The following is a 114,762-nucleotide window of genomic DNA, read 5'->3' as shown; positions in this document are numbered from 1 at the left end:
CGCGCCATCTTCAATGCGAGTTGTCCCGGCGGCGGCACCAGCGCGGGATCGACGACCCCGAACACGCCCTCGCGCGCAAACACGAAACCGGCGCGGGCAAGCCGCGCGATGTGGGTCAGTGCAGAGATCACAAACGCCAGCCCGAATGCAGCGCCACGATGCCGCCGGAGAGGCTCTGCCACTTCACGCGCGCAAAGCCGGCGGCGCCGATCATCTCGGCGAACGCGTTCGGCCGCGGGAATTTGCGGATCGACTCGACGAGATATTGATAGGACTCGGCATCACCGGTGACGGCGCGGCCGAGCGGCGGGATTACCTTGAAGGAAAACAGATCGTAGATCCGGTCGAGGCCGGGCACGTCGACGGTGGAGAATTCCAGGCACAGGAAGCGGCTGCCGGGCTTGAGCACCCGATAGGCCTCGCGCAGCGCCAGCTCGATCTGCGGCACGTTGCGGATGCCGAAAGCGATGGTGTAGGCGTCGAACGAACGGTCGGCGAAAGCCAACGCCTCGGCATTGCCCTCGACGAACGACACGCGGTCATCGAGATGCTGTTTGGCGGCGCGCTCGCGGCCGACCGCGAGCATGTCGGTGTTGATGTCGCAGACCGTGGCATGGAAGCCGGCGCCCGCGGCCTTGGCGGCGCGGAACGAGATGTCGCCGGTGCCGCCGGCGACGTCGAGCAGCGCGAACGGGCGGTCGCCCTTCGGTGGGTCGAGCGTCGTGATCATGACGTCCTTCCAGGCCCGGTGCAGGCCTGCCGACATCAGATCGTTCATCAGGTCGTAGCGTTGTGCCACGCTGTGAAACACATCGTTCACCAGCGTCTGCTTCTCGCCCAGGGGCACGTCCCTGAAGCCGAAATGGGTGGTTTGATCCGGCCGATCCATCACTCAGAACTCTTACCCTTTTTGGCCCTTTTTGGTCGCGTTTTCGAGCTCGAAGACGCTCCAGCCAAACCATAGCGCGGCGGCCGCAATGGCGCTATCACGTCACTTCCAAAAGGTGAATGCCCGCCATGCCGGAATTACCCGAAGTCGAGACCGTCCGCCGCGGCCTGCAACCGGCCATGGAAGGCTCCAAGATCCTCAAGGCCGAGGCCCGCCGCAAGGATTTGCGATTTCCGTTTCAAAAAGACTTTATCGCCCGCCTCGAAGGCCGGACCATCACCGGGCTCGGCCGCCGTGCCAAATATTTGATGGCGGACCTTAACTCCGGCGACGTGCTGCTGATGCATCTGGGCATGTCGGGCTCGTTCCGCGTGCTGAAGCCGGAAGGCGCGGCGACGCCGGGGCAATTCCACCATCCGCGCAGCGACGATCGCGCGCATGATCACGTCGTGTTCCACATGTCCTCGGGCGCAGCCGTCGTGTTCAACGATCCCAGGCGCTTCGGCTACATGAAGATCATCGCCCGCGACGCGATCGAGGATGAGCCGCTGTTGAAGGGCCTCGGCCCGGAGCCGCTCGGCAATGCGTTCGACGCGGCAATGCTGGCGCGCTCCTGTCACAACAAGAAGACCAGCCTGAAGGCGGCGCTGCTCGATCAGCGCGTGGTGGCGGGACTTGGCAATATCTATGTCTGCGAGGCACTGTTTCGTTCGCATCTGTCGCCGCGGCGATTGGCCGCGACGCTCGCGACCAAGAAGGCCGAGCCGACCGACCACGCCAAACGGCTGGTCGACGCGATCCATTCGGTGCTCAACCAGGCGATCAAGGCCGGCGGCTCCTCGATCAGCGACCATCGCCTGACCAACGGCGATCTCGGCTATTTCCAGCATTCGTTCCAGGTCTACGACCGCGAGGGCGAGTCCTGCCGCACGTCGGGTTGCGAGGGCATCGTCAGGCGCTTTACCCAGAACGGCCGTTCGACGTTCTGGTGCCCGAAGTGCCAGAAGTGACAGCCATGCAAGAATAACAATAAAGGGAGTGCGGATCATGGGCGGCAATTGGCGCGATCGCGCCGCGACAAGTTTTCAATGTGAGAAGCAGCCGGCCACCAGCAGCCGCGGCATGGTGGTGAGCAATCATCCGCTGGCATCGAGTGCCGGCGCCGAGATGCTCGCGGCCGGCGGCAATGCGATCGATGCGGCGATCGCCACGTTGTTCACGCTGACCGTGGTCGAGCCGATGATGGTCGGCATCATCGGCGGCGGCATGGCCCATATCCGCCTCGCCGACGGCAGCCACCGCTTCATCGACGGCCAGAGCACGGTGCCGCAGGCGGTGCGGCCGGACACTTACACCTCGAAGCCCGGTTCGGCGCATGACGTGTTCGACACCGTCGGCAACGAGAATTTGAACGGGCCGAAGGCGGTCGCGGTGCCGGGCTCGCTGAAGGCGTGGTGCGAGACGCTGCGCCGCTTCGGCACCATGAGCCTTGCCGACGTCATGCAGCCCGCGATCAAGCATGCCGCGCGCGGCTATGCGGCGACGCCGTACTTGCATGAATGCATCACCGACGGCGCCGAGGAGATGCTGAAGGACAGGCCGATTGCGGCGATCTATCTGCCCGATGGCGCGCCGCTGAAACCCGGCGAGCGCGTGGTGCAGGCCGAATATGCCGAGACCCTGAGATACATCGCCGACCACGGCGACAATGCGCTCTACCAGGGGCCGCTCGGCGACATCCTGGTCGACTACATGAAGCGGAACGGTGGCTTCATCGCGCAACAGGATCTCGCGACCTACAAGACCGTCGAGCGGCAGCCGATCCGCTGTGACTACCGCGGCTGGGAAATCCTCGGGCCGCCGCCGCCGGCGGCGTCAGGCGTGCACATCACGCAGATGCTGAACATCCTCGAAGGTTATGACGTCGCGCGGCTCGGCTTCGGCACGGCCGAGACGATCCATTATCTCGCCGAGGTGCTGAAGATCGCCTTTGCCGATCGCGCGGCCGCGAGCGGCGATCCCGCCTATATCAATGTCCCGGTGGAGCGGCTGACCTCGAAGGCCTATGCCGACGAGCGTCGCGGCGCGATCGATGCCAATCGCGCGCAGGCGTGGGGTGCCGGCGTCACGCAACTCGAGAGCGCGCACACCACGCACATGACGGCAGCGGATGCGATGGGCAATGTGGTCGCGACCACCCAGACCATCAACAATCTGTTCGGCGCCAAGATCCTGATCCCGGGCCTCGGCACCGTGCCGAACAATTACATGAACCTGTTCGATCCGCGGCCGGGACACGCGCTGTCGCTCGCCGCGGGCAAGCGCGTCACCACCTCGATGTCGCCGATGATGGCGCTGCGCGACGGCAAGCTCGCCTATGCGCTGGGTCTGCCCGGCGGCAAGCGCATCTTCCCGAGCGCGATGCAGGCGCTGATCAATCTGATCGATCACGGCATGGATCTGCAGGAAGCGGTCGAGGCGCCGCGGGTGTGGACCGAGGGCAATGCGCTGGAAGTCGAGCAGGCGGTGCCGGAGAGCATCCGCGCGGCGCTGGCAGCGAAAGGCCACAAGGTGCAGGTGGTGCCGACGGTTGCCGGCGGCATGAACGCGATCCAGTTCCATGAGGACGGCACGATGTCGGGCGCAGCCTGCTGGCGCGCCGACGGCACGCCGGTCGGGATTGCCGGCGGTCTGGCGCGGGCCGGAGTCAGATTTGCGTTGCGGTAACGGGCTGGCTGGGCTCCCTCGCCCCGCTCTTGCGGGGAGAGGTAAAACAATCTTCGTCACGTTTTGTATCCAACGAATCTTGCTGGATCATGGACTTTCCCAAACTGCGTCCCGCAAACCGATGTATTTATTGCGGCTCTAGCGGGGGCGGCCTTCCACTTGAGGACGAGCATATCATCCCGACATCACTCGGCGGTAACATCATTTTCCCAAAGGCGAGCTGCAGAAAGTGTTCGGGCATAACCAGCAATATTGAAGGCTATATCGCCCGCAAGGTGTTCTGGGAATTCCGCCTTTCCACGGGCATAAAATCTCGCCGCGGTACGAAAAACCGACCTACCGAACTTCCCCTCACCGTCGATTTTCAGTCGGGTGATCGCAAGCAATTTTCCCTTCCTATATCTAATCATCCGTCAGGGGTCGCCCTACTGCACTTCCCACTACCTGGGGTGATGACGGGCGCTCCCCCCAGCGATAATTGGGAGTGGGTGAAGATTCGTCATTGGTACATTGATAGCAGGTTGCCCAATGATATCGAGGGTGCCAAATCCTTCAATTTCAAATTCGAAATCAAGAATTGGCACTTCGCCAAATTTTTAGCAAAGGTAGCCCATGGATTTGCCGTAGCTCATTTCGGCATCAACGCTTTCGATCATTGGTTGCCCGATCTTATCTTAGGTCGACACAATAACGGGGCTTACGTCATTGGCAGCGAACCAGATCTTCCACCACCGGTGGATATCGACTTCAGAGTTGGAATTGACACTTGGTCTTCTCCCAAGGGCGCACGCTACGTACTCGTCAAATTTCGCTTATTTGCTGGCATGGGACTTCTAGTCCCCGGAAGTCTCTCTACTCCAGTCTACTGCGTCATAGCGGGTCCGATCGATCCCTCGCGACATTTCGTAGAGGGCTACCAAGACCTCACGAGCGCATAGACGAAAAAATACTTTCGGTCGTCGTTCAGAATCACGGCATGTCAGGTGCATAGTTCCCTACAAGCGGGGCGAGGTGACCTTACCTCCTGACGCAGATCACGCGGACCACGGCGGCCTTGGCGTCCGCCGATTCGCCTGACGCGGTAACGCCCTGCGCCTTCAGGAAACTGCGCACGGTGTCGGCCGGCACCAGCGCGGCCTGCGCCGGTGGTGCGGCGGTCGCAGGGCCCGCGACGATGACCGGCCTCAGCAATGCGATGCCGGCAAACTTGCCGCTGCCGTCGAGCGCCGCTGCGCCGGAAAATCCGACCGCCGGCGGCGGTGACAGCGCCTGGTCGCCGCCGCCGAGTTGCGCGACCGAAGCCTTGAGGCTGCTCGCGGCCGTGCCGCCGCCCTGGTTCTGCGGATCGGCGATCCCCGTGATCTCGAGCGCGGTCTGCGTCGCCTGGCCCGCGATGTTGAGCGGCTTCAGCCCGCGCGCGCCGTAGATGCGCAGCAGCGCGAGATCGTGCTCCTTGTCCTCGGCGACCCGATCGGCATTGCCGTAGCCCGGGATCGTCAGCGCGATGCAGTCGGCGGTCGCCACGCGGTCGGTGACAACAGCGCCGTCGTCGCTGACCACGACGCCGGTGCCATATTCGACAGTCTTGCGCGGCGGCGGGCCGGCCTGCACGCCCGATGGGAATGCATTGAAGGCACTCGACATCGCGATCACCACCGGCTCGACGGTGGTTTGCATCGCCTGGTCGTAGAGGATGGTGAGGATGCGGACCTCATCGCCCTTCAAAGTGCCGCGCAGATAGAACTTCTTCAGCCCCTGGAGGCCCGACAGCACGAAAAAATCAGGCTTCACCACGGTGTAATCGATGGTGCGGCCGGCCGGCTCCTTCTTTTCCTGCTCGGCAAGCTTCGCGGTGGTCGGGCTCGCTTCCTTGCGCCGGGTCAAGAGCACCTGGACCGTGCCGGTCGGCGAGGTCCATCTGGCGCCGGAGGCATCGCTGGTGACCTGCGGCACCAGTTTAGTCGGAATGCCGAGCCGCGCCCCGGTGGCAGGCTCGGTGACGATCCGCCAGGCGACGCTCTCCTGTTTCCGCCGCGCAGTGTCGGCGAGCACGCCGCGCTCCTGCGGGTTCAGCACCCCGGTCGGCTTGCCACCGCGGTTCTTCTGGAATTCCTTGATCGCATTGACCATGCGCTCGCTGACGTCGCCTGATATCGCGCCGTTATATTCGCCGACCCAGGCGAGGTCGGATTGCAGCGCCAGCCGATCGGCCTGCGCCATTGCGTTGGCGGTATCCTCCGGCTTTTGCAACGCGGGGCGAACCGGCACCGTGGTCACCGCCTTCGGCTTGGCCCCGGCGGTGGTCGGCGGCGTCAACTGGGCGTTCGCCGCGCCGATCATCGCGACCATCAATGTTGCCGAAAGCACCAATCTCATGACAAATCCGGTGGAAATGACTGAAACCATTGACGTCGACGTAATTAAGCACATCTGCTTGGTCGGCAACAACCGCGCTCCGGTTCAGGTTTCAACCCTCATCCCCGCGCAACGGCTTTGCCGTTGTCGCTGGAGGAGCGGCGTGAGCCGCGTCTCGAAGGATGAGGCCACAGATGGGGCCTTCATGGTTCGAGACGCGCGTGCCGCGCTCCTCACCATGAGGGGATACGGGTAGGACTGATGAGACAATGCTGAGTGCTGACGAGCTCGAACGTTATGCCCGCCACATCGTGCTGCGCGAGGTGGGTGGTCCCGGCCAGAATGCGCTGAAGCAGGCGTCGGTGCTGGTGATCGGCGCCGGCGGCCTCGGCGCGCCGGTGCTGATGTATCTGGCCGCCGCCGGCGTCGGCCGGCTCGGCGTGATCGATGACGATGTCGTCTCGCTCTCCAATTTGCAGCGCCAGATCATCCATACGACATCCGACATCGGCCAGCGCAAGGTCGATAGCGCGGCGGCGCAAATCCACGCGCTCAATCCGCATGTGACGTTCGAGGCGCATCCGATGCGGCTCACCGCCGACAATGCAATGGCGCTGATTGCGAACTACGATCTGGTGCTCGACGGCTCCGACAATTTCGAGACCCGCTATCTCGTCGCCGATGCCTGCTTCCTCGCGAAGCGGCCGCTGATCACGGCGGCACTCGGACAGTTCGACGGTTCGCTGACCACGATCCGCGCGCATGAAAGGAATGCCGAAGGCGAGTTCAACCCGACCTATCGCTGCCTGTTTCCGGAAGCGCCGCCGCCGGGCACGGTGCCGGCCTGCGCCGAGGCCGGCGTGATGGGCGCGCTCGCGGGCGTCTTGGGATCGATGATGGCGCTGGAGGCGATCCGCGAGATCGTCGGCTTCGGCGAGGGCTTGGTCGGCCGCCTGCTAATGGTGGACGCGCGCGCAATGCGGTTCGAAACCCTGCGCTACGCGCGCGACCCGCAGAACCCGCTCAACGGTGATGCGCCAGTCATCACCGATCTGAGCGGGCATGTAGTCAGTTAGGACGCCTTTGCGGGCTTCTCGCTGTCCATGTGCCGCAGGTGCTCCTCCGGATAGCGTCCGCCGGCGGCGGCGCCGGGCGGAAATGCCTCTGCCAGTGCGGCAAGATGCGCCGCGGTCAGCTTCACATCGAGCGCGCCGCGCGCCTCGGTCAGCCGCTCGCGCCGCCGCGCGCCGACCAGCGGCACGATGTCCTTGCCTTGCGCCGCGACCCAGGCAATCGCGACCTGCGCCGGAGAGGCGCCGATCTCGCCGGCGATGGCGCGCAGCCGATCGGCGAGCGCGAGGTTGGTGTCGATATTGCCGGCTTGGAAGCGCGGGCTCAGCAGGCGGAAATCCTTCTCGCCGCCGCGGTCCTTCGACCAGTGCCCGCTGATCAGCCCGCGCGCCAGGACGCCATAGGCGGTGATGCCGATGCCGAGCTCGCGGCAGGTCTTGAGAATGTCGGTCTCGATGCCGCGCGAGATCAGCGAATATTCGATCTGCAGGTCGGCGATCGGATGCACCCTGTGGGCGCGGCGGATGGTGTCGGAGCCGACCTCTGACAGCCCGATATGTTTGATCCAGCCGGCCTTGATCATGTCGGCCATCGCGCCGACCGTGTCCTCGATCGGCACATTGGGATCGAGCCGCGCCGGGCGGTAGATGTCGATGTGATCGACGCCGAGCCGCTGCAGCGAATAGGCGACGAAATTCTTCACGGCGACCGGACGGCTGTCATAGCCGTGAAAGCCGTAGTTGCGATCACGCAGCGCGCCGAACTTGACGCTGATCACGAGATTGTCGCGGCTGCGGCTCTTCAGCGCCTCGCCGATCAGCATCTCGTTGTGGCCCATGCCGTAGAAGTCGCCGGTGTCGAGCAGCGTGATGCCGGCGTCGAGCGCGGCATGGATGGTGGCGATGCTCTCGCTCCGGTCGGTCGGGCCGTAGAAGTCGGACATGCCCATGCAGCCGAGGCCGATCTGCGAAACTGTGGGGCCGGTGGAACCGAGTTTGGGTGTGTCCATGGTGGTGCTCCCTGGGAGGTCGCGGCAGATGATCCGCCGCCAAAATGACGCGGCTGATATGGGCCGCTACCGCTTTTGGGATAAGCTGGACAATCGAGAATGGGTTGTTCACTATATCGAACAATGCAGGATTTCGACCTTCGCGACCTCGACGCCTTCGTTGCGGTGGCGCGCACCCGCAATTTCCGGCGTGCGGCGCTGGAGAGCCGCGTCTCGGTTTCGAGCCTCAGCCAGCGCCTGCGCGACATGGAGGAGCGGCTCGGCGTCCGCCTGATGAACCGCACCACCCGCAGCGTCGCGCTGACCGAGGCCGGCGAACTGCTGCTCGCCCGCGTCGCACCGGCCATGGTCAATGTCGCCGATGCGATCACCGAGGTGCGTGGTCTGCGCGCCGAGCCGTCGGGGCGGCTGCGCATCAACGCACCGCCGCCTGCCGTCGATCTGGTGCTGGCGCCGATGATCGCGCCGTTCCTCGCCAGATATCCGCAGGTCGACCTCGACCTCGTCGCCGAGAGCGCGTTCGTCGACATCGTCGCGCAGGGCTTCGACGCCGGCGTGCGCTACGGCGAGCACCTGGCGCAGGACATGGTGGCGGTTCCACTCGGCGCGCCGCAGCGCTACGCGGTGGTGGCGTCGCGTGATTACGTCGCAAAGCACGGCCGGCCGATGCAGCCGAAGGATCTGCTGGCGCATGCCTGCATCCGCAGCCGCTTCAGCAACGGCCTGATGTTTGACTGGGAGTTCGAGAAGAACGGCCGCGTGGTGAAGATTTCGCCGCCGGCCAAGCTGACCGCGACCCATCTCGGCCTCGCGCTGCGCGCGGTCCATGACGGCGTCGGCTACTGGGCGACGTTCGAAGGCTATGTCCGCTACGGCGTCAAATCCGGCGCGCTGATCAGCGTGCTGGATGACTGGTGCCCGCCGTTCGACGGGCCGTTCCTGTATTATCCGAGCCGGCGCCAGCCGCCGCCGGCACTCGCCGCCTTCGTGTCGTTCGTCGCCGATTGGCGCAAGCAGGCGCGGAAAAAGAAATAGGGCGCGCTGCTACCGCATCGCCGGGACGATACCTCATGCGTGATTGCCGCCGTGGCTGCATCCCGCTACCTTCGCCGGCCGCACCGGCTCCTTTGCATGGGGTTGTTTTCGCTGTTTTGATAGCCGGGGCCTTTGCGGCAGGATCTCCCTTCCCCTTCCCCCTGAAAGGGGGAAGGTCGGGATGGGGGTCAGCCGGCTCTGTCGAGCAAAGCGGCCTCCCCTTTTCAAGGGGAGGTTAGGCATGAGGCGGTTGCCTTTATCCGTATCAGAAGCGCCCTACAGCATGCTCGGCAGCACGCGATCCGGCGGCTTGTGGGCGTCGAGGAAGGTTCGGATATTGATGATCACCTTCTCGCCCATCTCGACGCGGCCTTCGATGGTGGCCGAGCCCATATGCGGCAGCAGCGTCACCTTGCCGGCCCTGGCGAGCCGCACCAGCTTCGGATTGACCGCGGGCTCGTGCTCATAGACGTCGAGGCCGGCGCCGCCGACATCGCCGGCTTCGATCAGCTTGATCAGCGTGTCCTCGTCGATCACCTCGCCGCGCGCGGTGTTGACGATATAGGCCTCTTTCCGGATGAGCTTGAGCCGCCGCGCCGACAGCAGGTGATAGGTCGCCGGCGTGTGCGGGCAGTTCACCGAGATGATGTCCATCCGCGCCAGCATCTGGTCGAGGCTTTCCCAATAGGTCGCGCCGAGTTCGTCGGCGATCACGGGCGCCACCGGACGGCGATTGTGATAGTGGATCTGCAGGCCGAAGGCGCGGGCGCGACGTGCCACGGCCTGGCCGATGCGGCCCATGCCGATGATGCCGAGCCTTTTCCCGCCGATGCGATGGCCGAGCATCCAGGTCGGCGACCAGCCCGCCCAATGCTGCTTGCCTTCGGTCAGGATCGAGGCACCCTCGATCATGCGGCGCGGCACCGCCAGGATCAGCGCCATGGTCATGTCGGCGGTGTCCTCGGTCAGCACCTTCGGCGTGTTGGTCACCGTGATGCCGCGGGCATGCGCGGCCGCCACATCGATATTGTCGACGCCGTTGCCGAAATTGGCGATCATCTTCAGCTTGCAGTCGGGCTGGTTGATCACGTCCTCGCGGACCATGTCGGTCACGGTCGGCACCAGCACGTCGGCGGTCCTCGCCGCCTCCGCGATCTGTTCCGGCGTCATCGGCGTGTCGTCGAGATTCAGTCTGGCGTCGAACAGCTCGCGCATCCGGGTCTCGATCGAGTCCGGCAGCTTGCGGGTGACGACGACGAGAGGCTTTTTCTTCACCGACATGTCCTGCTTTCATGAGGCGCGCGGCTCGCCAAAAACCGAGCCGTTGAGGCCTCATTAACCCGGTTGTTCGACACTGCTGATAGCCGCGCTGTCCCGGCGTTTCCTTCGCGTTTCCTAGGGTTCCCCGATACTTGCCCCGGCTTTCGTCAGGGGGAAATTCGGGTGTTCTGGCTCTTAAGGCGTTCCGTCCTCTCTAGCAGAAGGCCGGGCCAAGACAAGAACCCCTCGGATCCGTGCGGGCAGGGAACGGCGCAGGCGCTGGAAGCCTTCGGGCATGGATTTGGGTTGCAGCTCGCCGAATGCGGGTTGGGCATCTCGGCAGGAGACGAGTTGATGGTCTGGCGTTTCGGTTCATTGGTGGCGCTGGTCGGAAGCATGCTGAGTGCGTCGGTCAGCCCCGGACATACCGCCAAGGATTTGAGGCCCACCACCAGCGGCCTGCCGATTCCCCGCTATGTCAGCCTGAAATCCGACCATGTGAACGTCAGGGCAGGCCCGACCAAGGACAACGACGTCGCCTGGGTCTACACCCGCTCGGGGCTGCCGGTCGAAATCACCGCCGAGTTCGAGAACTGGCGCCGGGTGCGCGATTCGGAAGGCGCCGAAGGCTGGGTCTATCACTCCCTGCTGTCCGGTCGCCGCACCGCCGTCGTGACGATGAAGAACAAGGACGATCTGGCCTCGCTGTACGACCGGCCCGACGCCACCAGCGCGATCGCGGCGCGCCTGCAGGCCGGCGTGGTCGCGCAGGTCAAGAAATGCGCCAACAACTGGTGCCGGGTCACCGGAAACGGCTTCGACGGCTGGATCGAGCAGCAGCGCCTCTGGGGCGTCTACGCGGACGAGAAGGTGGACTGACGCGTAGCGTCATTCCGGGGCGATGCGTTTAGCATCGAACCCGGAATCTCGAGATTCCCCGATGCGCAAGTGCGCATCTGAGGTCTAGTGCTGGCGCACCATCCCGGAATGACGACGTCTACGAAACAAAAATGGCCGGACACGAGCCCGGCCATCACAACTCAAATCGACGATAAGACGGTTCAGCGCTTCTTGCGCAGCCGCACCACCATGTCGACGCGGGAGATCTCGTAGCCATCCGGCACGTCGGGCATCTTCGACAGCACGAGGTTCGGGTCGGGAATGTCGACCAGCTCGTGGTTGTGCTCGAGGTAGAAGTGGTGATGGGTCGACACGTTGGTGTCGAAATAGGTCTTGGTGCCGTCGACGCTGACCTGGCGCAGCAGGCCGGCATCGGTCAGCTGGTTGAGCGTGTTGTAGACGGTCGCCAGCGACACCGGAACCTTGGCCAGCGTGGCTTCCTCGTACAGCATCTCAGCGGTCAGGTGGCGGGCGCCCTTGCCGAACAGCAGCCAGCCCAGCGCCATGCGCTGCCGGGTCGGCCGGAGACCGGCAGACTGCAGCATCTCGTTGACGTCGTGCCACGGGCAACCGGTCAGGGCAGGGTGGTGCCCAGCGCCCCGGGCAGCCGGGTGCACGGCATCGTCGTTCACAGCCGGTACTTCCTCGTTCATATCCACTCTATGCACCCAACTCAGGCAATATTCCTCATAAATATAAAAAGGATGCCTATCAGATGCAAGTTTTTCGCAACTAGAACGAATCCAAGCTGCGGTAGAAACCTATGGGATGACGGTCATTTATCATCGGAATGCCGCTTTGCCGCCCAGTTGGCCCTATGTTAGAGAGCGCGCGGACCACATATGCGCTTTCGGCAGAGATAACAGGCCGGTGGCGTACCCAGGTAGCGCCAAGATGCGGGACAAGATATTCCAGTTCCCGTGGGTAGATTAAGGTCCGACCAAGCAAAGCGCTTCATCGGGACATCAGAGGTGGATAGAGGATGCTGGATCGGCGCGGCGGTTATGAATACGAGGATTTGCTGGCTTGCGGGCGGGGCGAGCTGTTCGGTCCCGGCAACGCCCAGTTGCCGCTGCCGCCGATGCTCATGTTCGATCGGATCAGCGATATCTCCGAGAATGGCGGCGAGTTCGGCAAGGGGCTGGTGCGCGCCGAGCTCGAGGTGAAACCGGATCTCTGGTTCTTCGGCTGCCATTTCAAGAACGATCCGGTGATGCCGGGCTGCCTCGGCCTCGATGCCATGTGGCAAATGGTCGGCTTTTACCTCGGCTGGATCGGTGGCGAAGGTCGGGGCCGCGCGCTCGGCCTCGGCGAGCTGAAGTTCTCCGGACAGGTGCTGCCGCACGCGCGCAAGGTTGTGTACAACATCGACATCAAGCGCGTGATGCGGTCAAAGCTCGTGCTTGGAATTGCCGATGGGTGGCTTTCCATGGACGACGAGATTATTTATCGCGCCAAGGACTTGAAGGTCGGATTGTTCAAGCAGGGTACGGCGCCGTCTTGAGCGGGATCATGACGCGGCAACATAAAGGCAGGGCGAGGCGAACATGAGGCGGGTTGTCATCACGGGGATGGGCATTGTCTCATCCATCGGTAACAACACCCAGGAAGTGCTTGCGAGCCTCTACGAGGCGAAGTCGGGCATTTCGCGCGCGGAGAAGGCTGCGGAACTCGGCTTCCGTTCGCAAGTTCACGGCGCGCCGACACTCAATCCCGCCGAGGTGATCGATCGCCGCGCGATGCGCTTCCTTGCCGAAGGCGCCGCCTGGAATCACGTTGCGATGGAGCAGGCGATCCGCGATTCCGGTCTCGAGGAGAACGAGGTCTCCAACGTCCGCACCGGCATCATCATGGGATCCGGCGGACCGTCGACGCGCACGCTGGTGGAGGCCGCCGACATCGCGCGCGCCAAGGGCCCGAAGCGCGTCGGTCCGTTTGCGGTGCCGAAGGGCATGTCGTCGACCGCGTCGGCGACGCTCGCGACCTGGTTCAAGATCAAGGGCGTGAATTACTCGATCTCCTCGGCCTGCGCGACGTCGAACCACTGCATCGGCAACGCCTATGAGACGATCCAGATCGGCAAGCAGGACGTCATCTTCGCCGGCGGCTGCGAGGAGCTCGACTGGACGCTGTCGGTGCTGTTCGACGCCATGGGCGCCATGTCCTCGAAATACAACGATACGCCGGCGACGGCCTCGCGCCCCTACGACATCAGCCGCGACGGTTTCGTGATCGCCGGCGGCGCCGGCGTCGTGGTGCTGGAAGAGCTCGAGCACGCCAAGGCGCGCGGCGCGCGGATTTACGGCGAGGTCGTCGGCTATGGCGCGACCTCGGACGGATACGACATGGTGGCGCCGTCAGGCGAGGGCGCCGAGCGCTGCATGCGCATGGCGATGTCGACGGTGAACACGCCGGTCGACTACATCAATCCGCACGCCACCTCGACGCCCGCCGGCGATCCGCCGGAGATCGAGGCGATCCGCAAGGTGTTCGGCACCGGCGACAAATGCCCGCCGATCTCGGCGACCAAGGCGCTGACCGGCCATTCGCTCGGCGCCACCGGTGTGCAGGAGGCGATCTACTCGCTCTTGATGCTCAACAACGGCTTCGTCTGCGAGAGCGCGCACATCACCGAGCTTGATCCGGCATTCGCCGACATGCCGATCGTGCGCAAGCGCATCGACAACGCCAAGCTCGGCACCGTGCTGTCGAACTCGTTCGGCTTCGGCGGTACCAATGCCACGCTGGTGTTCAAGCGGCTTGATGCCTGATCCGGTTTCCATCTCCTCTCGCCCACGGCGCGGCGCCCGCGGGACGCGAGTGGGGACATTGCAACGATCCGAAATGGGGTGCGCATGATTATCGAACCGCGCGTGCGAGGCTTCATCTGCACGACGGCGCATCCGGTCGGTTGCGCCACCAACGTCCGCGAACAGATCGCCTACGTTCTCAAGCAGGGCCCGGTCGCAGACTGCCCGAAGCGCGTCGCCGTGCTGGGCTGCTCGACAGGCTATGGCCTCGCGAGCCGCATCGTCGCGACCTTCGCCGGCGGCGCCGATACGATCGGCGTGTCGCTGGAGCGCGAGCCTTCGGAAAAGAGAAGCGCCAGCGCCGGCTGGTACAACAACCGCGCCTTCGAGATCGAGGCCGAGAAGATCGGACGGTCGCCGCTCACGCTGGAGGGGGATGCCTTCTCCGACGAGCTGAAGAAAGACTTCATCGAGCGCGTGCGCGAGAAGTTCGGCCAGCTCGATCTGCTGGTCTACAGCATGGCCGCGCCGGTCCGGACCGATCCGGACACCGGCAAGACCTATCGCTCGGTGATCAAGCCGCTCGGCGCCCCGGTCGAGATCAAGACGCTCGACACCGAGACCGGCGAGGTGTTCCAGACCACGCTCGAGCCGGCGAACGAAGAGCAGACCGCGGCGACCGTCGCGGTGATGGGCGGCGACGACTGGAAGCGCTGGATCGATCAGCTCGCCGATGCCGGCGTGCTGGCGCCGGGCTTCCGCACGCTCAACTACACCTATATCGGCAGCGAGCTGACCTGGCCGATCTACTGGAACGGCACGCTCGGCCGCGCCAAGGTCGATCTGGACAGCAAGGCGGAAGCGATCCGCGGCCGCCTCGGTGCGGAAGCCGCCCGCGTCGTCGCGCTGAAGGCCGTGGTCACCCAGGCGAGTTCGGCCATTCCGGTGGTGCCGCTCTATGGCACCGTGCTGTTCAAGGTGATGAAGCAGCTCGGCCTGCATGAAGGCTGCATCGAGCAGATCGACCGCCTGTTCCGCACCCGTCTCGGCAAGGACGTCGCGCTCGATGACGCGCAGCGCATCCGGGTCGATGACTGGGAGCTCTCGCCGGAAGTGCAGACCGAAGTATCGCGGCGCTGGCCGCTGCTCACCACCGAGACGCTCGGCGAATTGGCCGATCTCGGCGAATACAAGAGCCAGTTCCTGCGCCTGTTCGGCTTCGGTATCGACGGCGTCGACTATAGCCAGGACGTCGATCCGCGCGTGGTGCCGGGTTAGGCCGTTCGGAAAACCCCTGCTTCGTAGCCCGGATGGAGCGAGGCGCAATCCGGGGACTTCTTTCGCAGAGGGATTATCCCGGATTACGCTGCGCTTCATCCGGGCTACGCGACGACAAGCTCACCCCGCCGCGATCTTCTCTGCGCGCTGGAACGCGGGCCGCGCCACGCAGCGGTCGATATAGGCATCGAACGACGGCCGCGGCGGCACTATCTTGAACACCCGCACCGCAAAGTTCAGCCCCGCGCCGATCGCGATGTCGGCGGCGGAGAACTGATCGCCGAGGATCCACGGCCCCTTCTGCAATTCGGCGTCGAGCACGTCGAATACCTGTGCCGCACTGCCCCATGATGCGGTGCTCGCCGGCACTTCGAGCTTGGTGAAGAGCTGGATCAGCGCCGGCTCGATGCAGCTCGGCGAGAAGAACAGCCATTGCAGATAGCGTGCGCGCTTCGGGTCGGTGGCGGCCGGCGCGAGCTTCGTCTCGGGATAGCGGTCGGCGATGTAGGCGCAGATCGCCGCCGCCTCGGCGAGCTCCGCCGCGCCGTCGGTCAGTGCAGGCACCTTGCCCATCGGATTGATCCTGAGAAAGTCGGGCGACTTCTGCGCGCCGGTGCTGATGTCGGTCAGCACCCGTTCGTAGGGCAGGCCGGATTCTTCCAGCAGCCAGATCGCGGAGAACGAGCGCGAGCGCGGCGACCAGTACAGCTTGATCATGGGTTAGCCTCCGACATCCGGTTTGGTTTCTTATCTTCAAGACAAGGAGCTCCGCGAAGGGTCTCGCGGAGCTTTCAAATCTAACGCAGCTGTTCGCACGCAGCGAGCCTTACCGGCTCATACCCCGAGCGTGCCGGCCTTGGCTGCGGCATAGCGCTCGGCCACCGCTTTCCAATTCACGGTGTTCCACCACGCCTTGAGGTAATCGGACCGGCGGTTCTGGTAGGTCAGATAGTAGGCATGCTCCCAGACGTCGTTGCCGAGCAACGCGCGCTTGCCGTCCATGATCGGGTTGTCCTGGTTCGGCCGTGTCTCGATCGCGAGCTTGCCGTCCTTGCTGACCGTGACGAACACCCAGCCGGAGCCGAACACGCGGCCGCCGGCGGCGTTGAAATCGGTCTGGAATTTCTCCATGCCGCCGAGGTCACGATCGATCGCGGCCAGCACTTCGCCGTCCGCCTTGCCGCCGTTCGGTCCCATGATCTGCCAGAACATCGTGTGGTTGGCGTGGCCGCCCATGTTGTTGCGCACGCCGGTGCGGATCGCCTCCGGCACGCTGCCGAGATTGGCAAGCACATCGATGACGGGCTTCTCGGCGATCTGCGGATTGTCCTTGGCGAAAGTGTTGAGGTTGGTGACATAGGCCTGATGATGCCGGTCGTGATGGATCTCCATCGTCTTGGCATCGATGTGCGGCTCCAGCGCGTTGGTCGGATAGGCCAGCGGATCGATCTTGAACGGTCCGGCCGGAGCCTGCGTCGCGGCCTGCGCGAATGCTGTGCGCGACGACGCGGCGGCCGCGGCGATGCCGGCTGTTGCAATGATCAAGTGGCGTCGGGACATCGAGGGCATCGTCATTCTCCATGCTGGTAAGCGTCCTGATGTTAGGCGCAAGTTGTGAACGGGTTCCAACAGTGTCGGTCACAATGCCGGGTCAAAACCGCGCACGCCGATCAGCGGGGATTGATTTGCGTTCGATCTCAAAAGCAAAAGGGCGGCCACTTGGGCCGCCCTTTCGTCATGATCAGTTTGCAGTCGGTTTGGCTTACTCGCCTGCGGCTTCGCGCGGCGCCGGGGCTTCGCTCTTCTGCTTGGCCTCGAGGTCCTCGCCGGTCTCCTGGTCGACCGCCTTCATCGACAGGCGGGTCTTGCCGCGGTCGTCGAAGCCGAGCAGCTTGACCTTGACCTTGTCGCCTTCCTTGACGACGTCGGAGGTCTTCTGCACGCGGTTGGCCGCGAGCTGGCTGATGTGGACGAGGCCGTCCTTGGCGCCGAAGAAGTTCACGAACGCGCCGAACTCCATCACCTTGACGACGGTGCCCTCGTAGATCTGGCCGACCTCCGGATCGGAGGCGATCGACTTGATCCACTTGATCGCAGCCTTCATCGCCTCGCCGTCATTGGAGGCCACCTTCACGGTGCCGTCGTCCTCGATGTTGACCTTGGCGCCGGTCTTCTCGACGATCTCGCGGATCACCTTGCCGCCGGTGCCGATCACTTCGCGGATCTTGTCGGTGGCGATCTTGAAGGTCTCGATGCGCGGCGCGTATTCGCCGAGCTCGGCACGGGCCGCGGTCAGGGCCTTGGACATCTCGCCGAGGATGTGGATGCGCCCTTCCTTGGCCTGGCCAAGCGCAACCTTCATGATCTCCTCGGTGATGCCCTCGATCTTGATGTCCATCTGGAGCGAGGTGATGCCCTGGTCGGTGCCGGCGACCTTGAAGTCCATGTCGCCGAGATGATCCTCGTCGCCGAGGATGTCCGACAGCACCGCGAAGCGCTGACCTTCGAGGATCAGGCCCATGGCGATGCCGGCGGTCGGCCGCTTCAGCGGCACGCCGGCGTCCATCAGCGACAGCGAGGCGCCGCAGACCGAGGCCATCGAGGACGAGCCGTTCGACTCGGTGATCTCCGAGACCACGCGGATGGTGTACGGGAACTCGTGGTGCGGCGGCAGCACCGGATGGATCGCGCGCCAGGCGAGCTTGCCATGGCCGATCTCGCGGCGCTTGGTGCCGCCGAGGCGACCGGTTTCACCGACCGAGTAGGGCGGGAAGTTGTAGTGCAGCAGGAAGGTTTCCTTGTAGGTCCCCGACAGCGCGTCGATGTACTGCTCGTCCTCGCCGGTGCCGAGCGTGGTCACCACCATCGCCTGGGTCTCACCGCGGGTGAACAGCGCCGAGCCGTGGGCGCGCGGCAGCACGCCGGCTTCGGCGATGATGTTGCGCACGGTCTTGACGTCGCGGCCGTCGATGCGCTTGCCGGTGTCGAGGATGTTCCAGCGAACGATCTTGGCTTCCAGCTCCTTGAACACGGCGGCGACGCGGAGCTTGTCGTATTTCGGCTCCTGGCCTTCCGGGAAGAAGTGCGCGAGCACCTTCTCCTTGACGGCGCCGACCGCGGCATAGCGTTCCTGCTTGACCGGGATCGCATAGGCCTTGCGCAGATCCTGCTCGGCGATGCCGAGCATCTCCTTCTCGATCTCGGAATTGTCGATCGTGGTGACCTCGCGCGGCTCCTTGGCGGCCTTCTCGGCGAGCTCGATGATCGCGTTGATCACGGGCTGGAAGTGGCGGTGGCCGAACATGACCGCGCCGAGCATCACGTCTTCGTTGAGCTCCTTGGCTTCCGATTCGACCATCAGCACGGCGTCGGCGGTGCCGGCGACGACGAGGTCGAGCTGGGTCTCGGTCATCTCGTCGAGCGTCGGGTTGAGCACGTATTCGTCATTGGCGAAGCCGACGCGCGCAGCGCCGATCGGGCCCTTGAACGGTGCGCCCGACAGCGTCAGGGCGGCGGAGGCGGCGACCAGCGAGACGATGTCCGGATCGTTCTCCATGTCGTGCGACAGCACGGTGACGATCACCTGGGTCTCGTTGCGCCAGCCGTCGACGAACAGCGGACGGATCGGGCGGTCGATCAGGCGGGAGACCAGCGTCTCCTTCTCGGTCGGACGGCCTTCGCGCTTGAAATAGCCGCCGGGAATGCGGCCCGCGGCGTAGGTCTTTTCCTGATAGTCGACCGTGAGCGGCAGGAAGTCGACGCCCTCGCGCGGCGCCTTCGCCGCGACGACGGTGGCGAGCACCACGGTCTCGCCATAGGTCGCCATCACGGCGCCGTCGGCCTGGCGGGCGATCTTGCCGGTTTCAAGTTTGAGGGGACGTCCACCCCAGTCGATCTCGACGGAATGCGAATTGAACATTTCGGTTTCTTTCATGGTTTCACGAAAGCACGGCGCCCCGAAGCACAAAGACCATGCCAAGACGGCGAGACACTGATGCGCTTGGTGCGATCAGCATCCGGCGATCCTGCCATGGTCCCTGGATTTCGGATGGCGTCCATCCTTTCGGTCATCTGGGCATCTTGCCCGGTCCAGCGGCCGGATTGCTGCTGGACGCTAGTGTGCATGGCGATCGCCATGCGGTTGCGCATGATCATCTTTCGACAATTCGAAAGCCCGAGTTCACGGACGACCATGCGAAAACGCGCGCGAACCTCGCGCGCGTGCTTCTCAAATCAACGACGGATGTTGTGCTTTTCGAGCAGCGCCTTGTACCGCGCCTCGTCCTTGCGCTTGATGTAGTCAAGCAGGGAGCGACGCGTCGACACGAGCTTCAGGAGGCCGCGGCGTGAATGGTTGTCCTTCACATGGCTCTTGAAGTGCTCGGTGAGGTTATTGATGCGTTCCGACAGGATCGCGACCTGAACCTCGGGCGAGCCGGTGTCGCCGGCTTTGGTGGCATTCGTCTTGATGACTTCCGCTTTGCGTTGCGCGGTAATCGACATCGTCAGTTACTTTCATTGTTGCGAGCCGGACCGGCAGTCAGTCCGTTCAGGTTGAACACGCGCTTGGGGATGAGTTCGCCATTGCCAATTTCGGCAAGCGCGAGAAGTCGGCCTGCCACCGTGACATAGACTGTGCCGCTCGTATTGGGCGCATCCCGTCCGCGCAACAAAACGGCCTGGCCCCTGTGGAGCCTTGCCGCATCAGCCCGTGTGACGGCCAGTGCCGGGATGTCGTCCAGCGCGGTCTCAACGGGCAAAAGCGCGTCGGCGAGGCTGCCCTCGCCAGACGCGGCTCTATTGCACAAAGCCTCCAACTGTTCCAGCGGAATCATGTCCGCTTCGGTAAACGGACCGACCAGGGTCCGCCGCAGGGCGCAGATATGGCCGAAACAGCCCAGAATCCGGCCCATATCGCGGGCCAGGGCCCGGACATAGGTTCCCTTGCCGCACTCGGCCTCGAACACGGACTGGCCGTTATCTCCATGTTCTACGAGGGTTAGTTCGTGAATTTCGACCGGACGGGGCTTCAGTTCCACGGTCTCGCCGTCGCGCGCCAGATCGTAGGCCCGCCTCACCCTGGACCTTGATCGCCGAATATTGCGGCGGGATCTGCTCGATCACCCCGGTGAAGCGCGGCAGCAGCTCGCGGATCGAAGCGGCGGTCGGCCGGTTCTCGCTGGTCCGGACCGGCCGGCCCTCGGTGTCGTCGGTGTCGCGCTCCTCGCCCCAGGCCACTGTGAAGCGATAGCGCTTGCGGCCGTCCATCACGAACGGCACGGTCTTGGTGGCTTCGCCGAGTGCGATCGGCAGACCGCCGGAGGCGAGCGGATCGAGGGTGCCGGCATGGCCGGCGCGCTTGGCCTGGAACAGGCGCTTGAGCACGGCGACCGCCTGGGTCGAGGTCATCCCGATCGGCTTGTCGAGCACCACCCAGCCATGGACGTCGCGCTTGTCGCGGCGCGGCTGCTGGTTCTGCTTGCCCTGCTTCTGGCGCGGGTCGTTGTTGGTGCGGCGCGCATCGTCGCTGCGCTGTCCGGCAAAGGCATCCCGCTCAGCGTCGCGCGCGGCGGCATCCTTCGCGTCGATAACGCTGTTGGTCGTCATCACAGTCATTCCTCGTCGTCCGAATCGGGTGCAAGGTCTCGCTGCACCGCAGGTGTCCGCAATAATTTCTCGATGCGCTCCGCCTCGTCGAACCGCTCGTCGACGCGGAAGCGAATGTCGGGTGCAAATTTCAGGCTGACGCGATGCGCGATCTCGCCGCGAAGGAACTTCTTGTTGCGCTCGAGCGCCGCGATCACCGTGTCGGTGTCGCGGCCGCCGAGCGGCATCACATAGATCGTCGCGAGCTTCAGGTCCGGCGACATACGCACCTCGGGAACGGTGATGATGTGGCCTTCGAGATCGGGATCGTGGACCTCACCCTGCGACAGAATCCCGGCAACCGCATGGCGAACCGTTTCGCCGACACGCAGCTGACGTTGTGAGCCGCCGGGGCCGGAACTCTTCTTTTGACGGGGCATGACCTTTTTCCAAAACCGTCGCGCCCGCAGGCCGTGGCCGCGGGCATCAATGTCCTGACTTTGCTTTCAATCGGGCAATGCGCGGGTGGCCAGACCAAAGTCCGGCCACGCCGTCGCATCTTCAGCTAAATGGACCCAACGCTTAGTAAGATCTGCGCTTCGTAAGATTTGGACTTACAGAGAGCGCTGGATCGTTTCGATGCGGTAACACTCGATCACGTCGCCGACACGCATGTCGCCGTAGTTCTCGAATGCCATGCCACACTCCTGGCCGGCGACCACTTCCTTCACTTCATCCTTGAAGCGCTTCAGCGTCGACAGCTTGCCTTCGTGCACCACGACGTTGTCGCGGATCAGGCGAACGTTGGCGCCGCGTTCCACGGTGCCGTCGGTGACGCGACAACCCGCGACCTTGCCGACCTTGGAAATGTTGAACACTTCCAGGATCTGCGCGTTGCCCAGCATGGTTTCGCGCAGCGTCGGCGCGAGCAGGCCGGACATCGCCTTTTTGATGTCATCCACCAGATCGTAGATGATGTTGTAATAGCGGATCTCGATGCCGTTGCGCTTCGCCGCGGCGGCCGCTTCCTTGTTGGCGCGGACCGAGAAGCCGATGATCGCGGCGTTGAAGCCTTCCGCCAGCGTGACGTCGGACTCCGAGATGCCGCCGACGCCGGCATGCAGGATGCGGGCGGCGACTTCGTCAGTGCCGAGCTTCTCCAGCGAGCCCAGGATCGCTTCCAGCGAGCCCTGCACGTCGGCCTTGACGATCAGCGGGAACTCCTTGCGGCCCGCGGTCTTCAGCTGCGACATCATCTGCTCGAGCGAGCCGCGCATGCCGGAGATCGAGGCGGCGGCGTTCTCGCGCTTCTGGTGCGCGCGGTAGCTTGTGACCTGGCGGGCGCGGGCTTCGTTCTCGACCACGGCGAGGCGGTCACCGGCTTCCGGCGGGCCGTTGAAGCCGAGCACCTCGACCGGCACGGACGGGCCGGCCTCTTCGAGATTCTCGCCCTGGTCGGAGATCAGCGCGCGGACGCGGCCCATCTCGGCGCCGGCCACGATGATGTCGCCGATCCGCAGCGTGCCGCGCTGCACCAGCACGGTTGCGACCGGGCCGCGGCCGCGATCGAGCTTGGCTTCGATCACGGTGCCTTCCGCCGGACGCTGCGAATTGGTCTTCAGGTCGAGGATTTCGGCCTGCAGCGCGATCATCTCGAGCAGGCGATCGAGATTGGTCTTGTTCTTGGCCGAGACCTCGACGTCGACGACGTCGCCGCCGAGCGATTCGACTTGCACCTCGTGCTGCAGCAGTTCGGTGCGCACGCGTTCGGGCCGCGCATCCGGCTTGTCGATCTTGTTGATCGCCACGATCATCGGCACCTTGGCCGCCTTGGCGTGGTTGATCGCCTCGATCGTCTGCGGCATGACGCCGTCATCGGCCGCGACCACCAGCACGACGATGTCGGTGACCTTGGCGCCGCGGGCGCGCATCGCGGTGAACGCGGCGTGGCCGGGCGTGTCGATGAAGGTGATCTTGGTGCCACTTTCGGGCGACAGCACCTGATAGGCGCCGATGTGCTGGGTGATGCCGCCGGCTTCGCCGGACACCACGTTGGCGTGGCGCAGCGCGTCGAGCAGCGAGGTCTTGCCGTGGTCGACGTGACCCATGACGGTGACCACGGGCGAACGCGGCTCGGTGTCGGTGGAATCGTCGACGACGTCGAACAGGCCTTCTTCGACGTCGGACGCGGCGACGCGCTTGACGCTGTGGCCGAGCTCTTCGGCGATCAACTGCGCGGTGTCGGCGTCGATCACGTCGGTGATCTTGTGCATCGCGCCCTGCTTCATCAGCATGCGGATGACGTCGACCGCGCGCTCCGACATGCGGTTCGCGAGTTCCTGGATCGTGATCGCTTCAGGGATGATGACTTCGCGAACCAGCTTTTCCTTCTGCTCGTTCGACGCATGGCCCTTCAGCCGCTGGGTGCGGCGGCGGAACGAGGCGATCGAACGCTCGCGCACGTCGTCGACGTTGAGCGCGGTGGTCACGGTCAGGCGGCCGCGCTGCTTCTGCGGGCCGGGCTTGTGGGTGGTCTTCGGCGCTGCGGCCGGGCGCACGACGCCGCCGGGGCGGCGTACCAGGCGCGGACCTTCATCCTCGTCGGCCTCGGCGGCAACGGCCGGCGGCCGACCCAGGGCGGGCGTGCGCGCAGCAGGCGTTGTGGTCGTCGCCGGCCGCGCTGCGCCGGGCGCACGGGCGGCCGGAGCGGAGCCAGGCGCGGCTGCGGCCGGCCTGGCCGGTGCAGCAGCGGCGGGCGCAGCGCCAGGCTTGGCCTCGCCTTCGCCGAAGCGGCGCTTGGCCTCGACCTCAGCCTTGCGCTTGGCTTCTTCCTCGTGGCGGTGACGTTCCTCTTCCGCCTTGCGGCGGGCCTCGGCGGCCTCGCGCTCTGCCTTTTCGGCAGCCTCGCGGACGGCACGGCGCTTGGCTTCCTCTTCGGCCTGGCGGCGCTCCTCGATGTCACGCTGCCGCGCATCGGCCAGCGCGCTGGCGCGCGCGGAACGCTCGTCTTCGGTCAAGGTCGGCAGCACCACGCCGGAGCGGGTGTTGCGTTGCTGCTGGCCGGGCGGCGGACCTGAGGGACGGCCGAGCGGCGGCTTCGGCGCAGGTGCCGCGGGCTTTGCAACCACGGGTTCCGGCGCATGCGCCTCACCGGGGCCATCGCCCCCGATGCGGCGCTTGCCGCGCTTCTCGACCACGACCTGCTTGGTCCGGCCGTGGCTGAAGCTCTGGCGCACGGTGCCCGTCTCGACGCGCGGCTTCAGCGACAACGTCTTGCTCGGGACACTCAGAGTCTTGTCGCCAGGGGTCTTGGTATCAACCATTCAGCAGTCCTAATCTCGTTTCGCTGTGCGTTTGCCGCACAAATCCTTCAATGCGTCGTTCTTCTGCTGAGCATGATCCGGTCGGAAAGACGGCGTCCGCCTTCCTGGATCAGGCTCTGGAATTTCTGGCCGCTTCGGCGGTCTTGTCGTCGTCGGCCATCCGGTATCGGACCAGCATCTGGCAGCGCGACAGGAACGTCTTGCTCGCCGGGCCCGCGAGCAGCGCAGCATGTATCACATTTGACCGCCCAAGTGCCAAATCCAATTCGTCCGACGTCAAAACATTGACGACGGCGATTACCGCCGATTCACCACGTTTTCCGCCCCTTTGCCTGAGGATCGCGTCCAATTTGCGGATTCCGTCCGCGGCGCCGTCCGAAGCGTGGATCAGGGCTGCAGTTTCGTTCCGGTTGAGTGCGTCCTCGACCTTGCCGAAGCCCGCAACGACCTGACCGGCCTTGGCGGCCATCGCCAGGGCCTCGGTGACGCTGCGCACCAGGAGGGTCTCGGTGTCGGCGGGAAGGGTCGGCGCGACGCGGACATCGCGCTTGAATCCCTTGCTAAATTGGTGACGGCGGACCGCTTCCGCAACGCTGCGCCGCGACGCGGAAAGCCATAATCCGCGGCCGGGCAGCTTGCGCTTGAGGTCGGGGATCACCTCGCCCGTGGGCGAGACGACGAACCGGATCAGCTCGTCGAGCGGGCGCACCTCGCGGCTGACCGCGCACATCCGCGTGGTCGTGGACTTCGGTGTCCGCGGCCCATCGTCGAGATCGGGGTCAGCCTGAGCGAGCATCCGTAGGCCATCTCCTTACGAGGCCGCTGTTTCAGCTTCGGCGGCGTCGACCTCTTCGGCCGGCTTGGCGAGGTCGGCCTCGGTGATCCAGCCGGCCTTCAGGCGGGCCTGCATGATCATCGCTTCGGCCTCGTCGCGCGAGATCTCGATGCCGTCGAGGAACCCGGCATGCTTGGTCGGCTCGCCGCCTTCCTTGCGCTCGGTCCAGCCGACCAGATCGTCGGTGGCGCAGCCGGCGAGGTCTTCGACGGTCTTCACGTCGTTCTCGCCGAGCTTGACCAGCATCTTGCCGGTGATGCCGGGCACGTCCTTCATGGCGTCCTCGACGCCGAGTTCCTTGCGCTTGGCTTCCAGTTCGGCCTCGAGCTGTTCCAGGTACTCGCGGGCGCGGGTTTGCAGCTCGTTGGCGGTCTCCTCGTCGAAACCCTCGATGCCGGCGAGTTCCTTGACGTCGACCAGCGCGAGTTCCTCGACCGAGGTGAAGCCTTCGGAGGCGAGCAGCTGGCCGACCACTTCGTCGACATTAAGCGCTTCCATGAACACGCGGGTCGAGTTCTCGAAGTCGGCCTGGCGGCGCTCCGATTCCTCCTGCTCGGTCAGGATGTCGATGTCCCAGCCGGTCAGCTGCGAAGCAAGGCGGACATTCTGCCCGCGGCGGCCGATCGCCAGCGACAGCTGGTTGTTGGTGTCGGGAACCACGACCTCGATGCGCTCGCGCTCTTCGTCGATCACGACCTTGGCGACTTCGGCCGGCGCCAGCGCGTTGACGACGAAGGTCGCGATGTCGGGCGACCACGGAATGATGTCGATCTTCTCGCCCTGCAGCTCGTTGACCACGGCCTGCACGCGCGAGCCGCGCATGCCGACGCAGGCGCCGACCGGATCGACCGAGGAATCGCGCGAGATCACGCCGATCTTGGCGCGCGAGCCGGGATCGCGGGCGACCGCCTTGATCTCGACGATGCCGTCGTAGATTTCAGGCACTTCCTGCGCGAACAGCTTCGCCATGAACTGCGGATGGGTGCGCGACAGGAAGATCTGCGGACCGCGGGTCTCGCGGCGGACGTCGAAGATATAGGCGCGGACGCGGTCGCCGTTGCGGAACACTTCGCGCGGCAGCATCTCGTCGCGGCGCACGATCGCCTCGCCGCGGCCGAGATCGACGATCACGCTGCCATATTCGACGCGCTTGACGATGCCGTTGACGATGTCGCCGATGCGGTCCTTGAATTCCTGGTACTGCCGGTCGCGCTCGGCCTCGCGCACCTTCTGCACGATCACCTGCTTGGCGGACTGCGCGGCGATGCGGCCGTATTCCAGCGGCGGCAGCGTGTCGGCGATGGTGTCGCCGACCTGGGCGCCGGGATTGGCGCGCTGCGCATCGTGCAGTGAAATCTGGTTCGACGAGTTCTCGACGACATCGACCACCAGCATGTGGCGGGTCAGCCGCAGCTCGCCCTTCTTGGCGTCGATCTCGGCATGGACGTCGGTCTCGCTGCCGTAGCGGGCACGCGCCGCCTTGGCGATGGCGTCTTCCATCGCCGCGATCACGATGGAGCGGTCGATCGACTTTTCGCGCGCAACTGCGTCTGCGATCTGCAGCAGTTCGAGTTTGTTGGCGCTGACTGCCATGGCTTAGTCTCCTTCGAATGGATCGATCTCGCCACGGCGCGCGCGCTCGGCGGCCAGGCGGTGCTTTTTGGTGTTGGTCGGTGCCGGCTTCTTGCCGGGCTTGTGATCGGACTTGTGATCGGACCTGGGTTTCGGCTTTTGGCTCTTCGCAGGATCGCTGTTCCTGGCGTGGGCCGGTTGCGGCGGCGCCAGCCCGAGCTCGCGGCGCAGCTCGCGCTCTGCGGCCTTGCCGCGGCGCATCGATTCCGCGATCAGCTCGTCGGTCAGCACCAGCCGCGCGTCCGAGATGTCTTCCATCACCAGCAAGACCTCGGCGTCCTCGGTGGGACGCGGATCGTCACGCCTGATACGCACTGCGTTGTCTTCGACGCCGGCGAGCAGGCCACGGAACCGCTTGCGGCCCTGATGCGGCACCGCCATCTCGATCTTCACGAGATGGCCGGTGTAGCGCTCGAAGTCGGAGCGGCGCACCAGCGGGCGGTCGATGCCGGGCGACGAGATTTCCAGCCGGTAGGCGCGCTCGATCGGATCGGCGACGTCGAGCACCGGCGACAGCGCGCGCGAGATCGCCTCGCAATCCTCGAGCTGCATCGAGCCGTCCGGCCGTTCCGCCATGATCTGCACGGTGCAGCCGGCGTCGCCCGAGACCTTGATGCGCACCAGGCGATAGCCCATGCCCTGCAACACCGGGACGGCGACCGCAGCGACGCGCGCCGCGACCCCGGGCTCGACGACGCAGGCGCGGCTCGGCGAGCAGTTCGGTGTCCACGGGAGTGGCGGTCGGATCGGTCATATCCAGTGTCAAAGGCTGTCTAGGTTTAAAGGCTGCTGAGGTCTGTTGTGTTGTTCAGGTGGCCTTAAGGGGCCGCTAACGCTACCCAAACCGGACCCGGCCTCGCTGGGTCCCGTCAGGTAATAAAAAAGAGCGGGTCCCGGGGGGCCCACTCTCCTACGCGATCGTATGAGATACCATAAGTTGCGCCAGATATAGCTCTTTTGCCGGGCTCCGGCAAGGCCTCCCGGCTCCGCGGAACGCGATTTTGCGGCTTCCCGGGGCTCGATTCGATCTAACCCTCCGTTTACGAACGGGGTCATAGATTGCCGAAAATCGGCAGAAGTCGCCGGTTGGACAAGGCCCATGACGACAGCCCCTGCGCTGATCCCGGAACTCGACGACATCGTCCGTCGCGGCGACCCCAAGCGCCGTGCCGATGCCGCGCGGCGGCTCGGCGAGCTGTTCCTGCAGGGCGCCCAAAGCTTCCGTCCCGATCATATCGACCTGTTCGATGGGGTGCTGACCAGCCTGGTGCCGCATGCCGAGCTTGCGGCGCGGATCGATCTTGCCGAACGGCTCGCACCGCTCGCCAATGCGCCGCGGCGTCTGGTCGGGCAACTCGCCCGCGAGGACGAGGTCGCAGTCGCAGGGCCGGTGCTGCGCCGCTCGCCGGTGATCGACGACAAGGTGCTGGTCGAGATCGCCAATGCCAAGGGTCAGGGCCATCTGCTTGCGATGGCCGAGCGGTCGAAGCTTTCGAGCGCGCTGACCGACGTGCTGGTCCGTCGCGGCGACCGCGATGTGATCCGATGCGCGGCAGGCAATGCCGGCGCTGCGTTCTCCGACGTCTCCTTTGCGACCATGGTGCGCCGCGCCAGCCAGGACGGCGTGCTGACCCTGCGGATCGGCCGCCGTGACGACCTGCCGCCCGAGCATCTGAAAGGCCTGCTGGCCGGCTCGATCGACGTGATCCGCCGCCGCCTGCATATCGTCGCCAAGCCGGAACGACAGGCCGAAATCAAGCTGGCGCTGAGCGAGATCGAGGGCGGCGTCGCGCAGGTCGAGGGCCGCGATTTCGCGGCTGCGCAGCGCACGATCCTGGCGCTGCATCGCGCCGGCGCATTGAACGAGGCGGCGGTGGCAGGCTTCGCGAAGGCCTTCAAATACGAGGAATGCGTCGCGGCCATCGCCGCGATGACCAGTGTGAAGATCGTCACGCTCGATCGCCTGATCTCCGGCGACCGCTACGATCCGATCCTGATCGCCAGCAAGACGATCGGCTTCGAATGGCCGACCGTGCGTGCCCTGATCCTGATGCGGCTCGGGCCGAACCGCGTGCCGTCGCCGGCCGATATCGAAGGCGCGCGGGTGAATTTCACGCGCCTGATGCCATCAACCGCGCAGCGCGTCGTGGAGTTCTGGAAGTCGCGGTAGTTCAATCGCCAGCATTTAAACCCGTCATCCTGAGGAGCACCGCAGGCGCGTCTCGAAGGAAGCACGGCCGTGCTGTTGCAGCGGGGCCGTCGTGCTTCGAGACGGCCGCTTTGCGGCCTCCTCAGCATGACGGATCACAATTCACGGATTGTGCGGCTACAGCGTGAGCGCGGCTCGCGTAGCGAGAGTCCGGAATCCATTTATCCTCGAACAATGTGGCCCAATGGATTCCGCCCTCGTGCTTCGCACGCCCGGGAATGACGGCATCAAGGCAAGCGCTTGAATCTCAAATACGCCGCCTTGCGTCCTTCGCGCTCGGCCTTGGCGCCGTAGCGCGTCATGGTGTAGTGCGGCCACGGCTCAAGCCAGTCGATCGCGCGCTCGGCGAGCCAGGTGAAGTCGGGCGCGCGCATCAGATGCGCGAGCGTCCAGGCGCAGTAATCGTCGATGTCGCTGACGAAGCGGAATTCGCCGCCCGGCGGCAGCAATCGTGTCATCGCAGCGACCGTCGCATCCTGTACGAAGCGCCGCTTCCAGTGCCGCCGCTTCGGCCACGGGTCGGGATGGATCAGGTCGATGCGCGCAAGCGAACGTGCTGGCGCCCAGGCCAAGAGCTCGGCCGCGTCACCCGCGAACAGGCGGATGTTGCCGAGATTGTGCGCCTCGATCTGGGTCAGGATCTTCGCCATCCCGTTGACATAGGGCTCGCAGCCGATGAAGCCGGTCGCCGGAAATGCCTGTGCCTCCGCGATCAAATGCTCGCCGCCGCCGAAGCCGATCTCGAGCCGGACAGCATCGATGCCGTCATCGAATAATTCGGTCAGCGTCTCCGGCGCCGGCATCGAGATGTCGACCGACAGATGCGGCAGCAGCGTGTCGATCAGGTCGGCCTGGTGCGGGCGCAGCTTGTGGCCCTTGCGCCGCCCGAAGAACGAGCCGCGCGAATGAGCCGCCGCGCCGTCATCAGGGGACTCGCGATCGTCGGTGTCGTTCGGAGCCGGGGTCATCGCAGCGTCTGATAGAGTCGGTGCAGCAGCCGCGCGCGCGGCGCGATCGACGAGACGTAGAGCTGCTCATAATGGGTGTGCGCACCTTTGCCGTCGACCCCGAGGCCGTCGAGAGTCGCGGTGTGCGGCGCGGTGAAATTGCCGTCGGAACCGCCGCCGGTGAAGACGTCGATCAGCTCGAAGCCGAGTTCGGCGGCAAGCCCCTTGGCGTGTTCGTAAAGTGCGGCGCCGGCATTGCTTTTCTCATAGGGCGGACGGTTCAGTTCGCCCGTCACTTTCACGGTGACGCCCTCGGTGCGTGAGGTGATCCCGAGGATCTTCGGCACCAGCTCGTCGGCGTCGGCCATGGTCGGCACGCGCAGATCGACTTCCGCATAGGCCTCTTCGGCGATCACATTCGGCTTGGTGCCGCCGCGGACCACGCCGACATTGACGGTGATGCCGCGCTTGAGGTCGTTCATCGCCTCCAGCGCCAAGATCACATGGCCGAGTTCCCGTATCGCGCTGCGGCCGTCTTCGGGGCGCGTGCCGGCATGTGCCGGCGCGCCCTTGATGTTGACGTCGAAGCGCGCCACGCCCTTGCGCCCGGTGACGATCTTGCCGCCGTCGCGCGCGGGCTCGGTCACCAGCACGTATTTGGCCTTGTGGCCCTCGGCTTCGATCAGCGCCCGCGAGGTCGGGCTGCCGATCTCCTCGTCCGAGACGTAGAGCTGGGTGATGCCGAGCGGCGGGCGCGCATCTTCGGCGCAGATCTGCCGGAACGCATGATAGGCGAGGTAGGCGCCGCCCTTCATGTCGTAGATGCCCGGACCGAACGCGCTGTCGCCTTCGATCTTGAATGGTAACCGTTCGATGAATCCCATCGGATGGACTGTGTCGAGATGGCTCAACACCAGAATGCCCGGCGTGTCCTGCCCCCAGGATGAGCGCGCGACCAGATGATCGCCGCAGCCGTCGCGTCCGGCAACGCGCTCGACCGTGGCCGGCAGCTCGCGATATCCAGCTGCGACGAGATCGGCCAGTTTGTTGACCTGATCCGGCCGCTCGGTCGGAGACTCGATCTCGACCCAGCGGCGGATGCCGTCGAGGATGTCGGCGGTTTCAAACGGATTGCTGGACATGCTGTTGTCGTCGCCTGTGAATTTGGCCTGTGAATTCGCTTTGTCATTCAGCGCACGCGCCGAAACCGGATCCGGAAACGCGTTAAAGCGGCTTTCCGAAAAGATCATGCTCAAACAAGGAGCTAAGCGCGAAGAAGCCCTAATCTGCCTGATCGCAAATTAGCCCGCGCTGGAATGACATATTCCAGATTTGACGATCGCTCAAACGGATATGGGGCTGAATCAGATCTGTTCGGAGGCCTCGCGTGCCGCGATCTGTTCGACCAGTTCGACGATGCTGCGGCGGAGCTTGGCGTCCGCGATCCGCGTGAAGGCGCGAGTCAGGGCCAGGCCTTCGGCGGTCGCCAGAAAATCCGAGACGTAGGTCGGCGAGGAGCCCTCGCCGAAGCCGTCGGCGGTCTTGACGCCGCTCGGGCCGCCGTCGAACAGGAAGGAGACCGGCACTTGCAGGATCTCGGAGATCTGCTGCAGCCGGCTGGCGCCGACACGGTTGGTCCCCTTCTCGTATTTCTGCACCTGCTGGAACGTCAGGCCTAACGCCTCGCCCAGTTTTTCCTGGCTCATGCCGAGCATGATGCGTCGCATGCGGACGCGGCTGCCGACATATTTGTCAACAGGATTGGGCGCTTTGGTGGACATCTCCAACTCTCCTAGGGGATTGCGCGCCCGTGGATGAGGCAAGTTGGAAGGGGAGTATGCCTCAGGCGCCGGTGCCGTCAAATCCTGCAGGGAGGATCGGGACAAAATGCGGACAATTTGCGCAAAGGGGCTGACTTGGCTTGTGATTTCGCGTGGACCCGTACAATGCGAAGTGCACGGTCGATCTGTCAACTAGTGGAATCGCGCAGAGGTAAATTTCGACGTTTTTTCGGGTTCGCGACAACCGGCGATATGCAGCGATCAGGCTTTTCGCCTGACAAAACGCCTTCGCAATACGATTGCGAGGGCAACCAACACAATTACAGCGGCGGGGACGTTGCCGACACGCGCATAGATCGTCGGCGCGATGGCCGCCGGCAGGCCGGCGTCGAGCACGCCTTCGATGCCGAGCCCGAGTTGCGCGACGATCCGGCCGAGCGGGTCGACGATGGCCGAGATGCCTGTATTTGCGGCGCGCACCAGCGGCAGGCCTTCCTCGATCGAGCGCATCCGGGCCTGTTGCAGATGCTGATAGGGGCCGGTCGAGATCCCGAACCAGCCGTCATTGGTGACGTTGACGATCCAGCCGGGACGATCGTCGCGGCTCACGACATTGCCGGGGAAGATCGCCTCGTAGCAGATCAAGGGCAGTGCGCGCGGCGCATTGGGAATGTCGAGCGTCCGGCGGATCGTCCCGGGAATGTAGCCGCCCTGCACCTTGGTGAGCTGCACGAAGCCAATCTTCTCCATCCAGTCCTGGAGACGGCAGATATTCTCCAAAGGGGACAAGGTGAAGCTTGTCGTAGACCGCGAGCACACTGCCGTCGTGGTCGATGACATAGATGGAATTATATGCTCGTGTGATGCGGACATTGGGCGGCAGATCGGGCGCGCGCACCGAGCCGGTGATCAGCACGGTTCCCTTCGGCAAGAGGTCGGCGATCTGCGCCATCGCGTCGGCTTCCTTGGTCAGGAAGAACGGAAACGCGGATTCCGGCCAGATCAGGATGGTGGAATCGCTCACGCCGGTGGCGTGCGGCCCGGACGCACGATCCGACAATGTGAGATATTTCTGCATCACCGCCGCCTTGGCGGAGTAGTTGAACTTGGCATCCTGCTGCAGATCGGGCTGCATGATGCGGAGCTTGACGCCGTCGACCATGGTGGTCGGCTCTCGCGCCAGCCGGACTGTGCCGAACCCCAGCATCGCGACGAGAACCAGCGCCGCGGCGGCCGGCGCACGCCATGGCTTGCGGCCGCGCGAGGCGCCGTCGATCAGCACGGCCGGGCTTGCGAAGATCGCGACGGTCAGGAACGTCATTCCCCACAGTCCGATCAGCGACGCGGTCTGTGCCAGCGCCAGCGGTTCGGTCAGCGCATAGCCGAACGCATTCCACGGGAAGCCGCTCAAGAGATGGCCGCGCAGCCATTCCGAAATCGTCAGGCTGACCGCCAGCGCCAGCACGCGCGAGGCGTCGCGCGGCCAGATCAGCCGCGCCAGTGCGAAGCCGAACGCGGTGAACAGCGCGAGATAGGCCGGCAGGCCGAGCACCGCGAACGGCGTCAGCCAGGCGAACGTGTCGGCGTCGACGAAGAAGGCGTAGCCGATCCAGTACAGTCCCGGCACGAAATAACCGAGGCCGAACCAGAAGCCGCACAGCGCCGCGGCGGGCAGTCCGCGCCAGCGGCCGGCGGCGCTGCCGTCGATCAGCCAGACCGCGATGGAAAAGGTCAGGAACAGCACCGGCCAGGCGTTGAACGGGCGCCATCGCCAGCGAGGACAGCGCACCGGCCGCGAGCGCGAGCACGGCGCGCTTCCATCCCCAGGTCAGGATGACGGCAAGGCCGATCGATCGGAGCCGGTCGGAGAGCCTCACTGCGGTCCGGCTCCCTCGCCGGGCGGCGGCATGTTGTCATTCGCCTGCGGGTTTCCGGAGTCGGGGGCCTGCTCGCGGCGCCGCTCGCGTTCCTTGCGCGGCGCCGGCCGCTCCTTGCGCGTCGTGATGCGGACGCGCTTGACCCGCCGCGGATCGGCGTCGAGCACCTCGACCTCGTAATTGCCGGGCCCCGAGATCACCTCGCCGCGCACCGGCAGGCGGCCGACGAACGATACCAGATAGCCGCCCAGCGTCTCGACCTCCTCGCCGGCCTCGCCGGTCACGAAATCCTCGCCGATCACCGAACGGACATCGTCGAGGCTGGCGCGCGCGTCGGCGATGAAGGAGTTGTCGGGCTGACGGACGATCGACGGCGGCTCGTCGGAATCGTGCTCGTCGTCGATCTCGCCGACGATCTGCTCGACAATGTCCTCGATCGAGACCAGCCCGTCGGTGCCGCCATATTCGTCGACCACCAGCGCGAGATGGATGCGCGAGGCCTGCATCTGCGCCAGCAGGTCGATCGCGCGCATCGATGGCGGGATGTAGAGCAGCTTGCGGATGATGTTGGCGTCCGCCAGCGGCAGCGCGAGATCGACGCTGCGCAGATCGAGGCCCGCGGGAAAAGGCTTCTTGCGCTTGGTCTTGGTCGCTTCGGTGACGCGCGCCTTCGCGGTCATGAAGGCGAGCAGGTCGCGGATGTGCACCATGCCCTCGGGGTCGTCGAGGGTTTCGTTGTAGACGACCAGCCGCGAATGCGCCGCGCTCTCGAACAGGCTCATCAATTCGCCGAGCGGGATGTCGCGCTTGACCGCGACGATGTCGGCGCGATGCACCATGACGTCGGCGATCCGCCGCTCGTTCAGCGACAGGATGTTGCGCAGCATGGTGCGCTCGATCGCCGAGAAGCCGACGTCGTCGGGCGTCGAGGCGTCGAGCACCACCTGCAGATCGTCGCGCACCGAGCCGGCCTTCCAGCCGAACAGGGTACGGATCGCGCGAACCAGCCAGCCCTCGGCCGCCGGGCGCTGCAGCTCGCCCTCATGCACCACCGCGGGCAGGTTGCTCACGTTGCGCGGATTGTCGTGGGTCGGTTCGGAGTCCGGCATGTCAGGCGGTCCGATCCGCATAGGGGTCGGGAATGCCAAGGGAGGACAGGATCTCGCGCTCGAGCGCCTCCATGTCCTCGGCATCGTCGTCGTTCTCGTGGTCGTAACCGATCAGGTGCAGGAAGCCATGCACCGCGAGATGGCTCAAATGATGGTCGAACGGTTTCTGTTCTTCATCGGCCTCCCGCCGCGTCGTCTGATAGGCGATCGCGATATCGCCGAGCATGCGCGGGGCGTCGTCGGGGCCGCCGGACCCCTCCGGCTGCAAGGCCGGGAACGACAGCACGTTGGTCGGCTTGTCGATGCTGCGCCAGTTGGCGTTCAGGGTGCGGATGCCGGCATCGTCGGTCAGCATCACCGCAAGCTCGGCGCCGGCGACATCGGCATCAGCGATCTCGGCGGCAGCCTCGATGGCGCGGTGAATCACCGCGTCGGCATGGGGCTCGGCCTGCCAGCATTCGGCGGTGACGAGAACCTCGGTTGCAGGAAAAGCAGACACGTTGGTTTCAAAATCTGCGTTATGGCCGGAATCCGCGTCGTGCGGGCTCGCGGCCGAAGCTATTGGGCTCAAGATCTGGCGTTTGCCGGCTTTTGCGGCAATCCCTCATAGGCGGCCACGATGCGTGCCACCAATTCGTGGCGGATGACGTCCTCGGCCTTGAAATGCACCTGCGCGATGCCCTCGACGCCGTCGAGCAGCTTCACGGCTTCCGTGAGCCCCGAGGCCTGGCCATGCGGCAGGTCGACCTGCGACGGGTCGCCGGTGACGATCATCCGGCTGTTCTCGCCGAGACGCGTCAGGAACATCTTCATCTGCATCGTCGTGGTGTTCTGCGCCTCGTCAAGGATGATGGCGGCGTTGGTCAAGGTGCGGCCGCGCATGAAGGCGAGCGGCGCGATCTCGATCTCGTTGCCCTGCAGCGCGCGCTCGACGACGCGGGCATCCATCAGATCGTACAGGGCATCATAGATCGGGCGCAGATACGGATCGACCTTCTCCTTGAGGTCGCCGGGCAGGAAGCCGAGCCGCTCGCCGGCCTCGACCGCGGGCCGCGTCAGGATGATGCGATCGACCTCCTTGCGCTCGAACAGCTGCGCGGCATGGGCGACCGCGAGCCAGGTCTTGCCGGTACCGGCCGGGCCGATGCCGAACACCAGCTCGTGCCGCTTCAGCGCGCGGATGTAGGAATCCTGCGCCGCGGTGCGGGCGCGCACCGGACGCTTGCGCAGATTGATCGTTTCAAACGTCGGCTTCGCGGTCTTGTTGTCGAACTCGAACAGCGAGCCCTGCGCGATCACGGCGCGGATCGCGCCCTCGACTTCGCCCTGATCGAGGTCGTGTCCCTCGATGGCCTGCGCATAGAGCGTCTCGAGCACGCGCCGCGCCGCGTCGCAGCCGTCGCGGGAGCCTGCGATGGTGAGATGATTGCCGCGGGAATCGACCACGACGCCAAGCCGGCGCTCGATCAGCGCGAGATTCTGTCCGTAGGGGCCGACCAGAGCGGATGCGGCACGGTTGTCGTCGAAATCGATAACGACCTGAGTTTCAGGGGGGCGGGTCTCAGGTGGCATTTGCATGTCGCGGTCAGGTTTGCGGCTGGGAGCGAGCGAAGACGAATCCGATGCGCTTTTTGGCAAGGATTTCAGGCTCCAATGGTCTGCGAAATGAGGCCAGGTGCTGCCGGCGTCGCAAGCTCGCCGATCAGGCTGTAGCGCTCGAGGCTGTCGACCCGCACCGAGCGGACCTGGCCGATAATGTCAGGCGAGGCCATCACATGGGCGGGCTGCAGATAGGCGGTGCGGCCGACGATCTGGCCCGGATTGCGCGCCGCGCGCTCGAACAGCACATCGACCGTTGTGCCAATCGCAGCCCGGTTGAAGGCCGATTGCTGGCTGTCGATCAATTCCTGAAGCCGCCCCAAGCGCTCGTCCATCTCGGCTGCTGACACCGTCTCCCGCATCTCCGCCGCCGGCGTGCCCGGCCGTGGCGAATACTTGAATGAATATGCCGCAGCGTACCCGATTTGCGTGACAAGCGCGAGAGTGGCGGAAAATTCTTCCGCGCTCTCTCCGGGGAAGCCCACGATAAAATCTGATGAAAAAGCAATGTCTTGCCGTGCAGCCCGGAACCGGTCGATGACGCGCCGGTAGTCATCGGCGGTATGCTTGCGGTTCATGGCGGCAAGGATCCGGTCCGACCCCGACTGCACCGGCAGGTGCACGAACGGCATCAGTCCGGGCAGGTCGCGGTGCGCCGCGATCAAATCGTCATTCACATCGCGCGGATGGCTGGTGGAATAACGCAGCCGGATGACGCCGGGAATTGCGGCAAGCCGCTGCAACAATTTGCCGAGCGACCAGATGCGGCCGTCGGGGCCTTCGCCGTGATAGGCGTTGACGTTCTGTCCGATCAGCGTGAACTCGCGCACGCCGTTGTCGGCGAGCTGCTTCACATCGTCGATGATCTTGCCGACCGGACGCGAGACTTCGGCGCCGCGTGTATAGGGCACCACGCAGAAGGTGCAGAACTTGTCGCAACCTTCCTGCACCGTGACGAAGGCGGAGATGCCGCGGGCACGGATCGCATCGGGCTTCGGCTGCGGCAGGAAGCCGAACTTGTCCTCGATCGGAAACTCGGTTTCGAGCGCGCGGCCGTTTTCCCTGGCGCGCTTCAACAGCTCCGGGAGATGATGATAGCTCTGCGGCCCGACCACGATGTCGACGGTCGGCGCCCGCTGGATGATCTCGGCGCCTTCGGCCTGCGCGACGCAGCCGGCGACCGCGATCTTCATCTCGCGGCCCGCCCGCGCCGCCTCCTCCTTGGCAACGCGGAGTCGGCCGAGTTCGGAATAGACCTTCTCCGATGCCTTCTCGCGGATGTGACAGGTGTTGAGGATCACGAGGTCGGCGTCTTCGGCGCTCGCGGTCTCGACAAAGCCCTCGCCGGCCAGCGTGTCGACCATGCGTTGCGCATCGTAGACATTCATCTGGCAGCCATAGGACTTGATGTGCAGCTTGCGCGGCGTCGTCATGGAACCCTGAGCGCGAAAATGGAAACGGCGCCATCCGGGCGCCGGGGCTCAAATATAGCCTAAACCGGCGAAAATCCAGCTTGTTGGGTGTCATTCCAGGATGGTCCGAAGGACCAGACCCGGAATCTCGAGATTCTCGGTGCGCAATTGCGCACCTGAGGGTTCGATGCTTCGCATCGCCCCGGAATGACGGGGGTGAGGCTCAGCCAGCGAGCGCCGTGGCACCAATCCGGGCGATCAAATCGGGCAATTGACGCATATCGGCGAAGGTCACGGTCGCGCCGGCCTGGCGCAGCATGGCCTCGTGTTCCGCCGTGCAATGGCTGCCGCCGTAAAAACCGAGCACGGTCATTTCGGCGGCGCAGGCGCCGGTGACGCCGGCCACGCTGTCCTCGATCACGACGCAGCGCGAAGGGCTCGCGCCCATCTGTTCGGCGGCGAACAGGAAGAGATCGGGCGCCGGCTTGCCGCGCTTGACCTGGGTGGCTGAGAAAATATGCGGCGCCAGCTGGTCGTATAGCCCGGCGCAGGTCAGGCCGTGATGGATCTTTTCCGGCGTGCCGCTGGAGGCCACGCATTTCGGCAAGGTCAGCGCGGCGATCGCGTCGCCGACATGCGCGATCGCATTGAGATCGTCTTTATATAAACTCAGTGTCGCGTGCTTGACCTCGGCCTCGAACGTCTCGGGCAGCGCGCGGCCGATCTCGCTCTCCACGAGCCGCCGCGCCTCGCGGTCGGACACGCCCGAGGAAGCGCTTCAGCACGCCGTCGGGTGTGATCGGAAAACCGTGCCGCGTCAGCGTGTCCGCATGGGCGCGACAGGAGATCACCTCGCTGTCGACAAGCACGCCGTCGCAATCGAAGATGACGAGATCGAAGCTCATGGTGCGATGATGGGCAGCACGCGCCTACGGCTTGCTGTCGTCGTCGAGCGGCACGCAATACAGCTCGAGCCGGTGATCGACCAGCTTGTAGCCGAGCTTGCGTGCGATCTCGGCTTGCAGCTTCTCGATTTCCTCGGAGGTGAATTCGATCACCTTGCCGTCGCGCAGGTTGATCAGATGGTCGTGATGGCTCTCGGGCATCTGCTCGTAGCGGGCGCGGCCCTCGCGGAAGTCGTGGCGCTCGATGATCCCTGCATCCTCGAACAGCTTGACCGTGCGATACACCGTCGAGATCGAGATCTTGTCGTCGACCGCGACGCAGCGGCGGTACAGCTCCTCGACGTCGGGATGATCCATGGCCTCCGCCAGCACCCGCGCGATCACGCGGCGCTGTTCGGTCATGCGCATACCGGTCGCGGCGCAGCGCGCCTCGATGCCGGTATTCTTTTGCGCAGGCGTGATTTTCACCGTCGTCATTGGTCCAAGCCTTGGGTCCAAGCCTTGAGGGGCAGAGCAGGGCGCTGTTCTGCCATCGCGCCGATGTTACGACAAGTCGCGCCGCATCAGAAGCGCGTTCAAATGTTCCCCGCCCGGCTGCTTGTAATAGCGTTCACGGCGGCCGATCACGCCGAATCCGGCCCTTTCGTAGAGCCGTCGCGCCGGCGCATTGTTCTCTTCCACTTCGAGGAAGATGGTGCGGATGCCGCGGCCGGCAAGATGGCCGAGATGGGTCAGCAGCAGGTCGCGCGACAGGCCGCGCCCGCGCTGATTGGAATCGATCGCAATCGAGAGGATTTCGGCTTCGTCGGCGGCCATCCGCGACACCGCAAAGCCGATCACCTTGCGGCCCTGCCGCAGCCGGTGCACCAGCGTGTTGCGCTCGGTCAGCATCGCCTCGAATTCGCCTTCGCCCCAGCCGCGATGAAACGACGCGCCGTGCAGTTGCGCGAGCCGCGCCGCGTCACGCAACGATGCGGGCTCAACCGCGGGCGGACCGCCGCCCCACCATCGCGACAGAACGCCGATCATGTCGATGGCGGCGCGCTGATGACGAGGCGATCCTTCGGCGGCTTGGCGTCGGGCGCGCGCAGATAGAACGGCCGCGGCGGCGCGGTCTCGGGATCGACGGCGGCGCCGACCCAGGCGACCCAGGTAATGTCGGGCGCGGGTTGCCTGTCGACCTTCACCGGGGGAGCCGCATCCGCAGGCCAGCGCTCGGCGAGAATGTTGGCGGCGTTGCCGACCAGATGCAGCGCGCCGAATTGCGCGGCTTCGAGCGCTTCCGCGATCGGCGCCACCTTCGGCTTGAGCATCAGGCCGCCGTCGCCGCCGACCAACTGGAAATAGACGTGGTCATGCCGCGCATCGATCGCCGACAGGATGGCATGCTCGCCATTCTTGGCGACCACGGGCGCGGCGTAGGCGGCGAGCGTCGATAGCCCGACGATCGGCTTCGCGGCCGCGAGCGCAATGCCGCGCGCCGCAGAGAGGCCGACGCGCAGGCCGGTGAAGCTACCGGGACCGGTCGTGACCGCGATGCGGTCGAGCCCGGCAAAACCGATGCCGCTCTCTTTCATCACCCGCGCAATCAGCGGCATCAGCGCTTCGGCATGGCCGCGCGGCATCGGCTGCGATTCGCTCGCGATCGTATTGCCGGAGGTGGTGTCGAGCACCGCCGCGGAGCAGGCGTCGAGCGCGGTGTCGATGGCGAGAATCATCATGGGAGGGCGAATGGCGAGTGGCGAATAGCGAATGGACTATCAGGGTGGATCCCCATTCGCCATTCGCTACCCACCATTCGCCTCCATTACATCGGCCGGACTTCCTGCACGTCGGGCACGAAGTGCCGGAGCAGGTTCTGGATGCCGTGTTGCAGGGTGGCGGTCGATGACGGGCAGCCGGCGCAGGAGCCCTTCATGTTGAGATAGACGATGCCGTCCTTGAAGCCGCGGAAGGTGATGTCGCCGCCGTCATTGGCGACCGCCGGACGCACGCGGGTCTCGATCAGGTCCTTGATCTGCTCGACGGTTTCGGCGTCGGCCTCGTCGAAGAATTCGTCGCCCTCGTCGCGTGCATCATCGCTGCCGACGGTGCCGTCGGCGAGCAGCGGCGCGCCGGACATATAGTGCTCCATGATCGCGCCGAGGATCGCGGGCTTGAGATGCTGCCAGTCGCCGTCCGCCTTGGTCACGGTGATGAAGTCGGCGCCGTAGAACACGCCGGTGACGCCGGACACGGCGAACAGCCGTTCGGCGAGCGGCGAGCGGGCGGCGGATTCGGCCGAGGAGAATTCCATGGTGCCGGTGTCGAGCACCAGGCGGCCCGGAATGAATTTCAGGGTGGCGGGATTGGGCGTGGCTTCGGTCTGAATGAACATTTGCTGTCTCCGGCGTCGCCGGTTCAAGGCCGGCGCGTTGGGTTCCCCCTTCAAATGGCAACTAAAAAGCCCGCGATCAAGCTGCAAAACCGCGGTTCCACGGCCGCACCCATGCTCTGGCGCCGGTTTCGGGGCCGATAAGGCTTACGACAGGGCGTCGATCTCGGCGTCGGTCAGGCCGCCCGGCACAATGGTCACCGGGATCGGGAACGCGCCCATGGTCTTGGCCATGGTGGTGATGATCGGCCCGGGCCCCTCGGCCCCCGGATTGGCGGCCAGCACCAGCATGGCGATGTCGACGTCCTTGTCGATCACGTCGAGGATCTGCTCGGTCGGGTCGCCCTCCCGAATCACCCGCTCCGGGGTGATGGCGGCGATCCCGTTGGCGCGGCCGGCGGCGCGGTCGAGCGCCTCGTTGGCGGCCTCCTCGGCCTCCGCGCGCATGATGTCTGCGACCCCCAGCCATTGCTGGTTCTGGTCCTCGGTTTCGATCACCCGCAACATCAAGACGCCACCGCCGACCCGGATCGCCCACCGGCTGGCATAGTAGACCGCGCGGTCCCACTCCGCGGTGTCGTCAACGATGACGAGGCATTTCGGCTTGTGACCTTGCTCGTAGCTGCGTCGCTGGGTGGTCATGCATGTCCCGGTGCTGAACCAACAAGCATGATCCGGAAAAGTGCGCAGCGGCTTTCCGAAAAGATCATGCTCAAACGAGACCCATGCTGCCATACTCCCTCGCCGTTGGGGAGAGGGAGCGCGCAGGTCTGCCGGTGGTGTCAGCGCGGGCGGATGAAGCCGACGATGTCCTTGGTCATCCGCATGGTCTCGTCGGCGATGATCCGTGCACGGTTGGCGCCGTCGGCCAGGATCGCATCGACGTGGCCGGGATCGGCCACCAGCCGCTTCATTTCGCCGGCGATCGGCGCCAGCTTCGCGACGCAAAGCTCGACCAGCGCATTCTTGAAGCTGGAGAATTGCCCGCCGCCGAACTGGTTGAGCACCTCCTGCTTGGAGATTTCGGCGAGCGCCGCGTAGATGCCGACCAGGTTGTCGGCTTCGGGGCGGGTCTCCAGGCCCTTTTCCTCCGACGGCAGCGGTTCCGGATCGGTCTTCGCCTTGCGGATCTTCTGCGCGATGGTCTCGGCGTCATCAGTGAGGTTGATGCGCGAATTGTCCGACGCGTCGGACTTCGACATCTTCTTGGTGCCGTCACGCAGGCTCATCACCCGCGTCGCCGGACCCGTGATGAACGGCTCCGGCTGCGGGAAATAAAGGCCTTCATTGAAGCCGTGGCTGCGGATCGAATCGCCGAAATCGTTGTTGAACTTCTGCGCGATGTCGCGGGACAGCTCCAGATGCTGCTTCTGATCCTCGCCGACCGGCACGTGGGTGGCGCGGTACAACAGGATGTCGGCCGCCATCAGCACCGGATAGTCGTAGAGACCGACGGAAGCGTTCTCGCGGTCCTTGCCCGCCTTCTCCTTGAACTGGGTCATCCGGCTGAGCCAGCCGACGCGGGCCACGCAGTTGAATATCCAGGTCAGCTCGGCATGGCCGGCAACCTGGCTCTGGTTGAACACGATATGCTTCTTTGGATCGATGCCGGCAGCGATGAAGGCCGCGGTCACCTCGCGGGTGTTCCGCGCGAGCTCGGCCGGGCCGCCCCAGACATCGACGCCTTGCGTGATCGCGTGCATGTCGACGACGCAATAGATGCAGTCATGGGTCTGCTGCATCTTCACGAAGTTGACGATGGCGCCGAGGTAGTTGCCGAGGTGCAGATTGCCCGTCGGCTGGACGCCTGAGAAAACCCGTTCAACGAACGCCATGGTCTAATTCCCGGAAATAGGCTGCTTTTGCGGGCTCGTTTGCCACTTAAGCTCCGCGTGCGCAAGTCAGGCGCGCGTGCGCAAGTCAGGCGGGGCGTCTTTGCCTGACGGCGTTAACCGCCTCGCGCCACCCGGTGACGCCGAAAAGCTGCAACAGGAGCCCGTAACCGGCGATGCCGGCCGCGATCAGCACGAGCAGCGAGGCCGCCTGCACCAAACCGTGTGCTGCGGTGGGCAGGGCGCCCTCTGCGAGCCACAGCAGGGCGCCCATCGCGAGCGCCGCGGCCAGGATGCGCGGCAGCCGCCGGCGCGCCGCGGGATCGATCGAGAAGCCGAAGGTCGCGGCGCCCTTGCGGATCAGCGTCAGCGCGTTGCTCCAGGCGCCGAGCGCAATGCCGGCGGCAATTCCGCTGGCGCCGAAGATATGGCCGAGCAGGAAGGCCGCCGCGATCGCGACCACGATGGCCTTCAGCGTCGCGAATAAGGGCGTCAGCGTATCCTCGCGCGCAAAGAATGCCGGCGACAGCGCCTTCACCAGCACATGGGCCGGCAGCGCCAGCGTCAGCCAGATCAGCGCCTGCGCGGTCGCCGCGGTATCCTCCGCGGTGAACGCGCCATGCTCGAACAGCATCCGCACGATCGGCGTGCTCAGCACCATCAGGCCGAGCGTGGCCGGCAGCGCCAGCCCGACCGCGAGCTCGAGCCCGCGCGATTCCGCATGCGCGATCGCGGCGTGCTCGCCGCTGCGCACCGCGCGCGTCATCTCCGGAATCAGTACCGTGCCCATCGCGACGCCGACGATGCCGAGCGGCAGCTCGAGCAGGCGGTTGGCGAAATAGAGCCAGGACACCGCTGACGGCGAGGTCGACGCGATCACAGCGCCCGCCACGACAAGCCATTGCGGCGCGCTGCTGGCGACCATGCCGGGGACCGCGCGGCCGAGAAAGCCGCGCATCTCGGGATCGAACGAGACGCGCAGCGGCGAAGCAAGCTTTGCGCCGCGCAGCGCCAGCATCGACAGTTGCAGGAAGCCGGCGACGCCGATCGTCGCGGCCATGACAAGCGCGGCCTGCACAGAATCCTGCTGCCGGGCCAGCAGCACGGCCATCACAGCGATCAGCGCGATGTTGAACAGCAGCGGAGAGAACGCGGTCAGCGCAAAGCGTCCTTGCGCGTTGAGCAGCGCCATCATCACGGTGACCGGGCCGGCGAAGGCGAGATAGGGCAGCATCAGCCTTGCGTCGTCGGCCGCGAATTGCAGCGTGTCGCGGCCGACAAAGCCCGGCGCGATCGCCGCGATCACCAGCGGCATCGCGAAGCCGATCACGAGCGCAGCCGCGATCACGGCGGCGCTGACGGTGCCGAGCACGCGGCCGGCAAACGCGCGCGCCGCCGCTTCGCCATCGCCGTCGCGAACCCTGAGCCATGCCGGCACCAGGGCCGCATTCAGCCCGCCTTCGGCCAACAGCCGCCGCACGACATTCACAAGCTGGAATGCCGCCAGAAAGGCATCGGCCACCGGACCCGCGCCGAGCAGTGCCGCGATCACGGAATCGCGCACGAAGCCGAGGAGTCGCGAGGCCAGCGTTCCCGAGGAGACGGTGAGGAAGGAGCGGAACATCGGGCCTGTATAGCAGCCGCAGGTCTTGTCGCCAGCGGCACTGTACTAAACCCGTCATCCTGAGGCGCGAACGCAGCGAGCCCTCGAAGGGTGAATCGGCCACAATCCGGGCCGTACATCCTTCGAGACGCGCGTTCCGCGCTCCTCAGGATGGCGGAAGTAGAGCTTCCCTTGCTGCCCCAAGGCCTAACGTGATAGGTCGCGGCTCTTGTTGGGTGGCGTTAACACAGGGCAGGTCTATGGCTGACGCAAAATATGACGTTCTCGGGATCGGCAACGCGATCTTCGACATGTTGGTGCAGACCGACGAGGGATTCCTCGGCCGTCACGGCATGACCAAGGGCTCGATGCAGCTGATCGACGAGGCGCGCGCCAGCGCGATCTACAGCGACATGGGCGTGGCGACCAAGGTGTCGGGCGGCTCGGCCGCGAACACCATCGTCGGCGTCGGCAATCTCGGCGCCCGCGCCGCCTATGTCGGCAAGGTCAAGGACGACCAGATCGGCAAGCTCTACGTCCACGACATCCGCGCCGCCGGCGTCAGCTTCGACACCGCGCCGGCCAAGACCGGCCCGGCCACCGGCTGCTGCTACATCCTGGTGACGCCGGACGGCGAGCGGACCATGAACACCTATCTCGGCGCCGCGCAGGACCTGACGCCGGACGATATCGATCCCGCCCAGATCGCGTCCGCCAGCATCATCTATCTCGAAGGCTATCTCTGGGATCCGAAGAACGCCAAGGACGCCTTCGTGAAGGCGGCCACGATCGCGCATGGCGCGGGCCGCCAGGTCGCGCTGACGCTGTCGGATTCGTTCTGCGTCGATCGCTACCGCGACGAGTTCCTCGATCTGATGCGCAAGGGCATCGTCGACCTCGTGTTCGCCAACGAATCCGAGCTGCACTCGCTGTACCAGACCTCCGACTTCGACACCGCGCTGAAGCAGTTCGGCAAGGACACCAAGCTCGGCGTCGTCACCCGCAGCGAGAAGGGCTGCGTCGTGATCTCGGGGAATGACGTCACATCGGCACCGGCCTTGCCGATCGACAAGCTCGTCGACACCACCGGTGCCGGCGATCTGTTCGCCGCCGGCTTCCTGGTCGGCCTGGTGCGCAATATCGGCCACGAAAACGCCGGCCGTCTCGGCGCGCTCGCCGCCGCCGAAGTGATCCAGCACATCGGCGCCCGGCCGCTGGTGTCGCTGAAGGAGCTGGCGAAGCAGCAGGGGCTGCTGGTTTAGCCGCCTCTTACCTCGCCCCGCTTGCGGGGAGAGGTCGGAATGCATCGCGAGATCCATTCCGGGTGAGGGTGTACAGGTCTCACCCCCGTCGCAACTCGCGGAAGCAGCCCCTCACCCCGACCCGCTCCCCGCATCCGCCTTCGCCCGAAGGCGAGCTTCGGCGGACAAGAGAGCGGGGCGAGGGAGAAGAAAGAGCATCACGCCGTCTTCGCCGCCTTCAATCCGAGCCGCTGCTCGACCGCGTCGCGCATCACGAATTTCTGGATCTTGCCGGTCACCGTCATCGGGAATTCCTCGACGAACTCGACATAGCGCGGGATCTTGTTGTGGGCGATCTGGCCCTGGCAGAAGGCGCGCACTTCGTCCGCGGTCAGCGTCTCGCCCTGCCTGACCCTGACCCAGGCGCACAGCTCTTCGCCATAGCGGCTGTCGGCGACGCCGAAGATCTGCACGTCCTGGATCTTCGGATGGCGGTAGAGGAATTCCTCGATCTCCCGGGGATATAGATTCTCGCCGCCGCGGATCACCATGTCCTTGATGCGGCCGACGATGTTGCAATAGCCTTCGTCGTCGATCACAGCGAGATCGCCGGTGTGCATCCAGCCATTGGCGTCGAGCACGTCCGACGTCTTCTCCTTTTCGTCCCAATAGCCGAGCATGATGCTGTAGCCGCGGGTGCAGAGCTCGCCGCGTTCGCCGCGCGGCACCACACGGCCGTCGAGATCGACGACCTTGACCTCGACATGCGGATGGATGCGGCCGACGGTGGAGACGCGGCGCTCCAGCGGATCGTCGGTCGCGCTCTGGAAGCTCACCGGACTGGTCTCGGTCATGCCGTAGGCGATCGTCACCTCATCCATGTTCATCTCGGTGTTGACGCGTTTCATCACCTCGATCGGGCAGGGCGCGCCGGCCATGATGCCGGTGCGCAGCGACGACAGGTCGAAGCGGGAAAATTCCGGATGGTCGAGCTCGGCGATGAACATGGTCGGCACGCCGTACAGCGTCGTGCATTTCTCCTGCGCGACCGTCGTCAGCGTCGCCAGCGGATCGAAGCCTTCGCCGGGATAGACCATGGTGGTGCCGAGCGTGACCGACGCGAGGTTGCCCATCACCATGCCGAAGCAGTGATAGAGCGGCACCGGAATGCAGATGCGATCCTGCTCGGTCAGACGCATGGCGCGGCCGGTGAAGTAGCCGTTGTTGAGGATGTTGTGATGGGTCAGCGTCACGCCCTTGGGCGAGCCGGTGGTGCCGCTGGTGAATTGGATGTTGACCGGATCGTCGAATTGCAGGCTGGCGCCGAGCGCCGCGAGCTGCTCGCGATGGCGGTCCCCGCCCATCTGCGCGACCTGCTCGAACGGAATCGTGCCCGGTGCCGCCGGCCCGCCGATCTGGATCACGGCGCGCAGTTGCGGCAGCCGCGCCGATCGCAACTGGCCGGGTGTGGCGCTCGCAAGCTCCGGTAGCAGCGTGTTGATCATCTCCATATAGGCCGAGGTCTTGAACGCGGTCGCGGTCACGATCGCGGCGCAGCCGACCTTGCGCAGCGCGAATTCGAGCTCGCTCAAGCGATAGGCCGGATTGATGGTGACGAGGATCAGCCCGGCTTTCGCGGCGGCGAATTGCGTCAGCGTCCATTCCGGCCGGTTCAGCGACCAGATGCCGATCCGCTCGCCGCGTTGCAGGCCGAGTGCGAGGAAGCCTGCGGCGACCGCCTCGACACGCTCGGCGAACTCGTTCCAGGTCCAGCGCACATTGTGGCTCGGCGACACCAGCGCCTCGCGATCGCCCCAGCGCGCCCGTGCGCGGTCGAGGCTGTGGCCGATGGTTTCGCCGAGCAGCGGCGTGTCGGAAATACCGCAGACATAGCTGTCTGCCTTGGGGGTGGGTGCCAAGATCGGTGCCAAGATCGTCCTCCTCGTGGTCGTGTTCGTGTCGTCGCGCTTTTTTGCGCGATCTTAGTCGTTTGGTGCCGACGGGACAGGCCCGACCTATGGCGGGTACGAAAAATCCCTCCCCGCGAGGGGAGGGATTTCTCGGTGCTTGATTGGAACCTCAGGCCGCCCGCTGTCCGCTGCCGGCGTCGAGTCCGGCATAGATGCCCTTCTCGAAGCCCGCGAAGGCTTCCAGGCTGTGCTTGTCGGCGAACGGCAACAGCTGGGTCAGGATCACGCCGCAGACGTCGCGTGCCGGATCGATCCAGTAATAGGTGTTGGCAAGGCCCGCCCAGGCCAGACTGCCGGCGCTGCGGCCTTCCGGCGTCTTGGCGGTGTTGATCAGGAAGCTCAGTCCCCACTTCTTGACGATGTCGGGATAGAGGTCGACGTCATTGGTGTACATCGGCGCCGCCGTCGGCATCTTCCCGACAGTGAGCTCGCCGATGTGGTTCTGCCCCATCGTCGCGACGGTCTCGGCCTTCAGCACCTGGTTGCCGTTGCCTTTGCCCTTGTTGAGGATCATCTGGCAGAACTTGATGTAGTCGGCCGCGGTCGAATACAGGCCGCCGCCACCCATGTGGAATTCAGGGTTCTGCTCGAGCTCGAACGGGATCGCAGCCAGCGTGCCGTCCTCGCCGCGCGCATGCATGCCGACCAGCCGCTTGCGCATGTTGTCGGAGATCTTGAAGCCGGTGTCGCTCATGCCGAGCGGTGCGAACATGTTGTCGCGCAGATAGGCATCGAGCTTCTTGCCGGATGCCGCCTCCACGGCCTTGCCGACGAAATCAATATTGGTTCCGTATTCCCAGCGCGTGCCGGGGTCGGTCATGATCGGCGTCTTCAACGCGGCATTGAGGCAGGTGATGATGCCCGGCGTGCCGGTCTTCTCCAGATATTTGCCGAGATTGACGTCCCACATGTCGTAGGCGAAGCCGGCGGTGTGGGTCATCAGCTGGCGCAGCGTGATCGGCTTTTTCGCCGGGCGCAGCTGCGGCTCGCCCTTGGCATCGAAACCGTCGAGCACCCTAACCGCGGCGAGATCGGGCAACAGCTTGCCGATCGGCTCGTCGAGCGACAGCTTGCCCTGCTCGACCAGCTGCATCGCGCCCGCTGATGTCACCGCCTTGGTCATCGAGGCGATCCAGAACACGCTGTCGACGGTCATCGGATCGCTCTTGGCGAGATCGCGCTTGCCGAACGCGCCTTCGTAGATCACATCCGTGCCGGTGGCCGCGACGGCGACCACGCCGGGAATCTCCTTTGCCTCGCTCTTCTGCCGCAATACCTGATCAATCTGAGCTTTGCTCTGCATTGGGGGCGTCCTCCGGTGGGGTTTATTGTTTTGAAGTGGCGGGATCATCCTCCCGCTTTTCCGCTCCCGCAAGGCGGCCGCGATGCGGTGATGTCGCGATGTCGTGAAAGGCGGGCCGCACAGGAACGGCCATGCTGAGGAGGCGTTCACCACGCATGCAGATTTTGCGGTGGACTCCGCACAAGCCCGGATGACCCCGGACGGAGGCCACGGTAACGTGATCGGGAGGTTGATTTCCGTACCTGTTTATTTGCACTAACGCATTCAGATTGCTGCACAAAAGGTGCGGCGAATTGGGATGCATTTGACGAAAAGATTCGTCGTTTCGCGCCTTACGGGGACGCAGCAATGATTTCGACATGGAGTGAATGGAAGCGCTATCCGCGGCCGGGCCGCGGCGAGAACATCGAGGCGCCGATCAGCCCAGGCCTCTACGAAGTCCGCTACGCGGCTACCGGCGCGCTGCACTCATTCGAGGCAGTCGACAATGTCGCCCAGGCGCTGGCCCTGCTGCAGACCGGCACCAAGTCCTGGTTCGGCCGGCGCGATGCGAGGGCGCAGGCCGATCTCGAATACCGGACCTGCGCGACCTCGACCAAGGCGGATGCCAAGGCCGCGGCCGAACGCATGATCGGCCGTCGTGAAACCTACATGTCGGGCGGGGCGGTCTGACGAAAGCAATGTCATTCCGGGATGGTCCGGAGGACAGACCCTCAGGTGCGCAATTGCGCATCGAGAATCTCGAGATTCCCCGGGGCGCAGTTGCGCCCCTGAGGCTCGATGCTCCGCATCGCCCCGGAATGACGTGGAGAGGGCCGCATTTGCGGGCCAGCAGACTCGCGCCACTGACAATGCATCTCCACGCATTTCCGCTTATATAAGAGGCGAATACCCTTCCAAAGAAATTCAGGAGTAACGCCATGACCCCGCCCGTTGCCGCACGCGCCACGCTATCCGCAGCATCCTCGCTCGAAAGCCGCCTGAAGGACCCGTCGCTGCTGCGCGATCGCTGCTATATCGACGGCGCCTGGGTCGGCACCCCCCGAATTCGCGGTCAACAATCCGGCCACCGGCGTCGAACTGATCAAGATCGCGCAGATGGGCGCCGATGATGCGACCCGAGCCGTCGAGGCCGCGCAGCGCGCGTTTCCGGCCTGGGCCAAGCTGACCGCGAAACAGCGCTCCAACATCCTGCGCAAATGGTTCGACCTGATCATCGCCAATCGCGAGGACCTCGCGCTAATCCTGACCTCCGAGCAGGGCAAGCCGCTGGCGGAGGCGCTCGGTGAGGTCGATATCGGCGCCGCCTATGTCGAATTCTTCGCGGAAGAGGCCCGTCGCGTCTATGGCGAGACGATTCCGACCCAGCGTCCGGATGCGCGGCTGCTCGCGATCCGGCAGCCGATCGGTGTCTGCGGCGCCATCACGCCGTGGAATTTCCCGAACTCGATGATCACCCGCAAAGTGTCGCCGGCACTGGCCGCCGGTTGCACCGTGGTGTTGAAGCCCGCCAACGAGACGCCGCTGTCCGCACTCGCGCTGGCGGTACTGGCCGAGAAGGCCGGCGTGCCGAAGGGCGTGCTCAATATCATCACCGGCGATGCACCGCCGATCGGCAAGGTGCTGTGCGAGCATCCGGCGGTGCGGTTCGTCGGCTTCACCGGTTCGACCAATGTCGGCAAGATCCTGTACCGGCAGGCATCGGTCGGCGTGAAGAAGCTCGGCCTCGAGCTCGGCGGCAACGCGCCCTTCGTGGTGTTCGACGACGCCGATATCGACGCCGCGGTCGAAGGCGCCATCGTCTCGAAATATCGCAACATGGGCCAGACCTGCGTCTGCGCCAACCGTCTCTACGCCCAGGACAAGATCTACGACCAGTTCGTCGAGAAGCTGTCGAAAAAGGTTGCGGCGATGAAGATCGGCGACGGCACAGAGCAAGGCGTGACGCAGGGACCGCTGATCAACATGAAGGCGATCGAAAAGGTCGAGCGGCACATTGCCGACGCCGTGAAGGGCGGCGCCAAGATCGTGACCGGCGGCAAGCGCTCGGCGCTCGGCCGCAGCTTCTTCGAGCCGACCGTGCTGTCGGATGTGCGGCCGGACGCGCTGGTGGCGCAGGAGGAAACCTTCGGCCCGCTCGCGCCGGTGATCCGCTTCAAGGACGAGGCCGACGTGATCGCGATGTGCAATGCCTCGCCGTTCGGCCTCGCGTCGTACTTCTACTCGCGCGACATCGGCCGGGTCTGGCGTGTCGCCGAGGCGCTGGAGTCGGGCATGGTCGGCGTCAACTCCGGCCTGATCACGACCGAAGTCGCGCCGTTCGGCGGCGTCAAGGAAAGCGGCCTCGGCCGCGAAGGCTCGCGCCACGGCATGGATGAGTATGTCGAGATCAAATACGTGATGATGGCCGGCGTCTGATCCCGGACATTATTTTCTGGCTCGAGCCCGGCTCTGATTGGATCAGGGCCGGGCTCGTTGCTCGGTCACACGCCCTTGTCGTTCGGATTGGCGACGGCGTCCTTCAGCGGCGCCGTCATCGGGAAATTCAGGTTTGCGTTCTTCGGCGGAATCGGCCGCGTGAACCATTTGGCGTAGAGCTCTTGGAATTCGCCGCTCTTCATCATCGCGACCAGCGTGTTGTCGACCAGCGCCTTGAACTCCGGATCGCCCTTGCGGATGATCAGCCCGTAGGGCTCGGTGCGCAGGCTGTCGTCGATGATGCGCCAGTCGGCCGGGTTGCGGCTGCCCGCGATCAGGCTCGCCAGCAGGATGTCGTCCATCACGAAGGCATCGCTGCGCCCGGTGGTCAGCGCGAGGAACGACGCGGCATGGTCCGCCGTCAGGATGTTCTTGGTCTGGAAGTTCTTCTCCTGGGCACGCGCGCTCAACAGGCCGATCGAGGTCGAGCCCGAGGTCAGCGCGACCGGCCGGCCGCCGAGGTCCTCGAAGGTCTTGATCGGCGCGTCCTTCTGCACGACAGCGCGGATGGTCGACACGAAGATCGTATTGCTGAAGGCGACGACCTTCTGCCGCTCCAGCGTGTTGGTGGCCGGCCCGCAGACGATGTCGATGGTGCCGTTCTCGATCAGCGGAATTTGGGTCGAGAGCTGGATCGGTTGCAGCCTGATCTGCAACGCCGGCAGCTTGAGTTCGCTTTTCACCGCGTCGACGATCCGCCCACAGAGGTCCATCGCGAAGCCGACCGGCTTCTGGTTGTCGTCGAGATAGGAGAATGGGACCGAAACGTCGCGGTGCCCGAGCCGGATCTCGCCGGCGTCGCGGATCTTGGCCAGCGTGCCACCCGGTGATTGGGCTTGCGCCGACGTGGATATCGCAGCTGCGAGAAACATGAAAAAGATCAATGACTTGATGGCTTGAATCATCAGTTTTCTCGTGGGCGGCTGCCATTGGATATGATCAAGCCAGATTTTATACACAACATTGCATAATCAGCAAATCGATTTTATACAATACCGATCAGATCGGATATCTGACCTCGGCCACCATCGAGAGAACCCGGATGGAACCCGTAATCACCACCAGTCATCGAGGAGCTGGACCTCACGGGTCCGCGCCGGACGCCGTGCGCGAGGCCTTGCGGGCGGCGATCAGTTCGGGCGAGCTCGCCCCCGGACTGCAGCTGCGCCAGGACGAGCTCGCTGCGCGGTTCGGGACCAGCCGCATCCCGGTGCGCGAAGCGCTGCGCCAGCTCGAGGCCGAGGGCTTTGTTACCTTCCTGCCCAACCGCGGCGCGGTGGTCTCCGACCTGTCGATCGACGAGGTGATCGAGCTGCTCGAGATCCGGATCGCGCTCGAGTGTCACGCGTTGCGATTGGCGATCCCCGCGATGGGCGAAATCGATCTCGAGGCGGCAACGAAAATCCTGCAGGCCTACGACGCCGAGCCCGATCCGGCGCAATGGGGCGCCTTCAACTGGAAATTCCACGCCACGCTCTACGCGCCGTGCAATCGCCCGCGGCTGCTGGCAATGATCCAGGCGAATTACGGCCATGTCGGCCGCTTCACCCGGGCGCTGGTGTCGCAGGCAACCGGCAAGGAGCGTCCGCAGCGCGAGCACTACCGGCTGCTCGAATTCTGCCGCGGCGGTGAGGTCAAGAAGGCGGTCCGCCTGTTGCGCGATCACATCGAGGAAACGCAGAAGACGTTGCGTTCGGCGCAGCGTCAGGCGTTGCGCGATGCCGGTCCAGAGCGGCCGGTCTGATCGCTCCAGCAATGTGAACCATCGCCGGCCCGCTGCGCGCCATGGAGAAATGTGTGTGAAGACCAATGACGTCGAAATCCTGGTGATCGGTGCCGGCATCGTTGGCATCGCCACGGCCTATTACCTCGCCGTCCAGCACAAGCGTTCGCGGCTGTTGATCGTCGATGAGGGCCAGCCGATGGCCTTGACGTCGGCGCAGTCGGGCGAGAACTACCGCAACTGGTGGCCGCATCCGACGATGGCCGACTTCACCAACCACTCCACCGACCTGATGGAGGAAATCGCGCGGCGCAGCGACAACCGCATCCACATGACGCGGCGCGGCTATCTCCTGGTCACGCGCGAAGCGAAGCCCGACGAGCTGTTGCAGCAACTCCATGCCGGCTATGGCGCACAGGCGGCAAAGCTGATCCGTCTGCATGAAGGATCGGGCCGCGGCTATGTGCCGCCGCATTCGGCCGACTGGCAGAGCGCGCCTGATGGCGTCGACGTTCTGCAGGGCCGCGATCTGATTCAGGCGCACTACCCGAGTTTCGACAGGGAAATCGCGACCGCGCTGCATATCCGGCGTGCCGGCGACATCAGCGGCCAGCAGCTTGGCCAATACATGCTGGAGACCATGCGTCCGCTGGGCGCGCAGTTCCAGCAGGCAAAGGTGGTCGGCATCGCGAAGACCGATCGCTTCACCGTCGAGGTGCTGGCCGATGGCGCGCGGCAGACCATCCAGGCCGACCTCATCGTCAACGCCGCCGGCCCGTTCGCGGCGCAGGTCGCGGCGATGCATGGCGAAGCGCTTCCGATCGTCAACGTGCTGCAGCAGAAGATCGCGTTCGCCGATCGCAACCGCGCGGTCGATCGCAAAATGCCGTTTGCGATCGATCTTGACGGCCAGACGCTGGCCTGGTCCGACGACGATCGCGAGGCGCTGTCCGCGGCGCCGGAGTTTGCGCGCCTGCTGGCGCCGATGCCGGGCAGCATCCATTGCCGGCCGGATGGCGGCGATCACGGCGAGTGGATTAAGCTGGGTTGGGCCTTCAACGCCGAGCAGATCACGGCGCCGGTCCGCGAGCCGGAGCTGAACCCGTATTTCCCCGAGGTCGTGCTGCGCGCGGCGAGCCGGCTGCAGCCGCGCCTTGCGCAATATCTCGGCGCATTGCCGCGCGAGCGCGTGCACTACGGCGGCTACTATCCGATGACGAAGGAAAACTGGCCGCTGATCGGAACTGCGAAAACGCCGGGTGTGTTCCTCGCAACCGCACTCTCCGGCTACGGCACGATGGGCGCCTGCGCCACCGGCGATCTCTGCGCCCGCGCCGTGGTCGGCGCGTCGGCGCCCGCCTTCGCGCGCAGTCTTTCGCTCGCACGCTATCAGGACCAAGCATTGATGGCCGAACTCGCGGCGAGCGAAAGCCGCGGGCTGCTGTAGCTTAACCTTGCTTCAGCTTAGCCGGATGAAGCGAAGCGAAATCCGGGGCCCCGCCGCCCGGCGACATTCCCGGATCGCGCTTTGCTTCATCCGGGTTACGCAGCCCTATCGCCGCAGCACCGCGATCGTTCGATTCGCAAACGTCAGCCGCTCCGCCATCACAGAGACGAAGTAAGTCAGCAGCTTGTGGCTGAGCTCGGGGGCCTCGTCGCGGATCGCGGCGAACTGGTGGGTGTTCAGCACATAGAGCACGCTCGCCATCTCAGCCTGGATGGTCGCGCTGCGCGGGGTGTGCGCGACGAGACCCATCTCGCCGATGGTGGTGTAGCGGCCGAGGCTGCGCACCCGCGTGGTGCGGCCGTCCTCGGCGGGGATCATGATGCCAAGTCGGCCGTCGAGGATGAAGTGCATGGAATCGGCGGCGTCGCCAGCGTGCACGATGATCTCGCCGGCGTCGACCTCGATGCGCTGGCAGCGCCGGATCAACGTGTCGGCGTCATCCTCGCTGTCGAGCATCTCCGTGAACCAGCCGCGCAGGTCGGCTTCTTCCTGCGCCAGCTCCTGGTGCTGCGCGATGATCTCGTTCTCGCACCACTCCAGCGCGCGGTCGAGCTCGTCGATCAAGGTCACACCCTCGGTGATGAAATCGCTGGAGCGCAGCACCTGCTCGGCCTTGGCCGACAAATGCACCAGCACCAGCTCGACGCCGACCTCGTGCGCGCTGCGCTTGATCTGCGCAAAGCTGTAGGCCGCCGACGAATCGACGCCGGTGACGAGCTTGAAGTCGAACAGCAGATAGCGGCACTCCGCCTGCTCGCGCAGCAGCGCCTTGACGTGCTGGTAGAGCCGGTTGGCGGAGCCGAAGAACAGATAGCTTTGCAGCGTCAGTCCCTGGATCTTGCCGCCATGGGCCGACAACACCTCGCGGTCGTCACGCGAGCGATCCAGCGAGCTGCGGTATTCCGAGCCGTCAAAGCCGTATTTGATCGCCTCGACCCGCGCCGCGCTGAGCGCAAAGGTGGCGCAGCCGATGATGACGCCGATCAGGATGCCGGGCACGAAGCCCCAGGTCACGATGATAACGATGATCGCGAGCAGCGACGCATATTCAGTCTTCGACAGCCGCTTGCGCGATTCGATCATCCATTTGTGCAGCTGGTCGGCGCCGAGATAGAGCAGCAGGCCGCCGAGCACGAATTTCGGCATGTAGCCGAGCAGCTGCGGCGCCACCGCCAGCATCAAGAGAGATATCGCCGCGACGGTGAGTCCCGACAGCGGGCCGCGCCCGCCGCTGGAGAAATTCAGGATCGAGCGGCTGACCGAGATGCAGCCGGCATAGCCGGCCAGCGCACCGGTCAGGATGTTGGCGAAGCCGGTGATGTTGAGCTCGCGCTCGAGATTGGCCTCGCGATGCACCGCGACCTCGATGCCTGTCGTGTTGAACAACGTGCTCGCCGCCGTCACGAACACGACTGCGATCATGTTGCCGAGCAGGTCCGGCACCGCCGACCATGGATATTGTGCCAGCTCGGCCGCGTGCCACGGCAGCATGAAGGTCGATGCCGGCGGAGGCTCGAAGGTCCAGCTGGTCAGGTGCGCTTCCTCCGGCGTGATTCCGATGATCCAAAATACAAGATGCGCCACGATCACGCCGCCGACCAGGATGATCGGCAGGCCGAACGGGGTGCGCGAGCGATGCCAGGTCAGATACAGCACCAGCGCCATGGCGCAGGCGGCGCTGAGCTCGGAGATCGTGATAATATTCGTAAAATGGAAGAGAGTGCTGAGCTGCACCGGGTAACCGGTGATCACCCGGATCGCGCCCAGCACGATCAGCAGGCCGGTTGCCCCAAGGAACCCGCCGACCACCGGGTACGGCACGTAGCGAATGGCACGGCCGAACCGCGTCAACCCCAGGCAACACAGCACGATGCCGGTGACGATGGTCGAGAGCCCGAGCGTGATCAGCACCGGCGCGAGTAGCGGCGCCGTCGGGCCGGCCGCGACGATGCGCTCGACCAGCGAGGCCATCAGGATTCCCGTCACCGCCGCGGTGGAACTGTCGGGGCCGGCCACCGCGAATGGCAGCGAACTGCCGAGTGCAATCAAGCTCGCGAGCACCGCCGAGGAGATGAATGTCGCCGCGACGCCGTATGACAGATAGGGTGACAATGGCCCGGCGAAGATCAGGAGCGCGTAGGACAGCCCGAATGTGATGCCGAGCACGCTGGCCGCACCGCCGCCGAGAATGTCATGCATCGCCCGCCGTGCCCGCGAGCCGAAATAAAGCGACCGACTAATCACGTTAAAAAATATCCTGAACTCTAGCCGCCAGTCGTAGACGAGCTCGGCGCAGGACGACAACAGGATTTTTGTGACAGCCGGTTCCCAACGCGCGCCCGCCGGGGAGCTCGTGACCGGCGATCGCGTCGTTATGAAGTCATCGCGCAAGATCAGCGCGTCGCGAAGTCTTCCCCGGGCGGGAAGTCATGTGCCGCTCATCGCTGATAGAATGCCTTGATGCGCCGTGCCGGCGTCCCAAGCAGGGCTGACAACGGCGTCCGCACTTTCTCCGGCACCTTGAGCCAGAGGTCACGCGCCCCGCCCGTGAGCAGGCGATCTGGCGGCGGCGGTGGGCGAATCGTAATCGGAGCAGTAAGCGGGAGGTGCGGCGTCACCGCCGACCAGCTCTTGCATTGCGCGTCGACGCGCACCAGAGCAAAGGTCGGCCGCCTTTCGCGCGGCGGGCCGAGCGTGCTGGCTTGCTCGATCGCGTCGTCGATATCGCCGACAAACCTGTCGTATCCATATGCGCCGCTCTCAATGACCTCGTGATAGGTGCGATCAACCATGTCTTGAAGGCCGGCCACGTCGGCGAGCCGTTTCAGCACGTCATCGAGATTCTTGTAGTCCTTTCGCAGCGGAATGTAGTGCTCGTCGGGCCTGATCACGTTGGAGTAGGAGCCTTCGAACAATACCAACCCGGTCTTCAGTCCAATCGCTTCGAAGAACTTTGGACTCATCTGGCCCATGCTGACGTTGTTCTCGTGCGGTGCCACGACATTGCTGTAGAGCTCGTCATCGCTGAGCTCCGGATGCTCTCTGGCCATGGTCTGGACTGCGTTGCGAATGTCGCCCCATGCATCCATGACATTGGCGCCGCTCTCCGTGCCGAGCATTGCCCTAGCATCCGTCATGAAGTTGAACCAGGCGGGCCCATTGACGCGCTTGTCTTCCTCCCATTCGATGTCATGTGGAACGTTGCGCGCAGCGCATTCGCTCTTCATGCGCTGCGCGATGGTCGATTTTTCCAATCCCAGTTGCCCGTACCAGATCGGAAGCTTGCGACCCCGATAGGCCAGCCAAAGTCGTCGCTCCGAAAGCGGTCTCGCTAGCTCGAACGGTAGTTCGTCGGGGACGTAGCCGGTCAAGCACGACCTGAACTTCACGTTCGGGAGTTCGTCGGGCGGATAGAACTTCTCGACAAGCGGTCGGGGCACGGTCGTGAAGATCGTGTCGACGCCAAGTTTTCTGATCAAGGCGCATGCCTTTCGCGGCATGTCGTATTCGTCCTGTATCAGCAGCACCTTCGGTCCGTCGAAGTTGGAGACGAGTTCGACGAAGGAAGGCGACATTGTCTCGAACGGCATGCGCACCGAAAAATGGATGACCAGCGCGTCGAACAGTTCGAGTGGAAAATCGGCCCTGCAGTCGAACGTCGCGGCAGCATAAGCTACGTCGTGCCTGGAATGGCGCTGGATCGCCATCAGGTGCTGACGGACGAATTCCGTCGCCAAGGCATTTGGGTCGTACAGAACGAGAATGCTGCGCGATCTGGTCTGAATAACGCTGTGCATCGGCCTTGATTGCCTCAACGATCTCCGGAATGCCGGGTCTCGCAGGATGGAAATGGCCGGCGTCGGCCAATCGAACGGATTACCGTACCGGGTGAGATAGTCGTCGACGGTGGGGAAGTAGTACAGGAGATCGGATGGTCGAAACTGCCCCTCCAGCAAAGCTGTAACAAAGGCAACCCGCGAAGCGCTGAGTTGTTCCGTCGCGCCGATGATTGCAATCGCATCCGGTGGGATCGGCTTGCCGGATGCGATATCGTCAAAGCTCGCGATGCAGGCGATCCCGAGTGTCGGATCGATCGCCAGGTGCGGCGCCATGCCACGGTCGCTCAGGAACAGCATTTGATGATTTCCGACTTTTCCTCCGTCCCATCCGACGAAGCTGAGCGGCTTGCGATCAGCCTCACTGAGCAGCAGACGTGAAAAGTAATAGGCCAGCAGTCCGTAATTCGAGCAGTCGAGATACTCGGAATTCAGCAGTGCGCTGAACCCCTGCGACGGGCACCCTTCGCCGTAAGGCTTGAGATTGTGTGCGGCAGTTGAAGCAAAAACATATAAAAGATCAGTGCGGGTCAGGCCTGACCACGCTTTTGGTAAACGCCGCTGCATGTGTTCCAGCGCCGTCGCCGAAACATCGAGAAGAATATCTGGTCGCGCGGCCACTGCATCGCCGGTGACTGCATCGAGGTACGGCATTTCGACGCTGGTGATTTGAGACAGCGCACGCGTTGTCCGTAGCGATGATATTTTTTTTGTGAAACGAAGAAACATTTTGAAATTGAAGGCTGGCGAAAATAGTTCGCCTCGCCTTCTTAGCTCAACATACCGCTCCATGACAGTCGCCGCCCCGGGATTGTGTCATGTGAAGGATGCAATCCGCTGAGGGCGTTGTCAGGTTAAAATTCGGCAAAGCTTCTCATTGCGACGTGTGATCCTCGTTCGTCGGCGTCGTCACACTTCCGGTGCGCACGACGCAACGTGCTGATCGCTCGACCGAATCTGCGTCACGCAAGCTTCAGGCGATGCGGGGTCTGCTGTGGACCGCCTCGTCTGCGTGACGCAAATGGGCTATTCCTTGCCGAAGGCGCCGTGACGGCCGATGCCGGAGGCGAAGCGTGCCGCACCCGCCAGCGTCTCGCCCGATGCGATCACATCGAGCCCGCCGCGCATCTCGTTCCTGATCGCCTCTTCCTCCTCGAGGTCCCATTGCCGCAGCGCCGACAGGCGGTCGGCACGCATGCAGTTCTGCGGGAATTTTGCGATGTCCTTGGCGAGCGCGATGGCGTGCGCACGCGTCTCGCCCTTTGCAACCAGCCGGTTGGCGAGCCCCATGCGATGCGCTTCGGCGCCGCCGACCGGGCGCCCGGTGAGGATCAGATCGATCGCCTGCGAATGGCCGATCAGCCGCGGTAGGCGGATGGTGCCGAGATCGATCAGCGGCACGCCGAAGCGGCGGCAGAACACCCCGAAGGTCGCGTCCTCGGCGACCACGCGCATGTCGGCCCACAGCGCCAGCTCCATGCCGCCGGCGACCGCATAGCCCTCGATCGCGGCGATGACGGGCTTCGAGAGCCGCAGCCGGCTCGGTCCCATCGGCGCGATCGTGTTGTGGCCACCGATCTCGCGCTTCTTCTCGGGATCGCCCGCTGCCACCGCCTTCAGATCGGCGCCGGCGCAAAAAGTGCCACCGGTGCCGGTGAACACCGCGACCGATGCGCTCGTGTCGGCGTCGAAGGCGAGAAATGCTTCATACAGTCTGCGCGCTGTCGCGCCATCGACGGCGTTGCGGTTGTGCGGACGGTTGATCGAGATGATGGCGATGGGACCATCGCGCTCGACGAGCACGGAATCGGATTCGGTCACGGGGCGCTCCCTGGGCTGTTCTTGTGCCCGGAGAGTGACATCGATAGTGAGGTTCCGCGCAATCCCGCGGTCGTGACCCGTCATCCTGAGGAGCCGCCAACGGGTCCGCGCAAAGCGCGGCCGATGACAGCCGCCGCGCGGCTCGACGGATGCATGGCCACCGGCCGGGCCGTCGACCCTTCGAGACGGCCGCGTTGCGGCCTCCTCAGAGGGTGTGATTTTTTTGGGGTTTCAGCGAGCATTATAGCCGAAAGCCGGCGCGGTGTGATTCTCTGGCGATGATGGATTCGCGGGAGGTGATGTTGGCTGCCGATGAGTTGTTTGGGGACCTGCCGGAGCAGGCGAAGCCACCAGCCGAAGCGGGCTTGCCCGGCGCTCCGCGGCTGCGTGAGCCCCAGCGCGACCAGATTGCGCTGCGAGCGGTTGATATTGAGAGCCTGATCGGGGAAGACCATCCGGTGCGGCTGATCTGGTCTTATGTCGAAGAGCTTGATCTGAGTGAGTTGGAGGACCGGATCAAGGCTCGCGGCGATCGTCCCGGTCACCCCGCGACCTCGCCCCGGCTTTTGCTGGCGCTGTGGCTCTATGCCGCCAGCGAAGGCGTTGGCAGCGCGCGGGCGTTGGAGCGGCTGTGCGAGAGCCACGATGCCTATCGCTGGCTGTGCGGCGGGGTGTCGGTGAACTATCACCTGCTGGCAGACTTCCGGGTCGGCAACGCCGATCTGCTTGACCGACTGCTCAGTGAGCATCTGGCAGCGTTGGCAAAGGCCGGTCTCGTCGATCTGGAGACCTTGGCGCAGGATGGCATGCGGGTCCGGGCCAGCGCCGGGGCCGCCTCGTTCCGGCGCGAGGCGACGCTGGATAAGCATTTGGCGCAGGCTGAGGCCGTGGTGGAAGACCTCAAGCGCGAGGTCGACACACGCTCGGACGCCAGCAATAAGCGTGCCCGGGCAGCCAAGGAGCGGGCCGCGCGGGAACGCAGCGCGCGGGTGAAGGCGGCGCAGACGGCGCTCGCCGAGATCAAGCAGCAGCGCAAGGAGCGCGAAGAAAGTCGCGGCAACGGCAAGACGCCGAAGGAGCCGCGGGCCTCCACGACGGACGCCTATGCACGGGTCATGAAGATGGCGAACGGCGGCTTCCGCCCCGCCTACAACGTGCAGGTGACGAGCGTGGCCGGCGAGCAGATCGTCGTCGACACCAGAATTTGCAACATCGGATCCGATCGCGGCCTGATGCGCCCCATGCTGGAGCGGCAGCGTGCGCGGCCCGGAGGGTTGCCCAAGGACCATCTCGTCGATGGCGGCTTTGGCAGTGCCGAGGACATCGAATGGGCCTATGCCGAGGGCATCGATATCTTTTGTCCGCCCACTCAATCCAAGCACGGTACCGATCCCTATCTACCGCGGCGCGGCGACGGTCCGGGGGTGTTGGCCTGGCGTGCGCGAATGGCGAGCGAAGAGGGCAAGGCCCGATACAGGTCCCGGTCGATCTGCGAGTGCATCCATGCCCGCTGGCGCAATTGGGACCTGCGGCAATTGACCGTGCGCGGCATCGAAAAGGTCCGTGCCGTCGTGCTCTGGTACGCCCTCGTCAACAACATCCTGCAAGGCAACCGCCTCTCCAGAGCCTAAACAACGGGTCATCGCCGAACTCGAACTCAAACCTGCCAATTGCTGCGACGAACAGCCGCCAAAAACTCCGCAGGAGCCGAATCCGTCACAAGCTCTCAGGGTGACGGTGATATAGCGAATGCGCCGACGGTGCCGCTAAACCTTCAGCTCCGTCCCCGTGACGCGGCGATACGCTTCCAGATATCGCTTGCTGGTTGCATCCACCACGCTCACGGGCAGCGGCGGAGCAGGAGCGTCGCCGTTCCAGCGGCCGGCGTGGCGCTCGACGTCGAGGTAGTCGCGCAGCGGCTGCTTGTCGAAGCTCGGCTGCGGCTGGCCCGGCTTGTAGGCGTCCGCGGCCCAGAAGCGCGACGAGTCCGGCGTCATCACCTCGTCGATCAGGATGATGCGGCCATCCTTGTCGCGACCGAGCTCGAATTTGGTATCTGCGATGATGATGCCGCGGGCGCGGCTGGTCTGTTCACCGTAAGCGTAAACATCGCGTGCCATCTTCTCCAGCGTCGCGGCAACGTCGGCACCGACGATCTCGCGCACCCGCTTAACCGTGATGTTCTCGTCATGGCCGGCCTCGGCCTTGGTCGCCGGGCTGAAGATCGCGGGCTCGAGCTTCTGGCTTTCCACCAGGCCCGTCGCCAGCTTCTCGCCGGCGAGGGTGCCCTTGGCGGCGTATTCCTTCCAGGCCGAGCCGGAGATATAGCCGCGGATCACGCATTCGATCGGAAACACGGTGGTGCGCTTGCACAGCATCGCGCGTCCCAAAATGTCGGTGCGATGATCCTTCAGTTCGGGCACCGCGCGGATGATCTCGTCGGCATCGGCGCTGATCATGTGATGCGGCACGGTGCCTTCGATCTGCCGGAACCACCAGGCGCTGATCTGGGTCAGCACCGCGCCCTTCATCGGAATGGTCTCCGCCATCACCACGTCGAACGCCGAGATGCGGTCGGTGGTGAGCAGCAGCACGCGATCGTCGCCGACGGCGTAGATGTCGCGCACCTTGCCGCGGCCGATCCGGGGCAGGGGCAAATCGCTGGATAGCATCGCGGTCATGGCGTGATCTTTCAGGCTGGCTTCAACGACGAGCGCCCGCACGAGCCGTGCGGGCGCGGGAGACTAGAGCATGATCCGGAAAAGTGTGCAGCGGTTTTCCGAAAAGATCATGCTCAAATCAAAGAGTCGTACGAATTAGCTCACTCCGGCAGCGGAATGAACTCGTGTTCGTGCGGAACCTGCGCGAAACGGCCGGTTTTCCAGTCCTGTTTGGCCTGTTCGATCCGCTCCTTGGAGGAGGAGACGAAATTCCACCAGATGTGACGCGGCCCTTCCAGGGCGTCGCCGCCCAGGAACATCATGCGGGTCGGCCGCAGCGTCTTCACCGTGATGCGGTCGCCGGGCCGGAAGATAAGAAGCCGCGGTCCCTGGTGGCGGTCGCCCGCGATCTCGACCTCGCCGTCGACGAGATAGATCGCGCGCTCCTCATGATCGGGGTCGAGCGGCACCGAGGTGCCGGCCTGCGCAGTGACTTCAGTGTAGAACCAGGGCGAGACCATGCTGACCGGCGAGGAGATGCCGAACGCCGAGCCCGCGATGATGCGCGCGGTGAAACCGCGCTCGGAGATCATCGGCAGGTCGCCTGCGCCATAATGCTGGAACGAGGGCGCGATCTCTTCCTTGCCCGCAGGCAGCGCGATCCAGCTTTGCAAGCCCAGCATCTTCTGGCCATCGCGGCGCTGCACGTCGGGGGTGCGCTCGGAATGCGCGATGCCGCGGCCTGCGGTCATCAGGTTCATCGCGCCGGGCTGGATCTCCTGGATATTGCCCTCGCTGTCGCGGTGCATGATGCTGCCGTCGAACAGATAGGTGACGGTGGCGAGCCCGATATGCGGATGCGGCCGCACGTCCATGCCCTTGCCGGCGAGATATTGCACCGGGCCGAAATGGTCGAAGAAGATGAAGGGCCCGACCATCTGCCGCTTGCCATGCGGCAGCGCGCGCCGCACCGCAAAGCCGTCGCCGAGATCGCGGGTGCGCGGCACGATGATCAGATCCAGCGCGTCGCAAGTCTGGGGATCACCGAGTTCGGGATCGGTCGAGGGCTGCCAGCTCATTGCAATACTCCTTCTCGTTTGCCGCGACCGTAACAGGATTTGATCATTCCGTCGCGGCGATCATGACGCGGTCACGATGGTTTATTTGCCGCTCCTGTGCGATATCAGCGAGAGCAATCCTGGAAACTGGGGCAAGCGATGGTTTCCCTGATCAAGCCCGGTGCAAACCTGTTGCGTGTCGATGGCCCCGTGATCGAGACCGCGCGGCTTATCCTGCGGCCATGGCGCGCATCCGACATCGCCGACAACACGAAAATGCTGTCCGATCCAGAAACGGCGCGCTTCATCACGCCGGATCACCAGCCAATCACGTCGGAGCTGAAGGGCTGGCGCAATGCCGCGGTCATCTCGGGCCACTGGGCGCTGTACGGCTTCGGCATGTTCGCGGTCGAGGAGAGATCCTCCGGCCGTTACATCGGTCGCGTCGGTCCGTATTGTCCGCCTGAATGGCCGGGCTTCGAGGTCGGCTGGGGCATCGCCAAAGAGCACCGCGGCAAGGGCTATGCGGTGGAAGCGGCGCGCGCCGCGATCGATTTTGTGTTCGCCAACTTCACCATCGACCGCATCATTCATTGCATCGATCCGGACAACGCCGCCTCGCAGGCGGTGGCGCGGCGGCTCGATGCCGTGAACGAGGGACCGGGCAAGCTCGAGGGCGAGATCGTCGACATCTGGGTCACGGCACGTGCGCGGTGGCACCGCGATCCGGCTTGAAAATCCCCGCTTGAGCGACGATTGTTCGGCTGACCCGGAGATCCTTTCGACCGATGACATTGGCCGCAACCGAACTCTGCCTGCGCGCCGCCGCCGTGACGCTGCTGCTGGTGCTTGCCGCCTCGATGTTCGCGGATTTCCGCAAGGTGCTGGCGGGGCGGCTCGTGATCGCCTTCGCGCTCGGCGCGGCCGCGCATGCGGTGACCGCGTCGATCGGCGCCGGACCGCCGATCTCGGTCTGGCACGGGCCGCTGATTGCGCTGTCGACCGGCGACATCGTGGTGTTCTGGCTGTTCACCCGCGCGCTGTTCGATGAAGCCTTCGCGCTGCGCTGGTGGCACGGGCTGATCTGGATCGCGGTGGTCGCATACAGCTTCGTCACTTGCATGTGGATCGCGCCCGGCGGCCACGCGCAAGCGGCGATTACCACGGTCAATCTGCTCGCGCTCGTCTTCATCGCGCTAGCCGTGGCGCAGACCATCGGGTCATGGTCGGCAGACCTGGTCGAGCGCCGCCGCCGCGTCCGTGTCTTCATCGTCGCTGCGTCAGCGCTGTATGGCGGGATGAACGCGCTGTTGCAGATCGCGTATGCCGGCAGCCGCGTGACCGTGGAGTGGGCCAACGTGCTCAACGTGGCCGTGCTCGCCGCCATCGTCGCGGCCATCACCTGGACGATGATGCGCGTCGATGGCGCTGATCTGTTCACCGCGCCGGTCGAGCCCATCATAGCCAATGCGCAGCCGGCCGCGATGGAGGAGATAGCCGACCAGAGACTGGTCAATGCCCTGATGCGGCTGATGGCGGACGAGCGCATCTACCGCCAGGACAACGTCACCATCGGCACGCTGGCGACCCGGCTGAAAATCCCCGAGTACCGTTTGCGGCGGCTGATCAACCAGCGGCTCGGCTACCGCAATTTCAACGTCTTCCTCAACAACCACCGGATCGAGGAGGCCAAGGCCGCGCTTGCCGATCCGGCCCAGGCCGAAGTCCCCGTCATCACGATCGCCATGGATGCCGGCTTCCAGTCGCTCGGCCCCTTCAACCGCGCCTTCAAGGCGACGACCGGCGTGACCCCGACGGAGTATCGGAAGCTGAAGGCGACAGCGGCCTGATTGTTCTATTGCGTCGCGAGGGACGCCCCGGCCGTAGGGTTCCCTGCCCCCTTGCGGGGAAGAGGGTACCCCTCGGGTGGCCTCTCAATTTGAGTTTCGATGTTGTCCAGAAGGTTGAGGCGACGGTGTTTGCATCGATCGTCTCGCCCGGGGCCCACCCCCCAGCCCTCCTCCGCAAGGGGGGAGGGAGCCTTACTATTGTGCGCCTCTCATGATGAGGCGTTGTAATCACAAAGAAATTCCAGAATCGGCCAATCTTCCCCAATCCTCGGCTAGCCCGATTTCGAAATCCGGCGAGCGCTCTCCCGTCCCGCACGGCTTCCTCCAGGCTACGCGCCCAATACGCCATGCCGGAGGATCCCGTGACCCGTCGAAAGCTCGTCTTCATTCTCGCCGCTACCACCGCCTTCGGGGCGCTGGTGCTGTCCGCCGCCCGTGCCCGCGACGTTCCGAAGGTCGCGACCGGCTTCGTCGCCAACGTCATCTGCTCGGAAACGTTCGTCAGCGGACTGGACCCGAAGCGGGACTTCGCCGAGACCACCGACGCGATGCCCGGCACCGGCCTGATCACCTGGGCGATGGACACCGAGGTCGACCTCGACCGCAGGGACGTCACCGTGACGCTGCTCGGGTTCGGCCGCAGCCATGCGGTCTATCGCGAGGGCGTCGGCTGTACCCTCGAACATGGCGAGGCGTTGGCGGACATTGCGCTGCCGCCGGCACGGTCGCAGGCTGCGCTGCTGCCCGAGATCGCCGGCCCGGCCCTTGTCGCGCCGCAGAACCCGCAGCTCTCGGCCGCGCTCGATCGCGCATTTGCCGAACCGGCCGAGCCGCCGTTCCGCCACACCCGCGCGGTTGTCGTGATGAAGGACGGACGCATCATTGCCGAGCGCTACGCCGACGGCATCGGCACCGAGACGCCGTTGCTCGGCTTCTCCGCAACCAAATCGGTGATCTCGGCCCTGATCGGAATTCTGGTGCGCAACGGCAAGCTTGCCGTCGACCAGCCGGTGCCGATCGCGGCCTGGAGAAATCCCGACGATCCGCGCCACGCCATCACGGTCGATCAGTTGTTGCGTCACACCGCGGGCCTTGCGCTCGGCAGCTCGCTGCAGGCCTCGCTCGCCTCCGCGCTCGAACCGGTCAACCGGATGAAGTACATGGAATCCGACATGGCCGCCTACGCCGAGAGCATCCCGCTCGAGACCGCGCCCGGCGCCGCCTGGAATTATCACGACGGCAATTTCATCATCCTCTCGCATCTAATCCGCGACGCGACCGGCGGCCATGCCGCCGATGTGTTGCGTTTCGCGCGCCGCGAATTGTTCGATCCGCTCGGCATGCACGACGTCGTGATGCAGTTCGATGCGACGGGCACACCGGAAGGATCAGGCGCGATGATGGCGAGCGCGCGCGATTGGGCGCGGTTTGGCCAGCTCTATCTCGATGACGGCGTGGTCGGTGGCCGGCGTATCCTGCCCGCGGGCTGGGTGAGATATTCGGCGTCACCGACGCCGAACGGCTGGGTCGGCATCGGCGCGGGCTTCTGGACCAATCTCGGCGACAGTTTCGGCGCCAAGTATCGCGTCGAGCACGGCTGGCCGCGCGATGCGTTTTTCGCCAAGGGCACGATCGGGCAGTATGTGATCATTGTGCCGTCGCAGCGGCTGGTCATCGTGCGGCTCGGCCGTTCGCCGAACGCGCCGCCCAAGGCGGACGGCGTGTTCGATCTGGTCCGCGATGTCGTCACGGCGACGTCGAGCAATGCGACGTTCGCGCGAAGCGCGAACTCGGAAGCCATTTCACCGCCTGTTCCGTTGCGCGATGGATTCCGGGCTCTCGCTTCGCGGGCCCCGGAATGACGGAAGAGAATGCCGCGGCTCGATGCAACAAGCTCGTCGTCGTCCCGGCTTTCGCCGCGACGACGACTGCGGGCTTGGCGGCTAGCCCTGCGTTGTAACGATAACAGTCCGCTTACTGCCGTCCCAGCTGCGTTGCCTGTTCCACGCGCTCGAACCGCTCCAGCGTCAGGATCGCGTCGGCGAGTTGGTCGGCGCGCTTGTCGAGCACCGGGCGGGCCAGCGTCAGGAACTTCTGTTGCATCGCCTTGGCGTCGGGGAACGAGGTCGGCTCGCCGGAGGGATCGGCGTAGAGGCGCTCATGGGTGGCGTCATCCGTCGTGATCGAGACGCGGGCACCGAACGGATGGGTGCGGCCGACCTCGAGCCGATCGTCCTGCACCACGTCGAACTTGTCGGCGAGCGCGTCGATCGCCTTGTCGCCGAGCCGGTCGTAATCGTCCCAGCCGAAATGGCCCTGGTCGAGTGCAATCGCGCCGGTGAAGAACATCGAGAACTGGCCGCCGACCACCGAGGTCGGGTGGCGCTTGGTGGCGGCATCGCCGGTCAGCGTGATGCCGTTGCGGTGCAGGCCGATCTCGACCTTCCTGATCTGGTCAGGCGTCAGATTGTGCTCACGCCGCATCGCGATCAGCGCGTCGATCGCGGCATGGGTGTAGCGGCAGCTCGGATACGGCTTCACGCCGATCTTCAGCGTCTCATAGGTGTGGCCTAAGCCCGCAACGGCCTTGTCCGGATGCGCGTCATCGGTGTAGCCGACCAGGAGGCCATGCTTGCCTTCGACCGAATCGCTCGAGCCGATGAAATCGTTGCGCGCCAAGGTCGCGGCGATCACGCCGTTCATCGCGGCGGCGCCGACCTGGTAGCGCTTGTTCCAGGCGCCGTTGACCAGGAATTGCAGCGAGCCGGCGGCCTGGCTGCCGGAGACGCCGAACGCGGAGATGATCTGCTGCTTCGACAGGCCGAACAGCTTGGCCGCCGCGGCCGCAGCGCCGTAGGTGCCGGCGGTCGCGGTCGGGTGGAAGCCGCGGGCGTAATGCGAGGTCGGGTCGAGCGCGTTGCCGAGCCGGCAGCACACTTCATAACCGGCGACGATCGCCGTCAGCACGTCGCGGCCGGAGGCGCCGACCATCTCGCCGACTGCGAACGCGGCGGGCACCACCGGCGCGCTCGGATGCAGCGAGGAATCGGCGTGGGTGTCGTCGAAGTCGAGCGAATGGCCGAGCGCGCCGTTGAGCAGCGCCGCGACTGCCGGCGTCCAGGTCTTGGTGTCGCCGAACACGGTGGCCTCTCCCTTGCCGTCCAGCGCCAGCGCCTCCAGCATCTTCATCAATGAGGGCGTCGATTCCGCATCGCGGCGGGCGCGGATGGTGCTGCCGAGGAAATCCAGCGTCAAAACCTTGGCGCGCTCCAGCACCTCCGGCGGAATGTCGGAATATTTCAGGTCGGCGACATAGGCGGCGAGCGTTGCGGTTTCGTGGGCCATCGTGTTTCCTCATTTTTGCGGCGCAGGGTAGGCGGGCAGGTTTGGCCTTTCAAGCCACCTGCCGCGGCGGGCAGCAGCCATGCTCGACGTCCTTTAACATAGGCCTTTCCATTGATTGCGGATCAGGGTGCATGAGGACCTTCGCAAAACGCATGTTCGACAAGCTTTGGACCCGCAAGACGCAGCTGGCGCTGGCGGTCCGGATCGCGTCCGCCGGCGTGGCGGCCTATACGATCGCGGTGGCGATGCACCTCATGCTGCCGCTGTGGGCGGTGCTGACCTCGCTGATCGTCACCCAAATGAGCGTCGGACGCTCGCTGAAGGCGACCCGCGACTACATGCTCGGCACCATCGGCGGCGCGGTCTATGGCGGCGCGATCGCGGTGCTGATCCCGCATTCCGGCGAGGGCAGCCTGCTGGCGCTCCTGGTGCTGGCGATCGTGCCGCTGGCCTTCATCGCCGCGCTCAATCCCAGCCTGAACTCGGCGACGGTGACGGCGGTCATCGTGCTGCTGTTGCCGACGATGCATCACTCCAATCCGCTGGATTCGGCGATCGACCGCGTCCTCGAGGTCACCGTCGGCGCGCTTACCGGGCTGGTGATCTCGTTCCTGGTGCTGCCGTCGCGCGCGGTCAGCCAGATCCGGGTCAATGGATCAAAGCTGCTGGAATTGCTTGCCGCGGCGTTCGCCGAATTGCTCGCCGGCCTGACCCGCGGTCTCGACAACGACGCGCTGCACCGGATCCAGGACGGCATCGGCACCGCGGTGACCAATCTGCACGCGACCGGGCTGGAGGCCGAGCGCGAGCGCTCGATGCATCTGTCATCGGGACCGGACACCGGTCCGTTGCTGCGGACCATCCAGCGGCTGCGGCACGACGTCGTGATGATCGGGCGTGCCTGTGTCGTGCCGCTGCCGGCCGAGATCCAGATCCGGCTGGCGCGGCCACTGGCCGACGTCAGCAAGGCGATCGTGACCTACATGGTGGCGGTCGCGACCGCCTTGCGCGCCGGCAGCGGGCCGGCCGACATGGCGCCAGTCGATGCCGCGCTGCATGCTTATAGCGAGGAGGTCGCCGCGGTTCGCAGGGACGGTCTGATCCGCGGCCTGCCGGTTGATGCCGCCGAACGCTTCTACGCGCTCGGCTTCTCGCTCGACCAGATGCGGCAGAACCTCAATGACCTCAAGCGCTGTCACGGCAATTGGTGCGCCAACGAGGATGCCGCGGAGAAGGCCGTCGCCGACACGCCGGAGAAGAGCCCGGCGTGAGACCAGAGCTGCTTGAGACCAGCGCTTTGTTCAGCCTACGGCCTTGCGCAGCATCGCCGGCACGATCAGGCGGTGGAACGGCATGATCACCGCGAGATAGGCGCGGCCGAACCAGTTGTGGGTGAGCACCAGCGTGGTCGCGGTGATGTTGCGCGCGGAGCCGGCGCTAGCGACGTCGACTGGCGCGATGTCGACGACCAGCCGGAAATCGAGATGCTTGTCGTTGAAGCCCGCGACCAGCCGTTCCGGCGTTTCGCTGACCACCGGAAAGATCCCGATCATGTCGCGTGCCACGCCCTCAGTTGCGCCCGAGGTCTTCAGGCCGAGCGGCGCGACCAGGAGATTGCGCAAGGCGATTAGCCATTCGGCCCAGCGCGGCTGTCGCGTCACCATCGCCTCGGCGGCGCGGCGCGCGTCGAGGTCGGCGCGCGTGGTCGCAATCCTGAACGCATCGGCAAACTGCGCGCCGGCAAGCAGCGCAACGGACTCCACGTTCGGCGTGACCTCGTCGACCCTCATGCAGCCTGTCTGCGTGCCAGCAGGCGAAAACGCAAGATCAGGAGGGTCGCATAGACCGCGGTCCCGAGCGACAGCCCGATCCAGACGCCGGCGGCGTCGAGCCTGGCCCCGAAGGCCAGCACGTAAGCCGACGCGAACCCGATCAGCCAATAGCTGATGGTCGCGAACAGCAGCGGCACCTGGGTGTCGTTCATGCCGCGCAGCGCACCGGCGCTGGTGGTCTGGATGCCGTCGGCGATGAAGAAGGTCGCGCCGATCAGCAGCAGCGTCGCAGTGAGCTGCGCGGTGGCGTCGGAGGCCTCGCCGAGGAACAGCGCTGCGATCTCGAAGCGCGCCAGGATCACCGCGAGCGTCATGACGCTCATGAATACCCCGCTGAGTCCGACCGCAACGAAGCCGGCGCGCTGCACTGCGTCGGGATCGCGGCGGCCGACCGCCTGGCCGACCCGCACGGTGGCGGCCATGCTGACGCCGAACGGCACCATGAACAGGATCGCAGCGATCTGCAGCGCGATCTGGTGCGCCGCCAGCGCGGTGGTGCTGATCAGCCCCATCAACAGGCCGGCCGCGCCGAACATGCCGTATTCCAGCAGGAAAGCGACCGAGATCGGCGCGCCGACCGCGACCAGCTTGCCCATCAGCGGCCAGTCGATCCGCCAGAGCCGGCTGAAGACGTGGTATTTGCGGAACGGGCGGCGGCGCGCCGCGAACCAGACGCCGGCGAGGAAGGTGCCGAGATTGACGATCGTGGTCGCAAGCCCGGCGCCGAACATGCCGAGCTCGGGCATGCCCCATGTGCCGTAGAGCAGCAGGTACACCATTAGCGCATTGGCCGGGATCGCCGCGAGTGTGATCCACAGCACCGGCTCCGGCCGGTTCACCGCGCTCATGAAGCCACGGATCGCGATGAACCACAGAGCCGGCAGGATGCCCCAGCCGAGCCCGAACAGATATTGTTGTGCGAGATGTGCAGTTGCCTTTGACTGGCCGAGCGCAAGCAGGATGCGCTCGCCCTGGAACGGCAGCGCCATCAGCGGCAGCACCATGAAGAATCCCGCCCACAGCCCGACGCGCAGGGCGCGCCGCATTACGCGCGGGTTGCGCGCCCCGAACGCCTGCGCGGCCAGCGGCGAGACCGCGGACATCATGCCCATGCCGATCGTGAAGCTGACGAAATACACGGTATGCGCCAGCGCAGCCGCGGCGATGCTTTCGCTGCCGAGCCGGCCGATGAAGGCGAGATCGGTCGTCATCATCGCGATCTGCCCGAGCTGCGTCAGCGCAAGCGGCACTGCGAGCTTCAGCGTCTCCGCGAGCTCGGCCGTGAGCAGCTTGCGGGGTACGGCAAATGCCGCCCCGGAGGGGACGACGGCCGCGCGCGACGCGGCCGGGTCGATCTTGTCGATGCAGGTCATGACCGCACGTCTAGCACGGCAAACCGGCCGGAAGCATGGCCAAGCTGCCGCAGGGAATTCGGGATCAGGATCGCGCGGGTATCCGCTTGATCTTGGCGCCGAGCGCGTTGAGCCGCTCGTCGATCCGCTCATAGCCGCGCTCGATCTGGTCGGCATTGTTGATGGTGGAGGTGCCGTTGGCGCACACCGCAGCCAGCAGCATCGCCATACCGGCACGGATGTCGGGCGAGTTCATCGGCGCGCCGCGCAGCCGGCTCGGGCCGGCCACGATCGCGCGATGCGGATCGCACAGCACGATCCGGCCACCCATCGCGATCAGATTGTCGACGAAGAACATCCGCGACTCGAACATCTTCTCGTGCATCAGGATGACGCCGTCGCATTGCGTCGCGGTGACGATTGCGATCGACATCAGGTCCGCCGGGAAGGCCGGCCACGGCTGGTCCTCGAGCTTCGGCACGTGACCGCCGAAATCGTCGTGGATCTTCATGGTCTGGTTCGACGGCACGACGAGATCGTCGCCCTCGACGCCGCAGACGATGCCGAGCCGCTCGAAGCCCATCCGGATCGAGCGCAGATGCTCGACGCCGGCGCGCGCGATGCGCAGCGGCGAGCGGGTCACCGCGGCCAGGCCGATCAACGAGCCGACCTCGATATGGTCGGGCTGGATCGCGAAACTCGTGCTGCCGAGCGTCGCCGGCCCGTGCACGATGATGGTGTTGGTGCCGACGCCTTCGATCTTGGCGCCGAGCGCGATCAGGAAATTGGCGAGGTCCTGCACATGCGGCTCGGAAGCCGCGTTGCGCAGATGGGTGGTGCCGCGGGCGGCGACGGCGGCGACCAGCGCGTTCTCCGTCGCAGTCACGCTGGGCTCGTCGAGGAACACATCGGCGCCCTTCAGCTTGGAGGCGCGGAATTCGAGCCGGTGTGTCGCGGTGACGGTGGCGCCGAGCTGCTCGAAGGCCAGAAAGTGCGTGTCGAGGCGGCGGCGGCCGATCACGTCGCCGCCGGGCGGCGGCAGCGCGACTTCGCCGCAACGGGCGAGCAGCGGACCGGCGAGCAGGATCGAGGCGCGGATGCGCGCGCACAGTGCCGGATCGAGATCGGCGGCGCGGATCTCCTTGGCGTGAATTTGCAGCGTGTTGCGCTCGGTCCATTCGGCGCTGGCGCCGACCGAGCGGCACAGCTCGACCAGCGTTTCGGTGTCGCGGATGCGCGGCACGTTGGTCAGCGTGACCGGGTGTTCGGTGAGCAGGGCGGCTGCGATGATCGGCAGCGCGGAGTTCTTGTTGCCCGACGGCTCGATGGTGCCCGAAAGGCGGCGGCCGCCTTCGACGATGTATTGGATCGGCGGCACGCGGATTGTCCCCTAACGCATCATGCAGACTTGGATTCAAACTCGGCCATTCAAAATTCCGCAACGGAATCAATGACTGCCCGGCACCGTAACACAGTTTCCGATGCAGCTTCCAGACGAAAGGTAGCCGCGCGGCGGTGCCGTCACGGATACGTCACTCCGTCAGGGTTTGCCGCCTCCGCGGTGATGGAATTGGTGCGCACGGTGCAACCCACGTCATTGCGAGCGAAGCGAAGCAATCCATCGTTCCGCAAGCTGAGAAATGGATTGCTTCGTCGCTTCGCTCCTCGCAATGACGGTGGTGCAAAGCGCCGCAGCACCTCAGATATCGATGGTGGCGCTGAGCGAGTTTTCCTGGATGAAGTCGCGGCGTGGCTCGACCACGTCGCCCATCAGCTTGGTGAAGATGTCGTCGGCCTCGTCGACCTCCTTGACCTTCACCTGGAGCAGCGAGCGTGCCTCGGTGTCCAGCGTGGTCTCCCACAACTGCTCCGGATTCATCTCGCCGAGGCCTTTGTAGCGTTGCAGCGAGATTCCCTTGCGGGCCGCGTCGGTCACGGCCTCGAACAGGTCGACCGGACCATGGATGACCTGCTCGGCGTCCTTGCGCCGCAGCTTTCCGGCCCGCACGTAGGTTTCCTGCAGCTTGGTCGCATATTCATCGAGCTTGCGTGCATCGGCCGAGCCCAGGAAGGCGTCGTCGATCACGGCCACTTCCTTGACGCCGCGTACGGTGCGCTCGAACTGGAAGCCATGGCCCTCCGTGAAGGTGCCGACCCAGCCGCGCTCGACCTCTTCGGCCACGGCATCGAGCCGCTTGGCGATGTATTCCGCCGCCGAGTTGGCGGTGGCGATCTCGCTGGTGATCCTCGGGCTCAGCACGCCCGCGATCGCGGCCTGCTCGATCACGGCGCGATTGTAGCGGCTGTGCAGGTTGCGCAGCACCGAGCGGATGACGCGGGCGTCCTCGACCAGCGACAGCAGATCGCGGCCCGAGCGGTCGTCGCCGGAGGCCGGCTTGAACACGCATTCGTCGAGCCCGGTCGAGATCAGATAGTCCTCGAGTGCGCGCTCGTCCTTCAGATACTGCTCGGACTTGCCGCGCGAAACCTTATAGAGCGGCGGCTGGGCGATGTAGAGATAGCCGCCATCGATGATCGAGCGCATCTGGCGATAGAAGAAGGTCAGGAGCAGCGTGCGGATATGGGCGCCGTCGACGTCGGCGTCGGTCATCACGATGATCTTGTGGTAGCGCAGCTTGTCGACCGAGAAGTCGTCGCTGATGCCGGTGCCGAGCGCGGTGATCAGGGTGCCGATCTGCTCGGACGACAGCATCTTGTCGGGGCGCACGCGCTCGACATTGAGGATCTTGCCGCGCAGCGGCAGCACCGCCTGGAATTCACGGTTGCGACCCTGCTTGGCGCTGCCGCCTGCCGAGTCGCCCTCGACGATGAACAGTTCGGATTTCGCCGGATCCTTTTCCTGGCAGTCGGCGAGCTTGCCGGGCAGCGAGGAGACGCTGAGCGGGTTCTTGCGCGTCAGCTCGCGGGCCTTGCGCGCAGCCTCGCGGGCTGCGGCGGCCTGGATCACCTTGCCGACGATTTCCTTGGCTTCCTTCGGGTTCTCCTCGAACCAGGCGGCGAGCGCCTCGTTCAGGACGTTTTCGACAACGGGTCGAACCTCCGAGGACACCAGCTTGTCCTTGGTCTGCGACGAGAATTTCGGATCGGGCACCTTCACCGACAGCACCGCGGTGAGGCCTTCGCGGCAATCGTCGCCGGTCAGCGCGATCTTTTCCTTCTTCGCATTGGCTTCGGCATAGCCGTTGACCTGGCGCGTCAGCGCGCCGCGAAAGCCGGCCAGATGGGTGCCGCCGTCACGCTGCGGGATGTTGTTGGTGAAGCACAGCACGTTCTCGTGGTAGCTGTCGTTCCACCACAGCGCGGCCTCGACGCCGATGCCGTTTGATTCCGAGCGCACCATGATCGGCGTCGGTACGATCGCCTTCTTGTTGCGGTCGAGATATTTGACGAACTCCTCGACGCCGCCGGAATAATGCATCTCCTCGCGCTTCTCGACCGCGTGGCGCATGTCTGACAGCACGATGTGGACGCCGGAATTGAGGAAGGCGAGTTCGCGCAGCCGGTGCTCCAGCGTCGCGAAATCATACTCGACGTTCTTGAAGGTCTCGGTCGAGGCCAGGAAGGTGACCTCGGTGCCGCGCTTGCCCGGCGCATCGCCGACCACCTTGAGCGGCGCCACGGCGTCACCGTGCGCGAATTCGATGTAGTGCTCTTTGTCGTCGCGCCAGATCCGCAAGCCCAGCTTGCTGGACAGCGCGTTGACCACGGAGACGCCGACGCCGTGCAGGCCGCCGGAGACCTTGTAGGAGTTCTGGTCGAACTTTCCGCCGGCGTGCAGCTGGGTCATGATGACCTCGGCCGCCGAGACGCCTTCGCCCTTGTGGATGTCGACCGGAATGCCGCGGCCGTCGTCGTACACGGTGACGGAATTGTCGGCGTTGAGGGTGACCAGGACGCGGCTCGCATGCCCTGCCAAGGCCTCGTCGATCGCGTTGTCGACGACCTCGTAGACCATGTGGTGCAGGCCGGAGCCGTCATCGGTGTCGCCGATATACATGCCGGGCCGCTTGCGGACGGCGTCGAGGCCCTTCAGCACCCGGATCGATTCCGCGCCATATTCAGCCGGAATGGGGTGCTCAGATTCGGCAGGGGTCTGCCGGGCAGGTTCAGTCATGTGAGGCCTTCGAGGATGTCCCGAATCAGCTGCGCAATATGAGGCGCTGATTCCGCTATTTGTGCCATGAAAGAGGGGTTGCGCCTAGCGCAAAGTCTCTCTCTACAAACTATTGAATAGATGGGATTTTTTAGGCCTTTTTCAAGGTCTCGGGAGGTCGATTCCGAACCCTCTGAAAAGCCCGATTCGAGGGCAGATTCGAGGCCCTCACGGAGCCGGCTCAGCGGCCTCAGCCGCGCCGCGTGGCGCGGCCGGATTCGACGTCGAAAATCTCGCCGCGCGGACCGATGTCGACGAAGGCCAAGGGATCGGCGCCGGTCATCCAGACCTGTGCGCCGAGCTTGCCGAGCTCGTCGAACAGCGCCCTGCGGCGGTTGGGATCGAGATGGGCGACGACCTCGTCGAGCAGCAGCAGCGGCACGATGCCGGTCATCTCCGCGACCATCGTGGCGTGCGCCAGCACCAGCCCGATCAGCAGTGCCTTCTGCTCGCCGGTCGAGGCGTCGCGCGCCGGCATGTTCTTCGGCGCGTAGACCACCTGCAGATCGGTCAGATGCGGGCCGTCCAGCGTGCGTCCGGCGGCGGCGTCGCGCGGGCGGCTGGCGCGCAGGATCTCGCGGTAGCGGTCCTCCACCGCGGTTGCGGGCTCCTGCAGCAGCGCATTCTCCATCCAGCCGTCGAGCATGATCTCGGCGGACGGGAAGGCCGAGGCGGCACCGCGCTCGCGCAGCATCACCGCGAGCTTCGCCGCGGTCTGACCGCGCGATGCGGCGACCGCGACCGCCAGCTCCGCGGTCTCGCGCTCGATCGCATCACACCAATGGTCGTCATAGTTGCGCACCTCGAGCAGCCGGTTGCGCGAGCGCAGCGAGCGCTCCAGCGCCGAGACGCGGCCGGAATGCTCGGAATCGATCGCCAGCACCAGGCGGTCGAAGAAACGCCGCCGTTCCGAGGCGGCGCCCATGAACAGGCCGTCCATTGCCGGTGTCAGCCAGACGATGCGCAGATGATCGCCGAATGCAGTTGCGGACCCCACCGGTTCGCGGTCGATCCGGCACCGCCTCGTGTTGCTTGCCTCGCCGGTCGGCGGATCGATGCCGGTGCCGAGCGTGGCGAGGCCGAGCGCGCCCTCGACTTCGGCCGACACCGCCCAGGAGCCGTCGCCCTGGTTGTCGGCGATATCGTCCAGGGTCGCGCGGCGCAGGCCGCGGCCCGGCGACAGGAACGAGACCGCTTCCATGCAATTGGTCTTGCCGGCGCCGTTCGGCCCGACCAGCACCACCATGTCGCCCGCAACCTGCAACGTCGCCGCCCGGTAATTGCGGAAATGCGTCAGCGACAGGCGATGAATGCGGGACGGGGTCATCTCTCTTCCTTCCCCTCTCCCCTTGTGGGAGAGGGTGGCGCCTCACGGAGTGAGGCGACGGGTGAGGGGTATCTCACAGCTCGGCAAGCTTGGCGACGATGTCTTCCAGCACCGCCGCGAGCATCCGCAATACGTCATTGTTCCAGTAGCGCAAGACCTGAAAGCCTTCCGCCACAAGCGCGTCAGTTCTGGATTCGTCACGGGGCGACGAAGCGTGCTGTCCGCCGTCGATCTCGATGACGAGGCGCTTCTCGAAGCACGCGAAGTCGAGAATGCAATTGCGAAATGGAACTTGCCTTCGGAATTTCAAGTGCGACAGGCGCCGATCTCGGAGCAGGCGCCACATCTTCGCTTCCGCATCGGTTGGCTGCTGGCGCATCTTCCTTGCGAAGCTGCGGAGGCGCTCGTCGGTCGGGCGATGGTGCGGCGTGCGCGGCACCAACCCCTCACCCGGCGCCTTTGGCGCCACCCTCTCCCACAAGGGGAGAGGATGCGGTTGCGCGTGCGGAGGAAATCATTACACCCGCATCGGCATCAGCACGTAGAGTGCGCCCTTGCTGTCCTTGTCCTGCACCAGCGTCGGCGAGCCGGGATCGGCGAGCTTGAGCACCGCGACTTCGCCCTCGATCTGGGCGGCGATGTCGAGCAAATAGCGCGAGTTGAAGCCGATATCGAGCGCGTCGGAGGCGTACTCGACCTCGATCTCTTCGGTGGCGCTGCCGGAATCCGGATTGGTGACCGACAGGATCAGCTTGCCGGCAGACAATGCGAGCTTCACGGCGCGGCCGCGCTCGCTGGAAATGGTCGAGACGCGGTCGACGGCGGCCTCGAAATCCTTCTTGTCGACGACCAGTTCCTTGTCATTGTTCTGCGGAATGACGCGGCCGTAATCCGGGAAGGTGCCGTCGATCAGTTTCGAGGTCAGCACCACATTGCCGAGCGTGAAGCGGATCTTGCCGTCCGACAGCTCGATCGAGATCTCGGCGTCGTCGCCCTCGATCAATCGCTGCACCTCGCCGACGGTCTTGCGCGGCACGATTACGCCGGGCATGCCGGTCGCGCCCTTGGGCAGCGCGAGATCGATCTGCGCCAGCCGATGCCCGTCGGTCGCAACCCCGCGCAGGGTCGCCGCCTGGGCGCTGCCGGCGGCGTGCAGATAGATGCCGTTGAGGTAATAGCGGGTCTCTTCGGTCGAGATCGCAAATTGGGTGCGGTCGATCAGGCGCTTGATGTCGGAGGCCGGCAGCGAGAACGAATGCGTCATGTCGCCGGCGGCAAGGCCGGGGAAATCGCTCTCGGGCAGGGTTTGCAGCGTGAAGCGCGAGCGGCCGGCGCGCACGGCGAGCACCGAGCGGTCGCCATCGGCCTCCAGCACGATCTGCGAACCGTCGGGCAGCTTGCGGACGATGTCGTAGAACATGTGCGCCGGCACCGTGGTCGAGCCGGCGGTTGCCGTCTCGGCAGCCAGGGTCTCCGTCACCTCGAGGTCGAGGTCGGTGGCCTTCAGCGACAATTTGGCGCCCTCGGCGCGGATCAACACGTTGCCGAGGATCGGGATGGTGTTGCGGCGCTCGACCCACGCGGTGAACGTGACCCAGCGATTTCAGCAGTTGCGCGCGCTCGACGGTGACCTTCATTGCAATACCCGCCAGATCCCTCAGATGAAAAAGCCGGGCGGCCGTTGAGGCAGCATCGCGGCGTCGGAAACCCGATAAGTCGGATCAATACCGGATTTGATCAAACCCACGGGGGGACCGCAAGGTGGCGCGGATGGCCGGCTGGCGCAAGGGAGACGGCGTCTGTTCCCCACGTTTTGAGCCCGAAAATAGGTCGCCCTCCCCCTTGCAGCAAAGGGGAGGGCGACCGAACCGGCGAGGCTTGCGACGGAAGTCTACTCCTGAAGCTGACGCTTCAGCGATTCGACTTCCTCGGACAGCGTCGTGTCCTTGGCGACCAGTGCCTCAATCTTGCGCACGGCGTGCAGCACCGTGGTGTGGTCGCGGCCGCCGAAGCGCCGGCCGATCTCCGGCAGCGAGCGCAGGGTCAGCGTCTTCGCCAGATACATCGCAACCTGGCGCGGACGCACCACATTGGCGGTGCGGCGGGACGACAAGAGGTCGGAGCGGCTGACATTGTACTGCCGGGCGACCACGCGCTGGATGTCCTCGATCTTGATCCGCTTCGGTTCCTGCGGGCGGATCAGGTCACGCACCTCGCGCTCGGCCATCTCAAGCGTCACCGGCTGGTTGTTGAGCTTGGAGTGCGCCAGCAGGCGATTGATCGCGCCTTCGAGGTCGCGGCCATTATGGGTGATGGTGCGCGCCAGATAGTCGAGCACTTCCTCCGGCACGTCGAAGGTCGCATGGTGGGCGCGGGCCGCGGCGACGCGCGACTTGAGGATGCCGAGCCGCAGTTCCTCGCCGAGCGAAGCCATCTCGACCACGAGGCCGCCGGCGAGCCGCGAGCGAACGCGGTCGTCGAGGCTTTCCAGGTCGGACGGCGGACGATCGGCCGCGATCACGACCTGGCGGCCGGCATCGATCAGCGCGTTCAACGTGTGGCAGAACTCGGCCTGCGTCGACTTGCCCTGCAGGAACTGCAGATCGTCGATGACAAGCACGTCGATGCCGCGCAGCGCCTCCTTGAAGGCCAGCGCCGTCTGCGTCTTCAGCGCCGCGACGAAGCCATACATGAACTTCTCGGCAGTGAGATACAGCACCTTGCGCTCGCCACCGGAATTGCCGGCCCAGGTGACCGCCTGCAGCAGGTGCGTCTTGCCGAGGCCGACGCCGGCATGGATGTAGAGCGGGTTGAACATCACGGGATCGCCGCGGCGGCCTTCGGCGACCTGGCGCGCCGCCGCATGGGCCAGCGTGTTGGAACGGCCGACGACGAAGCTTGCGAAGGTCAGGCGCGGATCGAGCGGCGAGCCGCCGAGCGCGTCATGGCTCGCGGACACCGGCGCGGTCGCAACCGAGCGCAGTTCCGGCGCGGGACGACCGTCGTGGCGCTCGACACGGCGCACTTCGACCGGAGCAACCGCTTCCTTCGCGGGGGCCATCACGCGGATCGCGGAGCGCACGGTGAGGTCGATGCGATGCACTTCGGGCATCTCGGCCTGCCAGCAGGTGAGCACGCGGTCGGCGTAATGCGCCTGGATCCAGCTCTTCAGGAACCGGGTCGGAACCGACAGGTGCACGCTCTCGTCGTGCACGCTCTCCAGATCCATCCGTGCAAACCAGCTCGTGTAAACGTCCTCGCCAACGCTCGTCCGCAAACGTCCCTTCACCCGCGACCAGCGATCCTGTTCCGTGTTCGTCATTGCCTTCGTACTTTTCCAAATCTGAGAGAAGATAATTGCGAAAGCGCCGTGCAGGTTTCCTGCCACGACGCGACCTCCAGCGGGCGCGGTCTGCTCCGGACAAAGCTCTCCCGTGTGGCGATGATGCGCCACGCGACAGATCAGCTGTTTGGAGAAGATGCGTCCCGCGAGGTCAGCGCGTACTCGACGGTCTCTGCGGGTAAGAGCCGGCGTCCGAGGGGTTGATTACGGCACCACTGGAAATCTGCGCTTCGGCGTGTCGTTGGTTCGACTGCAGTTATGATACCGTAAGGCATAAGTCCTCCCCCTCCCGCCGCGATGGATCGCGGCAAGGTGTCAGCTTGCTCGTGTCTTCAAATTCGAACTGCCGCTACCGAACACCGAAATGCCCGGCGCTTCGCCGCCGCGTGTCGTCGTCAACCCGTTCGCTTGCGCCGCGTTCCCGCTGCCAAGATTCCGACGGCAGGCCTGGTCTCTCTTGTTCGATCACCCAAATTGCCGGGGACATCGCCGGAGAAATTTTGACACAGGTCAACCATCCTCATATCGCTATGAGCCGTCAATCTAGCTTCGCTTGGAGAGCGTCGCTAACGCGCACACCGCCGCCGATTTGCACGTCCGCCCTTGGGTCTCAAACCGCGCTGATCTGGAGAGCCGTGGGCGTCGCGAACAAGAAATAAATACACCAAGCGCATTTCCTGACAATCCGTGGATTCGACGGGGATCGCGACTCTTCGCAACTGTTGCGGCGCTGCCGACGCTGAGTTGAGAAAGCAAGTTTTTGAATCACCGCGCAGATTCACGCGTGTCACAAACCATGGTGCAATACCAAAAATTTTTCATAGAAAATTTACATTTGGTCTCGCGCCGGTCATTTTTCCAATCGCTGTCCGGCACTATGTGCATAAGTAATTCGCGAAGCGTGATTTTTCACGATTGCTTTTGCAGGGTAACCCCGCGTCGCTTTTTTTGACGCGCGCTATTCCATCTATCCAGCTTAGCGAAGAACAATCTCTGCGCGAGTGCGCCGCATTAAGCATATTGAGCCGGTAGAACTACGGACGCGACGAAACATGACACGCGGTTCGTTGCGCGGCAATGCGCAGTCTTCTCGCGCTATGAAACTTCCACGACAAAAACTTCCACGACGAAAGACGAGACAAAAACAAAAAGCCCGGCGCGAGCCGGGCTTCGTGACAAATGTGTTTTTCAGTCAGCTCGCGCGGCGAGCGTCGCGAGCTCTACTTGGCAAGCTCTACTTGGCGAGCTTGGCGATGCTCTGCGTGAGACGCGACACCTTCCGGCTCGCGAGGTTCTTGTGAATGATGTTGCGCTGCGCCGCCTTCATCAGCTCGGGCTCGGCCTTGCGCATCGCCTTGAGTGCCGCCTCGCGATCGCCGCTCTTGATCGCTTCCTCGACGGTGCGCACCGCGCCACGCATCTGGGTGCGACGCGACTTGTTGACGATGGTGCGGCGGGCAATCTTGCGGGTCGCCTTCTTGGCGGAGGTGGTGTTGGCCATGGTTCTCTAACTGTCCTTCGGCGGTGATCGCTCAGTGGTCGGGCTTGCGCGCACCGGCCGGTTCAAATCTCAACTCTGATGTATTGGTCCAAGGTATCTGCTTGGGTGTCCTTGAGGCGGCCATCCGAAGAGCGCAAAATGCTGCCCCCGCATGCGGCACTGTCCAAAGAACAGCGGCGGCAGGATTGCGCCCGCCGCCATCGGCCGGTCTTATAGATGGCGCAAGCAGCAGCGTCAACGCTTTCGGGACCCAAAAAGGGCCGGAAATTGGGCCTCCGGGGACCGGATAAGCCGCTGAAGAGGTTGAATTTCCCGGGGGCGCCCGGTAAGGCCTGACGACGCCTGGGGCGCGACAGGGAGTTAGGGTGACGCATGATCCGCGGCTTTTTCCGTCTGATCGGCCTTTTGCTGCTGGCTGGCGGCTTCATCTTCATGGTCTATGACGGAGCGCGCTACGTCGCCGACCAGAGCCTGCGGTTCACCCAATTCGGCCAGTTCTGGAACGACATCCACCAGTCGAGCCAGCAGGCGTTTCATGCCTGGGTGGATCGCTTCGCACCGTGGCTCTGGAATGACGTGATCCGCCTGCTGCTGGAGCAGCCGGTGTTCGCGGTGTTCGGCATCGCCGGGATCCTGCTGATGGTCCTGTTCCGGCCGCGCAAGCCCCTGATCGGCTACGCGCGCGACTGACTATGGCCCTCTCGGGCCTGGCCCATCGTAACAGGGCTGCCATCGTCCATGTAACGACATATATAGGTGACAGTCGGCCCGCAGGCCGTTTGCCGCGTCGGCCGATGTCCCGCCCGGAGGTATCCATGTTGTTCATGCGCAAGACCACCGCGTTGCCGAGTGCCGCCGAGGCGCTGCCGGGCCGCGCGACGCCGATTCCGACTGCGACCACGCATTTCGTCAATGGCAGCAAACTGACGCCGCCTTATCCGCAAGGCCTCGAGCAGGCGGTGTTCGGGCTCGGCTGCTTCTGGGGCGCGGAGCGCAAGTTCTGGGAGCTCGGCGACGGAATCCATACCACCGCGGTCGGCTATGCCGGCGGCCACACGCCGAACCCGACCTATGAGGAAGTCTGTTCGGGGCGCACCGGCCACACCGAAGTGGTGCTGGTCGTGTTCGACCCGAAGAAGATCTCCTATGAGAAGCTGCTGAAGACGTTCTGGGAGAACCACAACCCGACGCAGGGCATGCGCCAGGGCAACGATATCGGCACGCAATATCGCTCCGCGATCTACACGTTCGGCGATGCGCAGCGCAGAGCCGCCGAGCAGTCGCAGGCGATGTATCAGAAGGCGCTTGCCGCCAAGGGGCTCGGTGCGATCACCACCGAGATCGCCCCCGCGGGCGAATTCTACTTCGCCGAGGACTACCACCAGCAGTACCTTGCCAAGAATCCGGCAGGCTATTGCGGGCTCGGCGGCACCGGCGTGTCGTGCCCGATCGGCGTCGGCGTCACCGCCGCCTGATCTTGCAGTTCGATGGGAAGCCGGGTTTTCCGGCTTCCCCACCGATCCTCGAAAACCCTTTATTAACCATAAGTGGTGCAAGACTGGGCCTGTCTCGTAGTTGAGGGATAGGTCCGGTGCCGGTTGCACGCGCGTTACGATTGCCGATCACTGCCGTTGTGGCTGCGCTCGCGCTGTCTGGCTGCATGAGCACGTCCGGTCCCGTTGCCGTCGGCCCGCAAGGCGTCGATGCCGTCACCTACGGCCCGGCCTACGCGCCCGCTCCGGTTGCTGACGGAGGCGGCGGTGCAATCAGCGCATTGCGATCCGCCTTCGCCAGCGCTTCTCCCGGTTATGGCTATGCCGCCCCGGTCGTTTACGCCGCCGCCCCGGGTGGGCCCGCTGGCTACGACAATTCCTATCATCTCGGCCCGGGCGACAAGCTCCGCGTCGTGGTCTACGGCCAGGAAGGCCTCACCAACTCCTATGCGATCGACGCCGCCGGCGCGATCACCATGCCGCTGATCGGCTCGGTGCCGGCGCGCGGCCGCACACCGGCCGGCCTCGCCGGCGAGATCTCGGCGCGGCTGCGCAACGGCTTCATCCGCGAGCCTTCGGTGGCGGTCGAGATCGAGTCGTATCGTCCGTTCTTCATTCTCGGCGAGGTCCAGGCTCCGGGCCAATATCCCTATGTGCCGAACATGACCGTCGAAAGCGCGGTCGCGATCGCCGGCGGCTTCTCGCCCCGCGCCCGCCGCGACAGCGTGACGTTGACGCATACCGACGCGTCCGGCGCCGGCCGCTTCGTGGTGCCGCTGGGCACGCCGATGAGCCCGGGCGATACGGTGTTCGTTGGCGAGCGCTGGTTTTAGTGGACTCTCTCCGCCGTCATTCCGGGATGCGCCGCAAGGCGCAGGCCCGGAATCCATTTCACCACAAATGATGCCGGCAGATGGATTCCGGGCTCGCGCTTTCGCGCGTCCCGGAATGACGAGTTGGGAAAAAGCGGCGCCCTATTTCCGCAAATGCTTCGCGAAAAACTCCATGCTGCGCGGCCAGGCGATGTCGGCGCTGGCCTTGTCGTAGCTGGCGCGCTCGTCGCAATGGAAGCCGTGCTGCGCACCGGGATAGATGAAGACCTCGACCTCGGGCCGTTTCGACTTGATGGTCTCGACGTCGCTCAAGGGAATGCCGGCATCCTTCTCGCCGAAGTGCAGTTGGGTCGGCACCGTCGGCTTGTCGTCGGCGAAGCGGATGATGGCGCCGCCATAATAGCCGATCGCGGCCGACAGGCCGGTCAGCTTGGTGGCGGCCGCATAGGCGATGCTGCCGCCGAGGCAGAAGCCGATGATGCCGACAGGTCCGACCGACTTCACCGCGTCGATCGCCGCCTGGCTGTCGCGCAGCATCGCGGGAAAGTCCGGACTGGCGACGAACTTGCGCGCCTCGGCGACCTCGTCGGGTGAATAGCCGCTCTGGAAGTTCGGCGTGATGCGGTCGAAGATCGAGGGCGCAACCGCGACATAGCCTTCTTTCGCCAGCCGGTCGCAGACCGAGCGGATGTGGTGGTTGACGCCGAAGATCTCCTGGATCACGACGACGGCGCCCTTCGGCGCGCTGGTGGGATCGGCGCGATAGGCGCCGAGTTCAAATCCGTCGGAGGCCTTCAGCTTGATGTCTTGTCCCATGGTCCGTCCTTGTCATGTTGGGGGTTGCATGAAGTTCTTTGACGAGGGTTAGCGCCACATCCAGTTCTCGCCCCAGTCGGCCTTCCAGCCAGTCAGCCGGTGCTTGCGGAACTGGAGAAAGAGGCGGTCGTGATGCGGGAACAGCCCGCTGCCGCCGATGTCGCGGAAGGTGAGGAAGATCTCGTTGCCGGGCCGGCCGCTGACATACGTCAAGGGTGTGCCGAGCGCGCGCTGCGCGTCCTCTTTGCCCATGCCGAACACCAGCGGCGTGCTGTTCGACAGCGTCGCGGTGAAGGTCGACGGGGCTGTCACGAACGGCAGCTTCTGCGCGTTCGCCTCTGTCGCAGCGGCAGTCAGCAGCAGTGCGACGGCGATCGTCTTCATGGCGTGTCCCTGATCGTTACTTGCACTCGATCCCTTACTTGGCCTCAAGGCCGTCCAGGAATGGCAACACAGCGGCAATGAAGGCCTGCGGCTGGTCGATGTTGACGGCGTGGCCGGCGTTCGGGATCACCGCCTTCTGCGCGCCCGGGATCTTCGCTGCCATGTAGTCGGACGCCGCCAGGAACAGTGTGTCGTCGGCGCCGACCACAACCAGCGCGGGCACCTTGATTCCCGGCAGTGACTGGATCACCCGCGCATCGCGCTGCGCCAGCATGCCGCGCGCGGCGAGCGCGAGGCCCCTGGCGTTGCGATGCGAGACTGAGGCGCGCTCGGCGCTCAGCGATTTCAGCACGTCGAGCCCTTCGCGGTCGAACCGGTCGCCGGTGTCGCGGGCTCGCTGGTTCCAGACCTCGCGGGCGTCGTCCTTCTTGAAGCCGGGGCCGGTGTCGATGATCAGGAGCGCGCGCACCCGCTCCGGATGGGCGCGATGGAAGGCCAGCGACATGTAGCCGCCGAGCGACAATCCGCCGACGATCGCCTGGTCGGCGCCGGCGGCATCAAGCAGGGCGGCGATGTCGCCCACGGTCAGGGCCTCACCATAAGCATCCGGATCGTCGGGATAGTCGGACTGGCCGTGCCCGCGCATGTCCCAGAGAATGAGCTTGTGCCGCTTCGACAGTGCCTCGATCTGGCCCTGCCACATCGCCGAGGTCGACGAATAGCCGTGGGTGAGAATCAAGGGCGGGCCCTCGCCGTGAATCTCATAATAGATGTCGACGCCGCTACGGTTGAGCTTGGCCATTGACGGGCTCCTTCTGTTGTCGACCTCAGGTCCGGCGAATACCGACCTTGGTAGGAGTGATCGATACGGCATCAATACTGGCATTTCAAAAGCTTCATGCCGTTGCCGCATTGCACAACAAGCAGTTTCCGAAATTTATTCTTTTCGAGCAATTCCAAATTGGATTGCCTCCAGCCGGGAACCGGATCATTGTTTCGGCAACTGTCGCTTACCCGGTGGGCGCCAGCCATGACCCAACAGTGAGTTGCCGCCGTAAGCGGCTTCCGACACCGGAAGGGGAGAGAGATGCCAAATCTCAATATCAACGGACGGAGTATGTCCGTCGAGGCGGCCAATGACACGCCGCTGCTTTGGGTCATCCGCGAGCAATTGCAGATGACGGGCACCAAATTCGGTTGCGGCGCCGGTCTCTGTGGCGCCTGCACGGTTCACGTCAACGGCGAAGCGGTGCGGTCCTGCCAGACCTCGGTCGCCGACGCCGTCGGCAAGAAGATCACCACCATCGAAGGCCTGTCGCCCAAGGGCGATCATCCCTTGCAGAAGGCCTGGGTCGCCGAGCAGGTGCCGCAATGCGGCTACTGCCAGTCCGGCCAGATCATGCAGGCGGCCGCGCTGCTGTCGAAGAACACCAATCCGACCAAGGAAGAAGTGGTCGCGCATATGGACGGCAATCTCTGCCGCTGCATGACCTATTCACGAATCCAGAAGGCGATCATGCGCGCTGCGTCCGACATGCGCACCGCATCGGCCACCGGATCCGAGCGGAGGGCCACATGAACAAGCACGTGAAGAACCTCGCTCCCGAGACGACCGATCTCAGCCGCCGTTCCTTCCTGGTCGGTACCGCTGCGACCGGTCTCGTGCTCGGCTACGCCGCGTCCGGCATCGACCAGGCGCTCGCGGCGCCCGCACCCGCCAATTTCGAGCCGAGCGTCTGGTATGCGATCGCGCCCGATGGTGTCGTCACCGTGACCTGCGGCAAGGCCGATATGGGCCAGCACGTCGCCTCGACCATGGCGCAGATCGTCGCCGAAGAGCTCGGCGCGAACTGGAAGGACATGCGGGTCCAGCTCGCCTCCAACGATCCGAAGTACAACGATCCCGTGCTCGGCGCGCAGATCACCGGCGGCAGCTGGTCGACGATGATGAATTTCGACGCAATGAGCCGCGCCGGCGCCGCCGGCCGGATCGCATTGACCGAGGCGGCGGCCGCCTCGATGGGCGTGCCGGCCAGCGAGCTGGTGGTGCGCGCGTCGACGATCAGCCATCCGAAGTCGAAGAAGTCGATGTCGTTCGCCGAAATCGTGAAGAGCGGCAAGGCGACCAAGACCTTCACGGCTGACGATCTGAAGGCGATCAAGCTGAAGACGCCGGATCAGTACACAATGATCGGTATCTCGGTGCCGCAGCTCGACATCCCGTTCAAGGTCAACGGCACGGCGAAATACGGCATCGACACGATGCTGCCGGGCATGGTCTACGGCGCGCTGGTTACCCCGCCGGTGCGCTACGGCGCCACCGTGAAGTCGGTCGACGACAGCGCGGCCAAGAAGGTGCCGGGCTTCATCAAGGCCGTCACCCTCGACGACAAGACCACCACCACGACCGGCTGGGTCGTCGCGGTCGCCAACACCTACGCCAATGCCAAGAAGGCGGCCGAGGCGCTGAAGATCAGCTATGACGGCGGTCCGAACGCCAAGCTGTCGAGCGAGTCGCTGCTCGCCGAGGCCAAGCGGCTTCAGGGATTGAGCGATTCCGGCCAGTTCTTCGTCAAGGACGGCGATCCGGATGCGGCCTACGGCTCGGCGGCCAAGGTGCTGGAGGCGGAGTACACCACCAACATCAACATCCATGCGCCGATGGAGCCGATGAACGCCACCGCGGAGTTCAAGGGCGACATCCTGCACATCTATTCCGGCAACCAGTTCGCGACGCGCTCCGGTGCGATCGCAGCCGGCGCCGCCGGGATCGATCCGAAGTTCGTGGTGATGCATCAGGCCTGGCTGGGCGGCGGCTTCGGCCGGCGTCTCGACGCCGACATGATGGTGCCCGCGGTGCAGGCGGCGAAGGCCGTCGGCAAGCCGGTCAAGGTCATCTATACGCGCGAGAACGACATGACGATGGATTTCTCGCGTCCGCTGACCTACCAGAAGGTGAAGGCCGGCATGGACGGCGACGGCAAGATCGTCGCGATGAGCCACGACGTGGTCTCGGCCTGGCCGACCGCGCGCTGGGGGATCCCTGATTTCCTCACGCCCTCGGTCGACAAGAAAGGTCCGCTCGATTCCTTCACGGTGAACGGGTCGGACTTCTTCTACACCGTGCCCAATCACTATGTGCGGGCGATCAAGAACGAGATGGCGCACAACGCCACCCCGTCGGGTCAGCTCCGTTCGGTGGCGCCGGGCTGGACGTTCTGGGCGGTCGAAAGCATGATCGACGAGATCGCGCACGCGACCGGCAAGGACCCCGCCCAGCTGCGCATCTCGCTGCTCGACGGCAAGGGCAAGAATGACGGCGGCGCGCAGCGTCTCCGCAACACCTTGCTCGCTGCGATGGGTCTCGCCGGCTACGGCACCAAGCAGCTGCCCAAGGGCGAAGGCATGGGCGTGGCCTGCGTGTCGTCGCAGGAGCGCGCCACGGCGAGCTGGACCGCCTGCGTCGCCCATGTTGCCGTCGCCCCGTCGGGCGAGGTGACGGTGAAGAAGCTGACGGTTGCGACCGACGTTGGAACGCAGGTGAATCCCGACGGCATCCGGGCCCAGGTCGAGGGCGCGGCGCTGTGGGGCATGTCACTGGCGCTGTTCGAGAAGGCGACGTTGAAGGACGGCGGCATCGAGCAGACCAACTTCGACAGCTACACGCCGCTTCGGATGAGCCAGCTGCCGGAAGTCGCGGTCAACGTGATCGCTAATGGCGAGAAGGCGACCGGCGTCGGCGAGCCCGCCGTGACGGTGGTGGCGCCGGCGATCGGCAACGCCGTGTTCAACGCGGTCGGTGCCCGCGTCCGCGGCCTACCGATCACCGCGGAAGCGGTCAAGGCGGCGATGAAGGCGTAATGGCCTGAACCAATGCAGACGCCGGAGAGCTTGACCGCTCTCCGGCGTTTTCTTTGCGACGCGCATGGGCGAAGCCGCAAGAATTCACGAGTCGCCGCCGACGCGGCCGGCTCGACCATTTCCGGCCGGCCTGATTTTGCAGGCGGATTCCACAATCGTTCAAATTGCGCCTATTGTGCTTAACCATCGTTCAGCATCCCCATTAAGCCGGAGGGAACGCATCGTCAGGTAGCGTCCCGGCGTCGGTCGTTACCGCGACGGGGATGTCATGACTGCCTTGGCCAATAACCAGACTTCGAAGCGCCGCCTCCTGCTGGCGTCAGATCGAAGCGATCAGAGCAACGAGCTCGCCAGCATCCTGCGCTCGGTGGGCGAGGTCGATACCGTTCCGACATCGGATATTCCCGAGCGGCCGGCCCGCGATCTCTCCGGCATCGTCGTCGACATCAATTTGCGCTCGCCCGAAGCCGTGCAATTGGTCCGCAGCAAGCTGCAGGCCGACGCCTATCGCGAGATGCCGCGGCTGTTCGTGCTGGCGGATGCGCTGCATCACGCCTCGATGCAGGCCTGGGCGCTCGGCGCCACCGACACGATCTCGCGGCCGTTCGATGCGCGCGGCATCCTGCAGCGCATCCGCGCCGCATTTCCCGACGACAGCGGCTATGACGAGACCGACCGCGGCAAGGCGCTCAACCGCGGTGTCGAAGCCGCGCATGGCGTGATGGTCAAGATGTTCGAGCGGATGCGCGCCGGCGAACCGCTCAAGTTCGAGGACATCGTTGCCGCCGAAAACAAGATTCTGAAAGCGATCAAGCACAATTCGCTGCGTGAATGGCTGACCACCGTCGGCTGCCATCATCAGGAGACCTATCGCCATTGCCTGTTCGTGACCGGCTTTGCGGTCGCGTTCGCGCAGCATCTCGGCATGCGCGACGACGACCAGCGCCGGCTCGCCCGCGCCGCGCTGCTGCACGATGTCGGCAAGGCCTTCGTTCCGGTCGCGCTGCTCGACAAGCCCGGCGCGTTGACGGTCGAGGAAATGGCCGAGATGCGCGAGCATCCGCGTCGCGGCTACGAGGCACTGTCAGCGCAGGGCGGCTTCCCGCCGGAAATGCTCGACGTGATCCTGCATCACCACGAATTCCTCGACGGCACCGGTTATCCCAACGGCCTCAGCGGCAACCAGATCAGCGACATCGTCCGTGTCACCACGATCGTCGATGTCTATGCCGCGCTGGTCGAGAAGCGCGCCTACCGGCTGCAGTTCACCCACGCCAAGGCGTTCTCCATGATGGAGGAGATGGGCGGCAAGCTTGACCAGCAATTGCTGCAGGCGTTCCGCCCGGTGGCATTCGGGCATTACTGAGCCTTCGCGGCCTTTGCCGCCATTGCGAGCCAACGGGTCGGCGAACGCGCGCCCGATGACAGGCTCCGCGAAGCAATCCATCGCTCCACGCCCGCGGACCGATGGATTGCTTCGTCGCTTCGCTCCTCGCAATGACGGCTCCGGCGACGGCCTTAGCCAATCAACGCAAGTCCGCGACCTTAACCCCGCCTAGATTCCGGCGATCATCGGCATGACCGATGCTTTGCGCGGGTGAGGACGATCATGGACACGGCAACGACCGGGGATGTCGACATCCCCGCTGACATCGCGGCAACCCTCGTCGATCCCGTCGCCTATGCCGACGACCGCATTCACGCCAGCTATCGCTGGCTGCGCGCCAACAATCCGCTCGGGATCGCCCGGCCGGACAAGTTCGATCCGTTCTGGGTGGTGACCAAGCACGCCCATATCCAGGCGATCAGCCGGCAGAACGACCTGTTCCACAATGCCGACCGGCCGACCACGCTGACCAACCGGGCGCTCGAGGAGCGCGTGCGCAAGATCACCGGCGGACCCAATCTGGTGCGCTCGCTGGTGCAGATGGATGCGCCCGACCATCCGAAATACCGCGCGCTGACCCAGGGCTGGTTCATGCCGGCCAATCTCGGCAAGTTCGAGGGCCGCGTGCGCGAGATCGCGCGCGCCACGGTGCAGCGCATGCTGGACCGCGGCGGCACCTGCGATTTCGTCGAGGACGTCGCGCTGGGCTATCCCCTGCACGTCATCATGGAGATCCTCGGCGTGCCCGAGGCGGACGAGCCGCGCATGCTGAAGCTGACGCAGGAGCTGTTCGGCCCGCAGGATCCGGATACGGCGCGCGTCCGCGATGCGCTCAGTGCCGAGCAGGTCTCCGTGATGCTGCAGGCGATCATCGCCGACTTCTCGGCCTACTTCCGCAAGATCACCGAGGAGCGCCGCCGGAACCCGCGCGACGATCTCGCCACCGTCATCGCCAACGCGAAGATCGGCGGCGACTACATGCCGGAGCACGACCAGACCAGCTATTACATGATCGTTGCCACCGCCGGCCACGACACCACCTCGTCCTCGACCGCGGGCGCGATCTGGGCGCTGGCGCGAGACCCCGCGGAATTCGCCAAGGTGAAGGCCAACCCGGAGCTGATCCCGGGCCTGGTGGACGAAGCGATCCGCTGGATGACGCCGGTCAAGCATTTCATGCGCTCGGCCACATCAGATACCGAGCTCGGCGGCCGCAAGATCGCCAAGGGCGACTGGCTGATGCTGTGCTACGCCTCGGGCAATCGCGACGAGGAGGTGTTCGAGGACCCCGACCGCTTCCGCAGCGACCGCAAGCCCAACCGCCATGTTGCGTTCGGCTATGGCGCGCATCTCTGCCTCGGCCAGTATCTCGCCAAGCTCGAGATGCGCATCCTGTTCGAGGAGCTGCTGCCGCACCTGAAATCGCTCACGCTCGACGGCGAGGTGAAGATGACGCAGGCCTACTTCGTCAGTGGTCCGAAGAAGCTTCCGATTAGGTTTGAGGTGAATTGACCACCTGTCATTCCAGCATCTTCCGCAGCTCAGCCTTCGCGACCTTCTCCAGCGTCGAGCGCGGCATCTCGTCGACGAAGCGGATTTCGCGCGGCACCTTGAAGTCGGCGAGGCCCGAGCGGCAGGCGGTCATGACCTTGTCGTGCAGATCGGCCGGCAGAGCCGCAACGCCGGTTTGCGGGATGATGAAGACGACCGGCACTTCATCCAGCATCGGATGCTTCTTGGCGACGACCGCGGCCTCGCGGACACCAGGTACCACCGCGATCACTTGCTCGATCTCGGAAGCCGCGACGTTCTCGCCGCCGACCTTCAGCATGTCCTTGGAGCGATCGCCAAACTTGATGTAGCCATGCTCCAGCATCGTGACGCGGTCACCGGTGATGAAATAGCCGTGCTCGTCGAAGCTCTCGCGCGTCGCTTTCTCGTTGTGCAGATACTCGGCGAACAGCGACAGGCCGGGAATGCCCTTGATCAGCAGATTGCCGGTCTCGCCGACGCCGGTCGGCGTGCCGTCATCATTGACGATGCGGATTTGGTATTCCGGCGCGGCGCGGCCGATCGACATCGGCGTGTTGGGCTGGTCGACCTCGCCGATGATGCCGTGGGTGATGGTCTCGGTCATGCCCCACCAGCCGATGATCTTGATGCCGAACACGGCAAACGCCGGCGGCGCGTTCACCGCGGTGCCCCAGAGCCGGAACTTGTGGTTCTTCGGCACCTCATGATCGAGCAGCGCCCGCATGCAGAACGGGATCGTCGAAGTCCAGGTCGAGCCGTGCTCGAGCGCGACCGGCCAGAAGCGGCTTGCCGAGAAGCGCGGCTGGATCACGCAGCTGCCGCCGACCCACAGGATCGCCAGCATCGAATAGGCTAGCGCGTTGGTGTGGAACAGCGGCAGATAGGTCTGGTGCACGTCCGTCGCGTGAAGGTCCTGATGTGCGGCGTTGATCTTGGCGCCCCACAGCGCGTTGGCATGGGTCCACAGCACCGCCTTCGGCCGCGACGTGGTGCCGGAGGTGTATTGCACGCTGCACGGGGCGAGCGGATCGGTCGGGCGGCGCGGCCGGTCGGCGCTGTCGCCGAACAGCGCTTCAAAACTGTCGCCTTGCGAAGGCGCCTGCGCCGGCGCTTGGCCGGCGTCGTGCGAGGTCACCGCGATCCAGCGCAGGCTCTTGCAGTTGGTCGCGATCAGTTCGGCATAAGCCGGCTGGGTGATCGCGGCGACCGCGCCGCAATGGCCGGCAAAATATTCGATCTCGGCTGCGGCCGAGCGGGTGTTGGTGGTGACGGCGATGGCGCCGAGCTCGACGCAGGCAAACCACGACATGATCGCCTCGACGCAATTGTCGAGATGGATCAGCACATAATCGCCCTGCCTGATGCCGCGTTTGGCAAGGCCTGCGGCGAGCGCGCCGACGCGCTCATGGAATTCACCGTAACTCCAGTGCCGCGCCGGCGCATCGAACGGCGCCCAGATCAGGAACGGATGATCGCGGCGCACCTCGGCGCGCATTCTCAGTAGCCATGGCACGTCGAGCCCGGCAAACGGTCCGACGATTCCCGGCACCGGCTTTGAACTGGTCATATGTCCTCCCGCAGCCTTGGGCGGCCGCCATTGATCTTGGTTGGGAGCAGTTCTGCCATCGGCGTGCGCCGAGCGCAAACCGGGATTTGCAGAGCAATGTTGCGCCGAAGCGATCCGTTCCGCCGCGCGGAAGAGCTGGGTCTATCGTACGCACCTATGAGCGGGCGCGCATCGCTGCCTCGTAATGATGCTACGTCGCGTCTCGCTCATATGACGAGATCTCGATCAGGCTGCCGTCGGGATCGCGGCAATAGACCGAGCGCAGCGTGCCGCGCGCGCCCTGCCTGGCGACCGGGCCCTCCTCGATGTTGACGCCGTTGGCCTTCAGATGCGCGACCACTTCGTCAGGCGTGCTCGAGGTGAGGAAGCAGAGGTCGTCGCTGCCGGCGGCCGCGTGATCGGCGGTGAACCAATCCACCTTGTCGGCATCGCGCGGCCGCACATTGATCTTCTGGTTGCCGAACACCAGCGAAGTGCGCGGCGTCTTGCCCTTGCCGGGGTCGAACACCTTCACCTCCATACCGAGGATCCTGCTGTACCAGGCGACCGAGCGCACGACATCGCTGACATTGATCACGAGATGGTCGAGCCCATTCACCTTGACGGACATGATCGATCCTCTTCGGTCCAGAGCGTTTTCGAGCGAAGTGGATACCGGTTCGCGTGAAGAAAACGCGTCATGACAGGATTGCAGCTTAGTCTTTCGTCGCGGTCGGCGGCGCACGTGTCGCACTGGCCGCATCTGGCATTGTTTGTTAAAACCGCGCCGCACGCAACGCAACAGAAACGGGCAGGGCACCAAACCCTGCTGGATTGGGAGAAACTTTCATGATTTCACGCCGCACCGCGCTGGGCCTGATCGGGTCGGGAATTTCGACATTCGCGATCGGCCGTGCGTCCGCTGCCGACTATCCGGCGCGGCCGGTGCGCTGGATCGTGGGCTATCCGCCGGGCGGCGCCACCGACATCATCGCGCGGCTGATCGGACAGCGGCTGTCGGAGAAGCTCGGCCAGCAATTCGTGATCGAGAACAAGCCGGGCGCCGGCAACAATATCGGCACCGAGGCTGCGATCAACGCCGAGCCGGACGGCTACACCGTGCTGCTGGTCAATCCGGCGAACTACATCAACGCCTCGCTCTACGCCAATCTGAAGTTCAACTTCGTGCGCGACGTCGCGCCGGTTGCGTCCTTCAACCGCGTCCCGAACGTGATGACCGTCAACAAGGACGTGCCGGCCAAGACCGTTGCCGAGTTCATCGAATATGTGAAGGCCAATCCCGGCAAGGTGAACATGGCCTCGTCCGGCAACGGCACCTCGGTGCATCTGTCCGGCGAGATGTTCATGTCGATGACCGGCTGCAAGATGCAGCACGTGCCGTACCGCGGCGCCGCGCCTGCGATCACCGACATGCTCGGCGGCCAGGTGCAGGTGATCTTCGACAACATGCCCTCGATCATCCAGCACATCCGCTCCGGCTCGCTGCGCGCGCTCGGCGTCACTACCGCGGAGCGGTCCTCGCAGCTGCCCGACGTGCCGGCGATCGCCGAGACCGTGAAGGGCTACGAGGCGAGCGCGCTGTTCGGCATGGGGGCGCCGAAGAACACGCCGAAGGAACTGATCACGAAGCTCAACACCGAGATCAACGCCGTTCTCGCCGAGCCCGACATGCGCAAGCGCCTGGTCGAGCTCGGCGGCGATTCGTTGATCCAGACGCCGGACGCCTTCGGCAACGACATCAAGGCCGAGACCGACAAGTGGAAGAAGGTCGTCGAGTTCGCCGGCCTCAAGGTCGAGTAGGCGTCGCGTGTCGGGAGACGCCTGGTTTCTTGTTGGGCCTTGACGCGGAATAAAATGAGCTTCAGGAACCTTGCCCAAGATGCCGCACGTTGCTTGCTGCGGCATCGAAGGAGTCGGATCATGCGCACATCGCGATTTGCACTGCTGGTTTTGGGGACGATGACGCTTGCCGGTGCGAGCATCAAGCCGGCGTCCGCCGATCCGTATGACTATCCCTGGTGCGCGCAGGGCCCGAGCCTCGGCTATCCCGGCGAATGTGCCTACCAGACCTACCAGCAATGCCAGGCGAGCGTGTCCGGGCGCTATCTCAGCTGCGGCGAGAACCCGCGCTTCCTGTTCCGCGAGCCACCGCCGCCGTCGCCGCGCCGCCACCATCGCCGGCACCGGACCGTCTACCCCGATTAGAATCGGGCTTCACCGCACGGCGCCGGTTGCCGCCGTATCGAAACTGATTCTCGCACTGCGTTCCGCCTAACGCGATCGTGAAGCATTAAGCTTGACGACACGCCGTTTGCGCCTATACTAAACCATATGGTTAAGTATCAGGACGAGACGCTGGACCGCACTTTCGCGGCGCTTTCCGATCCCACCCGCCGCGCGCTGCTGGCGCGGCTCGGCGAGCAGGACGGCCTGTCGGTGAGCGAGCTGGCGCAGCCATTCGCGATGTCGTTGCCGGCGATCATGAAGCATCTCGACGTGCTCACCGATGCCGGCCTCGTGACGCGCGAGAAGACCGGCCGCACCGTGGCGTGCCGGCTCACCGCAAGGCCGATGGAGCAGGCGATGAACTGGCTCAATCGCTATGCGCAATTCTGGTCCGACAATCTCGATCGTCTGGCCGCTTTTGTGGAGGAAGACCCATGGCAGACCAATCGGCAAACCAATCGGAAAAGCGATCCGCAGCCGACGGCGGTCCCGTCGCGCGGCCAAGCCTCACCCTCACGCGGCGGCTCCGCGCGCGGCCGGAAAAAGTCTACGCCGCGTGGACCGAGCCGGAAAACCTAGTGCAGTGGTTCGGCCCCGGGCAGGTCAAGCCCGGCACCACGCAGGCCGAGCTCGATGTCCGCGTCGGCGGACGTTACCGGATCAAGTTCACCGGCTCGAACGGCGAATATCACGAGGTCGGCGGCATCTATCGCGAGGTGGTGCCGAACGAGAGGCTGGTGTTCAGCTGGGCCTGGCATTCGACGCCGGAGCGCGAGTCGGAGGTCACGGTATCGATCAAGCCCGACAGGGGCGGCACCTTGCTCACCTTCCATCACGCGCAGTTCGTCGACGAGACCGCCCGCGACAACCACCAGCGCGGCTGGACCGAATTCCTCGGCAATCTGGAACAATATGTCGGCGCCTGACCGCAAAGGAGTATCTCATGCAACAGCACAAGATCGTCTCGCGCGAAGAATGGATCGCAGCCCGCAAGGCATTGATGGCCGGTGAGAAGCAACTGACCCAGGCCCGCGAGGCGCTGAGCCGGCAGCGCCGCGAACTGCCCTGGGTCAAGGTCGACAAGGACTACGTGTTCGACGGGCCCGACGGCAAGGTGACGCTCGGCGGTCTCTTCAAGGGCCGGCCGCAGCTCGTGGTCCAGCATGTGATGTTCGCGCCGGAGTGGGACGCCGCCTGCAAGAGCTGCTCGTTCTGGGTCGACGGCTTCGAGCGCATGGTCCCGCATCTGGCTGCCCGCGACACCACGATGATCGCGGTCTCGCTCGCGCCGCTCGCCAAGCTCGAGGCGTTCAAGCGGCGGATGGGCTGGACCTTCGACTGGGTGTCGTCGGGCGGCAATGACTTCAACTACGACTACGGCGTGTCGTTCACACAAGGCCAGATCGACGCAGGGAACGCGAAATACAATTACGGAACGAGCCCGCTCTACGGGCCGGAGCTGCCCGGCATCAGCGTGTTCTTCCGCGACGAGACGGGCAGCGTGTTCCACACCTACTCGACCTTCGCGCGCGGTCTCGACATGATGAATGCCGCCTATCACTACCTCGATCTGACGCCGCTCGGCCGCCACGAGGAAGGCTTGCCCTATCCGATGGACTGGGTGCGGCTACGTGACCAGTACCAGCCGGCACCGGTTCAGGCATCCTGCTGTCACTCCTGATCGTCATTGCGAGCGAAGCGAAGCAATCCATCGCGCCGCAAGGGTCCAGATGGCCTGCTTCGTCGCTTCGCTCCTCGCAGTGAGGGGAAACTCTACAGCAGAAAGTCATACGCATGCCTTACGTCGATGGTTTCGTCGTCGCCGTGCCGAAGAAGAAACTCAAGGCCTATGCCAAGCTCTCGAAGATGGCCGGCAAGGTCTGGCGCGAACATGGCGCGCTGGATTATCGCGAGTGGGTCGCCGACGACGTCAAGCCGGGCAAGCTGACCTCGTTTCCGCAGAGCGTGAAGCTGAAGGCCGGCGAAACCGTCGTGTTCGCCTGGATCACCTACAAGTCGCGCGCCCAGCGCGACAGGATCAACGCCAAGGTGATGGCCGATCCCCGCCTGGAATCGATGGGCAAGGGCGACGTGCCGTTCGATCCGAAGCGGATGATCTATGGCGGCTTTGCGAGCCTCGTGAAGGTGTAAGGCCGCACGCTTTTCGCCGCAATTCGCGCGGTAACCGGCCGTTAAACATCGCGACCGGCCGGCGGCGCGATGCTGCTTGCGTTTACTTGGCGATCCCGTATACTTTGCATTACAAAGTGCGGGCGAAACATGCGCGACCTCGACAAGGCGTTGGCCGATATTCTCGCGATCCGCAGCCAGATTGCGGCCGGAACCGCGTTCCGCGGCTATGGTCCGGCGACGGTTGCCGCCACCAGCGGCATCGCGCTGGTCACGGCGTTCGCGCAATATCTCTGGCTCGACGATCCCACGACGCATCCGATCGCATTCCTCGCGGGCTGGGCCGCAGCCGCGCTGCTGTCGGCCGTGCTGATCTGGATCGAGATGCAGGCGCGCTCGCGGCGGCACCATTCCGGCCTTGCCGACGCGATGGTGCAGCAGGCGATCGGGCAGTTCGTTCCCGCTGTCATCGCCGGCGTGCTGCTCGCGATCCTGCAATGGAAATTCGCGCCGGAGACGCTGTGGATGCTGCCCGGCCTGTGGCAGGTGCTGGTCAGTCTCGGCGTGTTCGCCTCGGTCCGCCTGCTGCCGCGCACGATCGCGCTCGGCGGTGCCTGGTATTTCCTGTCCGGCTTCACGGCGTTGTTGATCGCAAGCCAGAGCCACGCGCTGTCGCCCTGGACCATGGGACTGCCGTTCGCGGTCGGCCAGCTGCTGCTTGCCGCGCTGTTGTATTTCGCTTCCGGAGGCCATGATGCCGAAGACTGAGCTGACCACCGCGCCATTCGCCTATGATGGTCTCGACCGCGTCATCCACGAGAAAGCGCGGCTCGGACTGTTGACCTCGCTGATGGCGCATCCGAAGGGGCTCGCCTTTGCCGATCTCAAGCAGCTCTGCGGCCTGACCGACGGCAATCTCAGCCGGCATTTGCAGGTGCTGCAAGAGGCCGGCCTGGTCGACGTCATCAAGGGTTATGAGGGCAATCGCCCGCACACCAGCTGCCGCCTGACCAAGAGCGGCCGTCGCCGTTTCCTGGATTATCTCGCCGTGCTCGAACAGCTGGTGCGCGACGCAGCCAAGGCCGCCGGCACGGCCGAGAAGGCCGCCGGCAGGGCTGAAAAGGCGGCCGGCAAGGACGGCGGCGCGTCCGGACGTCTCGGCGTCCAGCCGGTTTGATTATTCCATTTTTATCCGGAGACTTTGTGATGCAAAGTAACGTTGCGCTCAAGCCGGAAGCCATCGCGAGGCTCCATGTCGGCATCATCATGGACGGCAACGGCCGCTGGGCGACGCGGCGCGGCCTGTCGCGGCTGCGCGGACATGAAGCGGGCGTCGAAGCGATCCGCCGCATCGTCGAGGCTGCACCGGACCACGGCGTCGGCACGCTGACCCTCTACGCATTCTCCAGCGACAATTGGCGCCGCCCGAAGGCCGAGGTCGCGGCGCTGATGGGACTGCTGCGGTTCTATCTTGCCAACGAGATCGCGGCGCTGGTGCGCAACGGCGTTCGGCTTTCCGTGATCGGCCGCCGCGACCGGCTGCCCGACGGCATCGCGGCCGCGATCGGCCGCGCCGAGGCCGAGACCGCCTCCGGCACCACGCTGCATCTGCGCATCGCGATCGACTATTCGGCGCGCGACGCCATCCTGAATGCCGCCGCGCGCGCGGCCGGCGCAGGCCCGCTGAGCCGCGAGACCTTTGCCGATCTGATCACCGGCGAAGCCGGCCTGCGCGACGTCGATCTGATCATCCGCACCTCCGGCGAAAAGCGGTTGTCGGACTTCCTGCTCTGGGAAGGCGCCTATGCCGAGCTGCACTTCACCGAGCGGATGTGGCCTGAATTCGAAGCCGACGACCTCGCCGACGCACTCGCCTCCTTCCACGGCCGCGAGCGCCGCTTCGGCGGCCTGACTGCGATCGCGCCGGCGGAGGTGCCGAACCTGTAGAGCATGATCGGGAAAAGTGCGAAGCGCTTTTCCGAAAAGAGCATGCTCAAATTCGAATAAAGAGGCTGCGCTGCGCCAAGGGCACCCTGATCGTGATCGGTCACCGCTTCAGGAACCGGACGCGCGTGCAACGTGATCGGGAACCGAGCGCATCGGCACGCCGCCTCCCGTTCCGCGAGCCGCGTTGAACCTCGCAGGCCTGCGCGCGACCTACCTTCGGGACGCTGCTCTGGAGGTCGCAAATGACTGCTTTGGCTCAATCGATCGCACGGGTGTTTCCGGCCAATTCGCTTCGGAGCAGCATCGCCCGGCATGTCCTGCTGTTCGCCTTGGCCGCGCTGTTCGTCGCGGTGCTCAGGGCAAGCTATGGTCTCGATCTCAGCGCGGGCTTTTTCTAGTTTTCCGTCTGCAAGTCATATTGGGTTAACCGGATCGGGTTAGCTAAGCGCGCGCTTTCCTTGCATCTCGAACCCGGGCCGACCTTTCATGGATAAGCCGATGCGCTGCCAGTGCGGCAGGACGCGAACCATTGCGCTCGACAAGCATTTCCGTACCGCGCTGCTGTGCGCCAAATGCGATGAGGTCCAGCCGGCGGTGCCCGCCAGGCCGGAGCCGGCTGCGTCGGCCGCACGATAGCGCGGTCGTTTTCGGCGCCGAAACCCGCTAGGTTCCGTTTGACAAAATGGACCTGAGCAAAGCCGATGCCGCATCCTTCCAATCCACCCGCCGTAACCCTTGCCGACGTGCGCCGCGCCGCCGGCGTGATCCGGGATTCGGTGATGGTCACGGCGTGCAACGAGAGCCGCACGCTGGGCGAGATCTGCGGCTGCCGCCTGTTCCTCAAATTCGAGAATTTGCAGTTCACCGCGACCTTCAAGGAGCGCGGCGCGCTCAACCGGCTGCAGGCGCTGTCGTCGGATGAGCGCAAGCGCGGGGTGATCGCAATGTCCGCCGGCAATCACGCCCAAGGCGTCGCCTACCACGCCAAGCGGCTCGGCATCCCCGCCACCATCGTGATGCCGATCGGCACGCCGATGGTGAAGATCGAGAACACCAGGCGGCACGGCGCCGAGGTCGTCATGACAGGGCAGACGCTGGAAGAATGCTTCGCGTTCGTCGGATCCCATGCCGCCGAGCGAGGCCTGATCCTGATCCACCCCTATGACGATCCCATGATCATTGCAGGCCAGGGCACGATCGGGCTCGAAATGCTCGAGGCGGTGCCGGAGCTCGATATCCTGGTGGTGCCGATCGGCGGCGGCGGGCTGATCTCGGGCATCGCCACGGCCGCGAAGGCGATCAAGCCGTCGGTGCAGATCATCGGCGTGCAGGCCCAGCTCTATCCGTCGATGTACAACGCGGTCAAAGGTGAGCAGCTGCCGATGCGCGGCGATACGCTCGCCGAGGGCATCGCGGTCAAGGCGCCCGGGCAGATCACCACGAAAATCGTTCGTGAGCTCGTCGACGATATCGTGCTGGTCAGCGAGGACCAGATCGAGCGCGCGGTTGCGACCCTGATCTCGATCGAGAAGACGGTGGTCGAGGGCGCCGGCGCTGCCGGCCTTGCCGCAGTGCTCGCGGCGCCCGAGCGGTTTGCCGGCCGCAATGTCGGCCTCGTGCTGACCGGCGGCAATATCGACACCAGGCTGATCGCCTCGGTGCTGACCCGCGAGCTCGCGCGCGAGGGACGGCTGACCCAACTAACGCTCGATATCGTCGACCGGCCCGGACAGCTCGCGGCGGTGTCGATCCTGCTCGCGGATGCCGGCGCCAACATCATCGAGGTGTCGCACCAGCGCACCTTCTCGGACCTGCCGGCGAAGGCGACGCTGCTCGAGCTCGTGATCGAAACCCGCGACCGCGCCCATCTGGAGGACGTGCTGACGAGACTCAACGCCGAAGGATTCGCGGTGCGGGAAACGTAGCAGCGTAATCCGCCCTTGAACCGTCATCCTGAGAAGCCGCGCAGCGGCGTCTCGAAGGATGAATCGGCCACCAGCCGGGCCGTGCATCCTTCGAGACGCGCGCAAGGGCGCGCTCCTCAGGATGACGGGTCTTAGGTTTTCCGACTGGGCTTACTCTTCGTCCGTCGCCAGCTCGGCGAGCTTCGCGATCGTGTTGATATTGCGCGCGGTGCCGCGGGCGGCGGCGGGGATCTTCAGCTTCGAGCGGCCCATGCCGCTGCCATAGGCGACATAGATCTCGCGCTTGCCGAGCCGGATCTGCTCGTCCTGCTGGCCCTTGACGTCCTTCAGCGCATCCTTGGGCGGCGGGTCGTCGAGGAAGATCGCGACCGTGAAGTTCGGCGGCGCCTTCGGAAACGGGTTGGCCTTCAGCACCGCGGCGATCTCGTCGGCGCTCCGCACCGCGACGCCGACCGGCTTGCCGGCATAGGCATGCAACCGCTGCTCCAGCGCGGCCTTGACCTTGGCCGCGCCGAGCTTCGAGGAGAACACCACATTGCCGCTGGCGATATAGGTCTGCACGTCGTCGAACCCCGCGTCGACGCACATCGCCTTCAGCTCGGTCATCGGCAGCTTGCCGGTGCCGCCGACATTGACCGCGCGCAGCAGAGCGACGTAACGCGGCATCACGACCTCACGTCAGCAGCAGTGCCATGCCCGGATCGCCCTTCTGCATCGCGCGCTGATAGGCCGGGCGCGCCGCGATGCGGCCGAGATAGGCCCTGATGCTCGGGCAGCGGCCGAGGTCGTAAGGCAGGAAATAGCGCATCGTCGTCAGCGAGAAGCCAATCATGATGTCGGCGGTCGTGAACGTGTCGCCGGCAAGATATTGCACATCGCGCAGCCGCGCCTCGATCAGGTCGAACGAGCGGTCGACCCGCGCCTTGGTCGCCACCAGCATCGGATTGTCGGCCGCGAGGTTGAGCCGGTGCAGGATCATGCTGCGGCCCATCTGCGCCTGCAGCGTGCCGTTGGCGAAGTGAAACCAGTACAGGAACTGGGCGAAATCAGGATGATCCGGCTGCAGCGTCAGCCGTCCATCGCCGTATCTGGCGACGATGTATTCGACGACCGCGCCGGATTCGGCCAGCACCAGCTCGCCGTCGGTGATGACGGGCGCGGCACCGGCCGGGTGCAGCGCCTTGTAGTCGGCCGGCGCCAGCATCGTGATGGGATCGCGTGTGGTGCACTTCAGCTCGTAGGGGATCGCAAGCTCCTCGCACAGCCAGACGATCCGCTCCGATTGCGATTTGCCGAGATGGTGAACGGTGAGCATGCGGGGCTGCCTCTCAGGCGTCCTATTTCTTCTTCGCCGGCTTGTTCTCGGATTGCTTGTCGGGCTTCGGCTCGGATTTCTTCTGGGGATCCTTTGCCGGCGGCGGCTCTTCCATCGCCTTCTTCATGGCGCGGGCATAGGCGTCGGCGGCATTCTCCGCCGAATTCTGCAACCGCTTGGCGGTCGCGGTGGCGTTCAGGATGGTGCTCTTGGCGAGGTGGCGGAAGCGTGCCTTGGTGTCCTTGTCCGTGGCCTTGGCGGCGCGTGCGACCCAGACGGCCTGGCGCTTCCTGGCGGCCGCCATCACGGCCTTGGTCTGCGCTCTTGCGGTTTGCCGGATGACGGCGTCGAGGTCGGCTTCGGCCATTCAGATACACTCATTATGACGGGACATGCGCCGGCTGGCGCAGGGAGGGGAGCTATCACTAGCGCAACCCGTGCGATTTGAACATGCGATCCTTTTGCGATCGCCCCGAGAGCCGGCATTATCGGTCGGGCCCCCCTCGCTGGGTGGACCGGCGGATGCTTGCGCGATCTATCGGGCATGCGCTTCAGCATGATATAGCAGCGCGGACCGGCCGCCGGCCGCGCGATCCAATCGAGGTTTCGATGCCAGCCATCAGCCGACGGAGCCTGCTTGGCAGCCTTGCGCTGCTGGCGGCATCGCCCGCGCTTGCGGCGGCGGCGGCCGAGACGCTCAGCGTCGATGCCAGCGAAGGCCGCATCACGCTCAACCGCTACGCCGCCGGGCGCTCCGGCAAGCGGCCGGCCGTGTTGGTCCTGCACGGCTTGCGTGGTTTCGATCTCAGGCCGCAGGCCTATCAGCGCTATGCCAGTGCGCTGACCGCAGACGGCATCGACGCCTACTTCGTGCGTTACTACACGCCGGCCGACGAGCAGGCGCTTGCGACGATGCATACGAGCGAGAGCCGCGCGCCCTATGAAGCCGGGCGGTTCGACGCCTGGGCCGGGCGCGTCTCGTCCGTGCTGACCTCGGTGCTGGCAAGTGCGGACAGTTCCGGGCGGATCGGGCTGCTCGGCTTCTCGCTCGGCGGCTACGTTGCCGCGACCGCGGCGGCCCGCGACGCGCGGGTGTCGGCGCTGGCCGTGCTGTATGGCGGCATGCCCGACAAGATCGCGCCGGAGGTCAGGCACCTGCCGCCGCTGCTCGAGCTGCATGGCGAGGCCGACCGCAACGTGCCGCTCTCTAGCGGTGAGAAGCTCGTCAGGCTCGGCAAGTCGGTCGGCGCCGCGGCGGAGATCGTCAAATATCCGGGCAAGGCGCACGGGTTCGATTTCGCGGACGATGATCCAATGACCGCCGACGCGGTCAGCCGAGTTGCCGGATTCCTCAAGGCTCGTCTGAACGCAGCCTGAGCGCCGCGCTATGTTTGAGCATGATCTCGGCGCAAACGTTCCGCGTTTGTCGCGACGGAAAACCGCTTCGCAGTTTTCCGGATCATGCCTTATTCCGCGGACGAACCCGGCGGCACCTTCGTGCCGGCGAGCAGGCCGGCAAGCTCCACCTGGCGGCCGAGCCCGGTCTTCGCCAGCACGGCCTTGAGCTGGTTGCGCACCGTTTCGCGGGAGATGCCGAAGGCGATGGCGATTGCGTCAACGGTTCGGCCCTCGCCGATGCCGCGCGCGACGCGGGCTTCCGCCGGCGTCAGGTCGAACAGGCCTTGCAGCACTTCCGCATTCGGCACTTCGGCCGGCACCACCGGCGTCACGATCACGATCGCCAGCGCGCGGTCGAACAGGTCGCGCGCGGTGCCGTGGATCGGGACCAGATGCACGATCAACGGCGGACGATCGTCCTGCGCTGCGATCGGCACCGAGCGGACCTCCGTGCTGATCAGCCCTTGCTCGAGTGCGGCCAGCGCCTGGGCGAACAGCACGTCGGCGGTGGCCGTCGCCAGCGTCAGCCGCTCGGCGCGATCCTGCATCACGTCGGGCACCAGGCGGTCGAACAGCGTGTTGGCGGCCATTAGGCGGCCGCCACGCCGCAGCACCGCTGCGGGCAGGCCGAGCATCGCCAGCGATTCGGTTGCCGCCCTTGCGCGCTCCATTCCGAGCCGCGCCGACAGCAGAGCCGCACGCGCCAGATGCGGGCGCAGCGCATCGAGCTGCTCGATGGCTTCCCGCTCGATCGGCCCATGCTGATATTCGCGCTCGACGCTGTAGATCAGCACGTCGCCGCTCGGCACTGGGATCGCGGTGCCGGCGCCCCATCCGAGCCCGCGCGGGCGGAAGAACTCGCGGATCTGGTAGTCCTGCTGCACCTCCTCGGGCGTCGCGAACACGTCGATGTCGCGCAGGAAGCCGGCATGGTTGGCCGCGAGCAGGCGCGGCAGCCGCCCGTTGCGCTCGTGCCAGCCGCCCTCGACATAGGCCACGGTGTCGTCGTGCATGTCGGGCGATGCGACCCAGCGGACGTCGTGCGGGGCCGCCGTCAGCAGCACGATACCGCGCGCTTTCGCGATCCCGCCGACCTGGTGCAGCACGTTCGGCCACAGTTCGGGAACGACCGCGGCCTCATAGGCCAGTTCGATCAGATGCTCGTGCAGGTCGTTCGCCATCGGTCATTCCAAAAAACATTGCCCAACAGATAACCCCATCGACCTCGGAAATATTGCGTAGAGCAATTCAACCCGAGCCACGAGTCCGGACTATTCCGGGGCACTCATGATGAATGACGGACGTTCGTTGGTCCTCCCGGGCATCCGGCGTGTCGCGACATGGCGCCGGTCGGGACGAAATGTCGCGGAGAGGAATTTGGCGGAGGGGCGCGCTGACGCCATGGCCTGCCTTGCAGGGCAATCACGACCTGTCGTGGGATGTCTGAAACGTCGGCGTCCGACGATCGTCGTGACGCGATCCGGAGTCGTGGAAGGGCGAGGCTGCCTGGATGATAGGTGAGTGAATGGATCGTGTGGCGGGGCGGATGCAAGCGGCTCTCGCCCGAAGTTGTCGGGAGGGCACCTCGGTGCCCTCCCGACAAGTGCACTTAGTTGCAGCCGCAGCCGTGCGAACGACCGCCGCCGAGGATGCCGGACAGGATGTTGGTGTTCTTGAGGCTGATCGGCAGGATGGCCGAGACGTTGGTCTTGTTGCCGTTCAGGACGTTGACGCCGCCGCCGAGCACGTTGACGTTGTTGAGCGCGTTGACGTTGAGCGCGGAGACCGCGGTCGTGATCGGAGCGATCACGGAACCGATCAGGGCGCCGCCACCACCACGGGGGCCACCGGCGAAGGCCGGCGAGGCGACGAGCGAGGCGAGAGCGACGGCGACGATATACTTCTTCATGACTTCCTCCGGTTGTTATCGAGCCCAAGACCATTGGCTTGGTCGCCGCCACTATCCACGTCTCGAATTCGCGTACAACTTGAAGTGGTTTTTTACTCTAATACTTAGCGTTAACCATGTTATCAGAATCCTTGATGCCCTCATTGATGCTGATGATGTCATCAAAATCGCGCGCTATGCGCATCAGGCCGAAAGGCCAAAATCAACCAGAAATTGCGGATTTAACGGCCGATTAACCATGATTTCCGACCCTGTGCGTGGAGGGTCGCGTGCATGATTCGGCGTGCGTTGTTGGCGGCAGTTGTTGTTGCTTCGCAGCTTGGCGTCTCCGCAGGTCTGGCGCAGACCGCTCCGGCGGAGACGGTGTCCGTGAACGCCGGCTCGATCGGCCTGCGCACGGGCTATGATTCCAACCCGACCGATACCCTGGGTGCGCGCGGCAGCATGTTCGCGACGCAGACGATCAACTACGATTACCTGCGCGGCTCGCTTCAGGACGGCATCGTCGGGCTCAACGTCAAGTTTGCCGACACGCAATACGACCCCGGCGTCGCAGCCCCCAGCACCACTGCGATCATCACCGCCGCCGGCGCCATCGAGCTTGCACCGAAGCTGGCGTTGCGCACCACGTTGACGACGACGGTCGACGACAATTGGGCGCGCCGCTCGCATGGCGTACAGCTGCGCAACCGTCTCGAATACGACACCACGGATTTCAGGCTGTTCGCCAATGTCGACACCGGCATCAACGCGCTCAACGAGCGAAACATCTTCACGCTGGGCGATTTCCTGCCGCAGGACGAGAACTTCGTGACGCGCACCTTCATGCCCGGCTTCGCCTACAAGTTCGGGACCGGCGAGATCGGCACTTCGGTGGTGCTGTCGCGGGTTGCCTACCTCGCGACCGATATTTTCGGGCTCGATCGCAGCCACAACATCGTGCAGCCGAACGCCTTCTTCACGGTGAAGAGCAGCGGCGTCGAGGTGGAAGGATCGGTGTCGCCGTATTTCGCCAGATACGACACCACCGATTTCGACGACGTCAAGCAGCTGCTCTACACCGCCAAGGCCAAGTATCAGACCGGTGCGTGGACATTCGGGGTCGGATCGTCGCGAACGATCTCGGATACCACGCTCTCGTTCGCCTCGCTCGACGTCGGGCAAGCGAGCGAAGCCTCGCTCAGCTACAAGTTCGACGACAAGAACGCGGTCAGCCTCTTGGCGCGCTATCGCCGCGACGACTATCTCAACACCGATCTGTGGAGCACGACGTTCCTCACCGGGCTCGATTTCGCGCATGATTTCGGTGACGGATATATCGGCACGGCCGGAGCCTCGGTCCGGCAGGTGCGGCGGCCCGACGAGGTTCAGCCCTGGGCACTGAACGTGCAGATCGGCTTCCAGAAGAAACTCGATTTCGGCGATCCGCCGAAGGCCGCCGATGCCAAGGTCACCGAGATCAAGCCCAAAACTTGATCATTGAGACCCGATGATTGGAACCTGACGCTGACCCGACGATCATCGCCGCGTGCGGCGAAATTGAATCGGCGCGACGATCAGACACATTTCCGAAGCGTCCCGAAACGTATTTGGCATCGGTGGCCGCTGCACTGGTTCAGCCAGAGTCACTCGTTTGCAACGCTGCTTGCGATCGTTCGATCATGGACATCTTTAATTTGTATCCGCGCAATTCGCGGCGACAGTGACCTCCGTCAGTCAGCCGAGCCAGCGTGGGCTCGAGAGGAACCGATGATCAGCCGCAGGGCGCTGTCCGGATTGTTGATGACGCTGGTTGGACCCGCATCGGTCGCCGGCAACACGCTGGCGCTGAGTCACTGCCAGGGGTCGTGCGCGAACGTCGATCTGCCGGCCCTTGGCTACGATACGTTCTGCCGCTCGTTCTTCGATATCGCGGCAAGCGGAAAGCTGCGCGCGGTCGCGACCGGGTCGGAAATTCGCCGCGAGATGCGGTCGCTGCTCCGGGGACGGCGGCTTTACCGGCCGTCCGGCGACGAGATCCGGATTCTCTGGCGCAGCACGGCGGACCGATTCTCGGTGGTGAAGGTCGAGTTCGATCTGGAATGCGGCGTGCCGGTGCGCGGCTGTCTCGGGATTCCCGACGGCGCGTTCCGAGGATTGATTTTGCTCGGTCACGGCATGGCAAGCACGCCGGAGCGCTGCTTCGACGATGCCGACCAGGACTACATGAACGCGATCGGCAAGCAGCTGTGCCAGGACGGCTATGTCGTCTGGTGTCCCTACATCGTCCAGATCGGAAATCAGGAAAGCCAGAACAACATCGCCGCGATGCTGGCGTCCCACGGCGTCTCCGCGCACAACGTGTCGTGCGCATCGATCGACGCCGGCGAGACCGTCTGCCGCAAGCTGACCGGGGCCTCCGGTCTGAATGTCGGCGTCTATGGAGTGTCCTCGGGCGCCTTTCTCGCGCTGCATCTCGAAGCCGCGACGGGGCGGATGCGGCCGACCGTGGTCTCCGGCTATATGCGTGACGAGAAGAAGTTTCTGATGTCGTCCACGATCAGCAAGAACCTCGGCATCGAACTGGCGGCCTATATTCATTTCGCCAACAGCCGCGCCAAATACGCCGGGACAGAGCTGGCGTACCTGCTCTGTCCGTGTCCGCTGTTCGTCGAGATCGGCAGCCGCGACGGCGCCAACGCGATCGAGCTCGGGCGTGAGGAGAAGTTCGCGGAAATGCAATCGGTCTACGCGTTGTCGGGCCACCCGCATTCGATCGACATGGCCATCTTCGACGGCGTGCACGAGGCCAGCGGCCAGCGCGCGCGGCCATGGCTGTCCGAGCATCTGGCGTCGCCCGCCTATCAAGCGACGTCGCGCTTGAAGAACGCCATCGCGTTGTGAGCGGCCCGGGCCGCTGCCCCTTTTGCCTGCATCACATTGACGGGAGCCGTCGACATCCACGGCCGCGCCAAGCCAGCGGTGCGGATGCGATTGCGCGGGCATTGCAGGGCCGCGCCGCTTCCCGGAGATAGCGCTCCTCGCTGACGCCTGGTCACCGCGCAATCACGTTACAGGATTGTCGGATTAGGCGCGTTATGATCTCCTGACCGTCCCGGTCTTGGGGAACCCGACGTCATATCCGTCTCGTAGAGTCTGTTGGTAGCCGAGGGGTTGGACAGCATGAGTGGTGCGGAACGAATGCTCGGTGGATTGGCAGGACTTCTGGTATCGGCGGGACTGGCGGTGATCGGGATCCAGGCGGCGCATGCCCAGGCGGGGCCCCCCGGGCCTCCTGCGGTCGGCGTGTTCGAGGCGGTGAAGCGGCCGATCACCGAAACCAATGAGTTTCTCGGACGCATCGAAGCGCCCAACCGCGTCAACGTGGTGGCGCGCGTCACCGCGTTCCTGGAGAAGCGGAACTTCGTCGAGGGCGCCGAGGTCAAGGCCGGCGACCTGTTGTATCAACTCGAGCGCGGCCCGTTCGAGGCCGACCTGGCATCGAAGAAGGCGCAGGTCGCCCAGCTGCAGGCCACGCTGGTCAACGCCAAGCTGACCACCGATCGCGCCAAGGCCCTGATGGGCGGGCCGGCCGGGCAGCAATCGAACGTCGATGCGGCGGTCGCCAACCAGCAGAGCCTTGAGGCGCAGGTGCAGGCGGCGCAGGCGCAGGTCGACCTGTCCCAGATCAATCTCGACTACACCGAGATCCACTCGCCGATCGACGGCCGGATCGGACGCACCTCGGTTACCGAAGGCAATGTCGTGACGCCGAGCTCGGGAACCCTGACGACCATCGTCAGCCAGGACCCGATGTATGTCACATTCCCCGTGTCGGTGCGCGAGGCGCTCGATCTGCGCGACCGCTATGCGACGCGCGGCGGCTTCAAGGCGGTCGTGATCCGGCTGCGCCTGCCGGACGGCCGGCTCTACGAGAAGACCGGTGAATTGAATTTCGTCAACAACACGATCGCGCAGAATACCGACACCATCTCCTTGCGCGGCACCATCCCGAACCCGTCGACCTACACCTCGGTTGCAGCCGGCGGCGCGGTCCGCGAGCTCACCGACAATGAGTTCGTGACCGTGCTGCTGGAAGGCGTGCAGCCGGTCGAGGTGCTGGCGATCCCGCGTTCGGCGGTGCTGTCGGACCAGCAGGGTGAATATGTCTACGTCGTCGGCGCGGACAACAAGGCCGAGCAAAAACGGATCCAGCTTGGGCAATCGACCTCGACGATTGCGGCGGTGACGAGCGGCATCGCGCTCGGCGACAAGGTGATCGTCGAGGGATTGCAGAAGGTCAGGCCGGGCGAGGTGGTCGCGCCCGGACCGGCCAGCGCGCTGATCCAGTCGAGCATGAAGGTGTCGGCCGACAGCGGCGCCGGCAGCACGCCGAAGTCGACGGGCAATAACCCATGATCTCCGCCATCTTCGTCGATCGTCCGCGGCTTGCGATCGTCATCGCGTTCGTGATCACGATCGCCGGTGCGCTGGCGCTGATGCAAATCCCGGTCGCCCAGTTCCCGGACATCGTGCCGCCGCAGGTTACGGTCTCGGCCGTGTTCCCCGGCGCGTCTGCCGAAGTGGTCGAATCCAGCGTCGCCCAGCCGCTGGAGGCGCAGGTCGTCGGCGTCGACAAGATGCTCTACATGAAGTCGACCAGCGGCAATGACGGCAGCTATACGCTGACGGTCTCGTTCGCGCTCGGCACCGATCCCGATATCAACACCGTCAACGTCAACAACCGGGTGCAGAGCGCGCTCGCGCAATTGCCGACCGAGGTGCAGGCGCAGGGCCTGACCGTGCAGAAGAAATCCTCGGCCGTGCTGCAGTTCATCGTGCTGTACAGCAAGAGCGCCGAACAGGATCCGCTGTTCATCACCAACTACGCCATCATCAATGTGCTGGACGCGATCTCGCGCACGCCCGGCGTCGGGCAGGCGTCGCTGTTCGCCAAGCTGAACTATTCGATGCGGATCTGGTTCGACACCCAGCGCCTGACTAGCCTCAACCTGGCGCCGTCGGACGTGATCGCTGCGATCCGGGCCCAGAGCGTGCAGGCACCGGTCGGCCGCATCGGCGCGCGTCCGATCAGCAATGACCAGCAGTTCCAGTTCAACGTCCAGACCCAGGGCCGCCTGACCACATCCAAGCAGTTCGGCGACATTGTGCTGCGGGCCAATCCCGACGGCTCGGTGCTGCGGATCAGGGACGTCGCAACCGTCGAGATCGGCGCGCAGAACTCGGACTCGGAATCGCGGATCGACGGCAATCCCGGCGTGCCGATGGGCATCTATCTGGCGCCCGGCGCCAATGCCGTGACCACGGCGAAGGCCGTGCAGGCGACGCTTGCCCGGCTGTCGGAGCGGTTCCCGCCGGGGCTGACCTATCTCGTGCAGTACGACTCCACGACCTTCGTGTCCGATACGATCAAGGAGGTGATGAAGACCCTCGGCGAGGCTTTCGTGCTCGTCGTGATCGTGGTGTTCCTGTTCCTCGGCAATCTGCGCGCCACGGTGATCCCTGCCGTTGCGGTGCCGGTCAGTCTGATCGGCGCTTTCGCGGTGCTGCTCGCGATGGGCTATTCCGCCAACACGGTCTCGCTGCTGGCGATGGTGCTGGCGATCGGTATCGTGGTCGACGACGCCATCGTCGTCGTCGAGAACGTCGAACGCGTCATGGAGGAGGAGCCGGAGCTGTCGCCGGCCGATGCCACCAAGAAGGCGATGGCGCAGATCACCGCGCCGATCATCGCGATCTCGCTGGTGCTGCTGTCGGTGTTCGTGCCGATCGCGTTCATTCCCGGCATTTCCGGCACGCTGTTCCGCCAGTTCGCCGTGACGATCAGCGCGGCGATGGTGATCTCGGCGCTCAATGCGCTGACCTTGTCGCCGGCTTTGTGCGCGGTGTTCCTGCGCCATGGCGGCCCGCGCCGCGGCATCATGGGACGGGTGCTCGGCGGCATCGACTGGGTGCGCGACCGCTATGCCGGCGTGGTGCAGCGGCTGCTCCGCCTGGCGGTGCTGTCGCTGGTCGCGGTGCTGGTGTTCGCCGGCGCGGTGTTCGGCGTATCGAAGATCACGCCGACCGGCTTCCTGCCCGAGGAAGACCAGGGCGCCTTCTTCATCGCGGTGCAACTGCCCGACGGCGCCTCGGTGGCGCGCACCAGCGAGGTCACCAAGCAGGTCGAGGCGCTGTTGAAGAAGAACCCGGCGGTCGATCACGTGCTGTCGATCATCGGCTTCTCGCTGCTCGACGGCGCCAGCGAGCCGAACTCCGCCTTCATGGTGGCGCGCATGAAAGCGTTCGCCGACCGCAAGGCCGTCACCGACTCGGTGCAGGCCGCGATCGGGCAGACCTTCGTCGGCGGATCGCAGATCCGTCAGGCCTCGGTGCTGCCGTTCAACCTGCCGCCGATCATCGGGCTCTCGACCTCGGGCGGTTTCGAATATCAGCTCGAGGCGCTCGAAGGCCAAGATCCGGCCTCGCTCAGCAGCGTGATGGGCGGGCTGATCGGTGCTGCGAACCGCAATCCAAATCTGGCCCGCGTGTTCTCGACCTTCACCGCGACCAACCCGTCGGTCTATCTCGACATCGACCGCGCCAAGGCGCAGGCGCTCGGCCTCAACATGGCCGACGTCTTCACCGCGCTGCAGGCTACGCTCGGCGGCATCTACGTCAACAATTTCAACCTGTTCGGCCGCACCTGGCAGGTCAACGTGCAGGGCGATGCCGCCGACCGCCGCGACATCCCCGACATCTGGCAGATCTATGTGCGCAACACCGGCGGCGAGATGGTGCCGATTCGCTCGATCGCGTCCTTGCGCATCGTGACCGGCCCGCAGGTGATCACGCGCTACAACAATTATCGCTCGGTCACGGTGAACGGCAGCCCGGCGGCGGGCGTGTCGTCGGGCACCGCGATCGCGACGATGGCCGACCTCTCCAAATCGACGCTGCCTTCGGGCTATTCCTACGAATGGACCGGCACCGCCTATCAGGAGCAGGCGGCGTCGGGACAGACCGGCATCATCCTCGCGCTCGCGGTGCTGTTTGCCTATCTGTTCCTGGTGGCGCTGTATGAAAGCTGGACGATTCCGATTCCGGTGCTGCTGTCGGTCACGGTCGGCGTGTTCGGCTCGTATCTTGCGATCAAGCTCGCGGGGCTGAACCTCGATCTCTACGGCCAGATCGGCCTCGTGGTGCTGATCGCGCTCGCCGCCAAGAACGGCATCCTGATCGTCGAGTTCGCCAAGGAGCAGCGCGAGGCCGGCAAGCCACTTGCGGAGGCCGCGACGATGGGCGCGCAAATGCGCTTCCGCGCCGTCATGATGACCTCGATCGCCTTCATCCTCGGCCTGGTGCCGCTGGTGGTCGCGACCGGTGCTGCGGAAATCAGCCGCCGTGCGGTCGGCACCGCGGTGTTCGGCGGCATGCTCG

The 114,762-nt window shown here is 64.9% G+C and carries 98 protein-coding genes and 6 pseudogenes (2 of these 104 running past the window's edge); 44 read left to right on the top strand and 60 right to left on the bottom strand.

Going from position 1 to position 114,762, the window contains the following annotated elements:
- Together ubiB and ubiE are read right to left on the bottom strand one after the other, a co-directional pair.
- A protein-coding gene (gene ubiB / locus ACVW17_RS07185) for a 2-polyprenylphenol 6-hydroxylase (protein WP_456751189.1) crosses the window boundary here: on the bottom strand, positions 1–131 show its 5' end (the start). The gene continues 1,444 nt to the left of window position 1, outside the view; only the first 131 of its 1,575 coding nucleotides appear in the window; it begins with the start codon at positions 129–131; its stop codon lies beyond the left edge, outside the window.
- Positions 128–889 (bottom strand): bifunctional demethylmenaquinone methyltransferase/2-methoxy-6-polyprenyl-1,4-benzoquinol methylase UbiE, encoded by a 762-nt coding sequence (ubiE, locus tag ACVW17_RS07180; protein ID WP_456756359.1) that lies wholly within the window; start codon positions 887–889, stop codon positions 128–130. The genes ubiB and ubiE overlap by 4 nt, the downstream gene beginning before the upstream one ends.
- Before the next feature lie 128 nt (positions 890–1,017).
- Between ubiE and mutM the strand changes: the two genes are divergently transcribed.
- The 3 genes from mutM (at position 1,018) to ACVW17_RS07165 (ending at position 4,554) form a co-directional block, all read left to right on the top strand.
- Positions 1,018–1,899 carry a bifunctional DNA-formamidopyrimidine glycosylase/DNA-(apurinic or apyrimidinic site) lyase gene (mutM, locus tag ACVW17_RS07175; protein ID WP_456751188.1) on the top strand — a complete coding sequence of 294 codons (882 nt, stop codon included), beginning with the start codon at positions 1,018–1,020 and terminating at the stop codon, positions 1,897–1,899.
- A 37-nt stretch (positions 1,900–1,936) separates the two neighbouring features.
- Entirely contained in the window at positions 1,937–3,616 is a 1,680-nt protein-coding gene (ggt, locus tag ACVW17_RS07170; protein WP_456751187.1) for a gamma-glutamyltransferase, read from the top strand.
- Between the two features lie 89 nt (positions 3,617–3,705).
- Positions 3,706–4,554: an HNH endonuclease gene (locus ACVW17_RS07165; protein WP_456751186.1), complete on the top strand. Its 849-nt coding sequence runs from the start codon at positions 3,706–3,708 to the stop codon at positions 4,552–4,554.
- Positions 4,555–4,633: 79 nt separating this feature from the next.
- Here the strand turns inward: ACVW17_RS07165 and ACVW17_RS07160 are convergent, their stop codons facing one another.
- Positions 4,634–5,992, bottom strand: coding sequence for a serine protease (locus ACVW17_RS07160; RefSeq protein ID WP_456796984.1), 1,359 nt, complete (start codon positions 5,990–5,992; stop codon positions 4,634–4,636).
- A gap of 248 nt (positions 5,993–6,240) precedes the next feature.
- Between ACVW17_RS07160 and ACVW17_RS07155 the strand changes: the two genes are divergently transcribed.
- The gene (locus tag ACVW17_RS07155) at positions 6,241–7,047 is read left to right on the top strand and encodes a HesA/MoeB/ThiF family protein (protein WP_456751184.1); all 807 of its coding nucleotides are present in this window, start codon (positions 6,241–6,243) and stop codon (positions 7,045–7,047) included.
- Here ACVW17_RS07155 and ACVW17_RS07150 read toward each other — a convergent pair.
- Complete coding sequence (locus ACVW17_RS07150; RefSeq protein ID WP_456751183.1) at positions 7,044–8,051, bottom strand: aldo/keto reductase; 1,008 nt, start codon at positions 8,049–8,051, stop codon at positions 7,044–7,046. The genes ACVW17_RS07155 and ACVW17_RS07150 overlap by 4 nt on opposite strands.
- A 123-nt stretch (positions 8,052–8,174) precedes the next feature.
- On the opposite strand from ACVW17_RS07150, the gene ACVW17_RS07145 reads away from it, so the two are divergent.
- Entirely contained in the window at positions 8,175–9,086 is a 912-nt protein-coding gene (locus tag ACVW17_RS07145) for a LysR family transcriptional regulator (RefSeq protein WP_456751182.1), read from the top strand.
- Positions 9,087–9,362: 276 nt separating this feature from the next.
- On the opposite strand, the gene ACVW17_RS07140 is transcribed toward ACVW17_RS07145, so the two are convergent.
- Positions 9,363–10,367, bottom strand: coding sequence for a 2-hydroxyacid dehydrogenase (locus tag ACVW17_RS07140; protein WP_456751181.1), 1,005 nt, complete (start codon positions 10,365–10,367; stop codon positions 9,363–9,365).
- Positions 10,368–10,700: 333 nt separating this feature from the next.
- Between ACVW17_RS07140 and ACVW17_RS07135 the strand changes: the two genes are divergently transcribed.
- A complete protein-coding gene (locus ACVW17_RS07135) occupies positions 10,701–11,225 on the top strand; it encodes an SH3 domain-containing protein (RefSeq protein WP_456796983.1) in 525 nt (174 codons plus the stop codon).
- A 182-nt stretch (positions 11,226–11,407) separates the two neighbouring features.
- Here the strand turns inward: ACVW17_RS07135 and irrA are convergent, their stop codons facing one another.
- Positions 11,408–11,899: an iron response transcriptional regulator IrrA gene (irrA, locus tag ACVW17_RS07130; RefSeq protein WP_050425403.1), complete on the bottom strand. Its 492-nt coding sequence runs from the start codon at positions 11,897–11,899 to the stop codon at positions 11,408–11,410.
- Between the two features lie 329 nt (positions 11,900–12,228).
- On the opposite strand from irrA, the gene fabA reads away from it, so the two are divergent.
- The 3 genes from fabA (at position 12,229) to fabV (ending at position 15,274) form a co-directional block, all read left to right on the top strand.
- Complete coding sequence (gene fabA / locus ACVW17_RS07125; RefSeq protein WP_021082637.1) at positions 12,229–12,750, top strand: 3-hydroxyacyl-[acyl-carrier-protein] dehydratase FabA; 522 nt, start codon at positions 12,229–12,231, stop codon at positions 12,748–12,750.
- A 43-nt stretch (positions 12,751–12,793) separates the two neighbouring features.
- Complete coding sequence (gene fabB / locus ACVW17_RS07120) at positions 12,794–14,017, top strand: beta-ketoacyl-ACP synthase I (RefSeq protein WP_456751179.1); 1,224 nt, start codon at positions 12,794–12,796, stop codon at positions 14,015–14,017.
- A gap of 84 nt (positions 14,018–14,101) precedes the next feature.
- On the top strand, positions 14,102–15,274 hold the full coding sequence (fabV, locus tag ACVW17_RS07115) for an enoyl-ACP reductase FabV (protein WP_456751178.1): 1,173 nt from the start codon (positions 14,102–14,104) through the stop codon (positions 15,272–15,274).
- Positions 15,275–15,394: 120 nt separating this feature from the next.
- Here fabV and ACVW17_RS07110 read toward each other — a convergent pair whose 3' ends face one another.
- The 10 genes and pseudogenes from ACVW17_RS07110 to rimP all read right to left on the bottom strand — a co-directional run bounded on the left by ACVW17_RS07110 (position 15,395) and on the right by rimP (position 27,404).
- The gene (locus ACVW17_RS07110; protein WP_456751177.1) at positions 15,395–15,991 is read right to left on the bottom strand and encodes a glutathione S-transferase family protein; all 597 of its coding nucleotides are present in this window, start codon (positions 15,989–15,991) and stop codon (positions 15,395–15,397) included.
- Between the two features lie 117 nt (positions 15,992–16,108).
- On the bottom strand, positions 16,109–16,843 hold the full coding sequence (locus ACVW17_RS07105; RefSeq protein ID WP_456751176.1) for a superoxide dismutase: 735 nt from the start codon (positions 16,841–16,843) through the stop codon (positions 16,109–16,111).
- Positions 16,844–17,036: 193 nt separating this feature from the next.
- Positions 17,037–19,193, bottom strand: a complete 2,157-nt coding sequence (gene pnp / locus ACVW17_RS07100; protein WP_456756358.1) for a polyribonucleotide nucleotidyltransferase — start codon at positions 19,191–19,193, stop codon at positions 17,037–17,039.
- Positions 19,194–19,507: 314 nt separating this feature from the next.
- Positions 19,508–19,777, bottom strand: a complete 270-nt coding sequence (rpsO, locus tag ACVW17_RS07095) for a 30S ribosomal protein S15 (RefSeq protein ID WP_066504937.1) — start codon at positions 19,775–19,777, stop codon at positions 19,508–19,510.
- A 2-nt stretch (positions 19,778–19,779) separates the two neighbouring features.
- Positions 19,780–20,890, bottom strand: a pseudogene (truB, locus tag ACVW17_RS07090) (tRNA pseudouridine(55) synthase TruB).
- Positions 20,887–21,300: a 30S ribosome-binding factor RbfA gene (rbfA, locus tag ACVW17_RS07085; protein WP_456796982.1), complete on the bottom strand. Its 414-nt coding sequence runs from the start codon at positions 21,298–21,300 to the stop codon at positions 20,887–20,889. The pseudogene truB and the gene rbfA overlap by 4 nt, the downstream one beginning before the upstream one ends.
- Positions 21,301–21,474: 174 nt before the next feature.
- Entirely contained in the window at positions 21,475–24,183 is a 2,709-nt protein-coding gene (gene infB, locus ACVW17_RS07080) for a translation initiation factor IF-2 (RefSeq protein ID WP_456751173.1), read from the bottom strand.
- Between the two features lie 109 nt (positions 24,184–24,292).
- Entirely contained in the window at positions 24,293–24,979 is a 687-nt protein-coding gene (locus ACVW17_RS07075; RefSeq protein WP_456751172.1) for an RNA-binding protein, read from the bottom strand.
- 15 nt (positions 24,980–24,994) lie between these two features.
- Positions 24,995–26,611, bottom strand: a complete 1,617-nt coding sequence (gene nusA / locus ACVW17_RS07070) for a transcription termination factor NusA (RefSeq protein ID WP_456751171.1) — start codon at positions 26,609–26,611, stop codon at positions 24,995–24,997.
- Positions 26,612–26,614: 3 nt separating this feature from the next.
- Positions 26,615–27,404, bottom strand: a pseudogene (rimP, locus tag ACVW17_RS07065) (ribosome maturation factor RimP).
- A gap of 345 nt (positions 27,405–27,749) precedes the next feature.
- On the opposite strand from rimP, the gene ACVW17_RS07060 reads away from it, so the two are divergent.
- Entirely contained in the window at positions 27,750–28,820 is a 1,071-nt protein-coding gene (locus ACVW17_RS07060; protein ID WP_456751169.1) for a DUF2336 domain-containing protein, read from the top strand.
- 266 nt (positions 28,821–29,086) lie between these two features.
- Here the strand turns inward: ACVW17_RS07060 and trmB are convergent, their stop codons facing one another.
- Both trmB and ACVW17_RS07050 read right to left on the bottom strand, forming a co-directional pair.
- Positions 29,087–29,827, bottom strand: a complete 741-nt coding sequence (gene trmB / locus ACVW17_RS07055; RefSeq protein ID WP_456751168.1) for a tRNA (guanosine(46)-N7)-methyltransferase TrmB — start codon at positions 29,825–29,827, stop codon at positions 29,087–29,089.
- Positions 29,824–30,948, bottom strand: a complete 1,125-nt coding sequence (locus ACVW17_RS07050) for a M20 family metallopeptidase (protein ID WP_456751167.1) — start codon at positions 30,946–30,948, stop codon at positions 29,824–29,826. Before ACVW17_RS07050 ends, trmB begins: the two co-directional genes overlap by 4 nt.
- Here ACVW17_RS07050 and ACVW17_RS07045 point away from each other — a divergent pair.
- Positions 30,947–31,111, top strand: a complete 165-nt coding sequence (locus ACVW17_RS07045) for a hypothetical protein (RefSeq protein ID WP_456751166.1) — start codon at positions 30,947–30,949, stop codon at positions 31,109–31,111. The genes ACVW17_RS07050 and ACVW17_RS07045 overlap by 2 nt on opposite strands.
- A gap of 59 nt (positions 31,112–31,170) precedes the next feature.
- Here ACVW17_RS07045 and ACVW17_RS07040 read toward each other — a convergent pair whose 3' ends face one another.
- The 14 genes and pseudogenes from ACVW17_RS07040 to murJ all read right to left on the bottom strand — a co-directional run bounded on the left by ACVW17_RS07040 (position 31,171) and on the right by murJ (position 44,319).
- Entirely contained in the window at positions 31,171–31,587 is a 417-nt protein-coding gene (locus ACVW17_RS07040) for a helix-turn-helix domain-containing protein (protein WP_456751165.1), read from the bottom strand.
- A gap of 261 nt (positions 31,588–31,848) precedes the next feature.
- Positions 31,849–33,464 (bottom strand): annotated as a pseudogene (gene lnt, locus ACVW17_RS07035) (apolipoprotein N-acyltransferase).
- Positions 33,461–34,573: a hemolysin family protein gene (locus ACVW17_RS07030; RefSeq protein WP_456751163.1), complete on the bottom strand. Its 1,113-nt coding sequence runs from the start codon at positions 34,571–34,573 to the stop codon at positions 33,461–33,463. The pseudogene lnt and the gene ACVW17_RS07030 overlap by 4 nt, the downstream one beginning before the upstream one ends.
- A gap of 1 nt (position 34,574) precedes the next feature.
- Positions 34,575–35,072 (bottom strand): rRNA maturation RNase YbeY, encoded by a 498-nt coding sequence (ybeY, locus tag ACVW17_RS07025; RefSeq protein WP_456751162.1) that lies wholly within the window; start codon positions 35,070–35,072, stop codon positions 34,575–34,577.
- A gap of 68 nt (positions 35,073–35,140) precedes the next feature.
- Positions 35,141–36,211 carry a PhoH family protein gene (locus ACVW17_RS07020; protein ID WP_456751161.1) on the bottom strand — a complete coding sequence of 357 codons (1,071 nt, stop codon included), beginning with the start codon at positions 36,209–36,211 and terminating at the stop codon, positions 35,141–35,143.
- Between the two features lie 5 nt (positions 36,212–36,216).
- Positions 36,217–37,605 (bottom strand): tRNA (N6-isopentenyl adenosine(37)-C2)-methylthiotransferase MiaB, encoded by a 1,389-nt coding sequence (gene miaB / locus ACVW17_RS07015; RefSeq protein ID WP_456751160.1) that lies wholly within the window; start codon positions 37,603–37,605, stop codon positions 36,217–36,219.
- Positions 37,606–37,807: 202 nt separating this feature from the next.
- Positions 37,808–38,489, bottom strand: a pseudogene (locus tag ACVW17_RS07010) (HAD family hydrolase).
- Positions 38,490–38,513: 24 nt separating this feature from the next.
- The gene (locus ACVW17_RS07005; RefSeq protein WP_456751158.1) at positions 38,514–38,966 is read right to left on the bottom strand and encodes a Fur family transcriptional regulator; all 453 of its coding nucleotides are present in this window, start codon (positions 38,964–38,966) and stop codon (positions 38,514–38,516) included.
- Positions 38,967–39,032: 66 nt separating this feature from the next.
- Complete coding sequence (rimI, locus tag ACVW17_RS07000; RefSeq protein WP_456751157.1) at positions 39,033–39,518, bottom strand: ribosomal protein S18-alanine N-acetyltransferase; 486 nt, start codon at positions 39,516–39,518, stop codon at positions 39,033–39,035.
- A complete protein-coding gene (gene tsaB, locus ACVW17_RS06995; RefSeq protein WP_456751156.1) occupies positions 39,515–40,210 on the bottom strand; it encodes a tRNA (adenosine(37)-N6)-threonylcarbamoyltransferase complex dimerization subunit type 1 TsaB in 696 nt (231 codons plus the stop codon). Before tsaB ends, rimI begins: the two co-directional genes overlap by 4 nt.
- 86 nt (positions 40,211–40,296) lie before the next feature.
- The gene (locus ACVW17_RS06990) at positions 40,297–40,866 is read right to left on the bottom strand and encodes a NifU family protein (RefSeq protein WP_456751155.1); all 570 of its coding nucleotides are present in this window, start codon (positions 40,864–40,866) and stop codon (positions 40,297–40,299) included.
- A 144-nt stretch (positions 40,867–41,010) separates the two neighbouring features.
- Positions 41,011–41,505 (bottom strand): universal stress protein, encoded by a 495-nt coding sequence (locus ACVW17_RS06985; RefSeq protein WP_456751154.1) that lies wholly within the window; start codon positions 41,503–41,505, stop codon positions 41,011–41,013.
- 140 nt (positions 41,506–41,645) lie between these two features.
- Positions 41,646–42,698, bottom strand: coding sequence for a tryptophan--tRNA ligase (trpS, locus tag ACVW17_RS06980; protein WP_456751153.1), 1,053 nt, complete (start codon positions 42,696–42,698; stop codon positions 41,646–41,648).
- Between the two features lie 85 nt (positions 42,699–42,783).
- On the bottom strand, positions 42,784–44,319 hold the full coding sequence (gene murJ, locus ACVW17_RS06975) for a murein biosynthesis integral membrane protein MurJ (protein WP_456751152.1): 1,536 nt from the start codon (positions 44,317–44,319) through the stop codon (positions 42,784–42,786).
- A 239-nt stretch (positions 44,320–44,558) separates the two neighbouring features.
- Here murJ and ACVW17_RS06970 point away from each other — a divergent pair, with 239 nt between their 5' ends.
- Positions 44,559–45,560 carry an adenosine kinase gene (locus tag ACVW17_RS06970; protein WP_456751151.1) on the top strand — a complete coding sequence of 334 codons (1,002 nt, stop codon included), beginning with the start codon at positions 44,559–44,561 and terminating at the stop codon, positions 45,558–45,560.
- 197 nt (positions 45,561–45,757) lie between these two features.
- On the opposite strand, the gene ACVW17_RS06965 is transcribed toward ACVW17_RS06970, so the two are convergent.
- Together ACVW17_RS06965 and ACVW17_RS06960 are read right to left on the bottom strand one after the other, a co-directional pair.
- Positions 45,758–47,461 carry an AMP-binding protein gene (locus tag ACVW17_RS06965; RefSeq protein ID WP_456756357.1) on the bottom strand — a complete coding sequence of 568 codons (1,704 nt, stop codon included), beginning with the start codon at positions 47,459–47,461 and terminating at the stop codon, positions 45,758–45,760.
- 157 nt (positions 47,462–47,618) lie between these two features.
- Complete coding sequence (locus tag ACVW17_RS06960; RefSeq protein WP_456751150.1) at positions 47,619–48,812, bottom strand: serine hydrolase domain-containing protein; 1,194 nt, start codon at positions 48,810–48,812, stop codon at positions 47,619–47,621.
- Between the two features lie 348 nt (positions 48,813–49,160).
- Here ACVW17_RS06960 and ACVW17_RS06955 point away from each other — a divergent pair, with 348 nt between their 5' ends.
- Together ACVW17_RS06955 and ACVW17_RS06950 are read left to right on the top strand one after the other, a co-directional pair.
- Positions 49,161–49,484: a hypothetical protein gene (locus tag ACVW17_RS06955; RefSeq protein ID WP_456751149.1), complete on the top strand. Its 324-nt coding sequence runs from the start codon at positions 49,161–49,163 to the stop codon at positions 49,482–49,484.
- A gap of 248 nt (positions 49,485–49,732) precedes the next feature.
- Positions 49,733–51,230: pseudogene (locus tag ACVW17_RS06950) on the top strand (NAD-dependent succinate-semialdehyde dehydrogenase).
- Positions 51,231–51,295: 65 nt separating this feature from the next.
- On the opposite strand, the gene ACVW17_RS06945 reads toward ACVW17_RS06950, so the two are convergent.
- The gene (locus tag ACVW17_RS06945; RefSeq protein WP_456751147.1) at positions 51,296–52,195 is read right to left on the bottom strand and encodes an amino acid ABC transporter substrate-binding protein; all 900 of its coding nucleotides are present in this window, start codon (positions 52,193–52,195) and stop codon (positions 51,296–51,298) included.
- A 137-nt stretch (positions 52,196–52,332) separates the two neighbouring features.
- Between ACVW17_RS06945 and ACVW17_RS06940 the strand changes: the two genes are divergently transcribed.
- Positions 52,333–53,034 (top strand): GntR family transcriptional regulator, encoded by a 702-nt coding sequence (locus ACVW17_RS06940; RefSeq protein WP_456751146.1) that lies wholly within the window; start codon positions 52,333–52,335, stop codon positions 53,032–53,034.
- Positions 53,035–53,083: 49 nt separating this feature from the next.
- Complete coding sequence (locus tag ACVW17_RS06935) at positions 53,084–54,460, top strand: NAD(P)/FAD-dependent oxidoreductase (protein ID WP_456751145.1); 1,377 nt, start codon at positions 53,084–53,086, stop codon at positions 54,458–54,460.
- A 105-nt stretch (positions 54,461–54,565) separates the two neighbouring features.
- Here the strand turns inward: ACVW17_RS06935 and ACVW17_RS06930 are convergent, their stop codons facing one another.
- The 3 genes from ACVW17_RS06930 to ACVW17_RS06920 all read right to left on the bottom strand — a co-directional run bounded on the left by ACVW17_RS06930 (position 54,566) and on the right by ACVW17_RS06920 (position 60,177).
- Positions 54,566–56,719, bottom strand: coding sequence for an SLC26A/SulP transporter family protein (locus ACVW17_RS06930; RefSeq protein ID WP_456756356.1), 2,154 nt, complete (start codon positions 56,717–56,719; stop codon positions 54,566–54,568).
- Between the two features lie 239 nt (positions 56,720–56,958).
- Complete coding sequence (locus ACVW17_RS06925) at positions 56,959–59,148, bottom strand: hypothetical protein (protein WP_456796981.1); 2,190 nt, start codon at positions 59,146–59,148, stop codon at positions 56,959–56,961.
- A 234-nt stretch (positions 59,149–59,382) separates the two neighbouring features.
- Positions 59,383–60,177: a crotonase/enoyl-CoA hydratase family protein gene (locus tag ACVW17_RS06920; RefSeq protein ID WP_456751142.1), complete on the bottom strand. Its 795-nt coding sequence runs from the start codon at positions 60,175–60,177 to the stop codon at positions 59,383–59,385.
- A 299-nt stretch (positions 60,178–60,476) separates the two neighbouring features.
- Between ACVW17_RS06920 and ACVW17_RS06915 the strand changes: the two genes are divergently transcribed.
- Entirely contained in the window at positions 60,477–61,808 is a 1,332-nt protein-coding gene (locus ACVW17_RS06915; protein WP_456756372.1) for an IS1182 family transposase, read from the top strand.
- A gap of 135 nt (positions 61,809–61,943) precedes the next feature.
- On the opposite strand, the gene ACVW17_RS06910 is transcribed toward ACVW17_RS06915, so the two are convergent.
- Together ACVW17_RS06910 and ACVW17_RS06905 are read right to left on the bottom strand one after the other, a co-directional pair.
- Complete coding sequence (locus ACVW17_RS06910) at positions 61,944–62,858, bottom strand: phosphoribosylaminoimidazolesuccinocarboxamide synthase (RefSeq protein ID WP_456751141.1); 915 nt, start codon at positions 62,856–62,858, stop codon at positions 61,944–61,946.
- A gap of 140 nt (positions 62,859–62,998) precedes the next feature.
- Positions 62,999–63,916, bottom strand: a complete 918-nt coding sequence (locus ACVW17_RS06905) for a pirin family protein (protein ID WP_456751140.1) — start codon at positions 63,914–63,916, stop codon at positions 62,999–63,001.
- Between the two features lie 138 nt (positions 63,917–64,054).
- On the opposite strand from ACVW17_RS06905, the gene ACVW17_RS06900 reads away from it, so the two are divergent.
- The 3 genes from ACVW17_RS06900 to ACVW17_RS06890 all read left to right on the top strand — a co-directional run bounded on the left by ACVW17_RS06900 (position 64,055) and on the right by ACVW17_RS06890 (position 67,607).
- A complete protein-coding gene (locus tag ACVW17_RS06900; RefSeq protein WP_456751139.1) occupies positions 64,055–64,630 on the top strand; it encodes a GNAT family N-acetyltransferase in 576 nt (191 codons plus the stop codon).
- 53 nt (positions 64,631–64,683) lie between these two features.
- Positions 64,684–65,745: a helix-turn-helix domain-containing protein gene (locus ACVW17_RS06895; RefSeq protein ID WP_456751138.1), complete on the top strand. Its 1,062-nt coding sequence runs from the start codon at positions 64,684–64,686 to the stop codon at positions 65,743–65,745.
- Between the two features lie 362 nt (positions 65,746–66,107).
- The gene (locus ACVW17_RS06890) at positions 66,108–67,607 is read left to right on the top strand and encodes a serine hydrolase domain-containing protein (RefSeq protein WP_456751137.1); all 1,500 of its coding nucleotides are present in this window, start codon (positions 66,108–66,110) and stop codon (positions 67,605–67,607) included.
- Between the two features lie 112 nt (positions 67,608–67,719).
- Here ACVW17_RS06890 and ACVW17_RS06885 read toward each other — a convergent pair whose 3' ends face one another.
- Complete coding sequence (locus ACVW17_RS06885) at positions 67,720–69,090, bottom strand: MmgE/PrpD family protein (RefSeq protein WP_456751136.1); 1,371 nt, start codon at positions 69,088–69,090, stop codon at positions 67,720–67,722.
- Positions 69,091–69,221: 131 nt separating this feature from the next.
- Between ACVW17_RS06885 and ACVW17_RS06880 the strand changes: the two genes are divergently transcribed.
- On the top strand, positions 69,222–70,361 hold the full coding sequence (locus tag ACVW17_RS06880; RefSeq protein WP_456751135.1) for an FUSC family protein: 1,140 nt from the start codon (positions 69,222–69,224) through the stop codon (positions 70,359–70,361).
- Between the two features lie 30 nt (positions 70,362–70,391).
- Here the strand turns inward: ACVW17_RS06880 and ACVW17_RS06875 are convergent, their stop codons facing one another.
- The 9 genes and pseudogenes from ACVW17_RS06875 to rpsT form a co-directional block, all read right to left on the bottom strand.
- Positions 70,392–70,880: a DUF2867 domain-containing protein gene (locus ACVW17_RS06875; RefSeq protein WP_456751134.1), complete on the bottom strand. Its 489-nt coding sequence runs from the start codon at positions 70,878–70,880 to the stop codon at positions 70,392–70,394.
- On the bottom strand, positions 70,877–72,295 hold the full coding sequence (locus ACVW17_RS06870; protein WP_456796980.1) for an MATE family efflux transporter: 1,419 nt from the start codon (positions 72,293–72,295) through the stop codon (positions 70,877–70,879). Before ACVW17_RS06870 ends, ACVW17_RS06875 begins: the two co-directional genes overlap by 4 nt.
- A 64-nt stretch (positions 72,296–72,359) precedes the next feature.
- A complete protein-coding gene (gene murA, locus ACVW17_RS06865; RefSeq protein ID WP_456751132.1) occupies positions 72,360–73,652 on the bottom strand; it encodes a UDP-N-acetylglucosamine 1-carboxyvinyltransferase in 1,293 nt (430 codons plus the stop codon).
- Between the two features lie 321 nt (positions 73,653–73,973).
- Positions 73,974–76,409 (bottom strand): DNA topoisomerase (ATP-hydrolyzing) subunit B, encoded by a 2,436-nt coding sequence (gyrB, locus tag ACVW17_RS06860; RefSeq protein WP_456751131.1) that lies wholly within the window; start codon positions 76,407–76,409, stop codon positions 73,974–73,976.
- A gap of 229 nt (positions 76,410–76,638) precedes the next feature.
- Positions 76,639–77,775 carry a DNA replication/repair protein RecF gene (gene recF / locus ACVW17_RS06855; protein WP_456751130.1) on the bottom strand — a complete coding sequence of 379 codons (1,137 nt, stop codon included), beginning with the start codon at positions 77,773–77,775 and terminating at the stop codon, positions 76,639–76,641.
- A gap of 73 nt (positions 77,776–77,848) precedes the next feature.
- A complete protein-coding gene (locus ACVW17_RS06850) occupies positions 77,849–78,214 on the bottom strand; it encodes an endonuclease domain-containing protein (RefSeq protein ID WP_456751129.1) in 366 nt (121 codons plus the stop codon).
- Between the two features lie 78 nt (positions 78,215–78,292).
- Positions 78,293–79,412 (bottom strand): annotated as a pseudogene (gene dnaN / locus ACVW17_RS06845) (DNA polymerase III subunit beta).
- 254 nt (positions 79,413–79,666) lie between these two features.
- Positions 79,667–81,097: a chromosomal replication initiator protein DnaA gene (gene dnaA, locus ACVW17_RS06840; protein WP_456751127.1), complete on the bottom strand. Its 1,431-nt coding sequence runs from the start codon at positions 81,095–81,097 to the stop codon at positions 79,667–79,669.
- A gap of 1,255 nt (positions 81,098–82,352) precedes the next feature.
- Positions 82,353–82,619, bottom strand: a complete 267-nt coding sequence (gene rpsT, locus ACVW17_RS06835; protein ID WP_021077661.1) for a 30S ribosomal protein S20 — start codon at positions 82,617–82,619, stop codon at positions 82,353–82,355.
- Positions 82,620–82,991: 372 nt separating this feature from the next.
- On the opposite strand from rpsT, the gene ACVW17_RS06830 reads away from it, so the two are divergent.
- The 3 genes from ACVW17_RS06830 to ACVW17_RS06820 all read left to right on the top strand — a co-directional run bounded on the left by ACVW17_RS06830 (position 82,992) and on the right by ACVW17_RS06820 (position 84,945).
- Positions 82,992–83,309, top strand: coding sequence for a hypothetical protein (locus ACVW17_RS06830; protein ID WP_456751126.1), 318 nt, complete (start codon positions 82,992–82,994; stop codon positions 83,307–83,309).
- A gap of 125 nt (positions 83,310–83,434) precedes the next feature.
- Positions 83,435–84,094: a peptide-methionine (S)-S-oxide reductase MsrA gene (gene msrA / locus ACVW17_RS06825; protein WP_456751125.1), complete on the top strand. Its 660-nt coding sequence runs from the start codon at positions 83,435–83,437 to the stop codon at positions 84,092–84,094.
- A 116-nt stretch (positions 84,095–84,210) separates the two neighbouring features.
- Positions 84,211–84,945 (top strand): polysaccharide biosynthesis/export family protein, encoded by a 735-nt coding sequence (locus ACVW17_RS06820; protein WP_456751124.1) that lies wholly within the window; start codon positions 84,211–84,213, stop codon positions 84,943–84,945.
- A 141-nt stretch (positions 84,946–85,086) separates the two neighbouring features.
- Here the strand turns inward: ACVW17_RS06820 and ACVW17_RS06815 are convergent, their stop codons facing one another.
- The 3 genes from ACVW17_RS06815 to ACVW17_RS06805 are packed head-to-tail and all read right to left on the bottom strand — an operon-like array spanning position 85,087 to position 86,947.
- Positions 85,087–85,761, bottom strand: coding sequence for a dienelactone hydrolase family protein (locus ACVW17_RS06815; protein ID WP_456751123.1), 675 nt, complete (start codon positions 85,759–85,761; stop codon positions 85,087–85,089).
- Between the two features lie 48 nt (positions 85,762–85,809).
- Positions 85,810–86,145: a hypothetical protein gene (locus ACVW17_RS06810; protein WP_456751122.1), complete on the bottom strand. Its 336-nt coding sequence runs from the start codon at positions 86,143–86,145 to the stop codon at positions 85,810–85,812.
- 34 nt (positions 86,146–86,179) lie between these two features.
- Entirely contained in the window at positions 86,180–86,947 is a 768-nt protein-coding gene (locus ACVW17_RS06805; protein WP_456796979.1) for an alpha/beta fold hydrolase, read from the bottom strand.
- A gap of 285 nt (positions 86,948–87,232) precedes the next feature.
- On the opposite strand from ACVW17_RS06805, the gene ACVW17_RS06800 reads away from it, so the two are divergent.
- From ACVW17_RS06800 to ACVW17_RS06785, 4 genes are all read left to right on the top strand, one after another.
- A complete protein-coding gene (locus tag ACVW17_RS06800; RefSeq protein ID WP_456751120.1) occupies positions 87,233–87,724 on the top strand; it encodes a (2Fe-2S)-binding protein in 492 nt (163 codons plus the stop codon).
- Entirely contained in the window at positions 87,721–90,006 is a 2,286-nt protein-coding gene (locus tag ACVW17_RS06795; protein ID WP_456796978.1) for a molybdopterin cofactor-binding domain-containing protein, read from the top strand. The genes ACVW17_RS06800 and ACVW17_RS06795 overlap by 4 nt, the downstream gene beginning before the upstream one ends.
- Positions 90,007–90,274: 268 nt before the next feature.
- Complete coding sequence (locus ACVW17_RS06790) at positions 90,275–91,372, top strand: HD-GYP domain-containing protein (RefSeq protein WP_456751118.1); 1,098 nt, start codon at positions 90,275–90,277, stop codon at positions 91,370–91,372.
- A gap of 243 nt (positions 91,373–91,615) precedes the next feature.
- Positions 91,616–92,905 (top strand): cytochrome P450, encoded by a 1,290-nt coding sequence (locus ACVW17_RS06785; protein WP_456751117.1) that lies wholly within the window; start codon positions 91,616–91,618, stop codon positions 92,903–92,905.
- 7 nt (positions 92,906–92,912) lie between these two features.
- Here ACVW17_RS06785 and ACVW17_RS06780 read toward each other — a convergent pair whose 3' ends face one another.
- Complete coding sequence (locus ACVW17_RS06780; RefSeq protein ID WP_456751116.1) at positions 92,913–94,493, bottom strand: AMP-binding protein; 1,581 nt, start codon at positions 94,491–94,493, stop codon at positions 92,913–92,915.
- 190 nt (positions 94,494–94,683) lie between these two features.
- Positions 94,684–95,103, bottom strand: coding sequence for a VOC family protein (locus ACVW17_RS06775; RefSeq protein WP_456751115.1), 420 nt, complete (start codon positions 95,101–95,103; stop codon positions 94,684–94,686).
- Positions 95,104–95,321: 218 nt separating this feature from the next.
- Between ACVW17_RS06775 and ACVW17_RS06770 the strand changes: the two genes are divergently transcribed.
- The 11 genes from ACVW17_RS06770 to ACVW17_RS06720 all read left to right on the top strand — a co-directional run bounded on the left by ACVW17_RS06770 (position 95,322) and on the right by ACVW17_RS06720 (position 102,721).
- Positions 95,322–96,293, top strand: coding sequence for a Bug family tripartite tricarboxylate transporter substrate binding protein (locus tag ACVW17_RS06770; protein WP_456751114.1), 972 nt, complete (start codon positions 95,322–95,324; stop codon positions 96,291–96,293).
- 120 nt (positions 96,294–96,413) lie between these two features.
- Entirely contained in the window at positions 96,414–96,698 is a 285-nt protein-coding gene (locus tag ACVW17_RS06765; RefSeq protein WP_456751113.1) for a DUF3551 domain-containing protein, read from the top strand.
- A 126-nt stretch (positions 96,699–96,824) separates the two neighbouring features.
- Positions 96,825–97,298, top strand: a complete 474-nt coding sequence (locus tag ACVW17_RS06760) for an ArsR/SmtB family transcription factor (protein WP_456751112.1) — start codon at positions 96,825–96,827, stop codon at positions 97,296–97,298.
- Positions 97,298–97,645, top strand: a complete 348-nt coding sequence (locus tag ACVW17_RS06755) for an SRPBCC family protein (RefSeq protein ID WP_456751111.1) — start codon at positions 97,298–97,300, stop codon at positions 97,643–97,645. The genes ACVW17_RS06760 and ACVW17_RS06755 overlap by 1 nt, the downstream gene beginning before the upstream one ends.
- 17 nt (positions 97,646–97,662) lie before the next feature.
- Positions 97,663–98,400, top strand: coding sequence for a DUF899 domain-containing protein (locus tag ACVW17_RS06750; RefSeq protein WP_456751110.1), 738 nt, complete (start codon positions 97,663–97,665; stop codon positions 98,398–98,400).
- Positions 98,401–98,513: 113 nt separating this feature from the next.
- Entirely contained in the window at positions 98,514–98,870 is a 357-nt protein-coding gene (locus ACVW17_RS06745) for a DUF1428 domain-containing protein (protein WP_456796977.1), read from the top strand.
- Positions 98,871–98,999: 129 nt separating this feature from the next.
- Entirely contained in the window at positions 99,000–99,617 is a 618-nt protein-coding gene (locus ACVW17_RS06740; RefSeq protein WP_456751109.1) for a hypothetical protein, read from the top strand.
- The gene (locus tag ACVW17_RS06735; RefSeq protein WP_456751108.1) at positions 99,604–100,026 is read left to right on the top strand and encodes a transcriptional regulator; all 423 of its coding nucleotides are present in this window, start codon (positions 99,604–99,606) and stop codon (positions 100,024–100,026) included. Before ACVW17_RS06740 ends, ACVW17_RS06735 begins: the two co-directional genes overlap by 14 nt.
- Positions 100,027–100,055: 29 nt before the next feature.
- Complete coding sequence (locus tag ACVW17_RS06730; RefSeq protein ID WP_456751107.1) at positions 100,056–100,796, top strand: di-trans,poly-cis-decaprenylcistransferase; 741 nt, start codon at positions 100,056–100,058, stop codon at positions 100,794–100,796.
- A gap of 242 nt (positions 100,797–101,038) precedes the next feature.
- Complete coding sequence (locus ACVW17_RS06725) at positions 101,039–101,194, top strand: response regulator (RefSeq protein ID WP_456751106.1); 156 nt, start codon at positions 101,039–101,041, stop codon at positions 101,192–101,194.
- A gap of 303 nt (positions 101,195–101,497) precedes the next feature.
- Positions 101,498–102,721 (top strand): threonine ammonia-lyase, encoded by a 1,224-nt coding sequence (locus ACVW17_RS06720; protein ID WP_456796976.1) that lies wholly within the window; start codon positions 101,498–101,500, stop codon positions 102,719–102,721.
- Positions 102,722–102,871: 150 nt separating this feature from the next.
- Here the strand turns inward: ACVW17_RS06720 and ACVW17_RS06715 are convergent, their stop codons facing one another.
- The 3 genes from ACVW17_RS06715 to ACVW17_RS06705 are packed head-to-tail and all read right to left on the bottom strand — an operon-like array spanning position 102,872 to position 104,403.
- Positions 102,872–103,387, bottom strand: coding sequence for a DUF1697 domain-containing protein (locus tag ACVW17_RS06715; RefSeq protein ID WP_456796975.1), 516 nt, complete (start codon positions 103,385–103,387; stop codon positions 102,872–102,874).
- 7 nt (positions 103,388–103,394) lie between these two features.
- Positions 103,395–104,036 carry a glutathione S-transferase family protein gene (locus ACVW17_RS06710; protein WP_456751103.1) on the bottom strand — a complete coding sequence of 214 codons (642 nt, stop codon included), beginning with the start codon at positions 104,034–104,036 and terminating at the stop codon, positions 103,395–103,397.
- Positions 104,037–104,058: 22 nt separating this feature from the next.
- Positions 104,059–104,403, bottom strand: a complete 345-nt coding sequence (locus tag ACVW17_RS06705; RefSeq protein WP_456751102.1) for a hypothetical protein — start codon at positions 104,401–104,403, stop codon at positions 104,059–104,061.
- Between the two features lie 242 nt (positions 104,404–104,645).
- Between ACVW17_RS06705 and ACVW17_RS06700 the strand changes: the two genes are divergently transcribed.
- Positions 104,646–105,413, top strand: a complete 768-nt coding sequence (locus ACVW17_RS06700; RefSeq protein WP_456751101.1) for a dienelactone hydrolase family protein — start codon at positions 104,646–104,648, stop codon at positions 105,411–105,413.
- An 89-nt stretch (positions 105,414–105,502) separates the two neighbouring features.
- Here ACVW17_RS06700 and ACVW17_RS06695 read toward each other — a convergent pair whose 3' ends face one another.
- Positions 105,503–106,615, bottom strand: a complete 1,113-nt coding sequence (locus ACVW17_RS06695; RefSeq protein WP_456751100.1) for a helix-turn-helix transcriptional regulator — start codon at positions 106,613–106,615, stop codon at positions 105,503–105,505.
- 428 nt (positions 106,616–107,043) lie between these two features.
- On the bottom strand, positions 107,044–107,343 hold the full coding sequence (locus ACVW17_RS06690) for a hypothetical protein (RefSeq protein ID WP_456751099.1): 300 nt from the start codon (positions 107,341–107,343) through the stop codon (positions 107,044–107,046).
- Positions 107,344–107,634: 291 nt separating this feature from the next.
- Between ACVW17_RS06690 and ACVW17_RS06685 the strand changes: the two genes are divergently transcribed.
- The 4 genes from ACVW17_RS06685 to ACVW17_RS06670 all read left to right on the top strand — a co-directional run.
- The gene (locus ACVW17_RS06685) at positions 107,635–108,819 is read left to right on the top strand and encodes a hypothetical protein (RefSeq protein ID WP_456751098.1); all 1,185 of its coding nucleotides are present in this window, start codon (positions 107,635–107,637) and stop codon (positions 108,817–108,819) included.
- A gap of 63 nt (positions 108,820–108,882) precedes the next feature.
- Positions 108,883–110,226 carry a hypothetical protein gene (locus ACVW17_RS06680; protein WP_456796974.1) on the top strand — a complete coding sequence of 448 codons (1,344 nt, stop codon included), beginning with the start codon at positions 108,883–108,885 and terminating at the stop codon, positions 110,224–110,226.
- A gap of 297 nt (positions 110,227–110,523) precedes the next feature.
- Entirely contained in the window at positions 110,524–111,741 is a 1,218-nt protein-coding gene (locus tag ACVW17_RS06675; protein ID WP_456751096.1) for an efflux RND transporter periplasmic adaptor subunit, read from the top strand.
- Positions 111,738–114,762, top strand: the 5' portion of a protein-coding gene (locus ACVW17_RS06670) for an efflux RND transporter permease subunit (RefSeq protein ID WP_456751095.1). 122 nt of this gene lie beyond the right edge of the window; only the first 3,025 of its 3,147 coding nucleotides appear in the window; the start codon lies at positions 111,738–111,740; the stop codon falls past the right edge of the window. The genes ACVW17_RS06675 and ACVW17_RS06670 overlap by 4 nt, the downstream gene beginning before the upstream one ends.

It is taken from the genome of Bradyrhizobium sp. USDA 4473, from assembly GCF_054063335.1.
Note: the sequence above shows the minus strand (reverse complement) of the source record. Positions and strands in the feature narration are given on the sequence as shown.

Excerpts from the sequence above, each read along its gene's own strand:
- rpsT (WP_021077661.1), bottom strand. The coding sequence starts at position 82,619 with ATGGCCAACACCACCTCCGCCAAGAAGGCGACCCGCAAGATTGCCCGC.
- ACVW17_RS06740 (WP_456751109.1), top strand. The coding sequence starts at position 99,000 with ATGCGCGACCTCGACAAGGCGTTGGCCGATATTCTCGCGATCCGCAGC.
- ACVW17_RS06875 (WP_456751134.1), bottom strand. The coding sequence starts at position 70,880 with ATGAGGGTCGACGAGGTCACGCCGAACGTGGAGTCCGTTGCGCTGCTT.
- ACVW17_RS06735 (WP_456751108.1), top strand. The coding sequence starts at position 99,604 with ATGCCGAAGACTGAGCTGACCACCGCGCCATTCGCCTATGATGGTCTC.
- ACVW17_RS06830 (WP_456751126.1), top strand. The coding sequence starts at position 82,992 with ATGATCCGCGGCTTTTTCCGTCTGATCGGCCTTTTGCTGCTGGCTGGC.
- pnp (WP_456756358.1), bottom strand. The coding sequence starts at position 19,193 with ATGTTCAATTCGCATTCCGTCGAGATCGACTGGGGTGGACGTCCCCTC.
- ACVW17_RS06725 (WP_456751106.1), top strand. The coding sequence starts at position 101,039 with ATGACTGCTTTGGCTCAATCGATCGCACGGGTGTTTCCGGCCAATTCG.
- ACVW17_RS06745 (WP_456796977.1), top strand. The coding sequence starts at position 98,514 with ATGCCTTACGTCGATGGTTTCGTCGTCGCCGTGCCGAAGAAGAAACTC.
- ACVW17_RS06955 (WP_456751149.1), top strand. The coding sequence starts at position 49,161 with ATGATTTCGACATGGAGTGAATGGAAGCGCTATCCGCGGCCGGGCCGC.
- ACVW17_RS06760 (WP_456751112.1), top strand. The coding sequence starts at position 96,825 with ATGGTTAAGTATCAGGACGAGACGCTGGACCGCACTTTCGCGGCGCTT.
- ACVW17_RS06810 (WP_456751122.1), bottom strand. The coding sequence starts at position 86,145 with ATGAAGACGATCGCCGTCGCACTGCTGCTGACTGCCGCTGCGACAGAG.
- ACVW17_RS06910 (WP_456751141.1), bottom strand. The coding sequence starts at position 62,858 with ATGACCGCGATGCTATCCAGCGATTTGCCCCTGCCCCGGATCGGCCGC.
- ACVW17_RS06790 (WP_456751118.1), top strand. The coding sequence starts at position 90,275 with ATGACTGCCTTGGCCAATAACCAGACTTCGAAGCGCCGCCTCCTGCTG.
- ACVW17_RS06695 (WP_456751100.1), bottom strand. The coding sequence starts at position 106,615 with ATGGCGAACGACCTGCACGAGCATCTGATCGAACTGGCCTATGAGGCC.
- ACVW17_RS06805 (WP_456796979.1), bottom strand. The coding sequence starts at position 86,947 with ATGGCCAAGCTCAACCGTAGCGGCGTCGACATCTATTATGAGATTCAC.
- ACVW17_RS07030 (WP_456751163.1), bottom strand. The coding sequence starts at position 34,573 with ATGCCGGACTCCGAACCGACCCACGACAATCCGCGCAACGTGAGCAAC.
- ACVW17_RS06895 (WP_456751138.1), top strand. The coding sequence starts at position 64,684 with ATGACATTGGCCGCAACCGAACTCTGCCTGCGCGCCGCCGCCGTGACG.
- ACVW17_RS06710 (WP_456751103.1), bottom strand. The coding sequence starts at position 104,036 with ATGCTCACCGTTCACCATCTCGGCAAATCGCAATCGGAGCGGATCGTC.
- nusA (WP_456751171.1), bottom strand. The coding sequence starts at position 26,611 with ATGGCAGTCAGCGCCAACAAACTCGAACTGCTGCAGATCGCAGACGCA.
- ACVW17_RS06715 (WP_456796975.1), bottom strand. The coding sequence starts at position 103,387 with ATGCCGCGTTACGTCGCTCTGCTGCGCGCGGTCAATGTCGGCGGCACC.
- tsaB (WP_456751156.1), bottom strand. The coding sequence starts at position 40,210 with ATGATGATTCTCGCCATCGACACCGCGCTCGACGCCTGCTCCGCGGCG.
- dnaA (WP_456751127.1), bottom strand. The coding sequence starts at position 81,097 with ATGACGAACACGGAACAGGATCGCTGGTCGCGGGTGAAGGGACGTTTG.
- ACVW17_RS06720 (WP_456796976.1), top strand. The coding sequence starts at position 101,498 with ATGCCGCATCCTTCCAATCCACCCGCCGTAACCCTTGCCGACGTGCGC.
- mutM (WP_456751188.1), top strand. The coding sequence starts at position 1,018 with ATGCCGGAATTACCCGAAGTCGAGACCGTCCGCCGCGGCCTGCAACCG.
- ACVW17_RS07005 (WP_456751158.1), bottom strand. The coding sequence starts at position 38,966 with ATGACGACGGTGAAAATCACGCCTGCGCAAAAGAATACCGGCATCGAG.
- ACVW17_RS06905 (WP_456751140.1), bottom strand. The coding sequence starts at position 63,916 with ATGAGCTGGCAGCCCTCGACCGATCCCGAACTCGGTGATCCCCAGACT.
- fabA (WP_021082637.1), top strand. The coding sequence starts at position 12,229 with ATGCTGGATCGGCGCGGCGGTTATGAATACGAGGATTTGCTGGCTTGC.
- ACVW17_RS06870 (WP_456796980.1), bottom strand. The coding sequence starts at position 72,295 with ATGACCTGCATCGACAAGATCGACCCGGCCGCGTCGCGCGCGGCCGTC.
- infB (WP_456751173.1), bottom strand. The coding sequence starts at position 24,183 with ATGGTTGATACCAAGACCCCTGGCGACAAGACTCTGAGTGTCCCGAGC.
- ACVW17_RS07140 (WP_456751181.1), bottom strand. The coding sequence starts at position 10,367 with ATGTCGGTGAAGAAAAAGCCTCTCGTCGTCGTCACCCGCAAGCTGCCG.
- ggt (WP_456751187.1), top strand. The coding sequence starts at position 1,937 with ATGGGCGGCAATTGGCGCGATCGCGCCGCGACAAGTTTTCAATGTGAG.
- ACVW17_RS06935 (WP_456751145.1), top strand. The coding sequence starts at position 53,084 with ATGTGTGTGAAGACCAATGACGTCGAAATCCTGGTGATCGGTGCCGGC.
- trmB (WP_456751168.1), bottom strand. The coding sequence starts at position 29,827 with ATGACCCCGGCTCCGAACGACACCGACGATCGCGAGTCCCCTGATGAC.
- ACVW17_RS06750 (WP_456751110.1), top strand. The coding sequence starts at position 97,663 with ATGCAACAGCACAAGATCGTCTCGCGCGAAGAATGGATCGCAGCCCGC.
- ACVW17_RS06770 (WP_456751114.1), top strand. The coding sequence starts at position 95,322 with ATGATTTCACGCCGCACCGCGCTGGGCCTGATCGGGTCGGGAATTTCG.
- ACVW17_RS06945 (WP_456751147.1), bottom strand. The coding sequence starts at position 52,195 with ATGATTCAAGCCATCAAGTCATTGATCTTTTTCATGTTTCTCGCAGCT.
- murJ (WP_456751152.1), bottom strand. The coding sequence starts at position 44,319 with ATGTTCCGCTCCTTCCTCACCGTCTCCTCGGGAACGCTGGCCTCGCGA.
- rimI (WP_456751157.1), bottom strand. The coding sequence starts at position 39,518 with ATGATCGGCGTTCTGTCGCGATGGTGGGGCGGCGGTCCGCCCGCGGTT.
- ACVW17_RS06880 (WP_456751135.1), top strand. The coding sequence starts at position 69,222 with ATGAGGACCTTCGCAAAACGCATGTTCGACAAGCTTTGGACCCGCAAG.
- ACVW17_RS07155 (WP_456751184.1), top strand. The coding sequence starts at position 6,241 with ATGCTGAGTGCTGACGAGCTCGAACGTTATGCCCGCCACATCGTGCTG.
- ACVW17_RS06785 (WP_456751117.1), top strand. The coding sequence starts at position 91,616 with ATGGACACGGCAACGACCGGGGATGTCGACATCCCCGCTGACATCGCG.
- irrA (WP_050425403.1), bottom strand. The coding sequence starts at position 11,899 with ATGAACGAGGAAGTACCGGCTGTGAACGACGATGCCGTGCACCCGGCT.
- ACVW17_RS07110 (WP_456751177.1), bottom strand. The coding sequence starts at position 15,991 with ATGATCAAGCTGTACTGGTCGCCGCGCTCGCGCTCGTTCTCCGCGATC.
- ACVW17_RS07075 (WP_456751172.1), bottom strand. The coding sequence starts at position 24,979 with ATGCTCGCTCAGGCTGACCCCGATCTCGACGATGGGCCGCGGACACCG.
- ACVW17_RS06815 (WP_456751123.1), bottom strand. The coding sequence starts at position 85,761 with ATGGGACAAGACATCAAGCTGAAGGCCTCCGACGGATTTGAACTCGGC.
- msrA (WP_456751125.1), top strand. The coding sequence starts at position 83,435 with ATGTTGTTCATGCGCAAGACCACCGCGTTGCCGAGTGCCGCCGAGGCG.
- ACVW17_RS07145 (WP_456751182.1), top strand. The coding sequence starts at position 8,175 with ATGCAGGATTTCGACCTTCGCGACCTCGACGCCTTCGTTGCGGTGGCG.
- ubiE (WP_456756359.1), bottom strand. The coding sequence starts at position 889 with ATGGATCGGCCGGATCAAACCACCCATTTCGGCTTCAGGGACGTGCCC.
- ACVW17_RS06885 (WP_456751136.1), bottom strand. The coding sequence starts at position 69,090 with ATGGCCCACGAAACCGCAACGCTCGCCGCCTATGTCGCCGACCTGAAA.
- ACVW17_RS07040 (WP_456751165.1), bottom strand. The coding sequence starts at position 31,587 with ATGTCCACCAAAGCGCCCAATCCTGTTGACAAATATGTCGGCAGCCGC.
- ACVW17_RS06700 (WP_456751101.1), top strand. The coding sequence starts at position 104,646 with ATGCCAGCCATCAGCCGACGGAGCCTGCTTGGCAGCCTTGCGCTGCTG.
- ACVW17_RS06765 (WP_456751113.1), top strand. The coding sequence starts at position 96,414 with ATGCGCACATCGCGATTTGCACTGCTGGTTTTGGGGACGATGACGCTT.
- ACVW17_RS07060 (WP_456751169.1), top strand. The coding sequence starts at position 27,750 with ATGACGACAGCCCCTGCGCTGATCCCGGAACTCGACGACATCGTCCGT.
- miaB (WP_456751160.1), bottom strand. The coding sequence starts at position 37,605 with ATGACGACGCCGCGCAAGCTGCACATCAAGTCCTATGGCTGCCAGATG.
- ACVW17_RS06800 (WP_456751120.1), top strand. The coding sequence starts at position 87,233 with ATGCCAAATCTCAATATCAACGGACGGAGTATGTCCGTCGAGGCGGCC.
- ACVW17_RS06730 (WP_456751107.1), top strand. The coding sequence starts at position 100,056 with ATGCAAAGTAACGTTGCGCTCAAGCCGGAAGCCATCGCGAGGCTCCAT.
- ACVW17_RS07135 (WP_456796983.1), top strand. The coding sequence starts at position 10,701 with ATGGTCTGGCGTTTCGGTTCATTGGTGGCGCTGGTCGGAAGCATGCTG.
- ACVW17_RS07045 (WP_456751166.1), top strand. The coding sequence starts at position 30,947 with ATGCTGTTGTCGTCGCCTGTGAATTTGGCCTGTGAATTCGCTTTGTCA.
- ACVW17_RS06915 (WP_456756372.1), top strand. The coding sequence starts at position 60,477 with ATGTTGGCTGCCGATGAGTTGTTTGGGGACCTGCCGGAGCAGGCGAAG.
- ACVW17_RS06990 (WP_456751155.1), bottom strand. The coding sequence starts at position 40,866 with ATGTTCATTCAGACCGAAGCCACGCCCAATCCCGCCACCCTGAAATTC.
- fabB (WP_456751179.1), top strand. The coding sequence starts at position 12,794 with ATGAGGCGGGTTGTCATCACGGGGATGGGCATTGTCTCATCCATCGGT.
- ACVW17_RS07105 (WP_456751176.1), bottom strand. The coding sequence starts at position 16,843 with ATGCCCTCGATGTCCCGACGCCACTTGATCATTGCAACAGCCGGCATC.
- rbfA (WP_456796982.1), bottom strand. The coding sequence starts at position 21,300 with ATGCCCCGTCAAAAGAAGAGTTCCGGCCCCGGCGGCTCACAACGTCAG.
- ACVW17_RS07050 (WP_456751167.1), bottom strand. The coding sequence starts at position 30,948 with ATGTCCAGCAATCCGTTTGAAACCGCCGACATCCTCGACGGCATCCGC.
- fabV (WP_456751178.1), top strand. The coding sequence starts at position 14,102 with ATGATTATCGAACCGCGCGTGCGAGGCTTCATCTGCACGACGGCGCAT.
- rpsO (WP_066504937.1), bottom strand. The coding sequence starts at position 19,777 with ATGTCGATTACCGCGCAACGCAAAGCGGAAGTCATCAAGACGAATGCC.
- gyrB (WP_456751131.1), bottom strand. The coding sequence starts at position 76,409 with ATGACTGAACCTGCCCGGCAGACCCCTGCCGAATCTGAGCACCCCATT.
- recF (WP_456751130.1), bottom strand. The coding sequence starts at position 77,775 with ATGACCCCGTCCCGCATTCATCGCCTGTCGCTGACGCATTTCCGCAAT.
- ACVW17_RS07160 (WP_456796984.1), bottom strand. The coding sequence starts at position 5,992 with ATGAGATTGGTGCTTTCGGCAACATTGATGGTCGCGATGATCGGCGCG.
- ACVW17_RS06900 (WP_456751139.1), top strand. The coding sequence starts at position 64,055 with ATGGTTTCCCTGATCAAGCCCGGTGCAAACCTGTTGCGTGTCGATGGC.
- ACVW17_RS06775 (WP_456751115.1), bottom strand. The coding sequence starts at position 95,103 with ATGTCCGTCAAGGTGAATGGGCTCGACCATCTCGTGATCAATGTCAGC.
- ACVW17_RS07165 (WP_456751186.1), top strand. The coding sequence starts at position 3,706 with ATGGACTTTCCCAAACTGCGTCCCGCAAACCGATGTATTTATTGCGGC.
- trpS (WP_456751153.1), bottom strand. The coding sequence starts at position 42,698 with ATGGCGTTCGTTGAACGGGTTTTCTCAGGCGTCCAGCCGACGGGCAAT.
- ACVW17_RS06960 (WP_456751150.1), bottom strand. The coding sequence starts at position 48,812 with ATGCAGAGCAAAGCTCAGATTGATCAGGTATTGCGGCAGAAGAGCGAG.
- ACVW17_RS06985 (WP_456751154.1), bottom strand. The coding sequence starts at position 41,505 with ATGACCACCCAGCGACGCAGCTACGAGCAAGGTCACAAGCCGAAATGC.
- ACVW17_RS06940 (WP_456751146.1), top strand. The coding sequence starts at position 52,333 with ATGGAACCCGTAATCACCACCAGTCATCGAGGAGCTGGACCTCACGGG.
- ACVW17_RS06930 (WP_456756356.1), bottom strand. The coding sequence starts at position 56,719 with ATGCATGACATTCTCGGCGGCGGTGCGGCCAGCGTGCTCGGCATCACA.
- ACVW17_RS06675 (WP_456751096.1), top strand. The coding sequence starts at position 110,524 with ATGCTCGGTGGATTGGCAGGACTTCTGGTATCGGCGGGACTGGCGGTG.
- ACVW17_RS06925 (WP_456796981.1), bottom strand. The coding sequence starts at position 59,148 with ATGGAGCGGTATGTTGAGCTAAGAAGGCGAGGCGAACTATTTTCGCCA.
- ACVW17_RS06690 (WP_456751099.1), bottom strand. The coding sequence starts at position 107,343 with ATGAAGAAGTATATCGTCGCCGTCGCTCTCGCCTCGCTCGTCGCCTCG.
- ACVW17_RS06780 (WP_456751116.1), bottom strand. The coding sequence starts at position 94,493 with ATGACCAGTTCAAAGCCGGTGCCGGGAATCGTCGGACCGTTTGCCGGG.
- ACVW17_RS06970 (WP_456751151.1), top strand. The coding sequence starts at position 44,559 with ATGGCTGACGCAAAATATGACGTTCTCGGGATCGGCAACGCGATCTTC.
- ACVW17_RS06795 (WP_456796978.1), top strand. The coding sequence starts at position 87,721 with ATGAACAAGCACGTGAAGAACCTCGCTCCCGAGACGACCGATCTCAGC.
- ACVW17_RS06705 (WP_456751102.1), bottom strand. The coding sequence starts at position 104,403 with ATGGCCGAAGCCGACCTCGACGCCGTCATCCGGCAAACCGCAAGAGCG.
- ACVW17_RS07150 (WP_456751183.1), bottom strand. The coding sequence starts at position 8,051 with ATGGACACACCCAAACTCGGTTCCACCGGCCCCACAGTTTCGCAGATC.